Origin of the sequence: Burkholderia sp. 9775_39, assembly GCF_015712225.1 — a bacterium.
Classification (GTDB): domain Bacteria; phylum Pseudomonadota; class Gammaproteobacteria; order Burkholderiales; family Burkholderiaceae; genus Burkholderia; species Burkholderia cenocepacia.
In genome coordinates this window covers 1-112,359 of sequence record NZ_JACCQC010000007.1, presented here as the reverse complement: position 1 = coordinate 112,359, position 112,359 = coordinate 1, and the positions used below count along the sequence as shown (strand labels likewise).

General features: G+C 66.6%; 107 protein-coding genes, 1 tRNA gene and 1 riboswitch (1 of these 109 only partly in view). Of the genes, 61 read left to right on the top strand and 47 right to left on the bottom strand.

From position 1 onward, the window contains the following. From H0X90_RS11860 to H0X90_RS11840, 5 genes are all read right to left on the bottom strand, one after another. On the bottom strand, window positions 1-166 hold the 5' portion of the coding sequence (locus tag H0X90_RS11860; protein WP_034201122.1) for a DegT/DnrJ/EryC1/StrS aminotransferase family protein. The gene continues 980 nt to the left of window position 1, outside the view; only the first 166 of its 1,146 coding nucleotides appear in the window; it begins with the start codon at window positions 164-166; the stop codon falls past the left edge of the window. A gap of 28 nt (window positions 167-194) precedes the next feature. Then, window positions 195-2,540, bottom strand: a complete 2,346-nt coding sequence (locus tag H0X90_RS11855; RefSeq protein ID WP_062911073.1) for a glycosyltransferase family 41 protein — start codon at window positions 2,538-2,540, stop codon at window positions 195-197. A 257-nt stretch (window positions 2,541-2,797) separates the two neighbouring features. After that, on the bottom strand, window positions 2,798-3,097 hold the full coding sequence (locus tag H0X90_RS11850; RefSeq protein ID WP_059721094.1) for a flagellar protein FliT: 300 nt from the start codon (window positions 3,095-3,097) through the stop codon (window positions 2,798-2,800). 25 nt (window positions 3,098-3,122) lie between these two features. After that, entirely contained in the window at window positions 3,123-4,631 is a 1,509-nt protein-coding gene (gene fliD / locus H0X90_RS11845; RefSeq protein WP_006484094.1) for a flagellar filament capping protein FliD, read from the bottom strand. A 132-nt stretch (window positions 4,632-4,763) separates the two neighbouring features. Next, window positions 4,764-5,918, bottom strand: coding sequence for a flagellin (locus H0X90_RS11840; protein ID WP_034201118.1), 1,155 nt, complete (start codon window positions 5,916-5,918; stop codon window positions 4,764-4,766). Between the two features lie 530 nt (window positions 5,919-6,448). On the opposite strand from H0X90_RS11840, the gene rpsU reads away from it, so the two are divergent. Continuing rightward, window positions 6,449-6,661: a 30S ribosomal protein S21 gene (gene rpsU / locus H0X90_RS11835; RefSeq protein ID WP_006401410.1), complete on the top strand. Its 213-nt coding sequence runs from the start codon at window positions 6,449-6,451 to the stop codon at window positions 6,659-6,661. Window positions 6,662-6,827: 166 nt separating this feature from the next. Here rpsU and H0X90_RS11830 read toward each other — a convergent pair whose 3' ends face one another. Then, window positions 6,828-8,951 carry a TonB-dependent siderophore receptor gene (locus H0X90_RS11830; protein ID WP_060213053.1) on the bottom strand — a complete coding sequence of 708 codons (2,124 nt, stop codon included), beginning with the start codon at window positions 8,949-8,951 and terminating at the stop codon, window positions 6,828-6,830. A gap of 229 nt (window positions 8,952-9,180) precedes the next feature. On the opposite strand from H0X90_RS11830, the gene H0X90_RS11825 reads away from it, so the two are divergent. Further along, window positions 9,181-10,416 (top strand): PepSY domain-containing protein, encoded by a 1,236-nt coding sequence (locus tag H0X90_RS11825; protein ID WP_077190273.1) that lies wholly within the window; start codon window positions 9,181-9,183, stop codon window positions 10,414-10,416. Between the two features lie 84 nt (window positions 10,417-10,500). Here H0X90_RS11825 and H0X90_RS11820 read toward each other — a convergent pair whose 3' ends face one another. After that, window positions 10,501-11,103, bottom strand: coding sequence for a DNA-3-methyladenine glycosylase I (locus tag H0X90_RS11820; protein ID WP_034201116.1), 603 nt, complete (start codon window positions 11,101-11,103; stop codon window positions 10,501-10,503). A gap of 141 nt (window positions 11,104-11,244) precedes the next feature. On the opposite strand from H0X90_RS11820, the gene H0X90_RS11815 reads away from it, so the two are divergent. Together H0X90_RS11815 and H0X90_RS11810 are read left to right on the top strand one after the other, a co-directional pair. Then, a complete protein-coding gene (locus H0X90_RS11815; protein WP_077190272.1) occupies window positions 11,245-12,126 on the top strand; it encodes a BadF/BadG/BcrA/BcrD ATPase family protein in 882 nt (293 codons plus the stop codon). A gap of 161 nt (window positions 12,127-12,287) precedes the next feature. Beyond that, window positions 12,288-13,112, top strand: a complete 825-nt coding sequence (locus H0X90_RS11810) for a Cof-type HAD-IIB family hydrolase (protein ID WP_077190270.1) — start codon at window positions 12,288-12,290, stop codon at window positions 13,110-13,112. A gap of 130 nt (window positions 13,113-13,242) precedes the next feature. On the opposite strand, the gene aqpZ is transcribed toward H0X90_RS11810, so the two are convergent. Then, the gene (aqpZ, locus tag H0X90_RS11805; protein WP_006489324.1) at window positions 13,243-13,986 is read right to left on the bottom strand and encodes an aquaporin Z; all 744 of its coding nucleotides are present in this window, start codon (window positions 13,984-13,986) and stop codon (window positions 13,243-13,245) included. A gap of 299 nt (window positions 13,987-14,285) precedes the next feature. On the opposite strand from aqpZ, the gene H0X90_RS11800 reads away from it, so the two are divergent. Next, the gene (locus H0X90_RS11800; protein ID WP_006489320.1) at window positions 14,286-14,582 is read left to right on the top strand and encodes an H-NS histone family protein; all 297 of its coding nucleotides are present in this window, start codon (window positions 14,286-14,288) and stop codon (window positions 14,580-14,582) included. Between the two features lie 103 nt (window positions 14,583-14,685). Here the strand turns inward: H0X90_RS11800 and H0X90_RS11795 are convergent, their stop codons facing one another. Continuing rightward, a complete protein-coding gene (locus H0X90_RS11795; protein ID WP_006489318.1) occupies window positions 14,686-15,750 on the bottom strand; it encodes a glycosyltransferase family 4 protein in 1,065 nt (354 codons plus the stop codon). A gap of 664 nt (window positions 15,751-16,414) precedes the next feature. On the opposite strand from H0X90_RS11795, the gene flhD reads away from it, so the two are divergent. From flhD to metF, 24 genes are all read left to right on the top strand, one after another. Continuing rightward, window positions 16,415-16,735, top strand: coding sequence for a flagellar transcriptional regulator FlhD (flhD, locus tag H0X90_RS11790; protein WP_011350590.1), 321 nt, complete (start codon window positions 16,415-16,417; stop codon window positions 16,733-16,735). A gap of 92 nt (window positions 16,736-16,827) precedes the next feature. After that, window positions 16,828-17,382 carry a flagellar transcriptional regulator FlhC gene (flhC, locus tag H0X90_RS11785; RefSeq protein ID WP_006493184.1) on the top strand — a complete coding sequence of 185 codons (555 nt, stop codon included), beginning with the start codon at window positions 16,828-16,830 and terminating at the stop codon, window positions 17,380-17,382. A gap of 180 nt (window positions 17,383-17,562) precedes the next feature. Then, window positions 17,563-18,423: a flagellar motor stator protein MotA gene (motA, locus tag H0X90_RS11780; protein ID WP_006482649.1), complete on the top strand. Its 861-nt coding sequence runs from the start codon at window positions 17,563-17,565 to the stop codon at window positions 18,421-18,423. A gap of 13 nt (window positions 18,424-18,436) precedes the next feature. Further along, a complete protein-coding gene (gene motB / locus H0X90_RS11775) occupies window positions 18,437-19,456 on the top strand; it encodes a flagellar motor protein MotB (protein ID WP_006482647.1) in 1,020 nt (339 codons plus the stop codon). A gap of 24 nt (window positions 19,457-19,480) precedes the next feature. Then, a complete protein-coding gene (locus H0X90_RS11770) occupies window positions 19,481-19,858 on the top strand; it encodes a response regulator (RefSeq protein ID WP_006482646.1) in 378 nt (125 codons plus the stop codon). 33 nt (window positions 19,859-19,891) lie between these two features. Beyond that, on the top strand, window positions 19,892-22,144 hold the full coding sequence (gene cheA, locus H0X90_RS11765; RefSeq protein ID WP_077190268.1) for a chemotaxis protein CheA: 2,253 nt from the start codon (window positions 19,892-19,894) through the stop codon (window positions 22,142-22,144). A gap of 47 nt (window positions 22,145-22,191) precedes the next feature. Then, complete coding sequence (cheW, locus tag H0X90_RS11760) at window positions 22,192-22,707, top strand: chemotaxis protein CheW (RefSeq protein ID WP_006486165.1); 516 nt, start codon at window positions 22,192-22,194, stop codon at window positions 22,705-22,707. A 37-nt stretch (window positions 22,708-22,744) separates the two neighbouring features. Then, entirely contained in the window at window positions 22,745-24,703 is a 1,959-nt protein-coding gene (locus H0X90_RS11755; RefSeq protein WP_077019861.1) for a methyl-accepting chemotaxis protein, read from the top strand. A gap of 3 nt (window positions 24,704-24,706) precedes the next feature. Next, a complete protein-coding gene (locus H0X90_RS11750) occupies window positions 24,707-25,699 on the top strand; it encodes a CheR family methyltransferase (protein ID WP_006497455.1) in 993 nt (330 codons plus the stop codon). Then, window positions 25,696-26,454, top strand: coding sequence for a chemoreceptor glutamine deamidase CheD (gene cheD / locus H0X90_RS11745; protein ID WP_006497454.1), 759 nt, complete (start codon window positions 25,696-25,698; stop codon window positions 26,452-26,454). Before H0X90_RS11750 ends, cheD begins: the two co-directional genes overlap by 4 nt. Beyond that, the gene (locus H0X90_RS11740; protein WP_012492268.1) at window positions 26,451-27,542 is read left to right on the top strand and encodes a chemotaxis response regulator protein-glutamate methylesterase; all 1,092 of its coding nucleotides are present in this window, start codon (window positions 26,451-26,453) and stop codon (window positions 27,540-27,542) included. The genes cheD and H0X90_RS11740 overlap by 4 nt, the downstream gene beginning before the upstream one ends. A gap of 67 nt (window positions 27,543-27,609) precedes the next feature. Further along, a complete protein-coding gene (gene cheY, locus H0X90_RS11735) occupies window positions 27,610-28,005 on the top strand; it encodes a chemotaxis response regulator CheY (protein ID WP_006485893.1) in 396 nt (131 codons plus the stop codon). 2 nt (window positions 28,006-28,007) lie between these two features. Beyond that, complete coding sequence (gene cheZ, locus H0X90_RS11730) at window positions 28,008-28,739, top strand: protein phosphatase CheZ (protein ID WP_006497453.1); 732 nt, start codon at window positions 28,008-28,010, stop codon at window positions 28,737-28,739. Window positions 28,740-28,998: 259 nt separating this feature from the next. After that, window positions 28,999-29,502, top strand: a complete 504-nt coding sequence (locus H0X90_RS11725; RefSeq protein ID WP_012492269.1) for a DUF2844 domain-containing protein — start codon at window positions 28,999-29,001, stop codon at window positions 29,500-29,502. A gap of 16 nt (window positions 29,503-29,518) precedes the next feature. Continuing rightward, the gene (locus H0X90_RS11720) at window positions 29,519-30,757 is read left to right on the top strand and encodes a DUF3443 family protein (RefSeq protein WP_006497451.1); all 1,239 of its coding nucleotides are present in this window, start codon (window positions 29,519-29,521) and stop codon (window positions 30,755-30,757) included. Window positions 30,758-30,921: 164 nt separating this feature from the next. Beyond that, entirely contained in the window at window positions 30,922-31,419 is a 498-nt protein-coding gene (locus tag H0X90_RS11715; protein ID WP_006485888.1) for a VOC family protein, read from the top strand. Window positions 31,420-31,848: 429 nt separating this feature from the next. Beyond that, the gene (flhB, locus tag H0X90_RS11710) at window positions 31,849-33,048 is read left to right on the top strand and encodes a flagellar biosynthesis protein FlhB (protein WP_006485884.1); all 1,200 of its coding nucleotides are present in this window, start codon (window positions 31,849-31,851) and stop codon (window positions 33,046-33,048) included. After that, entirely contained in the window at window positions 33,045-35,147 is a 2,103-nt protein-coding gene (gene flhA / locus H0X90_RS11705) for a flagellar biosynthesis protein FlhA (protein WP_006485892.1), read from the top strand. Before flhB ends, flhA begins: the two co-directional genes overlap by 4 nt. Beyond that, window positions 35,144-36,943 (top strand): flagellar biosynthesis protein FlhF, encoded by a 1,800-nt coding sequence (gene flhF, locus H0X90_RS11700; protein ID WP_077190266.1) that lies wholly within the window; start codon window positions 35,144-35,146, stop codon window positions 36,941-36,943. Before flhA ends, flhF begins: the two co-directional genes overlap by 4 nt. Continuing rightward, window positions 36,936-37,754, top strand: a complete 819-nt coding sequence (locus tag H0X90_RS11695; RefSeq protein WP_006491878.1) for a flagellar biosynthesis protein FlhG — start codon at window positions 36,936-36,938, stop codon at window positions 37,752-37,754. Before flhF ends, H0X90_RS11695 begins: the two co-directional genes overlap by 8 nt. 22 nt (window positions 37,755-37,776) lie before the next feature. Next, the gene (locus H0X90_RS11690; RefSeq protein ID WP_006484033.1) at window positions 37,777-38,511 is read left to right on the top strand and encodes an RNA polymerase sigma factor FliA; all 735 of its coding nucleotides are present in this window, start codon (window positions 37,777-37,779) and stop codon (window positions 38,509-38,511) included. A 101-nt stretch (window positions 38,512-38,612) separates the two neighbouring features. Next, window positions 38,613-38,730: riboswitch (S-adenosyl-L-homocysteine riboswitch) on the top strand. 32 nt (window positions 38,731-38,762) lie between these two features. Then, window positions 38,763-40,181, top strand: coding sequence for an adenosylhomocysteinase (gene ahcY / locus H0X90_RS11685; RefSeq protein WP_006484031.1), 1,419 nt, complete (start codon window positions 38,763-38,765; stop codon window positions 40,179-40,181). Between the two features lie 102 nt (window positions 40,182-40,283). Continuing rightward, window positions 40,284-40,637, top strand: a complete 354-nt coding sequence (locus tag H0X90_RS11680) for a phage holin family protein (protein WP_006477367.1) — start codon at window positions 40,284-40,286, stop codon at window positions 40,635-40,637. Between the two features lie 30 nt (window positions 40,638-40,667). After that, window positions 40,668-41,498, top strand: coding sequence for a methylenetetrahydrofolate reductase [NAD(P)H] (metF, locus tag H0X90_RS11675; RefSeq protein WP_006484036.1), 831 nt, complete (start codon window positions 40,668-40,670; stop codon window positions 41,496-41,498). 102 nt (window positions 41,499-41,600) lie between these two features. Here the strand turns inward: metF and H0X90_RS11670 are convergent, their stop codons facing one another. Both H0X90_RS11670 and H0X90_RS11665 read right to left on the bottom strand, forming a co-directional pair. Continuing rightward, complete coding sequence (locus H0X90_RS11670) at window positions 41,601-43,079, bottom strand: amidase (RefSeq protein ID WP_034201875.1); 1,479 nt, start codon at window positions 43,077-43,079, stop codon at window positions 41,601-41,603. A gap of 80 nt (window positions 43,080-43,159) precedes the next feature. Then, a complete protein-coding gene (locus H0X90_RS11665) occupies window positions 43,160-43,852 on the bottom strand; it encodes a dienelactone hydrolase family protein (RefSeq protein ID WP_006484034.1) in 693 nt (230 codons plus the stop codon). A 225-nt stretch (window positions 43,853-44,077) separates the two neighbouring features. Between H0X90_RS11665 and H0X90_RS11660 the strand changes: the two genes are divergently transcribed. Together H0X90_RS11660 and H0X90_RS11655 are read left to right on the top strand one after the other, a co-directional pair. Then, window positions 44,078-45,160, top strand: a complete 1,083-nt coding sequence (locus H0X90_RS11660; protein ID WP_006484030.1) for a nitronate monooxygenase family protein — start codon at window positions 44,078-44,080, stop codon at window positions 45,158-45,160. A 438-nt stretch (window positions 45,161-45,598) separates the two neighbouring features. Continuing rightward, window positions 45,599-46,741, top strand: coding sequence for a branched-chain amino acid ABC transporter substrate-binding protein (locus H0X90_RS11655; protein WP_006491874.1), 1,143 nt, complete (start codon window positions 45,599-45,601; stop codon window positions 46,739-46,741). 89 nt (window positions 46,742-46,830) lie between these two features. On the opposite strand, the gene H0X90_RS11650 is transcribed toward H0X90_RS11655, so the two are convergent. After that, window positions 46,831-48,048 (bottom strand): MFS transporter, encoded by a 1,218-nt coding sequence (locus H0X90_RS11650; protein ID WP_012492273.1) that lies wholly within the window; start codon window positions 48,046-48,048, stop codon window positions 46,831-46,833. A gap of 238 nt (window positions 48,049-48,286) precedes the next feature. Here H0X90_RS11650 and H0X90_RS11645 point away from each other — a divergent pair, with 238 nt between their 5' ends. The 3 genes from H0X90_RS11645 to H0X90_RS11635 all read left to right on the top strand — a co-directional run bounded on the left by H0X90_RS11645 (window position 48,287) and on the right by H0X90_RS11635 (window position 51,010). Beyond that, complete coding sequence (locus H0X90_RS11645) at window positions 48,287-48,946, top strand: HugZ family protein (RefSeq protein ID WP_006485629.1); 660 nt, start codon at window positions 48,287-48,289, stop codon at window positions 48,944-48,946. A gap of 356 nt (window positions 48,947-49,302) precedes the next feature. Continuing rightward, entirely contained in the window at window positions 49,303-49,596 is a 294-nt protein-coding gene (locus H0X90_RS11640; RefSeq protein ID WP_006491875.1) for an H-NS family nucleoid-associated regulatory protein, read from the top strand. A 256-nt stretch (window positions 49,597-49,852) separates the two neighbouring features. Then, a complete protein-coding gene (locus H0X90_RS11635; protein ID WP_034201108.1) occupies window positions 49,853-51,010 on the top strand; it encodes a cation diffusion facilitator family transporter in 1,158 nt (385 codons plus the stop codon). Between the two features lie 51 nt (window positions 51,011-51,061). Here H0X90_RS11635 and H0X90_RS11630 read toward each other — a convergent pair whose 3' ends face one another. From H0X90_RS11630 to H0X90_RS11620, 3 genes are all read right to left on the bottom strand, one after another. Next, window positions 51,062-51,532: an Lrp/AsnC family transcriptional regulator gene (locus H0X90_RS11630; RefSeq protein ID WP_006477376.1), complete on the bottom strand. Its 471-nt coding sequence runs from the start codon at window positions 51,530-51,532 to the stop codon at window positions 51,062-51,064. Window positions 51,533-51,611: 79 nt separating this feature from the next. Beyond that, window positions 51,612-52,271 (bottom strand): exonuclease, encoded by a 660-nt coding sequence (locus H0X90_RS11625; RefSeq protein WP_006483674.1) that lies wholly within the window; start codon window positions 52,269-52,271, stop codon window positions 51,612-51,614. Continuing rightward, entirely contained in the window at window positions 52,268-52,912 is a 645-nt protein-coding gene (locus H0X90_RS11620) for an MBL fold metallo-hydrolase (protein WP_006483678.1), read from the bottom strand. The genes H0X90_RS11625 and H0X90_RS11620 overlap by 4 nt, the downstream gene beginning before the upstream one ends. 655 nt (window positions 52,913-53,567) lie before the next feature. Between H0X90_RS11620 and H0X90_RS11615 the strand changes: the two genes are divergently transcribed. Then, complete coding sequence (locus tag H0X90_RS11615; protein ID WP_006483675.1) at window positions 53,568-54,179, top strand: septal ring lytic transglycosylase RlpA family protein; 612 nt, start codon at window positions 53,568-53,570, stop codon at window positions 54,177-54,179. Between the two features lie 78 nt (window positions 54,180-54,257). On the opposite strand, the gene rsmI is transcribed toward H0X90_RS11615, so the two are convergent. Beyond that, window positions 54,258-55,145, bottom strand: a complete 888-nt coding sequence (gene rsmI / locus H0X90_RS11610) for a 16S rRNA (cytidine(1402)-2'-O)-methyltransferase (protein WP_006483673.1) — start codon at window positions 55,143-55,145, stop codon at window positions 54,258-54,260. Window positions 55,146-55,191: 46 nt separating this feature from the next. On the opposite strand from rsmI, the gene H0X90_RS11605 reads away from it, so the two are divergent. From H0X90_RS11605 to H0X90_RS11575, 7 genes are all read left to right on the top strand, one after another. Next, window positions 55,192-55,620 (top strand): YraN family protein, encoded by a 429-nt coding sequence (locus H0X90_RS11605; protein WP_012492275.1) that lies wholly within the window; start codon window positions 55,192-55,194, stop codon window positions 55,618-55,620. Between the two features lie 125 nt (window positions 55,621-55,745). Continuing rightward, entirely contained in the window at window positions 55,746-56,330 is a 585-nt protein-coding gene (locus H0X90_RS11600) for an SIS domain-containing protein (RefSeq protein WP_006497445.1), read from the top strand. A gap of 17 nt (window positions 56,331-56,347) precedes the next feature. Then, complete coding sequence (locus H0X90_RS11595; RefSeq protein WP_006483342.1) at window positions 56,348-57,148, top strand: BON domain-containing protein; 801 nt, start codon at window positions 56,348-56,350, stop codon at window positions 57,146-57,148. Further along, window positions 57,145-57,507, top strand: coding sequence for a c-type cytochrome (locus tag H0X90_RS11590; RefSeq protein WP_006497443.1), 363 nt, complete (start codon window positions 57,145-57,147; stop codon window positions 57,505-57,507). Before H0X90_RS11595 ends, H0X90_RS11590 begins: the two co-directional genes overlap by 4 nt. 66 nt (window positions 57,508-57,573) lie before the next feature. Then, window positions 57,574-57,649 (top strand) — tRNA-Ala (locus H0X90_RS11585). 556 nt (window positions 57,650-58,205) lie between these two features. Beyond that, complete coding sequence (locus H0X90_RS11580) at window positions 58,206-58,535, top strand: hypothetical protein (RefSeq protein WP_085519803.1); 330 nt, start codon at window positions 58,206-58,208, stop codon at window positions 58,533-58,535. Window positions 58,536-58,538: 3 nt separating this feature from the next. Then, on the top strand, window positions 58,539-59,516 hold the full coding sequence (locus H0X90_RS11575; RefSeq protein WP_196438148.1) for a replication initiator protein A: 978 nt from the start codon (window positions 58,539-58,541) through the stop codon (window positions 59,514-59,516). Between the two features lie 291 nt (window positions 59,517-59,807). Here H0X90_RS11575 and H0X90_RS11570 read toward each other — a convergent pair whose 3' ends face one another. Next, window positions 59,808-60,161 (bottom strand): FxLYD domain-containing protein, encoded by a 354-nt coding sequence (locus H0X90_RS11570; protein WP_085519801.1) that lies wholly within the window; start codon window positions 60,159-60,161, stop codon window positions 59,808-59,810. A 215-nt stretch (window positions 60,162-60,376) separates the two neighbouring features. Then, window positions 60,377-61,069, bottom strand: coding sequence for a hypothetical protein (locus H0X90_RS11565; RefSeq protein ID WP_196438147.1), 693 nt, complete (start codon window positions 61,067-61,069; stop codon window positions 60,377-60,379). A gap of 231 nt (window positions 61,070-61,300) precedes the next feature. Between H0X90_RS11565 and H0X90_RS35740 the strand changes: the two genes are divergently transcribed. The 8 genes from H0X90_RS35740 (at window position 61,301) to H0X90_RS11525 (ending at window position 66,943) form a co-directional block, all read left to right on the top strand. After that, window positions 61,301-61,462, top strand: coding sequence for a hypothetical protein (locus tag H0X90_RS35740; RefSeq protein WP_230877722.1), 162 nt, complete (start codon window positions 61,301-61,303; stop codon window positions 61,460-61,462). Continuing rightward, window positions 61,440-61,832, top strand: a complete 393-nt coding sequence (locus H0X90_RS11555) for a TraK family protein (protein ID WP_196438146.1) — start codon at window positions 61,440-61,442, stop codon at window positions 61,830-61,832. The genes H0X90_RS35740 and H0X90_RS11555 overlap by 23 nt, the downstream gene beginning before the upstream one ends. A gap of 342 nt (window positions 61,833-62,174) precedes the next feature. Next, window positions 62,175-62,537 carry a conjugal transfer transcriptional regulator TraJ gene (traJ, locus tag H0X90_RS11550; RefSeq protein WP_196438145.1) on the top strand — a complete coding sequence of 121 codons (363 nt, stop codon included), beginning with the start codon at window positions 62,175-62,177 and terminating at the stop codon, window positions 62,535-62,537. A 119-nt stretch (window positions 62,538-62,656) separates the two neighbouring features. Further along, window positions 62,657-63,424, top strand: coding sequence for a P-type conjugative transfer protein TrbJ (gene trbJ, locus H0X90_RS11545; RefSeq protein WP_330165461.1), 768 nt, complete (start codon window positions 62,657-62,659; stop codon window positions 63,422-63,424). Window positions 63,425-63,627: 203 nt separating this feature from the next. After that, window positions 63,628-65,097, top strand: a complete 1,470-nt coding sequence (gene trbL, locus H0X90_RS11540) for a P-type conjugative transfer protein TrbL (RefSeq protein ID WP_196438144.1) — start codon at window positions 63,628-63,630, stop codon at window positions 65,095-65,097. A 65-nt stretch (window positions 65,098-65,162) separates the two neighbouring features. Continuing rightward, window positions 65,163-65,453 (top strand): type I toxin-antitoxin system ptaRNA1 family toxin, encoded by a 291-nt coding sequence (locus H0X90_RS11535; RefSeq protein WP_095412726.1) that lies wholly within the window; start codon window positions 65,163-65,165, stop codon window positions 65,451-65,453. After that, a complete protein-coding gene (locus H0X90_RS11530; RefSeq protein WP_095412727.1) occupies window positions 65,444-65,782 on the top strand; it encodes a HigA family addiction module antitoxin in 339 nt (112 codons plus the stop codon). Before H0X90_RS11535 ends, H0X90_RS11530 begins: the two co-directional genes overlap by 10 nt. 399 nt (window positions 65,783-66,181) lie before the next feature. Beyond that, complete coding sequence (locus H0X90_RS11525; RefSeq protein ID WP_196438143.1) at window positions 66,182-66,943, top strand: TIGR02391 family protein; 762 nt, start codon at window positions 66,182-66,184, stop codon at window positions 66,941-66,943. A 144-nt stretch (window positions 66,944-67,087) separates the two neighbouring features. Here H0X90_RS11525 and H0X90_RS11520 read toward each other — a convergent pair whose 3' ends face one another. The 6 genes from H0X90_RS11520 to H0X90_RS11495 all read right to left on the bottom strand — a co-directional run bounded on the left by H0X90_RS11520 (window position 67,088) and on the right by H0X90_RS11495 (window position 74,602). Continuing rightward, window positions 67,088-68,020: a retron St85 family RNA-directed DNA polymerase gene (locus H0X90_RS11520; protein ID WP_196438142.1), complete on the bottom strand. Its 933-nt coding sequence runs from the start codon at window positions 68,018-68,020 to the stop codon at window positions 67,088-67,090. Further along, on the bottom strand, window positions 68,007-68,951 hold the full coding sequence (locus H0X90_RS11515) for a retron St85 family effector protein (protein WP_230877723.1): 945 nt from the start codon (window positions 68,949-68,951) through the stop codon (window positions 68,007-68,009). The genes H0X90_RS11520 and H0X90_RS11515 overlap by 14 nt, the downstream gene beginning before the upstream one ends. Before the next feature lie 302 nt (window positions 68,952-69,253). Continuing rightward, entirely contained in the window at window positions 69,254-70,384 is a 1,131-nt protein-coding gene (locus H0X90_RS11510; protein ID WP_196438141.1) for a site-specific integrase, read from the bottom strand. 228 nt (window positions 70,385-70,612) lie between these two features. Continuing rightward, on the bottom strand, window positions 70,613-72,010 hold the full coding sequence (locus H0X90_RS11505; RefSeq protein WP_034201874.1) for an enolase C-terminal domain-like protein: 1,398 nt from the start codon (window positions 72,008-72,010) through the stop codon (window positions 70,613-70,615). A gap of 62 nt (window positions 72,011-72,072) precedes the next feature. Beyond that, complete coding sequence (locus tag H0X90_RS11500) at window positions 72,073-73,413, bottom strand: MFS transporter (protein ID WP_006497441.1); 1,341 nt, start codon at window positions 73,411-73,413, stop codon at window positions 72,073-72,075. 214 nt (window positions 73,414-73,627) lie between these two features. Further along, window positions 73,628-74,602: a LysR family transcriptional regulator gene (locus H0X90_RS11495; RefSeq protein ID WP_034201106.1), complete on the bottom strand. Its 975-nt coding sequence runs from the start codon at window positions 74,600-74,602 to the stop codon at window positions 73,628-73,630. A gap of 40 nt (window positions 74,603-74,642) precedes the next feature. Here H0X90_RS11495 and H0X90_RS11490 point away from each other — a divergent pair, with 40 nt between their 5' ends. From H0X90_RS11490 to H0X90_RS11480, 3 genes are all read left to right on the top strand, one after another. Beyond that, window positions 74,643-75,374 carry a glutathione S-transferase family protein gene (locus H0X90_RS11490; RefSeq protein WP_077190264.1) on the top strand — a complete coding sequence of 244 codons (732 nt, stop codon included), beginning with the start codon at window positions 74,643-74,645 and terminating at the stop codon, window positions 75,372-75,374. A 135-nt stretch (window positions 75,375-75,509) separates the two neighbouring features. Then, the gene (locus H0X90_RS11485; RefSeq protein ID WP_077190262.1) at window positions 75,510-76,142 is read left to right on the top strand and encodes a DUF2239 family protein; all 633 of its coding nucleotides are present in this window, start codon (window positions 75,510-75,512) and stop codon (window positions 76,140-76,142) included. 15 nt (window positions 76,143-76,157) lie between these two features. Beyond that, on the top strand, window positions 76,158-77,495 hold the full coding sequence (locus tag H0X90_RS11480) for a carotenoid oxygenase family protein (RefSeq protein WP_077190260.1): 1,338 nt from the start codon (window positions 76,158-76,160) through the stop codon (window positions 77,493-77,495). A gap of 13 nt (window positions 77,496-77,508) precedes the next feature. Here H0X90_RS11480 and H0X90_RS11475 read toward each other — a convergent pair whose 3' ends face one another. The 4 genes from H0X90_RS11475 to H0X90_RS11460 are packed head-to-tail and all read right to left on the bottom strand — an operon-like array spanning window position 77,509 to window position 81,769. After that, entirely contained in the window at window positions 77,509-78,675 is a 1,167-nt protein-coding gene (locus H0X90_RS11475) for an ABC transporter permease (RefSeq protein WP_006484505.1), read from the bottom strand. A gap of 8 nt (window positions 78,676-78,683) precedes the next feature. Then, window positions 78,684-79,838 (bottom strand): ABC transporter permease, encoded by a 1,155-nt coding sequence (locus tag H0X90_RS11470; RefSeq protein ID WP_058902217.1) that lies wholly within the window; start codon window positions 79,836-79,838, stop codon window positions 78,684-78,686. A 21-nt stretch (window positions 79,839-79,859) separates the two neighbouring features. Then, the gene (locus tag H0X90_RS11465) at window positions 79,860-80,558 is read right to left on the bottom strand and encodes an ABC transporter ATP-binding protein (protein ID WP_006484506.1); all 699 of its coding nucleotides are present in this window, start codon (window positions 80,556-80,558) and stop codon (window positions 79,860-79,862) included. A 5-nt stretch (window positions 80,559-80,563) separates the two neighbouring features. Continuing rightward, entirely contained in the window at window positions 80,564-81,769 is a 1,206-nt protein-coding gene (locus H0X90_RS11460; protein WP_006497434.1) for an efflux RND transporter periplasmic adaptor subunit, read from the bottom strand. Between the two features lie 358 nt (window positions 81,770-82,127). On the opposite strand from H0X90_RS11460, the gene H0X90_RS11455 reads away from it, so the two are divergent. Beyond that, window positions 82,128-82,361 (top strand): hypothetical protein, encoded by a 234-nt coding sequence (locus tag H0X90_RS11455; RefSeq protein WP_006494172.1) that lies wholly within the window; start codon window positions 82,128-82,130, stop codon window positions 82,359-82,361. A gap of 80 nt (window positions 82,362-82,441) precedes the next feature. Here the strand turns inward: H0X90_RS11455 and H0X90_RS11450 are convergent, their stop codons facing one another. After that, window positions 82,442-83,212 carry a Mut7-C RNAse domain-containing protein gene (locus tag H0X90_RS11450; protein ID WP_062884169.1) on the bottom strand — a complete coding sequence of 257 codons (771 nt, stop codon included), beginning with the start codon at window positions 83,210-83,212 and terminating at the stop codon, window positions 82,442-82,444. Between H0X90_RS11450 and H0X90_RS11445 the strand changes: the two genes are divergently transcribed. After that, window positions 83,102-84,178, top strand: coding sequence for an NAD(P)-dependent oxidoreductase (locus tag H0X90_RS11445; RefSeq protein ID WP_256858281.1), 1,077 nt, complete (start codon window positions 83,102-83,104; stop codon window positions 84,176-84,178). The genes H0X90_RS11450 and H0X90_RS11445 overlap by 111 nt on opposite strands. A gap of 73 nt (window positions 84,179-84,251) precedes the next feature. After that, entirely contained in the window at window positions 84,252-84,887 is a 636-nt protein-coding gene (locus H0X90_RS11440) for a LysE family translocator (RefSeq protein WP_077190259.1), read from the top strand. Between the two features lie 91 nt (window positions 84,888-84,978). Here the strand turns inward: H0X90_RS11440 and H0X90_RS11435 are convergent, their stop codons facing one another. Next, window positions 84,979-86,262, bottom strand: coding sequence for an MFS transporter (locus H0X90_RS11435; protein WP_077190258.1), 1,284 nt, complete (start codon window positions 86,260-86,262; stop codon window positions 84,979-84,981). A 97-nt stretch (window positions 86,263-86,359) separates the two neighbouring features. Here H0X90_RS11435 and H0X90_RS11430 point away from each other — a divergent pair, with 97 nt between their 5' ends. Further along, window positions 86,360-87,289, top strand: a complete 930-nt coding sequence (locus H0X90_RS11430; protein WP_048986459.1) for a LysR family transcriptional regulator — start codon at window positions 86,360-86,362, stop codon at window positions 87,287-87,289. Window positions 87,290-87,475: 186 nt separating this feature from the next. Here H0X90_RS11430 and H0X90_RS11425 read toward each other — a convergent pair whose 3' ends face one another. The 7 genes from H0X90_RS11425 to H0X90_RS11395 form a co-directional block, all read right to left on the bottom strand. Next, window positions 87,476-88,309, bottom strand: a complete 834-nt coding sequence (locus tag H0X90_RS11425; protein WP_006491960.1) for an OmpW family protein — start codon at window positions 88,307-88,309, stop codon at window positions 87,476-87,478. 18 nt (window positions 88,310-88,327) lie between these two features. Continuing rightward, a complete protein-coding gene (locus H0X90_RS11420; protein WP_006481600.1) occupies window positions 88,328-89,569 on the bottom strand; it encodes a DUF2957 domain-containing protein in 1,242 nt (413 codons plus the stop codon). A 148-nt stretch (window positions 89,570-89,717) separates the two neighbouring features. Beyond that, complete coding sequence (locus H0X90_RS11415) at window positions 89,718-91,148, bottom strand: DUF2957 domain-containing protein (protein WP_077190257.1); 1,431 nt, start codon at window positions 91,146-91,148, stop codon at window positions 89,718-89,720. A 434-nt stretch (window positions 91,149-91,582) separates the two neighbouring features. After that, window positions 91,583-92,533, bottom strand: coding sequence for an N-acetyl-gamma-glutamyl-phosphate reductase (gene argC, locus H0X90_RS11410; protein ID WP_006481596.1), 951 nt, complete (start codon window positions 92,531-92,533; stop codon window positions 91,583-91,585). Between the two features lie 191 nt (window positions 92,534-92,724). Further along, a complete protein-coding gene (locus H0X90_RS11405; RefSeq protein WP_006497426.1) occupies window positions 92,725-93,297 on the bottom strand; it encodes a flavodoxin family protein in 573 nt (190 codons plus the stop codon). Window positions 93,298-93,511: 214 nt separating this feature from the next. After that, window positions 93,512-94,108, bottom strand: a complete 597-nt coding sequence (locus H0X90_RS11400) for a YbhB/YbcL family Raf kinase inhibitor-like protein (protein WP_006482912.1) — start codon at window positions 94,106-94,108, stop codon at window positions 93,512-93,514. Window positions 94,109-94,348: 240 nt separating this feature from the next. Beyond that, entirely contained in the window at window positions 94,349-95,035 is a 687-nt protein-coding gene (locus H0X90_RS11395; RefSeq protein ID WP_006482887.1) for an orotate phosphoribosyltransferase, read from the bottom strand. A gap of 460 nt (window positions 95,036-95,495) precedes the next feature. Here H0X90_RS11395 and H0X90_RS11390 point away from each other — a divergent pair, with 460 nt between their 5' ends. Then, a complete protein-coding gene (locus tag H0X90_RS11390) occupies window positions 95,496-97,766 on the top strand; it encodes an NADP-dependent malic enzyme (protein ID WP_006482927.1) in 2,271 nt (756 codons plus the stop codon). Between the two features lie 148 nt (window positions 97,767-97,914). Here the strand turns inward: H0X90_RS11390 and H0X90_RS11385 are convergent, their stop codons facing one another. Further along, a complete protein-coding gene (locus tag H0X90_RS11385) occupies window positions 97,915-101,505 on the bottom strand; it encodes an indolepyruvate ferredoxin oxidoreductase family protein (protein ID WP_062884166.1) in 3,591 nt (1,196 codons plus the stop codon). 329 nt (window positions 101,506-101,834) lie between these two features. On the opposite strand from H0X90_RS11385, the gene H0X90_RS11380 reads away from it, so the two are divergent. Then, window positions 101,835-102,029 (top strand): hypothetical protein, encoded by a 195-nt coding sequence (locus H0X90_RS11380; RefSeq protein ID WP_077190256.1) that lies wholly within the window; start codon window positions 101,835-101,837, stop codon window positions 102,027-102,029. Between the two features lie 132 nt (window positions 102,030-102,161). Here the strand turns inward: H0X90_RS11380 and hppD are convergent, their stop codons facing one another. Then, window positions 102,162-103,259, bottom strand: a complete 1,098-nt coding sequence (gene hppD, locus H0X90_RS11375) for a 4-hydroxyphenylpyruvate dioxygenase (protein WP_034201099.1) — start codon at window positions 103,257-103,259, stop codon at window positions 102,162-102,164. 214 nt (window positions 103,260-103,473) lie between these two features. Between hppD and H0X90_RS11370 the strand changes: the two genes are divergently transcribed. Next, the gene (locus H0X90_RS11370) at window positions 103,474-103,998 is read left to right on the top strand and encodes an Lrp/AsnC family transcriptional regulator (protein ID WP_006482889.1); all 525 of its coding nucleotides are present in this window, start codon (window positions 103,474-103,476) and stop codon (window positions 103,996-103,998) included. Between the two features lie 66 nt (window positions 103,999-104,064). Here the strand turns inward: H0X90_RS11370 and H0X90_RS11365 are convergent, their stop codons facing one another. The 8 genes from H0X90_RS11365 to paaA form a co-directional block, all read right to left on the bottom strand. Continuing rightward, window positions 104,065-104,712 carry a GNAT family N-acetyltransferase gene (locus tag H0X90_RS11365; RefSeq protein ID WP_006497421.1) on the bottom strand — a complete coding sequence of 216 codons (648 nt, stop codon included), beginning with the start codon at window positions 104,710-104,712 and terminating at the stop codon, window positions 104,065-104,067. A 234-nt stretch (window positions 104,713-104,946) separates the two neighbouring features. Continuing rightward, window positions 104,947-105,552 carry a TetR/AcrR family transcriptional regulator gene (locus tag H0X90_RS11360; RefSeq protein WP_006482923.1) on the bottom strand — a complete coding sequence of 202 codons (606 nt, stop codon included), beginning with the start codon at window positions 105,550-105,552 and terminating at the stop codon, window positions 104,947-104,949. Between the two features lie 13 nt (window positions 105,553-105,565). Continuing rightward, the gene (locus H0X90_RS11355; RefSeq protein ID WP_012492290.1) at window positions 105,566-106,387 is read right to left on the bottom strand and encodes a DUF1835 domain-containing protein; all 822 of its coding nucleotides are present in this window, start codon (window positions 106,385-106,387) and stop codon (window positions 105,566-105,568) included. A gap of 127 nt (window positions 106,388-106,514) precedes the next feature. Then, a complete protein-coding gene (paaE, locus tag H0X90_RS11350) occupies window positions 106,515-107,603 on the bottom strand; it encodes a 1,2-phenylacetyl-CoA epoxidase subunit PaaE (RefSeq protein ID WP_048992256.1) in 1,089 nt (362 codons plus the stop codon). A 2-nt stretch (window positions 107,604-107,605) separates the two neighbouring features. Continuing rightward, window positions 107,606-108,160, bottom strand: coding sequence for a 1,2-phenylacetyl-CoA epoxidase subunit PaaD (gene paaD / locus H0X90_RS11345; RefSeq protein WP_006482879.1), 555 nt, complete (start codon window positions 108,158-108,160; stop codon window positions 107,606-107,608). Window positions 108,161-108,185: 25 nt separating this feature from the next. Beyond that, complete coding sequence (gene paaC, locus H0X90_RS11340) at window positions 108,186-108,989, bottom strand: 1,2-phenylacetyl-CoA epoxidase subunit PaaC (protein ID WP_006497419.1); 804 nt, start codon at window positions 108,987-108,989, stop codon at window positions 108,186-108,188. A gap of 10 nt (window positions 108,990-108,999) precedes the next feature. Continuing rightward, window positions 109,000-109,284 carry a 1,2-phenylacetyl-CoA epoxidase subunit PaaB gene (paaB, locus tag H0X90_RS11335; RefSeq protein ID WP_006482881.1) on the bottom strand — a complete coding sequence of 95 codons (285 nt, stop codon included), beginning with the start codon at window positions 109,282-109,284 and terminating at the stop codon, window positions 109,000-109,002. Window positions 109,285-109,319: 35 nt separating this feature from the next. Continuing rightward, window positions 109,320-110,318, bottom strand: a complete 999-nt coding sequence (gene paaA / locus H0X90_RS11330) for a 1,2-phenylacetyl-CoA epoxidase subunit PaaA (protein ID WP_077190255.1) — start codon at window positions 110,316-110,318, stop codon at window positions 109,320-109,322. 200 nt (window positions 110,319-110,518) lie between these two features. Here paaA and H0X90_RS11325 point away from each other — a divergent pair, with 200 nt between their 5' ends. Further along, window positions 110,519-111,784, top strand: coding sequence for an SGNH/GDSL hydrolase family protein (locus tag H0X90_RS11325; protein ID WP_060263595.1), 1,266 nt, complete (start codon window positions 110,519-110,521; stop codon window positions 111,782-111,784). The last annotated feature ends 575 nt before the right edge of the window (window positions 111,785-112,359 follow it).

Sequence of the window (112,359 nt, the reverse complement as noted above, 5' to 3'; positions counted from 1 at the left end):
GCTCGAACTGCTGGTGAAACGGGCCACCGTTGGTGAGCACGCGGCTGTCCCAGATCTGCTGGAGATACGGCAGGAATTCGTCGAGCGGGGGCAGGTGCGGCTGCGTGACATAGATGTTCTCGCGCGGCAGTTGCGCGACGGACGACATGGGCAGGCTGGCGGTCATGGTGATTTTTCTCGCTATCGCGTGGAAATCAGGCCTCTACCGCGGCCTGTGCGGTCGCCGCGTCGTCGAACAACGGCGTGTCGAATGCGGTGGCAGGCTCGCCCGCGCACCAGCGTGTCCACATCGTGCGTAGTGCCGACGACAGTCCGGCTGCGACGATCTCCGGGCGGAATGCGGCCGATTCGGCGCAGCGCGCGCGCAGGCCGCTGCGCAGGGTTTGCAGCGCGGTGACGTCGCGGCCGAGCGTCAGTGCCTTCGCGACAAAATCGTTCTCGTCCGTCGCGATGTACGCGTCGAGTCCGACGTGCTGCTGCCAGGCCGCGCCGCCACATCCTGCCGGCGTCGCGCCGGCGATCGTCACGGTCGGTACGCCCATCCACAGCGCGTTCAGCGTGGTGGTCGAGCCCGCGTACGGGAACGTGTCTAGACAGAGGTCGACGCCGTGATGCTGCTGCATGTAGAGCGGAATGCTCGAGCGCCGGTGAAACGTCAGGCGGCCGGTGTCGACACCCGCGGCGGTAAACCATTCGATCAGCGTACGCTGATCGTCGTCGTTGCCGATCGCACCCAGCGCCATGCGCGCGGTCGGATCCGCGTGCAGCACGCGGGCCCAGGCTGCGATGACCTCTGGGCTCAGCTTGTTCAGGCGGTTGAAGCTGCCGTAGGTCGTGTAGCCGTTGTACAGCGCAGGCAGCCCGTTGACGGGCGGGCAATGCGGCGGCGGCATGAACGTCGCGATCGCGGGTAGCCGCACGATCTGCTCGACGAACTGGTCGTCGAATTTGCCATGCGGCGTGACGAATCGGTCCGACAGGTAGTAGTCGATTGCGGCAACGCCCGTCGTGGCCGGGTAGCCGATCCACGAAGCCTGTACGGGAGCCGCGCGCTGCGCGAGCGCTACCAGCCGGTTGCGGCCCGTGTGGCCGGACAGATCGATCACGATGTCGATCTGGTCGTTGCGCACGCGCTCGAGAAATGCGCGATCGTTCAGGCCGGTGATGTTGCACCAGCTGCGCGCGTATGCCTTGACGCGTTCGGAAACCTGATCTTCCGCGAGGTGATTGTGATAGAAGTACATCGCGATGCCGGGATCCGTCGCGAGATGTTCGATCACCGGTACCGCGTAGGACGCGACCGCGTGGTTGAACAGGTCACCTGACACGAAGCCGACACGAAGCTGGCGCGCCGGGTCGCGCGTGTTCGTGAACGCGGCCGCCCGTTTGCGGTTACCGTAGCGCAGGCCGAACGCGCGATGCTGGTCGACGAGCGATTGCGGGTCGGAGTCGGCGCTGTGCGCGAGGCAGAACAGCATGTTGCTGTGGGCCACGCTGTCGGTCGGATCGAGTACGAATGCGCGTCGCAGCCAGCCGAGCGCTTCCTGGGTGGCGCCCTGTTCGAGCAGGATGAATCCGAGCGTGCTGTTCACGGCGGCACTGCCTGGCGCAAGCTCGACCGCGCGCCGGCAGGCGGCGTTCGCTTCGGCAGTTCGACGTAGCGCAAGCAGCACCTGGCCGTGGATTCGCAATCCTTCCGGGTGATCGGGTTGAAGCTGGAGCAGGCGGCGGCATTGTTCGTCCGCTTCTTGGAAACGCAGTGCCGCGCGTAGCGTATCGGCGAGCAGGATACGCACGAGCACTTCGTCTGGCAGCAGCTCGACCGTACGCAGCCCCGCATCGATCATCTCCGTATAGCGGCCTTGCTTGTGCAACGACGCAGACAATGCGCGCCAGCACGCGCCGTCTTCCGGATAATCAGCTGTAAGTCGCTTCGCGAGTGCGGTGCATTCGGCGTACTTGTTTTTCTGGAACAGCGCCGCATGCCTTTGCAACAGATGCGGGTGAGCCCGGCGGGCTGGCTTGCCGGGATGATCCCGCTCGGTCGAGCCGGTGGCGGTTTCGGCGACAATCTGTGCATCGATGCCGCTCGATACGACGGCGGTAGCCGGGGCCGTTGCGAGCACGACGTCGGGCATCGACATTTGCGTAATCAGCCCGTCCAGTGCGGGGCCATGTACGCCGCGTTGCTGCGCAATTTCGACGGCGATCCAAGCGGCGGGCGTTTGTCCGCTGTGGTGCAGTGCGTGGATGTAGCTGACCCAGTAGTAGCCGTTGGCCGGGTTCACGCCGAGAGCGGCCTCGAAATGCGGCAGCGCATCGGTCGGCCGGCCTGTATCGACCATCAGCACCGCGAGGTTGTAGTGCGCATCCGCATGCGTGGGCATCGCGTCGACGATCGCCTCGTACAGCGCCCGCGCGTCGTCGAATGCGCCGCTGTGCTGGCGTTCGAGCGCACTTTCCATGACGAGCGCAATGTCCTGCGCGAACTGCTGTTCAGGCGTAAGCACGGCGGGATCGGGCGATTCGGACGGGAGCATGATGAAATCTGCGGAAAGTCGGTCGATACCATTATGGGTAGCGGGCCGTCGCGCCGATGCCGCGAGGTGACGGGAAAAGCCCGGTCAGTTTGGTCGATTGACCGGTCGGCCGACGGAGGGGCGGTGCGGCTGGCGACACCCCAAAAAAAACGCCCGCACGAGGCGGGCGGGGAGGCGAACGAGCACGCCCTCACATCAGCGTGTAGTTCTTGTTGTCGGGTTGGCGGCGCGCATTGCCGCGCGCGGCCGGATGCGGATCAGCGGTTCGCGATGCTCTGGTACTGACCGACGGCCTGCACGCGGCTCATTGCCGCCTGGTATTCGTCGGTCAGCTCCTGCTGCGCGCGTTGCGCGTCGGCGAAGATACGGTCGTTGCTGGCCTGCATGCGGCGGATCGCCGCGATGCCGACGGGCGGCTGGTCGGTCGAGAGCAGTGCGACGAGCGACCAGCGCGCATCGACGAGGCGTACGGCCTCGGCCCAGTCGGCCATCGCGGCCGCATGTTCGATCCCGTCGGTGAGCGCATCGATCTGCGCAATCAGTTCGGTCTGTTCCATCGGTGCTCTCCGGTCCGGCCAGCGATCAGCCCTTGTTGTTCGACATCGCGCCGGCGCTGTTCGCGCCGCCGAACAACTGGGTCAGGTATTGCGAGTTGCTGTTCATCGTCGCCATCAGCGTGTTGAGCGCGGTGAACTGCGCCTGGTACTGGCTCGTCAGCTGGGCTGCATAGTTGGACAGCGTCGTCTGCTGCTGCGCGACGTTCTTCAGATCGTTGCTGAGCGCGGTCGTGCGCGCGGCGATCAGTCCGTTCGTCTTCGTGTAGTTCGTGATGTTCGTCGTCAACTGCTCGCCGATCCCGTTCTTCGAGTTGAACAGGGACGCGACGCCCGTCGGGTTGTTCTGCAGTGCGCCGTTGAGCGCCGTGCTGTCGACCTTCAGCGTGCCGTCGGCCTGCAGCGTGACGCCGATCGACGCGAGGTTGACCGTCGAGCCGTTGCTGTTCACGCCGCTCGCGACGATCGATGCGAGTGCGTTCTTGATCGTGTTCAGCGTCGAGTCGCCGAGCAGCGGGCCTTGCGACGACGCTCCCGACGTGAAGCTCGACAGCGAGCCCATCGTCGTGACCAGCGTGTTGTAGAGCGTCGCGAAGTTGTTGATCGCGGCGGCCTGGGATTTCGTGTCGGTCGCGACCGTCAACGTTTGCGGCTGCGTGGCGCCGACGGCGGCGCTGGTCAGGTTCAGCGTGACGCCGGTGATCGCGCTCGTCACGGTGTTGCTCGCGCTGGTGCCGGCGATTCCGTTGATCGTGAACGCGGCGTCCTGCGCGGCGGTGCTCTGCTTCCACGCGGCGCTGCCGTTCGCGGACGTGATCGTCGACTGGCCGCCCGTCGTACTGGGCGTCGACGTGACGCCGAGGCTGGACAGGCCGTTGTCGCCGGCGACGTTGCTGAGCGCGACGCCGATCGTGTTCGCCGCGCCGGTCGGCGTCGAGCTGAGCACGAGGTGCGCGCCGTCGCTGCCGTTGACGACCGATGCGACGATGCCCGGGTTGCCGGTCGCGGTATTGATCGCGGCGGCGATGCCGGACAGCGTGTTGTTGGTGCCGTTCACGTCGACGGTGAACGACTGGCTGCCGAGCGACAGCGTCATCGTGCCGGTGCCGAGCGCGGTCGACGCGCCGAACGCGGCCGACGACAGCGACTGCGACGTCGCGATCTGCGTGACGCCGACCGAATAGCTGCCGGCTACCGCGCCGGCACCCGCGGTCGCGGTGAGGCCGGTGCCGCTCGCGGTCGCGGTGAAGGTGTTCTGCAGCGAGCCGTTCGACAGCGTGGTGAGGCTGGCCTGCAGTGCGCTCAGCGCGGCCGACAGCGCGCCGTACGCGGAAATCTGGGTGTTGTCGCTGCTTTGCTGCGCGTTGAGCGCGGCGGCCTGGCCGGCGGTTTTCGCATTGACGAGTGCCGTCACGAGCGAGTTGACGTCCATCGACGAGTTGCCGGTCGAACCGCTGATGATCGATTGGGCGGCTTGCTGCAGCGCGCTGTTGGCCGAGTTGTTGGCGGCGGTGACGGCGGGATTGATCGTCGACATCGTGTTGCTCCGTGCGGCGGGTGATCCGGGAAGTTCTGGATGAAGACCTGGCGGCGGAGCAACGCCCCGCGCGCCAAGTGACTGCGGCCGGGCCGCGCGTTACGCGGGGCCCGGCCGTCGGTTGCTACGCGATTACTGCAGGAGCTTCAGGACCTGCTGCGGCAGCGAGTTCGCCTGTGCGAGCACCGAGATGCCTGCTTGCTGCAGCACCTGGTTCTTCGACATGTTCGCGGTTTCCTGCGCGAAGTTCGCGTCGGTGATCTGCGACTGTGCCGACGACAGGTCGGTCGATTCTGCCTGCTGCGCCGTGGCGATTGCCGTGAAGCGGTTTTGTGCCGCGCCGAGTGCCGCCTGCACGTTGTTCACCGTCTGCAGCGCGTTGTCGATCGACACCATCGCGACGTTCGCCCCGCTGACCGTGCTGATGTCGAGGTTCGACACGGTAGCCGGCTTGTTGACGGCGTTGATCTGAGCGATTGCGTTGGTGATTGCGGTCTGTTGCGCGGCGGTGGTGCCCGCGCCCGTCACGCCCGAGCCGAGCACCAGAGCTGCGACCGGCGTACCCGTGCCGGACGTTGCGCCCGCGCCGAACACGGCCGTTGCAGCACTCCCCGAAATGCCCTGACCGTTCTGATCCGTGAACGTGTAACCGCCCTTGCCGTCCGAAATGACGTTGATCGCGGTGATCGTTGCGCCCGAACCGGTGTACGCGCCGTTGTTGTCGAGCGACAGACCCGTCACCGTACCGACCGTCTGGCCCTTCTGCACCAGGCCGCCGCCAATCTTCGCAGCCGACATGCTTTGGCTCAGGTCCAGCGAAATCGTCTGGCCGACGTTCGCGCCGACCTGGAACGACACGATGCCTGCCGAGCCGTCGAGAATGTTCGTGCCGTTGTACGTCGTTTGCGACGCGATACGGTTCACTTCCTGGATCTGCTGCGAAACTTCCTGCTGCAGTGCGGCCTGGTCGGTCGTGGACATCGTGCCCGTCGACGCCTGGACGGCCAGCTGGCGGATACGCTGCAGGCTGTTCGTCAGCGACGACAGTGCGCTCGAAGCCGTCTGGATCATCGACACGCCGTCGTTCGAGTTCGACACGCCCTGGTTCAGACCGTTGATCTGGGTCTGCATCCGGGTCGAGATCGCGAGGCCTGCTGCGTCGTCCGCTGCGCTGTTGATGCGCTTGCCCGACGACAGGCGCGTGATGGCCTGGGACAGGGCGTTTTGCGAGCCGTTGAGGTTCTGCTGTGCAACCAGCGAGTTGATGTTGCTGTTAATTCCGAGCATGGAAAAATCTCCTGTATAAGCCGAAAGCCCTGGAAAGCCGTTTTGGCGTCGGCGGAAGCACTCGTTCATTGCTGGCCGCCTCAGAGCAGGATTTCGGCGCACCAAAACAAAACTTGAGGGGCACGTGGAGATTCGGCCCGATTTTTTATCCTTCTTTGTCATTTCGGACCGGCCCGGCACGGCGCCGGATTAAACGGGGGCAGAAACCGGCCCGATGAGGCTCCGGCACTCAGTCGTGACGCTGTGCACACACGACCGACAAAAGGGTGGTTTTGTCTGTGATTCCCTGCTATGATGGCGGGCTGAATTGAGATTTTCTGTCACGCCTTTGCCGGTTTCGGCATGTCTGCTGGCAGTCAAACGCGGCGCTGCACGCGGTTGTGAAGCGTACTCGCGGTGCTTTCCGCCTCTCTTTTCCGGCCTCCGAGGCCGTATTTCCGCTCGTTTCGCCTGTTGTGGGGACGCTCGGATGGCCGGTGCGTGGCGCTTGGCCGCTACGTTTTTGACCGTTTAAGCAATTTAGGAACGACATGACGACGATTCTTCTGAAAGAAAACGAGCCGTTCGAAGTGGCGATTCGCCGCTTTCGTCGCGCTATCGAAAAAAATGGCCTGATCGCTGAACTGCGTGAGCGCCAGTCTTACGAAAAGCCGACCGCAGTCCGCAAGCGCAAGAAGGCAGCAGCCGTCAAGCGCCTGCACAAGCGCCTGCGCAGCCAGATGCTGCCGAAGAAGCTTCACTAAGCGCGTCTGACGGTTCGCCGCGAAACGGCGGAGTGTGCCTCGAAAGAGGCCGCTCCGCCGTTTTGCTTTGGCGGGCCGGGAAAATCCAGAGGCCATTGCGGCGCGGGTGTTCCCGCCAGCTGGCGAGACCCGGCGGCGAGCGGGCCGCGGCCGCCGGCCGCGGCGTTCAGAAATCGATCTTCGCGCTCAGGCTCACCGTGCGCGGGTCGCCCGGCTTCACGTAGTCCGCGTACTGGTATTCCCAGTAACGGCGGTTCAACACGTTGTCGATCGATGCGCGCAGCGTCACGTCGTGCCGTCCGACTCGCGTCAGGTAACGCGCGCCCGCGTTGACGACGAGAAAGCCCGGTGCGTCGAGGCCGCCGGCCGCGCGCAGCGGCGTCGCGCCGGTGAATTTCGCGTCGACGCCGAGCGTCAGCCCCGGCACGCCCGGCACCGCATAGCCGAGGTCGCCGGCGAGCACGAAGCGCGGCGCGCCGGCCACGCGGTTGCCGTGGTTGCCGATCCCGTTCGCGTACCACGCGTCGAGCAGCATCGCGTCGACGCCCGCGTTCCAGTGCGCGCCGAATTTCGCGCGCGCGCCGACCTCGATCCCCTGAATGATCGATTCGCCATCCTGCACGTAGACGTTCGCGGCGTTCGCGTATTCGGCGCTGCGCTCGATGCGGAACAGCGCGGCCGTCGCGCTCCAGCGCGCGCGCTCGCTCTTGATCCCCAGCTCGTACTGCTTGCTGCGCAGCGGCTTGAGCACCTGGCCCGCGTTCGCGTAGACATCGTTCACGCGGCTGCCGGGCTCGAGCGACTCGGCGTAGCTCGCGTACGCGGTGGTCGTCGGCGCGAGCTTGAACATCACCGCGAAGGTCGGCGTCACCACGCCGTTCTGGCGATAGCCGGGGTCCTCGGCGCCGCTCGCCTGGAACGCGCGCTGCGCGTAGTTCATGTAGCGCACGCCGGCCAGCACCGACCAGCGCTCGGTCAACTGCACGGTGTCGCTCGCGAACAGCGATTTCTGCACGATCTCGCTCGTGCGGTACTGGATGAAGCCGTGCGGACTCTCGTAGCGGTACGGATTCGGCGCATAGAGGTTGCCGGCGCCGAGCGGCACGAACACGCTGTTCGCCGAATAGTCGTTCGCCTGCTTCTGCCACGACGCGCCGAGCACGATCTGGTGGCTGAACGGGCCCGTGCGCACCTTCCCCTCGACCATCGCGCGCCACTGGCTGAAGCGGTGATCCTCCATGCCGACGTAGCGGCTGTCGGTGTAGTTGCCGGCCGCGTCCTGCAGGTAGAGCGTGCTTTCGTTACGCCGGCGCGTCGCCTTGCTGTAGCTGTACGCGACGTCGAGCTGCCAGTCGGGCGCGAGCTGGTATTGCAGCCCGGCCGTATAGAGCTGCAGGTTCGTGTTCAGGTACTGGTCCTTGCCGCCCAGGTTCGTCGATCCGCCGCTGATCGTCGCGGGTAGCGCGCCGCCCGGATAGCTGCCGGTGAAGATCGACGGCGTCTGGCCGGTCGTGCGGCGGTCCTGGTACAGCGCGCCGAACGACACGGACAGGTCGCGCGTCAGGTTCGCCTGCAGCGCGAGCGACACGCTGTCGCGGCGGATGTTGCCGTCGTTGTACGTCTTGCCTTCCTCGTGCGTCGCATTCAGCCGCGCGCCGAACATGTGGTCGGGACCGAAGCGCTGGCCGAGATCGACATGCTCGGTCCACACGTTGGTGCTCCGGTAGCCGATGTCGACGCTGCGCACCGGTTCGGCGCCCGGCTGCTTCGTCACGTAGTTGACGACGCCGCCCGGCGTCACGAAGCCGTACAGGAAGCCGCCGAGCCCCTTCAGCAGTTCGACGCGATCGAGCTGCTCGTACGGCATCGTGATGCCGTACGTGACGAACGGCAGTCCGTCGATCTTGTAGCCGTTCTGCCAGTCGAGCTGCATGCCGCGCACCGTCATGTAGCTGGCCCAGGCGCTGTAGGCGCCGCTGTTGTCCGACACCGACGCGTCGTTCGCGAAGACGTCGCCGAGCTTGTACGGCTGGCGGGCCTCGAGCTCTTCCGACGTGACGATGGTCGTCGAGAACGGCGTGTCGAGCTGGCGGCGGGTGCCGAGCGCACCCGTCGAGATCGTGTCGGTCAAGTGTTGCGGCGAATCATGCGCGGCCGTGATGTTGAGGGCGGGCAGTACCGCGGCGTCGCCGGGCGAATCGTCCGCATGCGCGAGCGACGCGGCAAGGCAGGCGAGGGCGGCGGCCACGCGGCGTGGACGGACAGGCGGGCGGGCGAGGCAGACGGTCATGGCGAGCGGGTAAAAATGCGAGTAAGAATCATTCGCATTGAGTTAAAATGTCGCGCATCGTATCAAAACCCGCCAACCGCGCAACAATTCCATGCCGCGTACAAGGGCATCCGGCCTCGCCGGGCCCGACCGGATGACCGTTGCGCGGCGCTCGACATCAAATGAACTGCATCCCGTCGAATCGGGGCCGCCGCTCGTGCCGGCCCGCCTTCCTTTCGCTGCGCACGCGATGAATGCGTTCCTGCGACCGTTTCTCGTGCGCCTGCACCGCTGGTTCGGGCTCGCCATCGCGCTGTTCCTGTTCGTCGCGGGGCTCACCGGCGCATTGATTGCGTGGGACCATGAGCTCGACGCGGCGCTGAACCCGGATTTCTACACCGCGCGCAGCGGCGCGGCGCCGCTGGCGCCGCTCGAACTCGCGGCGCGCATCGAGGCCGCCGATCCGCGCGTGCAGGTGACCTATCTGCCGCTCGCGATCGAACCGGGACACACGCTGCAGGCGGGCGTGATGCCGCGTACCGATCCGGCGACCGGCCAGCCGTACGCACTCGGTTTCAGCCAGATCGCCGTCGATCCCGCGACCGGCGCGGTGCAGGGCCGCCGCGAATGGGGCGCGCCGTCGCTCGCGCGGCTCGACCTGATGCCGTTCATCTACCGGCTGCATTACTCGCTGTTCCTGCCCGTGTACGGCGGGGTCAACTTCGGGTTCTGGGTGATGGGCGTCGTCGGCATCGTGTGGGCGATCGACAGCCTGATCGCGCTGGTGCTGGCGTTTCCGAACCTGAAAAGCTGGCGCAAGTCGTTCGCGTTCCGCGTGCGGCGCGGCGGCTACCCGCTCGTGTTCGACCTGCACCGCTCGGGCGGCGTGTGGGTGTGGGGGCTGTTGCTCGTCGTTGCGATCACATCGATCTCGATGAACCTCGCCGTTCCGGTCATGCGCCCGCTGGTCTCGCTGGTGTCGCCGCTTGCCGAAACGCCGTATACGAATCCGGAGCATTTCCCGCCGGCCCCGCCGGGCAGCCAGATCCTGCCGCGCGAGCGGATCGTCGAGATCGCGCGCTCGGCCGGCCGCGACGCAGGGATCGCCGCGCCGCCGGGCGCGCTGCTGTTCGCGCCGGGGATGAACGCGTATGCGGTCGGGTTCTTCACGCCGGGCAACGACCATGGCGACGTCGGACTCGGCAATGCGTGGCTGTACTGGAATGCGGTGACCGGCAAGCCCGTCGCGGCTCAGGTGCCGGGCCGCGGTTCGGCCGGCGACCTGTTCATGCAGGCGCAGTTTCCGCTGCACTCGGGGCGAATCGCCGGTGTCGCCGGACGTGTCGCCGTGAGCGTGCTCGGCATCGTGATCGCGATGCTGAGCGTGACGGGCGTGTGCATCTGGGTGAAGAAGCGCGGCGCACGCGGGCGGGCCGCGCGGAGCGCGCGACCGGCCGTGCCGGCATCGTCGCGCGCCGCGCGATAAGGACCGCGGGGCAAGCAGCAGGCGGACGGCGCAACCGCCGCCGGGCAGCGGCGCGGCACCCGCGCCGGGTGTGCGCCCGCGCCGTCAGCCCGCCTTGCGCCGGCGGGCCGGCTGCTTGCCGCCGAGCGCCGCGCATCGCGCGTGGCACGGGCAGCCGGCTTCGTGATCGTTGACCATGCCGGTTGCCTGCATCAGCGCATAGCAGATCGTCGAGCCGACGAACTTGCAGCCGTACGCCTTCAGCGCCTTGCTGAGCGCGTCGGACTGCTCGGTCGAGGCGGGCGCGTCGCGGTACGACTGCCACGCGTTCTGGACCGGCGTGTCGCCGACGAACGACCACAGGAACGCGGCGAGCGACCCGTGCTCTTCGCGGATGCGCTGCACGGCGCGCGCGTTGGTCACCGCCGATTCGACCTTCGCACGGTTGCGCACGATGCCCGGGTTCTCCAGCAATTTCTCGATGCGCGTGGGCGTGAAGCGCGCGACGGCATCGACGTCGAAATCGGCGAACGCTTCGCGATAGCCCGCGCGCTTGTTCAGGATCGTCGACCACGACAGCCCGGCCTGCGCGCCTTCCAGAATCAGCATTTCGAACAGGTGGCGATCGTCGTGCGAGGGCACGCCCCACTCGGTATCGTGATAGTGAGCGTCCGCTTCCGTCTTCACCCAGTTGCACCGCTGCGACATCGTCTGCCTCGTTTTCAGTGTCGATTCGATCGCGCCAGCATAGCGGAAGCCCTTTTGGCGGGATAGCCGGCCGAACGGCAGATGGGCGCGCGGCGCCGATCCGGTTAAGCTTGGCGCCTGTTCGAATCAGCGGGATGAAGCATGGCGGCATTACTTTTTGCGATCGGCATCGACGGCGGCGGCACGGGCACGCGCGCGGTACTGGCCGACCGGGACGGGCGCGAGCTGGCGCAGGGGCGCGGCGGCCCGTCGGGGCTCGGTCTCGGCATCGAGCGGGCATGGGCGTCGATCGGCGCGGCGTGCGCGGATGCGTTCACGCAGGCCGGTCTCGCATTCGACTGGTCGCAGTGCGCGCTCGGCTGCGGGCTGGCCGGCGTCAACAACGCGGCGTGGCTTGCCGCATTCCGCGCGCAGGCGCCGCTCGGCGCGCTCGCGATCGAAAGCGACGCGTATACGACCGTCGTCGGCGCGCACGGCGGCGCGCCGGGGCTCATCGTCGCGCTCGGCACCGGCAGCATCGCGGCGGCGCTCGACGCGGCCGGCGCGTGCCGGATCGCGGGCGGCTTCGGCTTTCCGTCCGGCGACGAGGCGAGCGGCGCGTGGCTCGGCGTGCGCGCGCTCGCGTATGCGCAACAGGCGCTCGACGGCCGCGTGCCGCGCGACGCGTTCGCAACGGCGCTGCTCGCGGAAACCGGCGCGCGCGATCGCGATGCGCTCGTCCAGTGGTCGTGCGACGCGAACCAGACGATCTACGCGCGTCTCGCGCCGATCGTGTTCGCGCACCGCACGCATCCGGTCGCGCGCGCGCTGATCGCGCAGGCTGGCGACGAGATCGGCAAGATGATCGACGCGCTCGATCCGCAGCACGCGCTGCCGGTCGCGCTGTGCGGCGGGCTGGCGGACGCGCTCGCGCCGGCCGTGCCGGCGCGGCATGCCGCGCGGCTGTGCGCGCCGCTCGACGATTCGGCGCATGGTGCGCTGCGGCTCGCGCTCCAGGCGTTGCGGGCGGCGGAGGGAGCCTAAGCCGAGCGGAGCGCGCGCGGCGAATGCCGCATCGCAGCAGCGCCGCAGGCGGCGCCCGGCCGGTAACCGCGAGGCAACCACTCGGCAACCGCCCGGCGCGCTGCCGGGCCCGACGTTAAAATGACGCTTCCTCCGTGCCCCGAGCGCCACTCTCCCGTCCCATGTACAAAGTCATCGCCACCGATCTCGACGGTACGCTGCTGAACAGCGACCACCAGCTCGACCCGTACACGATCGACACCGTCCGCCGGCTCGACCGCGACGGCGTGCAGTTCGTGATCGCCACGGGGCGCCACTATGCGGACGTCGCCGGCATTCGCGACGTGCTCGGCATCCGGCCGTACCTGATCACGTCGAACGGCGCACGCGTGCATGCGCCGGACGACACGAAGATCCACGGGCAGGACATCGACGCAGCGATCGTGCGCAGCCTCGTGCAGCCGGAAGTCGTCGGCGCGCACGGCCGCGTGATCGTCAACCTGTTTACCAACGACGGCTGGCTGATCGACCGCGAAGCGCCGCACCTGCTCGAATTCCACCAGGATTCGGGCTTCCGGTACGAGGTGATCGACATGGCCGCGCACGACGGCGCCGATATCGCGAAGGTGCTGTATATCGGCGAGCCGGCCGATCTGGCGGTCGTCGCCGAGCAGATGCGCGTGCAGTTCGGCGATACGCTGTACGTCACGTACTCGCTGCCCGACTGCCTCGAAGTGATGACCGCGAACGTGTCGAAGGGCCGCGCGCTGCGCACGGTGCTCGCGCGGCTCGGCGTCGACACCGGTCACTGCATCGCGTTCGGCGACAACATGAACGACATCGACCTGCTCGAAACCGCCGGCCATGCATTCATGATGAACAACGCGAACCCCGACCTGATCGCGCGGCTGCCGCACATCCCCCGGATCGGCAACAACTTCGACGCGGGCGTCGCCCGCCACCTGCGCACGCTGTTCTCGCTCGAAGACGACGTCGTCGCGTCCTGAGCGCCCGCTCGGGCGCGTGTTCCGCGCGGAAATGAAAAACGGGCGCCAGGGGCGCCCGTCGAAATTGCCTGCCTCGATGTTCTTCGACAGCGTGAGGCTCGCTGCTCTGCTCGCTTGACCCCGTAGTGTTTTATTCGCTTGTGCGAGCGGATGCCGGCAGCAGGTCGACGGCGTCGTCACGCCCGGCGACCAGCGGATAGATGATCCCCGCGAGTACCGCGCCGATCAGCGGCGCGACCCAGAACAGCCAGAGCTGGCCGATCGCGTCGCCGCCCACGAACAGCGCCGGGCCGGTCGAGCGCGCCGGGTTCACCGACGTGTTGGTGACCGGAATCGAGATCAGGTGGATCAGCGTCAGGCACAGCCCGATCGCGATCGGCGCGAAGCCGGCGGGCACCCCGCGCTTGTCGGTCGCACCGAGGATCACGAACAGGAAGAAGCCCGTCATCACGACTTCGCAGATGAACGACGCGGCGAGCGAGTAGTGGCCGGGCGAGCGATCGCCGAAGCCGTTCGTCGCAAAGCCGCTGCCGACGACGTCGAAACCCGGCTTGCCGGTTGCGATCAGGTACAGCACGAATGCGCCGAGCGTGGCGCCGACGACCTGCGCGACGATGTACGGCGCGAGGTCGCGTGCCGGGAAGCGGCCGGCAACCGTCAGGCCGACGCTCACCGCCGGATTCAGGTGGCAACCCGAGATGTGGCCGATTGCGAATGCCATCGTCAGCACGGTCAGGCCGAAGGCGAGTGCGACGCCGGCAAAGCCGATGCCGAGGCCCGGAAAGGCGGCGGCCAGCACGGCGCTTCCGCACCCGCCGAGCACCAGCCAGAACGTGCCGAATACCTCTGCAGCGAGACGCTGAGAAAGATTCATGTAAGGACCTCGTCCAAGTGGGTTGAAGACCCCGGCCGACGCAACGGATTTATTTCGTCGTCCGGAATTGGTCTGGATTATAGGAAATGAATCGGGTCCGGGAGGGTAAACGATTGTTAAATTTGAATGGCTGACGAATGCCTTTTATTAGAATAAGTCCGCATTCTCGATATAGACGATTCGGTTAAAGATGGCAGCATTAATTTCGAAGGGCAGGGCGGCAGTGCAGACGACGTAACGGATGTTGGTGTCCCGGCCGGATTCGCCGGGGCCGCATCATCGAAAAGGGGAGTCGAAAAATGTCTCAATACGCGAAACTCAAGGCGCAGATCGCCGATCTGCAGGCCCAGGCGGACGACGTGCGCCGCCAGGAAGTGGCAGCGGTGATCGCCGATGTCCAACGAATGATTGCCGAATATGGCCTGACGGCCCAGGACCTGGGCTTCGCGGAACGGGCACGGCGCGGGCGTCCGCCGAAGAAGGCGCCGTTGCCGCCGAAATACCGCGATCCGAAGTCGGGTGCAACCTGGAGCGGGCGTGGCAAGCCGCCGAATTGGATCGTCGGCAAAAACCGCGATCGTTTCCTGATCGAATGACCGAAAGCCGAATAGCAAGAGCCGCATCGTCGATGCGGCTCTTTCGTTTTACGCGCCGATTTCGACGCGGATTTTACGGTCTATTTCGGCGCGGATTTCCGTGTCAGGCGCCCGCGACCCGGCGCAATGCCGGTTGCTTGGTTGCCGCGCAAAGCGATTCGTAAGTTTCGACGTAACGCCGCGCCATTGCCTTCGAGCTGAAACGCGTGTCGAAACGTTCGCGGATCGCGGGGCGCGACAGGCTGTCGATCCGGTGCAGCGCGCCGACCGCGCCCTGCACGTCTTCGACGATGAAGCCGGTCACGCCGTCCTCGATCACTTCCGGCACCGAGCCGCGGTTGAACGCGACGACCGGCGTGCCGCAGGCCATCGCCTCGATCATCACCAGGCCGAACGGCTCCGGCCAGTCGATCGGGAACAGCAGCGCCTTCGCGCCGGACAGGAACGCGGGTTTTTGCGCTTCGTTGATCTCGCCGATGAATTCGACATGCGCCTGGTCGAGCAGCGGCTCGATCACTTCCTTGAAGTAGTCGGCGTCGGCCTTGTCGACCTTCGCGGCGATCTTCAGCGGCAGCCCGCTTTGCGCGGCGATCCGGATCGCGGTGTCGACACGCTTTTCGGGACAGATCCGGCCGAGGAACGCAAGGTATTCGGGCTTCACGTCCGGCTGCGGCGTGAGCAGCGTGTCGGGCAGGCCGTGGTACACGGTGCCGGCCCACGCGGCCTGCGGCAGCGGCTTGCGCTGGTTGTTCGAGATCGACACGACCGGCGAATCGGGGAACGCGTCGAACACGGGCTGCAGTTCCGGCAGGTCGAGGCGGCCGTGCAGCGTCGTCACGTACGGCGTGTCGAGGCGCGACATCAGCGGGAACGGCAGGTAGTCGAGGTGGAAGTGCAGCACGTCGAATTCGTGCGCGACCCGCGCGACCTGTTCGAGGAGCCGCATATGGGGCGCCATCGAATCGCGGACCGACGGGTCAAGCCGCAGTGCGCGCGGCCAGGCCGCCTCGAGACGGGCCGACGTGACGGAGTCGCCGCTGGCGAACAGCGTCACGTCATGGCCGAGTTCGACGAGCGCCTCGGTGAGGTAGGACACGACACGCTCGGTGCCGCCGTAGAGTTTCGGCGGGACGGCTTCGTAAAGCGGCGCGATCTGGGCAATTCGCATGGGTGTTCTCCTGTGTCGATCCATGGGCGCGACGGCGCCGATGCGGATCCCGTACAAGGTTGCGGAACTTGCCGACACACGCGGTTGGCGGTACGTGGCCGGGCCCTGGGCGGATGCGCGGAGCGCCGGACGGCAAGCTGCGGGGCGGGCCGGCACGGCTCGCGCCGCCGCCCATTGGAGTCCATTATCGATATCGCCCTGAGGGGTTCGAGTGTTTTTTCAAACACTTAAGGCTTGTTACACGATGAAATACGCAAAAACCCCGAGAAAAAGGGCGCGGAATCGTGAATCGAGATGGCCACAACTATTGTTGCGCTATCGTGAAAAAGCACTATAATTTTTACCGATCCGATTGCCGGCAGCCTTGCCGGCAAGCCTTCCACGCCTGGTGCGACGGCCGTCGGGCGTCTCGCAACCGAATCCGCGTTGCAACCCGTTTTTTTCGAATCCCCTTTCAATCCGCCTTGTCGGAAAAATTCCTACACGGTTTACAGACAAATCCTGCACGGCATACGCCACTTCGCTGATACCGGCATAAATGCCGTTTGGCCAAAATTCGCCCTGTAAGACTATAAACGAGCCGGCTGAGCGTCCAGTGCGCACTGACCGAGCAAACGTTTTCATAACATGAATGGCCAAAGCAAAGCTCTTTAACGGGGGAATCATGAGCGCTACCAGCGAAATGCTCAGTGAGATCAAAGAGGTCAACCTGTCGTACCTCCTCCTCGCGCAACGACTGCTGCGGGAAGACAAGGCGATGGGTATGTTCCGCATGGGCATTTCCCAGGAACTCGCCGACGTGCTCGCCAACCTCACGCTCGCGCAGACCGTGAAGCTGGCCGCGTCCAACCAGATGCTGTGCCGCTTCCGCTTCGATGATCACGCGCTGCTGTCGTCGCTCGCCGACAAGGGCCGCAGCGACGTCGTCGCGCACGCCCACTCGGCCATCCTGATGGCCGGGCAGCAGGTCGAAGGCGTCCGCTGATCCATCCCGCCTTGCGTCTGTCCCGGCGTGTCGCGCCGGCCGGCGGCGTATTGGCCATTCATTCGAATAACGTCAAGCGGACGGTTATCACCATGGCAAGCAAAAGCGTCGTGATCGAGGTGAAGGAAATCACCCTCGCCATCGAACTGATCGAACTGGGCGCCCGGCTGCAGCTGCTGGAGGCGGAGACGAGCCTGTCGCGGGACCGTCTGATCAAGCTGTACAAGGAACTGAAGGGCGTGTCGCCGCCGAAGGGGATGCTGCCGTTCTCGACCGACTGGTTCATGACGTGGCAGCCGAACATCCACTCGTCGCTGTTCTACAACATCTACCGGTTCATGCAGGACCACGGCCGCTGCGAGCCGATCCAGTCGATCGTGAAGGCGTACCGGCTCTATCTGGAGCACGTGAACCTGTCCGGCGACGAGGCTGCGCTGAGCCTCACGCGGGCATGGACGCTGGTGCGCTTCTTCGATTCGGGGATGCTGCAGATGACCCCGTGCACGCGCTGCGGCGGCCATTTCGTCGCGCATGCGCATGATCCGCATCAAGGTTTCGTGTGCGGCCTGTGCCAGCCGCCGTCGCGCGCCGGCAAGACCCGCAAGGCCGCCGCCGCGCGCGCCGAACTGGCTGCCGCCGTGGCCTGAGCGCCCGCCGGGCAGGGCCGGACGGGGCGCGAGCGGCGCCCCCGGGGCCGCACGAATCGTCTGCGCATTGCTGGTAAACACCGTCGGGCCGCCGCCGGGCGGCCGCGAAAGTTTTCCTGCCGACTGCCGTAAACCTGTTTAACGGCGGTCTCCCCGCCGGTCTTTCGTGAGGGACAGGCAGTGCTGATTATCGTGGGAACACTCGTGACGCTGTTGTCCGTCTTCGGCGGTTATGCGCTGGCAGGCGGGCATCTGGGCGCCTTGATCCAGCCCGTCGAGATCCTGATGATCGCGGGCGCCGGCGTCGGCGCGTTCATCCTCGGCAACGGCGGCAAGACCATCAAGGCCACGCTGCGCGTGCTGCCGACGCTCTTCAAGGGCTCGAAATACACGAAGGATGTCTATATGGAGCTGATGGCGCTTCTTTACGTGCTGCTCGCGAAGGCACGCAAGGAAGGCACGCTGACGCTCGAGGCCGACATCGACGATCCGCAAAAGAGCCCGATCTTCACGCAATACCCGAAGATCCTCGCCGATCACCACATCGTCGAATTCCTGACCGACTACCTGCGCCTGATGGTGGGCGGCAACATGAACGCGTTCGAGATCGAAAGCCTGATGGACGAGGAGATCGAGACGCACCACGCGGAAGGCGAAGGCCCGGCGCACGCGCTGATGCGCGTCGGCGACGCGATGCCGGCGTTCGGGATCGTCGCGGCCGTGATGGGCGTCGTGCACACGATGGCCTCGGCCGACAAGCCGCCGGCGGTGCTCGGCGCGATGATCGCGCAGGCGCTGGTCGGCACGTTCCTCGGCATCCTGCTGTCGTACGGGCTGATCGGGCCGCTCGCGAGCCTCGCGGAGCAACGCGTCGCCGAGTCGACCAAGATGTTCCAGTGCATCAAGGTGACGATCCTCGCGACGCTGAACGGCTATGCGCCGGCGATCGCGGTCGAGTTCGGCCGCAAGGTGCTGTTCTCGACCGAGCGCCCGTCGTTCTCCGAGCTCGAAGAGCACGTGCGCCGCGTGAAGGCGAAGTGACGCGGAGCGACCGATGAGCAAGAGCAAGGATCGCGCGATCGTCGTCAAGCGGGTGGCCCCGGCGAAGAAGGGCCACCACGGCGGCGCATGGAAGCTCGCGTACGCGGACTTCATGACCGCGATGATGGCGTTCTTCCTGCTGATGTGGCTGCTGAGTTCGGTCACACCGGTGCAACTGAAGGGGATCGCCGAATACTTCAACATGCCGCTGAAGGCCGCGATTCTCGGCAGCGGCGATCGCAGTTCGCAGGACTCAAGCATCATCAACGGCGGCGGCCGCGACCTGTCGAGCGTCGACGCCGGCACGCTGCGCCGCACCGACGGCACGACCTCGCTCGCCGAGCGCCTCGCGAAGGCGGGCGACGAAAATTCCCGGTCGCAGGCCCAGGGCGCGCAGGACCGGCTCGAGCAGACGCGCCTGCACGACCTGCAGATCAAGCTGATGGCCGCGATCGAGGCCAATCCGACGCTGCGCCAGTTCAAGCAGCAGATCCGCATCGATTCGACGCTGATGGGGCTGCGCATCGAGATCGTCGATACGCAGAAGCGGCCGATGTTCGCGATGTCGAGCGATCGCGTCGAGCCGTACATGCGCGACATCCTGCGCGAGATCGGCAAGACGCTGAACGACGTGCCGAACCGGATCATCGTCCAGGGCCACACCGACGCCGTGCCGTACGCGGGCGGCGAGGGTGGCTACAGCAACTGGGAGCTGTCGGCCGACCGCGCGAACGCGTCGCGCCGCGAGCTGATCTCCGGCGGCATGGACGAGGCGAAAGTGCTGCGCGTGCTGGGCCTCGCGTCGACGCAGAACCTGAACAAGGCCGATCCGCTCGATCCGGAAAACCGCCGGATCAGCGTGATCGTGCTGAATCGCAAATCCGAAGAAGCGCTGATGCGCGACGATGCGACGACGACGACGTTGTCCGCCGACGCGGCCGGTTCGAAGCTGCTCGCGCAGCAGCTCGGCGGCCCGACGCCGGCGGTGCGTCCGGTCGTGGCGAGCGCCGTCGCCGTGGCGCCGAAACCCTGACGTTTCCAAGATTCCGAGACAGACATGATCCGAACCATTCTCGCCATCGACGACTCCGCGACCATGCGTGCGCTGCTGCAGGCCACGCTTGCGCAGGCCGGCTACGACGTGACGGTGGCGCCGGACGGCGAAGCCGGCTTCGACATGGCCGCGACGGCGCCGTACGACCTGGTGCTGACCGACCAGAACATGCCGCGCAAGAACGGGCTCGAGGTGATCGCGGCGCTGCGCAAGCTGACCGCGTACGCGGACACGCCGATCCTCGTGCTGACGACCGAGGGCAGCGATGCCTTCAAGGACGCCGCACGCGACGCCGGCGCGACCGGCTGGATCGAAAAGCCGATCGATCCGGGCGTGCTGGTCGAGCTGGTCGCGACGCTGTCCGAACCGGCTGCCTCCTGACATGAACGCGACGAATTCAACCGGTGACCGGGCATGACTCTCGACATCACTCAGTTCTACCAGACCTTTTTCGACGAAGCCGACGAGCTGCTCGCGCAGATGGAGCAGCTGCTGCTGAACCTCGACGTCGATGCGCCCGATCCCGAGGATCTGGCGGCGATCTTCCGCGCCGCGCACTCGATCAAGGGCGGCGCGGCGACGTTCGGCTTTTCCGCGCTGACCGATACGACGCACATCCTCGAATCGCTGCTCGACCGCGCGCGCAACCATGAGCTGACGCTGACCAAGGACATGGTCGACGCGTTCCTGGAAACCAAGGACGTGCTGTCCGACCAGCTCGTCGACTACCGCGCGAGCGCCGAACCGGACGCGGCCGCCGCCGCGGCGATCTGCGCGAAGCTCGAACGGCTGAAGGCCGAAAGCGGCGCGGGTGCGCCTGCCGCCGCCGAGGCCGCGCCGGTTGCGCCGGTCGCCGCCGCGGCCGTCGCGCCGGCTGCCGAACCCGCCGCTGCCGGCGACCGTGCGCCCGATCACGTGGTCGAACAGGCCGTCGCGGCCGCGCATCCGGCGGCCGACGCCGGCGGCCCGCACCTGAAGATCACGCTGGTCGGCGTCGATGCGAAGGACCAGGCGCTGCTCACCGAAGAACTCGGCAACCTCGGCCGGATCGTCGGTCGCGAGGAAGCGGGCGCGGACCTGTCGCTGTGGGTCGAATCGGACGTCCCGTCGGACGACATCGTCGCCGTGTGCTGCTTCGTGATCGACGAAAGCCAGATCCGCGTCGCGCACGGCACGGCGCCGGCCGCGCAGGCGGCACCGGCCGCCGCGCAGGACGCGGCCGCCGCGGTGGCCGCCGAACCGGCCGCCGCCCCGCCGCCCGCACGCGTCGAGGTGTTCGCGCCGCAGGCCGCCGCACAGCCGGCTGCTTCGGCGCCGGCCGAGCCGGCGGCCGCAGCTGCCGCGCAGCCGCAGCCGCCGTCGCAACAGCACGCGCAACCGCAGCCCGCCGAGCACGCGGCGCCGGCCGCCGCGCATCACGACGACAAGCGCGCGCGCCCGGCCGCCGCGGCCGCGGCGGGCGCCGAAGGCAGCTCGATCCGCGTCGGCGTCGAGAAGGTCGACCAGCTGATCAACCTCGTCGGCGAACTGGTGATCACGCAGGCGATGCTGGCCGAGACGGCGAGCGCGTTCGATCCGGCGCTGCACGACCGCCTGTTCAACGGGATGGCGCAGCTCGAGCGCAACGCGCGCGACCTGCAGGAAGCGGTGATGTCGATCCGCATGATGCCGATGGACTACGTGTTCAGCCGCTTCCCGCGGCTCGTGCGCGATCTCGCCGGCAAGCTCGGCAAGCAGGTCGAACTGGTCACGTTCGGCCAGGCGACCGAGCTCGACAAGAGCCTGATCGAACGGATCATCGATCCGCTCACGCACCTGGTGCGCAACAGCCTCGACCACGGCATCGAAACCGTCGACAAGCGCGTCGCCGCCGGCAAGGACGCGGTCGGCCAGCTCGTGCTGTCGGCCGCGCATCACGGCGGCAACATCGTGATCGAGGTGAGCGACGACGGCGCGGGCCTGAACCGCGAGCGGATCCTCGCGAAGGCCGCGAAGCAGGGCATGCAGATCGCCGAGAACATCAGCGACGACGAAGTCTGGCAACTGATCTTCGCGCCGGGCTTCTCGACCGCCGAGACGGTGACCGACGTGTCGGGCCGCGGCGTCGGCATGGACGTCGTGAAGCGCAACATCCAGTCGATGGGCGGCCACGTCGAGATCACGTCGCTGGCCGGCCGCGGCACGACCACGCGGATCGTGCTGCCGCTCACGCTGGCGATCCTCGACGGGATGTCGGTGAAGGTGGGCAGCGAGATCTTCATCCTGCCGCTGAACTTCGTGATGGAGTCGCTGCAGCCGTCGAACGACGACATCTACACGGTCGGCAACGGCGAGCGCGTGGTGCGCGTGCGCGGTGAATACCTGCCGCTGGTCGCGCTGCACGAGGTGTTCTCGGTCGAGGACGCGCGCACCGACCCGACGCAGGGGATCGTCACGATCATGGAAACCGAGGGGCGCCGCTTCGCGATGCTGATCGACGAACTGGTCGGCCAGCAGCAGGTGGTCGTGAAGAACCTCGAAACCAACTACCGCAAGGTCCATGGCATCTCGGCGGCGACCATCCTGGGCGACGGCAGCGTCGCGCTGATCGTCGACGTCGCGGCGCTGAACCGCGAAACCCGTGCGACGCACGGCGCCCGTGCCGGCGCCGAGCTCGCCGTCTTCTGACTCTCGCCATCAACCGATTGGGGGCAAACGTGTCTGCTGAAGTCCAAATGATCAATCCGGCCGCGGCGAACGCGGCAACCAGCCGCCGCGACGCGGAACAGGGCGACGCGACGGGCCAGGAATTCCTCGTGTTCACGCTCGGCGACGAGGAATACGGGATCGACATCCTGAAAGTGCAGGAAATCCGCGGCTACGACAGCGTCACGCGCATCGCGAACGCGCCGGAGTTCATCAAGGGCGTGATCAACCTGCGCGGGATCATCGTGCCGATCGTCGACATGCGGATCAAGTTCCACCTCGGCCGGGTCGAGTACGACCACCAGACCGTCGTGATCATCCTGAACGTGTCGAACCGCGTGGTCGGGATGGTGGTCGACGGCGTGTCGGACGTGCTGACGCTGCAGACCGACCAGATCATGCCGGCGCCGGAATTCGGCGCGACGCTGACGACCGAGTACCTGACGGGCCTCGGCACGGTCGACGGCCGGATGCTGATCCTGATGGACATCGAGAAGCTGATGTCGAGCCGTGAAATGGCGCTGATCGAGACGCTCGGCGGGTAAGCGCGCCGCGCGCGCAGCAATTTCGGGAGAATCTGCAATGTTGCATAACTGGTCGATCCGCACGACGCTCACGGCGGTCGGACTCATCCTCGTGTGCCTGGCCGCCGCGGTCGGCGGGCTCGGCCTCTACGCGCTGAATCACGCGAGCCGTTCGCTCGACGAGATCGCGCACGTCGACCTGCCGGCGATCCACACGCTGGACGACACGGCCGCGTACCTGCTGCGCTCGCGCGTCGCGCTCGATCGCTTTCGTACGCTGACCGAAGCCGGCAATGCGGCCGACGCGGCGAAGGTGCTCGATCGCGCGCAGGAGCTGTATGCGAAGTCGAACCAGAACTGGCAGACGTTCCAGTCGACGCCGAAGCTCGGCGTCGAGCAGGCGCTCGTCGACGAGCTCACCGCGCGTTACACGACGATCATGAAGGAAGGCGTCGAACCGGAATTCGCCGCGGCACGCGCGGGCGACATGGCCGCGTACCACGCGATCGCCGACGCGAAGATCAGCCCGATGTTCGTCGCGTTCGACCAGACGGCGGCAGCCGTGATCGCCGCGCTGCAAAAGCGCGCGGAAGAACGCCAGGCCGCGACGCAGTCGCAGATCTCGATGATGATCGCGCTGATTGCGGCCGGCATCGCGATCGCGTTCGTCGTCGTGATCGCGATCCGCTTCGCGCTGCGCGGGCTGATCGTCAAGCCGCTGGAAGATGCGATCGCGCACTTCGAGCGCATCGCCGGCGGCGACCTCACGCAGCCGGTGAACGTGTTCAGCACCAACGAGATCGGCCGCCTGTTCGGCGGCATCAAGCGGATGCAGGACGCCGTCACGACGATGGTGCAGGCCGTGCATCGCGGCACCGAATCGATCGACGTCGGCGCGCGCGAGATCGCGACCGGCAACATCGACCTGTCGCAGCGCACCGAGGAGCAGGCCGCGTCGCTGCAGGAAACCGCGTCGAGCATGGAGCAGCTGACCGGCACCGTGCGGCAGAACGCGGAAAACGCGCGGCAGGCGAGCCAGCTCGCGGTGAACGCGTCGGACATCGCGACGCAGGGCGGCGACGTGGTCGGCCAGGTCGTATCGACGATGCAGGACATCGCGGCCAGCTCGGGCAAGGTCGTCGACATCATCGGCACGATCGAGGGCATCGCGTTCCAGACCAACATCCTCGCGCTGAACGCGGCCGTCGAAGCGGCGCGGGCCGGCGAGCAGGGCCGCGGCTTCGCGGTGGTCGCGGGCGAGGTGCGCTCGCTCGCGCAGCGCAGCGCGAGCGCCGCGAAGGAAATCAAGCAGCTGATCGGCGATTCGGCCGAGAAGGTCGACAGCGGGTCGGCGCTCGTCGCGCGCGCCGGCGCGACGATGGAAGAAATCGTGCAGGCCGTGCGCCGCGTGACCGACATCATGGGCGAGATCAGCGCCGCGTCCGACGAGCAGTCGACCGGCATCGAGCAGGTCAACCGCGCGGTCGGCCAGATGGATGCGGTCACGCAGCAGAACGCGGCGCTCGTCGAGCAGGCGGCCGCTGCGGCCGCGTCGCTCGAGGAGCAGACGCGCCAGATGAAGGCGATCGTGTCGGGCTGGCGCGTCGCGGGCGGCATCGTGCTCGCGCCGGCGCGCAGCGTCGCGCGGCCGGTGGCCCATGAACCGGCGGCGCTGCCGTCGGACGCGCGCCACGACGCGCCGGTCGCCGCGCTGCCGGCGCCGCAGGCCGCGGCCCAGCCGGCGGCACGGCGTGCCGCGCCGGCGTCGCGCGCGGCCGCCGCGAGCGCCGACCACGAACCGAAGCGGGCGGCCGACGCCACTGCGCGTACGCAGAAGGACGCACCGGCTTCCCGCGGCGGCGCCGCCGCAGGCGGCTACGGCCCGCGTCTGGCGAAGACGGCCGCAGCGACGGACAAGCCGGCCGCGAAACCCGCGCTCGTGCGCCCGGCGCTGAACGGCGAGAAGCCGGCGCTGGCGGCCGCCGGCACGTCCGACGACGACTGGGAGACCTTCTAAGCCATGCAGCACGCGCGCGCGCCGTTTCGACCCGATGCACCGGATGCCTCGCCTCGCGCGGGCGAACCGGGGCGCGACTTCGCGTTCACCGGCGCGGATTTCGCACGCATCCGCGCGCTGATCCACCAACGCGCGGGCATCTCGCTGTCCGAGCACAAGCGCGACATGGCCTACAGCCGTCTCGCGCGACGGCTGCGGGCGCGCGGCCTCGACACGTTCCGCGACTACCTCGACCTGCTCGAGCAGGAAGACGATCCGCTCGAGTGGGAAGCGTTCACCAACGCGCTGACGACCAACCTGACCGCGTTTTTCCGCGAGTCGCACCATTTCCCGATCCTGTCGGAATTCGTGAAGGGGCGGCCGGCGCCGGTGTCGGTCTGGTGCTCGGCGGCGTCCACCGGCGAGGAGCCGTACTCGATCGCGATCACGCTGATCGAGGCGCTCGGCGAAACGGCGGCGCGCAGCGCGTCGATCCTCGCGACCGATCTCGACACGCAGGTGCTCGCGAAGGCCGAAGCCGGCATCTATACGTACGACCAGGTCAAGCACCTGTCGCCGGAGCGGCTCAAGCGCTTCTTCCTGAAGGGCACGGGCGCGCAGGCCGGCCGCGTGAAGGTGCGCCCCGAGCTGCGCGCGATGATCCGTTTCGAGCAACTGAACCTGACCGATGCCGACTACGGGATCGGCAAGCCGTTCGACGCGATCTTCTGCCGCAACGTGATGATCTATTTCGACAAGCCGACGCAGGGGCAGGTGCTGTCGCGCTTCGAGCCGCTCGTGAAGCCGGGCGGCCTGCTGTTCGCCGGCCATTCGGAGAATTTCACGTACGTGACGCAGGCGTTCCGGCTGCGCGGGCAGACGGTGTACGAACTGACGCGCGACGCCGCTCAGGGCGCACGGTCGCGCGGCGCGCAGGCGAGCGCGGCGGCCGCGACGTCGTCGCCTGTGCGTGCGCGGGCCGCGGGCGGCGCGCCCGGCTATGGAGAGCGCGGATGAGCGCACTGCCGATCGCGACCAATCGCTACTTCGACAACCACTTCGAGCGCCCCGGCGTGAAGCTGTTGCCGAACGAGTTCTACACGACGTCCGAGGACATGGTGCTGATGACCGTGCTCGGCTCATGCGTCGCCGCGTGCCTGCACGACCCGTATGCGGGCATCGGCGGGATGAACCACTTCATGCTGCCGGACGACGGCGCCGATCCGGGCGCCGCCGCGTCGGAATCGATGCGCTACGGCGCATATGCGATGGAAGTGCTGATCAACGAGCTGATCAAGGCCGGCGGGCGCCGCGAGCGCTTCGAGGCGAAGGTGTTCGGCGGCGCGGCCGTGCTGGCCGGGATGACGACGATCAACATCGGCGATCGCAACGCGGATTTCGTGCGCCGCTATCTCGCGCTCGAGCGCATCCGCATCACCGCGGAAGACCTGCAGGGCGTGCATCCGCGCAAGGTCGCGTTCATGCCGCACAGCGGGCGCGCGATGGTGAAGAAGCTGCGGCTGCAGGTGCCGGGCGTCACCGAGCGCGAAGCCGCGCTCGCGCGCGAGGCCGATCGCCTCCGCACCGCACGCACGCGTGCGCACGTCGAGCTGTTCGCCGCGAAGCGGCCTGCCGCGCCGCAACCGGCGCGCCCGCGCATCGAGCTGTTCGGCGCGCGTGGCGCCGCGCCGGCCGGCAGCGGCGGTGCGCGGACGGCTGGCCCGCAAGGGAGCCCGTACGCGGCGAACCTATCAAGAAAGCAGGAGGCATGACCGCAGTGCAGAAGATCAAAGTATTGTGCGTCGACGATTCGGCGCTGATCCGCAGCCTGATGACCGAGATCATCAACAGCCAGCCCGACATGACGGTGGTCGCGACCGCGCCCGATCCGCTCGTCGCGCGCGAGCTCATCAAGCAGCACAACCCCGACGTGCTCACGCTCGACGTCGAAATGCCGCGCATGGACGGGCTCGACTTCCTTGAGAAGCTGATGCGCCTGCGGCCGATGCCGGTCGTGATGGTGTCGTCGCTGACCGAGCGCGGCTCGGAAATCACGCTGCGCGCGCTCGAACTCGGCGCGGTGGATTTCGTCACGAAGCCGCGCGTCGGGATTCGCGACGGGATGCTCGACTACGCTGAAAAGCTCGCCGACAAGATCCGCGCGGCGTCGCGCGCGCGCGTGCGCCAGGCGCCGCAGCCGCAGGCCGCCGCGCGCACGGCGGACAGCGCCGCGGCCGCGCCGATGATCAACAACCCGCTCGTCAGTACCGAGAAGCTGATCATCATCGGCGCGTCGACGGGCGGCACCGAGGCGATCCGCGAAGTGCTGACGCCGCTGCCGCCGGATGCGCCGGCCGTGCTGATCGCGCAGCACATGCCGCCGGGCTTCACGAAATCGTTCGCGCAGCGACTGAACGGCCTGTGCCGGATCGCGGTGAAGGAAGCCGAGCATGGCGAACGCGTGCTGCCGGGCCATGCGTACATCGCGCCGGGCCACGCACACCTGTTGCTCGCGCGAAGCGGCGCGAACTATATTGCGCAACTGTCGGACGAGCCGCCGGTGAACCGGCACCGCCCGTCGGTCGACGTGCTGTTCCGCTCGGCGGCGACGCATGCGGGCAAGAACGCGATCGGCGTGATCCTCACCGGGATGGGCCGCGACGGCGCGGCCGGCCTGCTGGAAATGAAACGCGCGGGCGCCCACACGTTCGCGCAGGACGAAGCGAGCTGCATCGTGTTCGGGATGCCGCGCGAGGCGATCGCGCTCGGCGGCGCGGACGAGATCGCGCCGCTCGCCGACATGAGCCGCCGCGTGATGGCGCGCCTGGCGACGATGGGCGACCGCGTGCAGCGCGTGTGAATGGAATGTCACGGGGCGCGTGCCACGATACGCGTCCCGACGGAAACGAATCTGGAAAGGAACGACGATGGACAAGAGCATGAAAATCCTGGTGGTGGACGATTTCCCGACGATGCGCCGGATCGTCCGCAACCTGCTCAAGGAACTGGGCTATTCGAACGTCGACGAGGCCGAGGACGGCCTGGCCGGACTCGCGCGGCTGCGCGGCGGCGGCTATGACTTCGTGATCTCGGACTGGAACATGCCGAACCTCGACGGCCTCGCGATGCTGAAGGAAATCCGCGCCGACGCGACGCTCACGCACCTGCCGGTGCTGATGGTCACGGCCGAGTCGAAGAAGGAGAACATCATCGCGGCCGCGCAGGCCGGCGCGAGCGGCTACGTCGTGAAACCGTTCACGGCCGCGACGCTCGACGAGAAGCTGAACAAGATCATCGACAAGATGGCCAAGGCCGGGAGCTGAACGTGAACGAGCCGATCCATGCGGCGCTCGCCGGCGCGGCGATCAACGCCGACGGCCATGCCGAAGGCGCCGATTACGCGAGCGACCGGATCCTCGCGCGCATCGGCCACGTCACGCGCACGCTGCGCGATTCGATGCGCGAGCTCGGGCTCGACAAGCACGTCGAGCGCGCGGCGGAAGCCGTGCCGGATGCGCGCGACCGGCTGCGCTACGTCGCGACGATGACCGAGCAGGCCGCGGTGCGCGTGCTGAATGCGATCGAGATCGCGAAGCCGATGCAGGAGCGCATCCAGAACGAGGCCGAGGCGCTCGACGCGCGCTGGGCGCAGTGGTACGCGGCGCCGATCGAGCACGCGGAAGTGCGCGAGCTGATGGACGATACGCGCACGTTCCTGCGCACGCTGCCCGAGTCGACGTCGGCGACTCGCGCGCAGCTGCTCGAGATCATGCTCGCGCAGGATTTCCAGGATCTGACCGGCCAGGTGATCAAGAAGATCATGGACATGGTCTACCTGATCGAGCAGCAGCTCCTCACGGTGCTCGTCGAGAACATCGCGCCGGAGCGGCGCGAGCAGTTCGCGGCCACCGCCGCCGCGTTCGCGGCCGAGCAGATGAGCGCGACCGGCAGCCCCGAATCGCTGCTGAACGGCCCGCAGATCGCGCCGGAAGGCAAATCCGACGTCGTCCAGGACCAGGGGCAGGTCGACGACCTGCTCGCCAGCCTCGGCTTCTGACCCGGTCGCCACGCATCGGCGCGCCCCCTTCCGCGGGGGCGGCCGATGCGCGCATTCCCCGTTCCCGCCGCGTTTTCCCGTGTCCGCCGCCGATGCGCCGCGCGGCGTGATCCTGCGTCGAATTGACACGTGGCCACACTCCGCAGGCATACTACGCGTCAGCAGCAACGTAGCGTCATTCGTAAGATTCATAAGTTGGCAGGCGGCGGGGGCCGACGGCGGCGCCGTCGGCAACGAAGCCAGTCCCTTGGGGGGGAACGTGAAGCTGAAACGCTTGGGCTGGACCGTCGCGCACGCGACGGCTGCAATGAGTGTGCTGTGGGCCGTCCACGCACATGCGGAACTGGGCGGCGCACCGATGTCGCCGCCGGCGGACGATCAGGCCGCCACCGTGCGGGCGCTGCAGCGCGCGATGCGCTCGGCGGACGGCGTGCAGACGAGCACGGCCGCCTATACCGTCCGCGAGATCACGCTCGGATCGGGCACCGTCATCCACGAATACACGTCGGCCGCCGGCAGCGTGTTCGGCCTCGCATGGCGCGGGCCGACGATGCCGGATCTCGCGTCGCTGCTCGGCAGCTATTTCCCGCAGTACACCGCCGGGGTCCAGGCGGCGCACCAGGCGCGCGGCTGGCGCGCGCCGGTGGCCGTCGAGACGAGCGGCCTCGTGATCCGGACGGGCGGCCACATGGGCGCCTTCTCCGGCCAGGCATGGCTGCCGTCGGCGCTGCCTGCCGGCGTGGCCGGCACCGATATCCAGTGACAGCGGGAGAGCGACCTTGAGCATTCCTCGTACATTCAAGCGCTGGCTCGGCGTGCTGGGCCTCCTGGCCGCGACGGCCGTACTCGTGACGGCATGCGGCGGCGGCGATGGCGGCGGCGGCAGTGCGGGCAACGGCGGCAATACGGGCGGCAACGGCTCGGGCGGGTCCGACGGCAACAGCGGCAATACGGCCGTCATCACGGTCGGCGCCGGCGCCGCGAACGTGATCAACATCCCGACCATCAGCTTGAAGGTCTGCGTGCCGGGCACGTCGAACTGCCAGATCGTCAACAACGTGCTCGTCGATACCGCGTCCTACGGGCTGCGGCTCGTCGGCAGCGCGGTGGCGGGCGTGCACGACAGCCTGCCGCAGGTGACGAGCGGCGGCGCGCCGGTCGCCGAATGCGGCAAGTTCGTGTCGAGCTACACGTGGGGCTCGGTGCGCACCGTCGACCTGTCGATCGGCACCGAGCAGGCAAGCTCGCTGCCCGTGCAGATCATCGGCGACCTCGGCACGACCAACGTGCCGAGCTCGTGCACGAACGGCGGCGCGTCGGCCAACTCGACCGGCGCGCTCGGCGCGAACGGGATCCTCGGCATCGGGCCGGCGCCGTACGACTGCGGCACGACCTGCGCGACGTCGACGTCGACGAGCAACAACTACTACGCGTGCCCGAACGGCGACAACGCAAGCTGCACGGTCGCGCTCGTGCCGCTCGCGCAGCAGGTGGCCAACCCCGTGCATCGGTTCGCGAACAGCGACGGCGTGAGCGTGCAGATGCCCGACATCTCGTCCAGCGGGCAGGGGAGCGCAACCGGCACGCTGACGTTCGGCCTGCCGAACCTGAGCGGCAAGACGGTGATGACGTCGACCACGACCGGCGACGTCAGCGCGACGTTCCAGGGGCGCAACGTGACCGCGTTCTTCGATACGGGCTCGAACGCGTATTTCTTCAACGATTCGGCGCAGACGGTCTGTTCGAGGAACACGGAGTTCTACTGCCCCGCGACCACGACCTCGTACTCGGCCACGCTGAGGGGCCAGAACGGCGCGTCGGGTACCGTGTCGATGCCGGTCGCGAACGCGGATTCGCTGTTCTCGAACCCGTCGACGTTCGCGTTCAACGACATCGCGGGCCCGTTCGGCTCGTCCAGCTGGCTCGACATCGGCATGCCGCACTTCTACGGCAAGACGATCTACTTCGGGATGGACAAGACCGCGAGCGGCGGCGCGCAGCCGTTCGTCGCGTTCTGACGCGGCACGGCCGGACGCAGGAACGAAGGGGGCGAGCGATCGCCCCCTTTTTTTATCCGGCGTGCGGTGCGCGCGCTACGAGCCGGCGCGCCGCCAGGCGCCGGCGCAGCGGCTACGATGTAAGACCGGCACCGGTGCCGGCACGACATCGAGGAGACAGCGCCATGACCCAGCGTATCCAGCGCATCACGCCGTTCCTGTGGTTCGACCGCGACGCCGAGGCGGCGGCCGCTTTTTACGTATCGGTGTTCGACAACGCGCGCATCGTGCACGTCGCGCGCTACGGCAAGGCTGGCGCGCACGCGTCCGGCAACGCCGAGGGCGCGGTGATGACCGTGGCGTTCGAGCTCGACGGGCAGGCGTTCGTCGCGCTGAACGGCGGCCCCGTGTTCCAGATGACGCCGGCCGTGTCGTTCGTCGTCAACTGCCGCGACCAGGACGAGATCGACCGTTACTGGGCGCGCCTGTCCGAAGGCGGCGACGAGCGCGCGCAGCAATGCGGCTGGCTGCGCGACCGCTTCGGCGTGTCGTGGCAGGTCGTGCCGGTGCAGATGGCCGAGCTGATGACGGGCGACCCGGCCCGCGCCGAGCGCGTGATGGCGCAGGTGATGACGATGAAGAAGCTCGATCTCGACGCGCTGCAGCGGGCGGCGGCTGGCTAGGGCCCGTTCACGCCAATAACGGGCTTGCGCTGGCCCCGGAAAGGGCCGGGCGCAAGGATTGCGACGAAGCGAAGACTCGACGTATTCGCGACGAGCATGACGTGGCGATCGGCCCGTCCGGGGGCCGTTGCGTCGGGGCCCGCTTTCCCCGCCTCTTCCCGTTTTCCCGCCCGTCGTTTCACCGTCCCCCCGCACTCAGCCCGTGCCGTCCCGCCTGCGAGCGCCGCCGCCCCCATGCGCCGGCCGGCCGGTTTTTCCGCCGCGCCGCGCATCGTTCCGCCCCCGCTCCGGCCGCGTTCGCGGCGGCTCGTCCGATTCCCCGAAATACCCCCCTTTCCCGGCTTTGCTCGACCGATCGGCGTTTGACGCCTCCATGAATAATCGGTGTCACTGGAAAACGGCATTCCGCCGTAGCCGACTGGAGGCCCCGTGGCAGACGAGAGCGATCTCGACAAGACCGAAGCCGCCACTCCCAGGCGCCGCGAGAAGGCGCGCGAGGAGGGGCAGGTCGCGCGTTCGCGCGAACTGGCTTCGTTCGCACTGCTCGCGGCGGGGTTCTACGGCGCATGGCTGCTCGCGGGCCCGTCGGGCGCGCATCTGCAGGCGATGCTGCGCGGCGCGTTCACGTTCGATCGCGCGACCGCGTTCGACACCCACCGGATGCTGTCGGCGGCCGGCAGCGCGAGCCTCGAGGGCTTCGCCGCGCTGCTGCCGCTTCTCGCGCTCACCGGCGTCGCCGCGCTGCTCGCGCCGATGGCGCTCGGCGGCTGGCTGATTTCGCAAAAGACGTTCGAGCTGAAGTTCGACCGGCTGAACCCGATTTCGGGCCTCGGCCGGATCTTCTCGATCCAGGGGCCGATCCAGCTCGGGATGTCGATCGCGAAGACGCTGGTGGTCGGCGGGATCGGCGGCATCGCGATCTGGCGCAGCAAGGACGAACTGCTCGGCCTCGCGACCCAGCCGCTCGGCGCGGCGCTGCCCGATGCGCTGCATCTGGTCGCCGTGTGCTGCGGCACGACGGTCGCCGGGATGTTGGTCGTCGCCGGGCTCGACGTGCCTTACCAACTCTGGCAGTACAACAAGAAGTTGCGCATGACGAAGGAAGAAGTGAAGCGCGAGCATCGCGAGAACGAAGGCGATCCGCACGTGAAGGGGCGCATTCGCCAGCAGCAGCGCGCGATCGCCCGCCGCCGGATGATGGCGGCCGTGCCGAAGGCCGACGTGGTCGTCACGAACCCGACCCACTTCGCGGTCGCGCTGCAATACACGGATGGCGAGATGCGCGCGCCGAAGGTCGTCGCGAAGGGCGTGAACCTCGTCGCGGCGCGCATCCGCGAACTCGCGGCCGAACACAACGTGCCGCTGCTCGAAGCGCCGCCGCTCGCGCGGGCGCTGTATCACAACGTCGAACTCGAGCGCGAGATCCCCGGTTCGCTGTACTCGGCGGTCGCCGAAGTGCTCGCATGGGTGTACCAGCTCAAGCGTTTCCGCTCGGAAGGCGGCGCGTTCCCGGCGGTGCCGGTCGATCTCGACGTGCCGGCCGAACTCGACAAGGGCACGTCGGTCGCCGCCGACGACGAACGTGAAGAAGCCGAGGACACGCTCGGCAAACGAGGGACCGCGGCATGAGCACCCCGACCACCGGCCTGTTCGCGAAGCGCCCGAACCTGCTGGCAGGCACGAACCTGCGCGCGCTCGCGGGCCCGATCCTCATCTGCATGATCCTGGGGATGATGATCCTGCCGCTGCCGCCGATGCTGCTGGATCTGCTGTTCACGTTCAACATCGCGCTGTCGGTGATGGTGCTGCTCGTCAGCATGTACACGATGAAGCCGCTCGACTTCGCGGCGTTCCCGAGCGTGCTGCTGTTCTCGACGCTGCTGCGCCTGTCGCTGAACGTCGCGTCGACGCGCGTCGTGCTGCTCGAAGGCCATACCGGCCCGGACGCGGCCGGCCAGGTGATCGAGGCGTTCGGCCACTTCCTGGTCGGCGGCAACTTCGCGGTCGGCATCGTCGTGTTCGTGATCCTGATGATCATCAACTTCATGGTGATCACGAAGGGCGCGGGGCGGATCGCCGAAGTGTCCGCGCGCTTCACGCTCGACGCGATGCCCGGCAAGCAGATGGCGATCGACGCCGACCTGAACGCGGGCCTCATCAACGAGGAACAGGCGCGCAAGCGGCGCCTGGCCGTGTCGCAGGAAGCGGAGTTCTACGGGTCGATGGACGGCGCGTCGAAGTTCGTGCGCGGCGACGCGATCGCCGGCCTGATCATCATGGCGATCAACGTGATCGGCGGGCTGATCGTCGGGATGGTCCAGCACGACATGAGCTTCGCCGCGGCCGGCACCAACTACACGCTGCTGACGATCGGCGACGGCCTCGTCGCGCAGATCCCGTCGCTCGTGATCTCGACCGCGGCCGGCGTGATCGTGTCGCGCGTCGCGACCGACGAGGACATCGGCACGCAGATCACCGGCCAGCTGTTCACGAACCCGCGCGTGCTGACGATCACCGGCGCGATCATCGTGCTGATGGGGCTGATCCCGGGGATGCCGCACTTCGCGTTCCTCGCGCTCGGCGGCGGCGCGATCTGGCTGGCGCGCACGCAGACCCGGCGCGCGGCGGCCCGCAAGGCGGCCGGCGACGTGACCGACATCGCACCGCCCGCCGTGCTGCCGGCCGACAGCCACGAAGCGACCTGGGACGACGTGCAGCTGATCGACCCGCTCGGGCTCGAAGTCGGCTACCGGCTGATTCCGCTCGTCGACAAGAACAGCGACGGCGAGCTGCTCAAGCGCATCAAGAGCATCCGCAAGAAATTCGCGCAGGAAATCGGCTTCCTGCCGCCGGTGATCCATATCCGCGACAACCTCGAGCTGCGGCCGAACGCGTACCGGATCGCGCTGAAGGGCGTCGAGATCGGCGCGGGCGAAGTGTTCCCGGGCCAGTGGCTCGCGATCAACCCGGGCCAGGTGACGGCCGCGCTGCCGGGCGCCGTCACGCAGGACCCCGCGTTCGGGCTGCCGGCCGTGTGGATCGACGTCGCGCTGCGCGAGCAGGCGCAGGTGTACGGCTACACGGTGGTCGACGCGAGCACGGTCGTCGCGACGCACCTGAACCATCTCGTCGTCCAGCACGCGGCCGAGCTGCTCGGCCGCCAGGAAGTGCAGGCGCTCGTCGAACGCACCGGCAAGGATGCACCGTCGCTCGTCGAGGACCTCGTGCCGAAGACGATCTCGCTCACCACGCTGCAGAAGGTGCTGCAGAACCTGCTCGAGGAAGGCGTGCCGATCCGCGACATGCGCACGATCCTCGAGGCCGTGTCCGAGCATGCGGGCCGCGGCGACGCGTTCGAGATCACCGCCGCGGTGCGCCTGTCGCTCGGCCGCGCGATCACGCAGCAGTGGTATCCGGGCAACGGCGAAATGCAGGTGATGGGCCTCGACGCGAACCTGGAGCGCGTGCTGTCGCAGGCGCTCGCCACCGGCGCGAACCCGGGCCTCGAACCCGGCCTCGCGCACAACCTTCTGACCGGCACGCAGCAAGCGATGCTGCGTCAACAGAATCTCGGGCTGCCGCCGGTGCTGCTGGTGCAGCACGCGCTGCGCGCGATGCTCGCGCGCTTCCTGCGCCGCAGCCTGCCGCAATTGAAAGTGCTGTCGTATGCCGAAGTGCCGGACACACGCACGATCAAAGTCGTTAACGTCATCGGGGGTTCCGCTTGAACATTCGCAAATTCACCGGCGCAACGAGCCGCGACGCACTTCGTCTCGTGCGCGAGGCGCTCGGCGCCGACGCGGTCGTGCTGTCGAACCGCACGCTCGATGACGGCAGCGTCGAAATCGTTGCACTCGCCGATTCGGATCTCGCCGCGGTGGCGCCGCCGGCCGCACGTCCGCGCGTCGCCACGTCGCGCGTGCCGGAGTCGGTGCCGGCCGCCGCCGTGCCGGGCATCGTGTCGCGCCCGGGCATCGCACCGCGCCCGGCCGTCAATCCGTACGCGGCCGGCGAAGGCGGGCTGCCGGACGTGTTCTCGTCGGTGTTCGGCGCGAGCGCCGACGCGCACGACGCGGATGCGTATCCTCCGTCGAGCGATGCGGACGCGCCCGCCGCGACAGCGCCGTCGATCGCCGCGCCGGCCGCCGGTACGCCCGCGCCCGGATCGCCGGCCGCCCCTTCCGAACCCGCACCGTGGCTGGTCGAGCACGCGAAGCGCCTCACGCAGCAGCGCGACGCGCTGATCGCCCGGGCGCAGGCGCCGGCCGAGCCGCAGCCGAGCGCGCCCGCGCCGCGCGCCGCGGCCAGCGCGACGCCGCCGGACTGGGCGCGCGACATCGTCCGCGACGCCGAACGCCGGATGCCGGCCGCGGGATCGCCCGCCGCCGGGTCGCCGGCCGCCGGCGCGACGGCCGCCGCGAAGCGCGCATCCGACACGGGCACCGCGTACGCCGGCAGGGCGACGGAACGCACGCGCCTGTCCGCCGACACCGCCGCCGCGGTGGCCGATGCGGTGAAGTCGCGCCTCGAGCGGATCGTCAACGACACGGTGATGCAGGAGCTGGGCGAGCTGCGCGGGATGATGCAAGAGCAGTTCGACAGCCTGATGTGGCACGACCGCCAGCGCCGCAGCGCCGTCCACGGCGCGCTGACGAAGCACCTGTTCGCGGCCGGCTTCTCCGCGCAGCTGGTGCGGATGCTGGTCGACAACCTGCCGTCCGGCGACGGCGCGCAGACCTTCGGGCAGGCCGCGGAATGGGCGCAGTCGGTGCTTGCGTCGAACCTGCCGGTGCTCGACAGCGAGGACGCGCTGATGGGGCGCGGCGGCGTGTTCGCGCTGATGGGGCCGACGGGCGTCGGCAAGACGACCACCACCGCGAAGCTGGCCGCGCGCTGCGTGATGCGCTTCGGCGCGAGCAAGGTCGCGCTGCTGACCACCGACAGCTACCGGATCGGCGGCCACGAGCAACTGCGCATCTTCGGCAAGATCCTCGGCGTGCCGGTGCACGCGGTGAAGGATGCGGGCGACCTCGCGCTCGCGCTGTCCGAGCTGCGCAACAAGCACATCGTGCTGATCGACACGATCGGCATGAGCCAGCGCGACCGCGCGGTGTCCGACCAGATCGCGATGCTGCACGGCGCGAACGCACCGGTGCAGCGCCTGCTGCTGCTCAACGCGACGAGCCACGGCGACACGCTGAACGAAGTCGTGCAGGCGTACCGCAGTGCTGGCGAGCATCCCGACCTGGCCGGCTGCATCCTCACCAAGCTCGACGAGGCGACCCACCTCGGCGGCGTGCTCGACACGGTGATCCGCTACAAGCTGCCGGTCCACTACGTGTCGACCGGCCAGAAGGTGCCGGAGAACCTGTACGTCGCGTCGACCAAATTCCTGCTGAAGAGCGCGTTCTGTGTGCCGCGCGACGGCTCGCCCTTCGTGCCGCAAGACGAGGACATGCCGACGCTGCTTTCCGCACTGACCGCACGTTCCACCGCCGAGCTGCACGAGGTGCGATTTGGATAAACGGATCATCGATCAGGCCGAAGGGCTGCGGCGCCTGCTGGCCGGGCGCGCGTCGCGCATCGTCGCGGTGACGGGCGGGCCGGCGGGCGTCGGCTGCACGTCCACCGTGGTGAACCTCGCGGCGGCGCTCGCGTCGCTCGGCAAGGACGTGCTCGTCGTCGACGAGCGCGCCGACGTGCACTCGGCCAGCGCGACGCTCGCGGGCGCGTGGCTGCGCGACGGCGAACGCACGCGGGTGGCGGCCGGCTTCGGCCTGTGCGGCGCCGCGCGGCTCGCGCGCGCCGGCTACAGCGACGCGCAACTGAGCGACTTCATCGACGGCCCGGCCGACATCGTGCTCGTCGACGCGCAGCTCGGCGCCGACGGCTCGTTCTCGGCGCTCGCGCGCGAAGCGCACGACGTGCTGGTCGTCACGCGGGTCGCCGCGCAGGCGATCACCGAGGCATACGCGTGCATGAAGCGGCTGCATTTCGCGCACGCGTTCGCGCAGTTCCGCGTGCTGACCAATCAGGTCGGCAGCCACGCGGACGCGAAGACGGCCTTCGACAACCTCGCGGGCGTCGCGAGCCGCTACCTGACCGTGTCGATCGCCGATGCGGGCTGCGTGAGCGCCGATCCGCTCGTCGAGCACGCCCGCGACCTGATGCATGCGGTGGTCGACGCGTTCCCGTCGTCGCCCGCCGCGCGCGACTACCGGCAGATTGCCGCCGACCTGTTGTACTGGCCGATGCGCCCGCGTTCGGGTGCGGGCCGGGCGGTCCACGCCGGCGGCAAGCCGTCGTACGAGGCGGGCGCGGCACACGCCGCGTGAGCGCCACTCGAAGGAGAGAGCCATGATGTACAACGCTCAAGGAAAGATGTCCCAGGCCGACGTGCTCGCGCAATATGCGCCGCTCGTGCGCCGCCTCGGGCTGCAACTCGTCGCGAAGATGCCGGCGAGCGTCGATCTCGACGACCTGATCCAGGCCGGCATGATCGGCCTGATGGACGCGGCCGGCCGCTACAAGGAAGACCAGGGCGCGCAGTTCGAGACCTATGCGACGCAGCGCATCCGCGGCGCGATGCTCGACGAGCTGCGCAGCAACGACTGGCTGCCGCGCAGCCTGCGCAAGACGTCGCGCGAGGTCGAGCACGCGGTGCACCAGGTCGAGCAGCACCTCGGCCGCTCGGCGAGCGAGACCGAGATCGCGCAGCACCTGAACATGCCGCTCGACGAATACCAGGGGATGCTGCAGGACCTGCACGGCAGCCAGCTCATCTACTACGAGGATTTCGACCGCGCGGCCGACGACGAGCCGTTCCTCGACCGTTATCGCGTCGATCACGCCGATCCGTTGTCGGCGCTGCTCGACGAGCACCTGCGCGAGGCGCTGGTCGAGGCGATCGAGCGGCTGCCGGAGCGCGAGAAGCTGCTGATGTCGCTGTACTACGAACGGGGTCTGAATCTGCGCGAGATCGGCGCGGTGCTCGAAGTGAGCGAATCGCGCGTGTGCCAGCTGCACAGCCAGGCCGTCGCGCGCCTGCGCGCGCGGCTGCGCGAACAGGCGTGGGTCGGCGCCGAGTCCTGACCCCTTGTCGACGGCCGCGCGCGCCGGCGCCGCGCGCCCGTGCCGCGCTCGTGTGCGGGTCCTTGCGCATTCCGCGCGCCGATTTGCTACAATCCCCTCCGTTTTCCGAGGAGCGTTGCGACGGACCACCAGCGTCCGCCAGGCTCGGAGAGCTTCACCAAGCAGCCGTGCGGCGATTTTTTCGCGCCGGCCCCGCTTCCTGAACGGCGCTCACGTCACCAATCTAGAAACTTTTTAGAAAGGAGGGCGTGATGAACGCCATTATCGATTCCAAGGCATCCACCGATTACGTCGTCGCCGACATGGCGCTGGCCGGCTGGGGCCGCAAGGAACTCAACATCGCCGAGACCGAAATGCCGGGCCTCGTGCAGATCCGCGACGAATACAAGGCGCAGCAGCCGCTGAAGGGCGCGCGCATTGCCGGTTCGCTGCACATGACGATCCAGACGGGCGTGCTGATCGAGACGCTGAAGGCGCTCGGCGCGGACGTGCGCTGGGCATCGTGCAACATCTTCTCGACCCAGGATCACGCGGCGGCCGCGATCGTCGAAGCCGGCACGCCGGTGTTCGCGTTCAAGGGCGAATCGCTCGACGAATACTGGGAGTTCTCGCACCGCATCTTCGAATGGCCGAACGGCGAATTCGCGAACATGATCCTCGACGACGGCGGCGATGCAACGCTGCTGCTGATCCTCGGCTCGAAGGCCGAGAAGGACCGTTCGGTGATCGCGAAGCCGACCAACGAGGAAGAAGTCGCACTGTACAAGTCGATCGCGAAGCACCTCGACGTCGACGCGACCTGGTACTCGAAGCGCCTCGCGCACATCAAGGGCGTGACCGAAGAAACCACGACCGGCGTGCACCGCCTGTACCAGATGGAAAAGGACGGCCGCCTGCCGTTCCCGGCGTTCAACGTGAACGATTCGGTCACGAAGTCGAAGTTCGACAACCTGTACGGCTGCCGCGAGTCGCTCGTCGACGGCATCAAGCGCGCGACCGACGTGATGATCGCGGGCAAGGTCGCGGTCGTCGCGGGCTACGGCGACGTGGGCAAGGGCTGCGCGCAGTCGCTGCGCGGCCTCGGCGCGACCGTGTGGGTCACCGAAATCGATCCGATCTGCGCGCTGCAGGCGGCGATGGAAGGCTACCGCGTCGTGACGATGGAATACGCGGCGGACAAGGCCGACATCTTCGTGACGGCGACCGGCAACTATCACGTGATCAACCACGATCACATGAAGGCGATGCGCCACAACGCGATCGTCTGCAACATCGGTCACTTCGACTCGGAAATCGATGTCGCGTCGACGCGCCAGTACCAGTGGGAAAACATCAAGCCGCAGGTCGACCACATCATCTTCCCGGACGGCAAGCGCGTGATCCTGCTGGCCGAAGGCCGCCTCGTGAACCTCGGCTGCGCGACCGGCCACCCGTCGTTCGTGATGTCGAACTCGTTCGCGAACCAGACGCTCGCGCAGATCGAGCTGTTCACGCGCGGCGAGCAGTACGAGAACAAGGTGTACGTGCTGCCGAAGCATCTCGATGAAAAGGTCGCGCGCCTGCACCTCGCGCGCATCGGCGCGAACCTGTCGGTGCTGTCGGACGAGCAGGCTGCGTACATCGGCGTGCAGAAGGACGGCCCGTTCAAGCCGAACCACTACCGCTACTGATACTGATGCGCGGCCGCCGCCGTGCCGTGCGCGCCCGTCGCGGGCGCACGGCGCGGCGGCGCTCACCGATCGTACCGATCGACAACCGAACCGGAGCACTCCATGAGCGTCATCCTCACCTGGGTCATCAACGCGCTGGCGCTGCTGATCATCACGTACCTCGTGCCGTCGATCCACATCAAGAGCTTCGGCACCGCGCTGATCATCGCGGTGGTGCTCGGGCTGATCAACACGGTGATCCGGCCGGTGCTGATCCTGCTGACGCTGCCCGTCACGATCGTCACGCTCGGGGTGTTCATCCTCGTCGTGAACGCGCTGTGCTTCTGGTTCGCGTCGTCGCTGCTGAAGGGCTTCGAGGTGTCGGGGTTCTGGTCCGCGTTCTTCGGTTCGATCCTGTACAGCATCGTGTCGTGGCTGCTGTCCGCCCTGATCTTCGGCCAGCGCGACATCGGCTGAGGGCGGGCGCAGGCCCAACCCCATCGAATCATGAAACCGATCGAACTCTCGTTTGAATTCTTCCCGCCGAAGACGGCGGACGGCGTCGAGAAGCTGCGCGCCACGCGCGCGCAGCTGCTGCCGCTGAAGCCGAAATTCGTCTCCGTGACGTTCGGCGCCGGCGGATCGACGCAGCAGGGCACGCTCGATACCGTGCTCGACATGCAGAAGGACGGCCTCGAAGCCGCGCCGCACCTGTCGTGCATCGGCTCGTCGCGCGACAGCCTGCGCGCGATCCTCGACCAGTACCGCTCGCACGGCATCCGGCACATCGTCGCGCTGCGCGGCGACCTGCCGTCGGGGATGGGCGAGGTCGGCGAGCTGCGCTATGCGTCCGAGCTCGTCAGCTTCATCCGCGCCGAGCATGGCGACTGGTTCCACATCGAGGTCGCCGGCTACCCGGAGTACCACCCGCAATCGCGCTCGCCGAAGGCCGATCTCGAGAATTTCGCGCGCAAGGTGAAAGCGGGCGCGAATTCCGCGATCACGCAGTACTTCTTCAATGCGGATGCGTATTTCCGCTTCGTCGACGATGCGCGCAAGCTCGGGGTGGACGTGCCGATCGTGCCGGGCATCATGCCGATCACGAACTTCTCGCAGCTGATGCGCTTCTCCGAGATGTGCGGCGCCGAAGTGCCGCGCTGGGTCGCGCGCCGGCTCGAGAGCTTCGGCGACGATCGCGAGTCGATCCGCGCGTTCGGCGCGGACGTCGTCACGAGCCTGTGCCAGCGCCTGATCGACGCGGGCGTGCCGGGGCTGCATTTCTACACGCTGAACGCGGCGACCGCCACGCGGACGATCTGCGAACGGCTCGCGGTGTAAGCGCCGTCACGCGGTTGCCTGTGTGAAAGCCCCGCCGGTTTGCGCCGGCGGGGCTTTTTTATCGTGAAGCGCCGCGCATGCCGCGTGGCGGAAGCCGCTGAATCAGCGCTGCGCCTGCATCAGCGGCGGGCGGCGGTCGAACCACGGCCGCGCCTGTTCGAGCTGCCGCGCGAGCTTCAGCAGCAACGCTTCGTCCGCGTGGCGCGCGGCGAACTGCACGCCGATCGGCAGCCCGCGCGCATTCCAGTACAGCGGCACCGACATCGCCGGCTGGCCGGTCAGGTTGAACAGCTCGGTGCAGCCGGCCCACGCGAACGCCTTCTCCGACGACCTCGCGAGCATTTCCTTCAGCAGCGGCTTCACCGGCAACGCGGCGACCAGCTTCATCTGCGCGGATTCGAACGGCGTCGGCTGCAGTTCGCCGATCTTCACGGGGGGCCCCGCGAGCGAGGCGCACAGGATCGCGTCGTAGCGCGACACGAGACCGGCGACCTGCACGGTGAGCTGGCGCTGCCATTCGAGTACGTCCGGCAGGCGCGTGCGCGCGAGGCGGCGGCCGACCACGGCCATCGCCCACGTCGCGGCCTCGAATTCGCCGCGCCGCGGCGTGCGCCCGGTCAGCTCGCGCGCGCCGAGCACCATTTCTTCGGCGATCGTCGCCCACAGCGTCAGGAAGGTTTCGGCCGCGCGCGCATAGTCGATCTGCAGCGTCGTCGGCTCGACGTGATGGCCGAGCGATTCGAGCAGCGCGGCCGCGTCGTCGAGCGCCGCGCGCGTGTCGTCGGCGAGCGCCGGCGCGAGCATCGGATCGACGACGAGGCCGATCCGCAACGGGCCGGGCGGCGTATCGAGCGCGCCGAGGAAGGTGCCGGGCGCGCCGGGCGGCAGCGTCTGGCCGGTCGTCACGTCGAGCAGCAGCGCACTGTCGCGCACGCTGCGCGACACCGCATGCTGGACCACGAGTTCGCCGTTCGACGGCAGGTCGACCAGCACCGGGTTGCGGCTCGGCTTCAGGCCGAACAGCCCGCAGCACGACGCCGGAATGCGGATCGAGCCGCCGCCGTCGGACGCATGCGCGAGCGGCACGATGCCGGCCGCGACGGCCGCCGCCGCGCCGCCGCTCGAGCCGCCGGGCGTGTGGTCGAGATTCCACGGGTTGCGGCACGCGCCGAACAGTTCGGGTTCCGTGTACGGCATCTGGCCGATCTCGGACGTGTTGGTCTTGCCGAACACGTTCAGACCCGCCGCGCGGCTGCGCGCGATCACCGGCGAATCGTCGGCCGGCACGAAGTAGCGGTAGTGCCGGCTGCCCATCGACAGCGGCAAGCCGGCGACCGCCGCGCCGAGATCCTTGACGAGATACGGCACGCCCGCGAACGGCGTGGCGGCGCCCGGTTCGGGCGCGCTCGCCGCACGCTGGCGCGCGGCTTCGTAGTCCTGCAGCACGATCGCGTTGATCGCGCCGTTGACCGCTTCGGCCTGGCCGATCGCGGCGTCGAGCAGTTCGCGCGGGCTGGCCTGGCGGTCGCGCACGAGCGCGGCGAGTCCGATGGCGTCATGCGCGAGATAGTCCGAGTGCATCGCGGTCACCCCCGTTGTGACTCATGGCGATGGTGCGAGCATAACACGGGCCCGGCGTGGCGGGCCCGCGGCCGGCGTTTTTAGAGGTGCTCGGCGAGGAACGTCAGCGTGCGGCCGTGCGCGAGCGCCGCGGCACGCTGGTTGTACGACGCGCGGTCCGTGCAGTTGAAGCCGTGCTCGGCGCCCGGGTACACGTGGAACGACGCATGGCCGTGGCCGGCGAACGCGGCCTTCACCTGGTCGACCGCGGTGAGCGGAATGCCGTGGTCGTTTTCCGCGTAGTGGAACAGGATCGGCTGCGTGACCTGGCCGGCGAGGTCGAGCGCGTTCTGGATGCCGCCGCCGTAATAGGACACCGCCGCATCGAGCTTGCCGGTTGCGGCCGCGCGGTATGCGAGCTGGCCGCCGAAGCAGTAGCCGATCGCGGCGAGCTTGCCGTCCACTTCGGGGCGGGCGCGCAACGCGTCGGCCGCCGCGCCGATGTCCGCGACCGCGAGACCCACGTCGGTCTTTTTCATCAGCTCGATGCCCTTGTCGCGATCCGCGCCTTCGTAGGTCAGCTCGACGCGCGGCTGCGTGCGCCAGAACACGTCGGGCGCGAGCGCGACGAAGCCGTCGGCCGCGTACTGGTCGGCGACTGCACGGATGTGCGCGTTCACGCCGAAAATCTCCTGGATGATGATGACGGCAGGGCCCTTGCCGCGCTTGGGCAGCGCGAGATAGCCGCCGAAGCTGTCGTTACCGGTCGGGATGTCGATCCATTGGGCAGTCACGTTCTGAACTCCTGGCGTGCGGGGTGCGCAATGCGCGCCCCCAGGGTGAAAAGAGGGCGGCCTAGTGTGCCACCAATCGTTCGATGCTGCAGTGCACGCGCCCGTTTCTCGCGCAGCGATCGTTTCGATCTCGATTATTCATTTTTCGGCGCCGCGCCGCTTCGATAGAGTCGATGTGTCGGCCTTTACAAAGCGCTTTCGCGCATCGTCATCGAAGGATTCGCCATGTCTGCCCGCTCGTTGTCCACCCCCTTTTCCGAACGCTTCGGCCTGCGTCTGCCGCTCGTGCAGGCGCCGATGGTCGGCGCGACCACGACCGCGATGGTCGCCGCCGCGTCGAATGCCGGTGCGCTCGGCAGCCTCGGCGCCGGCGCGCTCGCGCCCGAGCGCATCGAGGCCGAAGTCGCCGCGATCCGCGCGGCGACCGATCGCCCGTTCGCGATCAACCTGTTCGTGTTGCCCGATGAAGCCGCGCCCGATGCGGCGACCGTCGCGCGTGCGCTGGCCGCGATCGACCCGCTGAACGCGACGCTCGGCTTGCCGCCGGGCACGGCGCCCGCGCGCTATGCGCCCGATTTCCGCGCGCAGCTCGATGCGCTCGTTGCGCTGCGCGTGCCGGTCGCGAGCTTCACGTTCGGCGTGCTCGACGCGGCCGACGTCGCCCGCCTGAAAGCCGCCGGCACTTATGTGATCGGCACCGCGACGCACGTGGCCGAAGGGCTCGCGTGGCAGGCGGCCGGTGCCGACGCGCTGTCCGCGCAGGGCGCCGAGGCCGGCGGCCATCGCGGCACCTTCATCGGCTCCGCCGACGACGCGCTGATCGGCACGCTCGCGCTCGTCCCGCAACTCGTCGACGCGACGGGGCTGCCCGTGCTGGCCGCGGGCGGCATCATGGACGGCCGCGGGATCGCGGCCGCGCTCGCGCTCGGCGCGCAGGCCGCGCAACTCGGCACCGCGTTCCTCACGTGCGCGGAAAGCGCGATCGCCGCGGACTGGAAGGCGCGTCTGCTCGCGAGCGCCGATACGTCGACGCAGGTCACGCGCGCGATCACCGGCCGTCACGCACGCGGGCTGCGCAACACGCTGATGGCGCGGCTCGGCGAGCACGTGGCCGACGCGGCACCGTATCCGGTGCAGAACGCGCTGACCCAGCCGCTGCGCCAGGCCGCCGCGCGCGCGAACGACGGCGACTATCTGTCGCTGTGGGCCGGGCAGGGCGCACCCCTCGCGCGGCGGCGCGGCGACACGCTGACGACGTCGCAACTGGTTGCCGCGCTCGACGCCGAATGGCGCGCCTCGGCCGCCTGAACCCCGCATCGGCCGCCAGAAATCGTTCATGTCGGACGACGAAACGCGTGTGCCGTCACACGCGTTTCATTCAACGATCCCGGGCACAAAATACCGAATCGAAATACCCCGGGAATGCGTTGAAACGACCTTTCAAAAGATCGCCGGGAATTAGCGGAAACCCTTATCCGGCGGGGCTTGCGGCGATATTCGAGTCCTCCTTCCAAAGCGCGCGTATCGGTAGTGTTACCACTACCCCAAAAAAGTCCCACAAATTAATTTGATCACCTACACTTGCGCGCAAGTACGGGCGGGTGGCCGCTAAAAGCGGCTGTTTTCACGTGCTTGAGGCCAAGTGCATGAACGATGCAACCGGCGAATCGTCCAGTGATTGCAAACACGGGGATGGCAGCGGGGCACCGGGCGATGGCGTTTATTGGGACCGAACTGGAGACTTACATGAATATCAAGATGCAAAAGCTGTTGCCGATCACCGCCGCGGCGATGCTGTGTGCTGCAGCTGCAAGCAACGCGTCCGCCGATCAAGTCGTCAAGATCGGCCACGTCGCGCCCTTGACGGGCGGCATTGCACACCTGGGCAAGGACAACGAAAACGGCGCACGTCTCGCAGTCGAGGAGATCAACGCGAAGGGTCTCACGATCGGCGGCCAGAAGATCACGCTGCAACTGGACCCGCAGGATGACGCCGCCGACCCGCGGCAGGCGACGCAGGTTGCGCAGAAGCTCGTCGACGACAAGGTCGTCGCGGTGGTCGGCCACCTGAACTCGGGCACGTCGATCCCGGCCTCGAAGATCTACAGCGATGCGGGCGTCGTGCAGATCTCGCCGTCGGCGACCAACCCGGCTTACACGCAGCAGGGCTTCAAGACCACGTATCGCGTGGTCGCGACCGATGCGCAGCAGGGCCCGGCACTGGCCGACTACGCGCACTCGAAGGGCATCAAGAGCGTGGCGGTGGTCGACGATTCGACCGCGTACGGCCAGGGTCTCGCGAACGAATTCGAGAAGAAGGCGAAGGCGCTCGGCCTGAAGGTGATGTCGCATGACGCGACGAACGACAAGGCAGTCGACTTCCGCGCGATTCTGACCAAGATCAAGGGCGAGAACCCGGACGCGATCATGTACGGCGGCATGGATGCCACCGGCGGCCCGTTCGCGAAACAGGCGAAGCAGCTCGGCCTGCGCGCGAAGATTTTCGCGGGCGACGGCGTGTGCACGGAAAAGCTGGCCGACCTGGCCGGCGACGCGACCGACAACATCGTGTGCTCGGAAGCCGGTGCTTCGCTCGAGAAGATGCCGGGCGGCGCGGCGTTCAAGGCGAAGTACGAGAAGCGTTTCGGCCAGCCGATCCAGATCTACGCACCGTTCACGTATGACGCCGTGTACATCATCGCCGACGCGATGAAGCGCGCGAACTCGACGGACCCGGCGAAGATCCTCGCGGCGATGCCGGCGACGAAGTACACGGGCGTGATCGGCACGACGACCTTCGACTCGAAGGGCGACCTGCAGCACGGCGTGATCTCGCTGTACAACTACAAGAGCGGCAAGAAGTCGCTGCTCGACGAAGTGAAGATGTAACGCGACAAGCGGTCAACAGAAGGGGTGAAAGCGCGCATGCGGCAACGCATGCGCGTTTTCTTTTTGGGCCGGCGTGCGCAGCCGTGCCGTCAGATCTTCAGGTGCGACAGCACCTTCGGCGCGACGAGCGCAACGAGCGCCGCGCACAGCGCGACGACCGACAGGCCGATCGTCAGGTTCGCGGCCTGCGCGACCGCGCCGATCACGACCGGACCGAACAGCAGTCCGAAATACGCGAGCCCGGCCACGTGCGCGAGCCCTTCGGCCGCGTGGATGCCTTTCACGCGCGCGGCGGCCGCGAACAGCACGGGCATCATGTTGGCCAGCCCGAGACCCATCAGCGTGAAGCCGGTCAGCACCGCGGCCGGATACGGCAGCAGCAGCGCGCCGATCATCCCCGCGCACGCGAGCGACGCGCTCGCGAACACGAGCTGCGGCGCGCCGAAGCGGGCGCGCACGGCGTCGCCCGCGAAGCGCGCGAGGGCCATCCCGCCCGAGAACGCCGCGTACGCGGCGCTCGCGAGCGCCGGGCTCGCCGCGACGACGTCGCGCATGTAGACCGTCGCCCAGTCGTACATCGCGCCTTCGGCGATCAGCGCGATCAGTGCGATGCCGCCGAGCATCCACAATGCGGGCGAGCGCCAGCGGTTGCCGCCGCCGTGCGCCTGTTCGTGGTGCGGCACGTGCGGCAGCACGGCCGGGCTCGCGGCCACGAGCACCGCGGCGCTTACCGCCGCCGCGAGCGCGAGATGCGCGACCGGCGCCATGCCGGCCGACAGCAGCGCGCCGCCGGCCGCTGCGCCGGCCATCCCGCCGATGCTGAACATCCCGTGCAGCGACGACATGATCGGCTTGCCGAGCGCGATTTCGACCGCGCTGGCCTCGGCATTCATCGCGACGTCGAGTGTCGCCATCGAGAAGCCGAACAGCGCGAGCACCGCGAGCAGCATCCAGTAGTCGGGCACGACGAGGATCAGCGCCGCGCACGCGGACATCACGAGCCCGCCGGCGAGGCACGCGGTGCGCGAGCCGACGCGCGCGATCCAGCGCGCGATGGTCAGCATCGCGGCGATCGACCCGCCGGCGACCGCGAACAGCGCGATCGACAGCAGCCCGGGGCTCAGCGCGAACTTGTCGCGCACGGTCGGCACGTGCACGCCCCACGACGCGTACATCATGCCGGCGACGAAGAACAGCGCCATCGACGCCGTGCGCGCACGCTGGCGGGCCGGCAGCGACAGCACGCGATGCGCGTCGGGCGGCGCGGCGAACGGGGACGACGATTCGGGGGAGGAGGATTCGGACACGGGAAGGCTCGTCAGGAAAATGCGCGGGCGCACGCGGCGCCCGTCGGACCTGTCCGATTCTATCGAACCGCTTACGATCCTGCCGGGCGATGGCCGTTCGGCCGATGCGCTGGAGAGCGGGTCGTCTCGCGGTGGCGCCCCGGTGACGGACTGGCCGTTCGGCCGATGCGCGGCACGCGGCGTGCGCGGGTAACATCGAAACCATGCCCGATGCGCCCTTTCGACCGCAGGAGTCCCCTTGAACATCGATCCCGCCTTCGCCCTGCATCTGCTGCACCGCTGCGCGCTCGGCACGCTTGCAACCCATGCGCGCGAACCGCAGGGCTTTCCGTATCCGACCGTCGTGCCGTTTGCACCCGATGCGAGCCATCGTCCCGTGATCCTGGTGAGCGGCCTGGCCGAGCACACGCGCAATCTCGTCGCCGATCCGCGTGCGGGTTTCCTCGTCGTCGATGCCGGCGACGGCGACGTCCTGAACGCCGAGCGCGCGACGCTGTTGGGCCGGTTCGTGCCGCTCGGCGACGATCCGCACGTCACCGCGCGCTACCTGCGCTACGAACCGGACGCCGCACGCTATCTCGCGCTCGGCGATTTCGCGTTCTGGGCGCTCGAGATCGAGCGGCTGCGCTACATCGGCGGGTTCGGGCGAATGGGCTGGGTCGACGGCACGCAGCTCGATGCGCTGCCGCCGCTCGCGTTCGACGACGAGCAGGCGCTGTGGCACGCGTACGAGGCGGGCGACGCACGCCGCGACGGGCTCGACCTGCTCGGCGTCGATCGCCATGGCGCGGACTGGCGATGCGACGGCCGCCGGGTGCGCACGCCGTTCGACGCGCCGTCGGCCGACATCGGCGCGCTGCGCGACCGGCTGATCGCCTGCGCACAGGATGTGACGTGACGTCGCGGGTCAGTGATGAGTCCGTTTAGCAAACCGCGTCATGTGGTTTTCGCAAAACTGTCGTCCGATGAAAGCTTTGATTTTTTCGAATGCAGGGTAATTGCGTATGTTGATAGACCTAATAGTCAATCGCTAATGTCCTAATCTCTGTGTAGGAGCGTAAAAATTTGAGAAAAGGCCGCGGCCGGTCAAAATGACATGTGTGAATTACAATGGGTCTCGGTATTTTCATGAATCTCGCTTCTATCAAATCTTTTTTGTGCTAATCTCTGCCTTCGAAAATCCGAGGCACATATATTTCATGAATGGTGAGCTGGCTGCAGACCGGCGCCATTGGTCAGATAGAAAGGGAAACTATGTCTTCTTACAAGGACCTGCTGGCCCAGCGGGAGAAGCTGGAGAAGCAAATCGAAGAAGCGAAGTCGCGTGAATACGCTGAAGTGCTGAATGACGTGAAGCAGAAAATTGCCGACTACGGCTTTTCGCTCGCCGAACTCGGTCTCAGCCGCGCGAAGGCCGGCAAGGTCGGTCGTCCGCGCGCAGGCGTGGCGGCAAAATACCGCGATCCGGAAACGGGCGCGACGTGGTCGGGCCGTGGCAAGCCGCCGCGCTGGATCGCCGGCAAGAACCGCGAACAGTTTGCGATTTAAACGTTCGTTTAGGTTGCCCGCTCTTCAAAAGAGCCGCGTGTCCGTCGAGGAGCGCGGCTTTTTTGTTTTCCGGGCGCCGGCGGCCCGCTCGGCGCCGTCATAAAAATGTAAGAAACGTCGTGTGAATGAAAATGCGACACGTTCGTATAAGCGGTTGATTTAAATGAGAAATTTGTGGGTATTGGAAGGGCTTGCGGGGCGCTTTTGATAGAATTGCGTATCGCACACCGATGCGCACACCGATATCTCATATTTCATGTCTACGTTTTCCGGCGACGCGCAGAGCGCAGATAAGCACGCAGTTGCGCGCAAGAGCACGCTCGTCAGTATTGTCCTGAATGTCGTGCTTGCGACATTTCAGATCGTCGTCGGCGTGATTGCGCATTCGCAGGCATTGATTGCTGACGGTGTGCATTCGATTTCCGATTTGATCTCGGATTTTGTCGTGCTGGTTGCGAATCGGCATAGCGGCGCCTCGCCGGATGCCGACCACAATTACGGCCATAGCCGCTACGAGACGGTCGCGTCGCTGTTTCTCGGCGCGATCCTGATTGCAGTCGGTATCGGCATGCTCTGGCGTGCCGGCGATCGCCTCGTTAATCTCGAAAACATTCCGGCCGTGCATTTTTCCGCGCTGATCGTTGCGCTGACGGTGCTCGTGTCGAAGGAAGCGCTGTTTCGCTACATGCTGCGCGAAGCGCGGCGCGTACGCTCGGCGATGCTCGTCGCCAACGCATGGCATGCACGTTCGGATGCCGCGTCGTCGCTCGTCGTCGCGATCGGCATCGTCGGCAGCCTGGCCGGCGTGCGGTTGCTCGACCCGATCGCGGCTGCGATCGTCGGCTTCATGGTCGCGCGCATGGGCTGGACGTTCGGCTATGACGCGTTGCAGGACCTCTCCGACCGCGCGCTCGATACGGCCGACACGGCCGAGATCCGCGCGCTGCTCGCCGCGACGCCCGGCGTGCGCGACGTGCACGACCTGCGCACGCGCAAGATGGGTGATGCCGCGCTCGTCGATGCGCACATCCTCGTCGATCCGAAGATCTCCGTCTCCGAAGGGCACTACATCGCCGAGACCGCGCGGGCGCGCGTGCTGTCCGACCCGCGCGTGCTCGATGCGCTGATCCACGTCGACCCGGAGAACGATGCGGCGCGCCGTCCGGCGCTCGCGCTGCCGCCGCGCGGCGAGCTCGCGGCGCGGCTCGAGGCCGCGCTCGCGCAGCGCGGCCTGCGCGCGGCGGCGATCAACCTGCATTACCTGAGTACGGGGCTCGAGGTCGACGTGACGCTCGACAGCGATCCGCGCGACACCGATGCGGCGCTGGCCGGCCGGCTCGACATCGAGACGCTGAAGCGCGAATTCGGCGCGCGCCGGATCGGCTTCACGCGCACGTTGCCCGCGCGGACGTGACCGGCAACCGGCAACCGTGAACGCGGCCCGCCGCGGGGGCGGGCCGGCGCGTTACAGCGGCAGTTGCGTGTCGAACTTGATTTCGCGCAGCACGACGCTCGTGCGCACCTGCGACACGGCCGGGATCTTGAAGATGCGTTCGTGCAGGAACACGTCGTAGGCCTTGATGTCCGGCGCGACGATCTTGAGGATGTAATCGGCTTCGCCGGTCGTGCTGTAGCACTCGGTGACTTCCGGGCAGGTCGCGATCTCGCGCTCGAACTGTTCGACGCCGCCTTCGTTGTGGCGCGTCAGGTGCACGTGCGCGAGCGCGCAGACGTGCAGGCCGAGCTTCTCGCGATCGAGCAGCGCCGTGTAGCGCTGGATCACGCCCGACTGTTCCATGTCCTTGATGCGGCGCCAGCACGGCGTGCTCGACAGGCCGACCTGGTCGGAGATTTCCTGAACGGAACGGCGCGCGTCGAGCTGCAACAGGCGAAGGATTTTTTGCGAAAAGGAATCGAGCGTCACCTGCGCCTCCATGCGGCAGCTACAACACGCTGAATGTTAGAGGGCCGGGAAAGGAAAGGCAATCTGGCGACGCGCTGTTGAGCGAGATTCGCTAATTTGCCCGCGGATCCGTGGGATTTTGTCCTGCCCCCGCGCTTTCCGACCGATCGGTATCCGATACGGCCAGGCCCGCCAGCGCGGCCTGCTGTCGGCGCAGGTCGGCGAGCATGTTGCAGAACAGCGCGCCTTGCTCGATCGCATCGTCGAGCGCGACGTGCGTGTGCGGATGATCGTCGAACCAGTGCTTCGGAAAGCGCGGCTTGATCGCCTTGCGGTACGGCAGGCCGGTCATCGCGAACGCGAGCGTCTTGATGTCGAGCGCCGACCACGAGAACGGGCAGCGCCCGGCGAAGCGCATCATGTACCAGAACATGAACGTGAAATCGAAGCCGGCCGGCATCGCGACGAACACCGGCTTGCCAGGCAGCGCCTCGACCCATTCGACGTAGGCGACCAGCGCCGCCTCGGGCGTCTGCAGATCGCGCCGGCACGCGGCCCAGGCTTCCGGCTCGGTCTTCCACCACGCTTCCTGCACCGGGTGCGCGTGCGCGCCGGGCAGCGTCTCGAGGTTCGCCGAGAACGTCGCGATCAGCTGCTTGTCCTCGGTATAGGCGGCCGACGCGAAGCTCAGCATCGAATGCGGACCGGGAATCGGGCCGTCGGCCTCGACGTCGGTGCTGACGTAAATTTCGGGGATGGCGGTCTGGTTCATCCGAATACCTTGTCGGACACGAACGGATTCGTGCGGCGCTCGTCGCCGAACGTCGACACCGGGCCGTGGCCGGGGACGAACGTGACGTCGTCGCCGAGCGGCCACAGCTTTTCCTTGATCGAACGGACGAGGTCCTCGTGATTGCCGCGCGGGAAATCGGTCCGGCCGATCGAGCCCGCGAACAGCACGTCGCCGACGATCGCGATGCGATGCGCGCGGCTGAAGAACACGACGTGGCCCGGCGTGTGGCCCGGGCAGTGATAGACCTCGAGCGTCTCGTCGCCGAACCGCACGGTGTCGCCGTCGTTCAGCCACTGGTCGGGCTCGAAGCTGTCGGCGGCCGGGAAGCCGAAGCGCTCGCTCTGCATCGGCAGCTTCTCGATCCAGAAGCGCTCTTCTTCCTGCGGCCCTTCGATCGGCACGCCGTAGTGCGTCGCGAGCGTCTTCGCGCCCGCGCAGTGATCGATGTGCCCGTGCGTGAGCAGCACCTTCTCGACCTGCACGTTCTGCCGCGCGACTTCCTGTTCGATCCGGTCGAGATCGCCGCCCGGATCGACGACGGCCGCGCGGCCCGTCTTCTCGCAGACGAGCAGCGAGCAGTTCTGCTGGAACGGCGTGACCGGAATGAGCGTGACTTTCATGGGAGCACCGGCGGCTAAAAGGAGCGATTGTACCGGTCGCGCGTGCGGGCTGCCGGGCGTGCGATGCATGCCGTGGCGCGCGGATGCGGGCATTCCCGGAGCATGTCGATTGTTACAGCCATAGCGAGAATCAATGGTGCGCCGGGGGTGCTTTTCGAGACAAGGTTTTGATTTATGTATAATGCGCCCCATTGCGCGTGAATTTCACGCAATTCGCTGGTGTTTCGGCCCCGTTAAATGAGGCGTCCGATTCACCGTCAAGCATCGGCCGCCGGGGAGTCCGGCGGTGTATCCAGCACCGAGCATTCGGTGCTCACGTCTTGTCCGGCCGGGTGCTGCGCGCCCGCCTGCGGCCCTGCTGCCGCGCCGCCGGATGAGGCCTGTGCCGCCGTTCCTGTGCGTTGGTCGTATCGACGCGCGCGAACGTGAAGCCATGTTCGATGGCGGCATGTGGGGTCTGGTCAGGCTGTTGGGGACAGGTTGCGCCAGACGTGAAAACTAATCAGGACGGTTGCGGCCTAGACGAACGCCGCGCCCATGCTAGCCGCCTGCTCGCCTTCGAGCGGGGCGTGCACGCATTTGCCGTCCGGGTCGCATCTCTGCGTTGTGTAGCAGCGTTGTATCGATGCGGCCCGAACCAGAAGGCGACACGTCGATGAATTTACGTTTTCCGAGCCGATTCGGAACCATTGCATTGTTTTTTGCGCTGACGGGCTGTGCGGTGCCACCCAGCCAGACCACCGGCAGCGTGAACCAGAAGAAGGCGGTCGACAAGACGGCCGCTGCCGCGAAGGCGGACGACGACAAGCAGCCCCTCAGTTTCGATTCCGCGCTGGCATCGATGCCGGCGGCCGACAGCAAGGACGCGAAGAAGTCGTCGCTGGCGGACGCCGAGCCGATCGACGGCAAGGATGTATCCGATTTCCGCCAGACCGGTCGCGCATCGTGGTACGGGCGGGACTTCCACGGCCGCCGCACCGCGAACGGCGAACGCTTCAACATGAACGCGTTTACCGCCGCGCACCGCACGCTGCCGCTGTCGTCGTACATCAAGGTGACGAACGCATCGACCGGCAAGTGGGTCGTCGTGAAGGTCAACGATCGCGGGCCGTTCAAGCGCGGTCGCGTGCTCGACCTGTCGTACGCGGCGGCCAAGGTGATCGGCCTCGTGCACGCCGGCACGGGCCGCGTGAAGATCGAAGGGTTGTCGCCGCAGGAAGCACGCGAGGCCCGCGACGAAATGTTCGCGTCGATCTCGGCGAAGTAACGCGGCCAATCGTCCGCTCATGCACAAAGGGCTGCCTTCCGGCAGCCCTTTGTCGTTTCCGCGCGGCGGCGGTGCGCGTCAGCCTTCCGTGCCTTCCTTCAGCACGAGCGCACGCGCATACAGCGCGTTGCGCGATGCGCCCGTCAACGCGGCCGCGAGCTTTGCCGCGCTTTTCACCGGCACCTCTTCGAGCAGCAGCCTGAGCAGCGCGTCGTGCGCGGCGTCGTCGGCTTCGCCGCTTGCCGCCGGCGCACCTTCGACGACCAGCACGAACTCGCCGCGCTGCCGGTTCGCGTCGCCGGCGAGCCAGCCCTGTCCTTCGGCCAGGGTGCCCTGGAACAACTGCTCGTGTAGCTTGGTGAGTTCGCGCGCGATCAGCAGCCGGCGCGCGGGGCCGAACGCGTCGGCGAGCGCGGCGACGGTTTCGGCGATCCGGTGCGGCGCTTCGTAGAACACCAGCGCGTACGGGTGCGACACCAGCGCCTGCAGCGCGCTCGCGCGCTGTTTCGCCTTCGGCGGCAGGAAGCCCGCGAACGTGAACGCGCCGGCCCAGTCGCCGGCCACGCTGAGCGCGGTCACGGCCGCGCTCGCGCCAGGCAGCGGAACCACCGCGAAGCCGGCCGCGCGCACGGCGTCGACGAGCCGCGCGCCGGGGTCCGAGATGCCCGGCGTGCCGGCGTCCGACACATAGGCCACGCGTTCGCCGCCGCGCAGCAGCTCGATCACGCGCTGCGCGGCTTCGCGTTCGTTGTGCTCGTGCACGGCGACGAGCGGTTTCGAGATCCCGTAGCGGGCGAGCAGCTGGCCCGTGTTGCGGGTGTCTTCGGCCGCGATGCGGTCGGCGAGGCCGAGCACGTGCAGCGCGCGCAGCGTGATGTCGGCCGTATTGCCGATCGGCGTGGCGACCACGTAGAGCGTGGCGTCCGGGTAGTGCTGCGTATGCGCGAGTTCGAGGAGGGCAGTCATGGCAGGCAATGCACGCAATCGCGGCACGAGCGGAACAAGGACGGCATTGTGCCACGCGGCGCCGGCGCGGCCGGAGGGCGCGCGCGGTCGGCCACGTTCGGGCGACAACTTTTCCGGCGCGGCGCGATCCAAACCGGTCGGCGCCGCGTTCGAGCAGCGCGCGCGGCAGTTTCTCGAGCGTCACGGTCTGGGGTTCGTCGCCGCGAACGTGACGATGCGCGGCGGCGAGCTCGATCTCGTGATGCGCGAGCCCGACGGCATGCTCGTGTTCGTCGAGGTGCGCGCGCGGCGCAGCACCCGGCATGGCGGCGCGGCCGCGAGCGTCGGCTGGCGCAAGCGGCGGCGTCTGGTCGCGGCCGCGCTGCAGTTCTGGTCGCGGCACGGCGCCGGTGCCGCGTGCCGTTTCGACGTCGTCGCGTTCGAGGCCGGCCGGCTTGCGTGGCTGCGCGACGCATTTCGTACCGACGACGCGTAGGGCGAGCTGTGACGAGATGTAAAGAGTTCTTGCCGGACCCCCGGAGAGGGCGCCGGAGTACGGTAAACTCGCCGCACCCACGATGTCGCGCGAGTGGTGCCACGCGCCCAGTTCACCAGGAATCGATGTCAGTCGAACGTATTCAGCAACAATTCCGCGACAGCGCCGCGCTTCATGCCGAAGCGGCCGACGCGCTGTCGCTGCCGATCGCAGCCGCGGTCGATGCGATGTTCGCCGCGCTGGCGAACGGCAACAAGATCGTCGCGTGCGGTGACGGCCCGTCGGCCGCCGCCGCGCAGTACCTCGCCGCGTCGCTCGTCGGCGGTTTCGAGCGCGAGCGTCCGGGCCTGCCCGCGATCGCGCTGGCCACCGACGCGTCGCAGGCCGGCCTCGCCGGCGCGGCCGCCGCCGAGCAGTTGTTTGCGCAGCAGGTGCGCGTGCTGGGCCAGACGGGCGACATCCTGCTGGTGCTCGATGCGGGCGGCGCATCGCCGCGCGTGCTCGCGGCGATCGACGAGGCGCACGAGCGCGAGATGACCGTCGTCGCATTGACGGGCGGCAACGACCACACGGTCGCGGCCGCGCTGTCCGACACCGATATTCCGATCAGCGTGCCCGCCGTTCGCGCGGCGCGCATCCACGAAGTCCATCTGCTGACCATCCACAGCCTGTGCGACGGCATCGACGCGATGCTGCTGGGTGAGGATTGAACGAAGGAGAGCCGTCGATGAATCAAAGCCGCGTCAAACAGACGCTCGTCAGAACCACGCTGCTCGCCGCGCTGACGGCGGGCCTCGCCGTATCGCTGCAGGGCTGCGTGCTCGGGGTCGTGGGGGCCGCGGCCGGCGGCGGCGCGCTGATCGCGACCGATCGCCGCACGCTCGGCGCCCAGACGGAGGATCGCGAGATCCAGGTCAAGTCGCTCACGCAGATCAACAACGGGCTGCCGGACCAGTCGCACGTGAACGTGACGGTGTTCAACCGCCGCGTGCTGCTGACGGGCGAAGTGCCGAACGATGCGTCGAAGCAGCGCGCCGAGGAAATCGTGCGCGGCATCAACAACGTGAACGGCATCGTCAACGAGCTGTCGGTCGAGCCGGCGTCGTCGCTGTCGTCGCGCGCGAACGACTCGTACCTCGAAGGCCGCGTGAAGTCGGAGCTGATTGCGACGAAGGGCATCTCGGCGAACTACTACAAGGTCGTCAGCGAACGCGGCAATCTTTACCTGATGGGCCTCGTGACGGTGGACGAAGGCAATCGCGGCGCGGAAGCCGCGAGCCAGGTGCCGGGCGTCGAGAAGGTCGTGAAGGTGTTCCAGTACGTGAAGCCGCAGGACGCGCAGGCGCTGCAGGACGCGTCGCCCGCGAGCGGCGCCTCCGGCGCGCAGGCGGCTGCCGCACCGGCGGACAACGCGACGGTCGGCGCGGTGCCCGACGCGTCGGTGCAGTCCACGCCGCTGCAGCCGCCCGCGCCGATCTCGAATTCGTCGAGCGTGCATCCGGGCAATCCGAAGGCGAAGGCGCAATGACGGGCATGCAGATCAAATCGATGAAACGCCGGATGGTGCAGGGCGCCGCGGCCGCGGCGCTCGTGGCCGGCACGCTGGGCGCCGCGCATGCGGACGTCGGCGACGGCCTGAAAGTTGCGCGCAGCAACGCGTGCATGGGCTGCCATGCGGTGGACCGCAAGCTCGTCGGCCCGTCGTTCAAGGATATCGCCGCGCGTTACAAGTCCGATCCGCAGGCCGTCGCGAAGCTGTCGAAGAAGGTGAAGGACGGCGGCTCCGGTGTGTGGGGCGCGATTCCGATGCCCGCGCATCCGCGCATGAGCGACGCCGACGTCCGGTCGGTGGTCGAATGGGTGCTGGCTGGCGCGCCGTCAAAGTAACGCGTCGGGGGTGACGTAACCCCTATTGCCAAGCGCGGAAATGCGTGTGTATGATGATTGACTGTTGGGGCGGTAGCTCAGCTGGGAGAGCGTCGCGTTCGCAATGCGAAGGTCGGGAGTTCGATCCTCCTCCGCTCCACCATAAATTCCAGTAAAAACAACGCACTACGTCTAGCGATGTAGTGCGTTGTTTTGCATTTGGAAGCAGGTTTTGGCACACCACGTGTGCCAAATTTGTGCCAAGGTGTGCAGCGCATCCCCCGCACCGCATGCATGACATTGCAGCAAATTGCGGGTACGATTCTTGGCAATCGCGCTGAAGACGTACAGAACGGCTACGAGACAAAAGCAAAGGGCAAGGGGTCTAGCAAACCGCACCTTGCCCACAAAGCGTGGAGCCACGGACTGTTCAGCAGCCCCTGCCATAAGCGGATTGGCGGGTGAGCCAGAAAGGATGCCGAAAGCAATCGCCAGGTTTATGACTTCCACCGGTCAGGATGAGGCCGGAAACTAACTGGACAGCATAGCTTGGAGAGCGAGGGAATCATGGGGGACGACCCCGCCGTACAAGTGCTCGCTGCTAATTTGGGCAAGTAGCGATAAGCGTAAAGTCTTCGTCCATCTGGGCAAGGTACGGAACCGCGGACTCATCCGAACTTGGCTGGTCATCGACCAGCCGGGATCGGAGCGATTCGCCCATGAAATCTCTGCTCACCGTAGAACAACTTTCCAACTACCTTCATAAGTCTGTCGCAAGCATCCGCAGCGACGCTACTCGCAATCCGCAGTCCCTTCCGCCGATTTGCCGTCTGCCGAACACCAAGCGGTTGCTTTGGCGGCTCGAGGACGTAGAACACTGGTTGGCGGCTCATGTCGAGGGTCTGTCGCGCCCGGCGGTCTCAGTTTGCTCTGATGATCCGCGACCACGCCGAGGCCGACCTACCAAAGCCGAGCAGGTTGCCCGGCAGCGGAGCCAGCATCGCAAGCAAGCCAGCGTCCATCTCACCGAAGCTGCGGCCGAGGTGTAAGCGATGCAAGCCTTTATCGCCGAAGCGACGCCGCTGGCGTCGCCGGGCGAGGCTTGCGATGCGTCTGCATCGACGTATTCGCGCCTTGCACCACTCAGGCACCGACAATGCGATTTCTTCGTCGCCGACATTCTCGATGCTTCGCCGAAGGACGACCTGGCAAGCATGGAGCACCCGCTGTTCGCCCTGCGCGCCGGCGACCGACGCATACGTGTGTACGAACGAAAAGAGACTAGGGTAACTGTCAAACCGGGAGTTGATGGCTGCGCGACGATTCACGACAAAGATCTATGGATCTACTGCATCAGTCAGTTGGTCGCGGCGAAGAACCGTGGCCGCGAGATCACGCGCACGGTGCGCTTCACGGCCTACGATTTTCTGCACTCGACCAATCGCGACACCAGTGGCCGCGCCTATATTCGCATGGGAGAGATGCTGGCGCGACTCACTGGCACACGCATCGAAACCAACATCGAGACGGCCGGCAAACGCGAACGCGGGTTCTTCGGATTGATCGATTCCGCCAAGGTCATCGAGCGAGACGGAGGCGATCGCATGGTAGCCGTGGAAGTGACATTGCCAGATTGGCTGTTTCGCAGCGTGGACGCCATGCAGGTGAAAACCCTTTCGCCCAACTACTTCCGCTTGCGCAAGCCATTGGACCGACGCATCTACGAGCTAGCCTGCAAGCACTGCGGCAATCAGCCAACGTGGAAATCTAGTATCGCCACGTTGCACGAAAAGAGCGGCAGCGCCGACAAGCTCTTCAAGTTCCGGGCAGCCATCAAAGCGTTGGCGGCGTCCGGCGAGTTACCCGACTACCGCATGGCCTACGATCCCAAAGCCGACAACGTGACGTTCTACGCCAACGGCCCAAAGGGGTATCGGGCCGAGATCGCAGCCATGATGAAGGGCATGCCTCACACGTCGGCCAAGGCTCGCGAGAAGGCCCATGCTCGTAAGCGCTGTGGACCAAAATGATGCTGACCTCGCGTGCCTATCGTTGTGGATAACCGGCGCTCGGATGTGAATCACCACGTGCCTTCAGGGATGCGGGGCAGTGAGTTACCACGTGCTTTTACGGATGAGCTACTTCGTGCTTTTAGGGATGGGAACGTCCCAAGAAGCCTTGCGTAGCAAGGGTTTCAAGAACCGTAACGCGCGCGCGCGATTTAACTCTATGTAAACCTTAACGTCTAAGTTGTGTGCCACGGTAGCTAGCGCGCGGTTCGCTCGCCGGGGTGGCCGGCGCTGATCGTCGGAGTCCGTGACTCAGGGAACCGTGCGCAGCGTGGTCAGCTTGGCCGACTTGATCGCCTCGAAAAAACCACCGCTCTTAAAGCGTGCGGTCTCGCCAGGGCCAAGGTGATCGAAGATCACGGTGGCCCCGCCCTGGCTCACGTGGTCGTCTGCCGCATAACCCTTGAAGGCTGCCGCGACGTAAACTGTGCGATCCGCATTGTTGGTGATTTGCCCGACAACGGAGTTGTTCTCGCCAACCTGATATGTGATGTCGATGTTCCGAGCGTATTGCCCGTCGTAGTCTGCTTCGGCGTGCGCCGTCAGGCTGTATGTCGCGGCGATCGCAAGCAATCCGAACACGAGTTTGGGGCGGTTGAGTTTCATAGTTTCCTCTCAGGTTGATAGCGTTGTTGTGACAACTCGCGCTCGTGCCGGGGGGAGGCGCATGTCCTTCATCTGTCGAGAAGCCTCGACTTGGCGGACAAAATTAGACGGTCATGTGGCCCGGTGCTGTATCGAAGCGTTGCCGTCCAATGTATGTCGCTGACACTTGAGGGACGCGAGTAGCCGAATTTTAGCCGCTAAAATTTTCTGGCACGTCAACTGACCCAATCTAGCCGTTTGGCGAGGACGTCCCATCGCGCTCGGGACGATGCCCACGCGACCTCCATGTCAGGTCGAGACACGATCCAGCTCGTCAACTCGGAATCAACGGCTTGTTGAACGCCAAGGCGGGAGAGTTCCTGCTGTATTTGATCGCTATCCAGGCAGAGCCTCAGACACCTGCATATTCCCTTGCCGTCGAGGCCGAGAGGAACGATGGCCTCGACTTCGAGATGCAGCCGATACAAGGCGACAGCTTTTGCCAAACTCGCGAGAGAGAGGGGCGCGCGCTCTAGTTCGGCCAACAGCAGGTCGGCCTCAAATTCAGCAAGCACCATATCGAGTGTTTGCCATTTCTCCAGCTCAACGGAGACTATCGACCGCAACTCGTTCAACTGCCCCCACATCGCCTTCCATAGTGCGGCCGGTCCGTCCTCATGAAGAACGTCAGCGTCAGTATCAAGGCGTGTCAGTAGCTTCCTTTGCTGAGCAGACAGTGGTTTTGCGCCACCGAAGTTGGCCCGCCATTTTCCGGACTGCTGAGTAAACATGCCGAGATTGTCGTCAAAGCGAACCGCGAACTGATGCGGATTCTTCGCTCCTATGCGAGCGGCCAGTACGTGCAGCAACGCAGCCGCACGCATTCCGCCTTGCCTTTTTTCAGATTCACTTCGTGCCGGTCGTGCCATAGGTCTTTAAGTCCTAGTAAGAAAACCCATCAGTTATTGGCGCTTTGATTCTATACCGGCTTGTTCAAAAATTCGCGTAACGATCTCAATCAACCTCAGTCAACCTCAATCAACCGGAATCAAGCCAAGTGTGTGAGTTCAATGTTCGACATCCTGAAAGATCGGTACGGTGCAGTCATGACGCTTGAGCAACTAGCGGCTACGTTGAGACGGAGGCCGGAGGGCTTGAGGATGGCGCTGCTCAAGCCGAAGAGCGAGTGGGCGCATCGACTCAATAGTCACAAGTTCTATGTTGGGCGGAGGATGTACTTCCCAACCGAAGCGGTCGCCCACCTGCTCGATTCGGGCTGTGAATTGCAAAGAGGCGGAAATGGCGAAAAATTTTTCGGATGAGTTGGCTGCGTGGGTAGAGCAGCGGCGTCATTCGGCGAAGCACAAGCGCAATGAGTATCTAGTTGCCTTCCTGGCCGTACGTAATGACGTGATCGAGGCCACGTCTGCCGGATACGCACTCAAGACCATTTGGGAACACATGCGGGCGACAGGGCGTGTGTCATTTCGCTACGAGACGTTCCTCAAGTACGTGCGACGGCATATCGCGGATTCGTCAGTCCCTGGAGTCACACCCGCTCGGCGTGGGATCGATAGGGCGCGCAGCGACAAGTTAAAAACCAACGGAATTGGTTCGCCAAAGAAGGGGGAAATTCCAGCGATTGGTGGCTTCAGCTTTAAGGCGACCCCAAACGGGGATGAACTGCTTTGATGGTCGCGCTTCATCGCTGCGGATGTGTGATCGATGCACGACTGAATCGCAATCGAAACGCTGTAATCGCACTAGCTTCACTGTTTTCCGTGCGCTGATTCGCTACTGCCGCGCTATCGCGTTTCGATAGCGCCTCAGCAGCGAGACAGATGGTGTTCGGGGCATGTGAATGTTGTGCGCGAATCTCGGGGCAGGATAGGTGAAGTTAGCTAACCGGCGAAGCCGGATATCTATCTTCACTTCCCTTATTCGCGCCTACGGCGCTCAACGGGAATCCTGCTCTGCGAGGAAGCGGCTACCGCCGCGAACTGCCGGAACAGCCGGCTCGAACTCGGATAAACGATGGGAAACGGTAAGAACTCGACGACGCACAAACGTGGCCTTCACCTTCGCGTGCCCGTGCTGCCTGACGAGGAAGCGGCCATTCGTAGCAATGCGGCAAAAGCCGGCCTGAGTGTGGCGGCCTATCTGCGCAACGTTGCGCTTGGCTACGAGATACGCAGCATCCTCGATTACACGTACATCGCCGATCTCGCGAAAGTGAATGCTGACCTCGGCCGCCTTGGCGGACTGCTGAAACTCTGGCTGACGAACGACAAGCGGGTTGCCGGGTTCAGCCAGTCCACGATTCTCGCCTTGCTCGCAAAGATTGAGGGCACCCAAAACGAGATGCGCCAGATCATGGCGCTGGTTGTGGCGCGATGATTTTGACGTGGCTGAACGCCAAGAAGGTGTGTCGTTCAGCCAGTGGTAGATGAGGGGGCAACGTCTGCGGCCTACCTGGCGTTCCAACTGATTCGTATGAAACAGATAGGAGATCACTTGTGAAGATGAAAATTTTAGCGGCTAAAACCGTCGTACTCGCGTTGGCAATCGGCGGTGCGGTATCGCATTCCGCACTGGCTGGCGGCATTCCAGTGATCGACGTTACGAACGTCATGCAGACAACGATCAGCGCAATCAACAACGTGCAAGCCGTTCAGAAGCAAATCGAGCAATACACAACGCAGTTGCAGCAGTACCAGAACATGCTCCAGAACACGCTGGCGCCAGCCGCTTATGTGTGGGATCAGGCGAGTCAGACAGTCAACAAACTCCTGCAAGCGCAGGACATGCTGAACCACTACAAGAGCCAGGCGGGCAACATCGACAGCTATTTGTCACGCTTTCAGGACGTCGCCTACTACCGTTCGTCGCCGTGCTTCACCGCGAATGGCTGCTCGGATGCGCAACGACAGGCGCTGCTTACTGCGGAGGCGAACGGCTCGGAAGCACAGAAGCGTGCGAATGATGCCGTGCTGAAGGGCGTCGATCAGCAGCAACAAACGCTTTTGACAGACGCCGCTAACCTGCGCGTCCTACAGGCTCAAGCCTCAAGCGCGCAGGGCCAAATGCAGGCGATCCAGGCGGCCAATCAACTTGCCAGTGCGCAGACGAATCAGCTACTGCAGATTCGCGGATTGCTGACTGCCCAATCAGCAGCGGCAGCTACTCGCGCTCAAGTGGTCGCCGATCGCGAGGCTCAACAAGTTGTGGCTGACCAACAGGCTCTGGCTGGCAAGAACACGCGTAGCTCGTCGGAGAAGTGGTGAGGTGATCGCTATGAAAGTCGCTGTCGTACTGACCGGCTTGCTTGTTGTATTGAGTTCATTGTCCGGCTGCAATCAGAAGCCCGTCCAATTGACGTGCAAGGACGACCCCACAGGCAGGCCCAAGGCTGAACAACGAGCTATCGCGGACGCGTGTGCCTTGGGGGGCAAGAATAGCCCCAGCTCTCAAGAGAAATGGTGATGAAATGAAAAAGGTACCTGTGCTGCCAAGCGTTTTCATGGCGCTGCTGTTCTTTGCTGCCCACGCGCACGCCGCTCCGTTGGACAGCGGTGATCTGTTGAACAACATCCTGCACAAATACGCGGACGTTGCGAGCACTTGGCAAAACAAAATGGTCAGTTACGCGAACTGGCTGTTTTGGGGGTTGGTATTGATTAGCATGGTGTGGACGTTCGGCCTGATGGCGTTGAAAAACGCTGGGCTTACCGAGGCACTAGCGGAGCTGGTGCGTTTTTTTGCAGTGACAGGCTTCTTCTGGTGGATTCTCTCGAACGGGCCGGCAATGTCGATGTCGATCATCGATTCGATGCGCATGATGGCCTCGAACGCCTCCGGCGTCGGTAACAGCCTATCGCCATCCGGCATCGTCGATATTGCTTTCAGCATCTTGGAGAAGACAAGAGCCGCTGCCGACTTCTGGTCCCCGGTTGTATCGGCCATCATGTTGCTAACTGCGGTGGTCGTTCTCGTCGTTATGGCGTTGATCGCAGTCAACATGGTTCTGTTGCTGGTAGCCGGCTGGTTCCTCGCGTATGGCGGTGTGTTCCTCCTTGGCTTCGGCGGAGGGCGTTGGACCACAGATATCGCTATCAACTACTACAAAACGGTCCTGGGGCTTGGTGTGCAGATCTTTGCAATGATCTTGCTTGTCGGGATCGGCCAGTCGTTTGTCGACCAGTACTACGCGGCATTTCAGAACGGGAAGCCGGACTTGAACAGCCTTTGTGTGCTTCTTGTCTCGGCTGTCGTGCTGCTTGTGCTTGTCACCAAGATTCCCCCGATGCTGGCGAGCGTTGTCGGGGGAGGTTCGAGTGCAGGTATCGGTAGCTTCGGCGCGGGTGCTGCGGTCGGAGCGGCAGGTTTTGCCGCGAGCGCAGCAACTTCGGTTGGCTCTGCCGCTATGGCTGGCGCCACGAGCGCAGCGGGCGGTGCAAATGCGCTCAAGGCTGCCTTCCAGAGCGCGCAACAACACATGGCCGAAGGGTCGGGCATGTTCAGTGGCAGCGGTGGTGGTGGCTCCGGCGGCCTCGGTGGTGGTAGTGGCGGTGGCGGTAGTGGTAGTGGCAGCCTCGGCGGCGGCGCCAGCAGCTCGTCGGGCGGCAGCGGCGGTTTCAGCTCGTTCATGAGCAACGCAGGCCGTTTCGCGGCCGACATGGGGAGCAACCTCGCGAAAGGCGCCGGCCAGGTCGCAAAAGACAAGGCCGCGTCGATGATTGACTCGGCGAAGGAACGCATCGGCCAAACCACGGGCGGAAGGATCGCGGCGGCAATCCGCGGAGGCTCGGATTACCGGGACTCAGCTGGCGCGGATACGGCGAGCTTCGCCGGCGACAGTCTCGGCGCCGGCAACGATCGGCGCCAGCAGCAGAACCCGATGAATGACGAAGTAGCCGCGTTCGTGAACCAGGATCGTTCCTCGCGAGAGGAAACCTAGAAAGCGCACCGGCCGGCGGCAACCGGCCGGCACTTCCACAACAGCACCTACTTGAGAGGTGAAGTATGGCAACCATGCATGATACCGAAGCTCGCGAAGTTATCCATCACACGGCGATGCGACTCGCGGCCCTAGAATTCATAGATCGGCACGCCGCTAAGGATCTGTCTCAAATGGCGGAGGCCGTTGCAAACCTATTCGTGGTCGTCTTCTACCAGGCCGAAACGGGCCGGGCGACGCGCTCGGATTTCAGAGAGGCAATGACGGCCGTACGCCAAGCGTTGCAGCAGTATGCAGAAGCTTCGAAGTGCCACGGCGTCATTTCGGGGAAGGGGGCCGACAAGGCATGGTCATAAAAAATCATCCGCACCCCGGCGAGCAGCTGCGCGAGGATATTTGCTGTCGGCTCGGCCTCGATGTAGCCGGTGCAGCCAAACGGCTCAGGGTGTCACGCTCGATGCTTTCGCGCGTGCTCGATGGCCGCGCCAGCATCAGCCCCGATCTGGCGATGCGCCTCGAGCGCTCCGGATTCAGTTCTGCGAGCTTCTGGATGGCCCTGCAAAGCAACTATGACCAGTGGCGCAGGGAGCTAGATCTGGCCCATATGTTGGATGGCATTACCCCTGATAACTTGCATGGTGAGGTTGATTTCGGGTCGGCGGCTGGCTGCAAAACTGCCGACTAGGACAAATTGGGACGGCTATGATCGCAGATAGAAACGAGAAGCAATCGGACGTCAATCTCGGCCCCAAGCCGAGCGGCGGTGAAGCCAACGCAAGCCACGTGTTGAGTGCCCGGGAGGAGACAGCAAATCGCAACGTCCTCGCCGATCGGTCTGACGCTCCAGGACCAAGGTTCATAGACGAGATTGGCCCTCTCGACGTCATTCCACTGTTCATCACGAGGGCCAACGCTCGCGAACTGCTCGGCCGCCGTCCCGGCGAAACGGTAGCGCAGGCGCTAGCGCGGATGGCCAAGGACGGTTAGTGCGTACTCGCGAAGCACGACCGCTTCGTCGAGCCGAAATGCCCCGAGTTCTATATGTCTGATAATGTTCTTTATCGAATATATGGAGGTGGCGTGGATGCTCGAGCTGACAAAGAAGTTTCCTGACGCTGAGGTGCTCCTTGGGCTTGAGCCGGAGGAGCTTGCAATGGAGGTGCTCTTTATCCTGAAAGAGAAACCAGCGATGCCGGGCCTCTACACGCCCGATGCCTTCTTCCCCCGTCTCCTCAGTTCCGACTATAGCCTTACGCAGGCTTATCCTCCGCACCTCCTTAAAGACGTACAACTCGCCGTCATGGAGGCCATCAGCTGGCTAGTCACGCACGGACTAATTGTCCGCTGCCCGGAGGTAAAACAGCCCTCGAGCGGAGCTTGGCGCCTGAGCCGACGCGCGCGAGGCTTCCAAGATCGACAGGCCTTTGTTGACCATCAGACCGCGCAGCTACTGCCGAAGCAGCTACTGCATCCGAAACTCACAACGAATGTATGGCTGTCGTTCATGCGTGGTGACTATCCGACAGCGGTGTTTCAGGCCATGCGTGCTGTCGAAATTGCGGTTCGGGAAGCGGCCGGGTATTCGCAGTCGGAGATCGGTGTGAATCTGGCCCGAAAGGCGTTCAACAAGGAAAACGGGCCGCTCACTGACCGGACGACAGAAGAGGGCGAGCGCGATGCGCTGAGCGCGCTATTTGCTGGCGCGATTGGTTCCTACAAGAATCCGCACTCGCACCGCAACGTACCGATCGACACGCCGCGTGAGGCGATCGAAATGATCATCCTGGCCAGTCACCTGCTGGGCATCGTCGATGCGCGGGCAGTTGCACGGAGAGCAGTGCAGTGAGCGAACTCGTCACGCTCAACGGCATGACGACGCCGGCATTGGTCACTGTCGCTGACGAGCGGGCCAGTGGCATAAATGAAACCACCGGACTCGGCGTCGAATTGATCGGCTTTTAGAGTCCATTTTTCTGCCAAACAGAGCCGATCACGTTCCGCTTGCGTGCATAAGTTTGGCGTAGGCTTCCTTCCCAATCATTCGGACTATCGACTGAATAAATTGGGGTTCAATTGACATTGCGAACGCCAATAAACCGCGCAGTCTACTTACTTCCTCGTTCGACAATGCTCCGCGAGAAAAGCGATGCGCCATCGCACGCAAATCGCGCTTTTTCTCGCGGCCAAGGGAGACGGTGCCATCGTTGGTAAGGATGAGTCCCGTCAACTGTCGCTGAAATTTCTTTGAGGTAAAGACTGTCTTTTTTTCGTTCAATGCCAAGCTGGGATATTCCAAATCCCGGCAAGTTTTTCGAATGAAATCTTGTAAAGCATCGAGAACATGCGGTATATCCGTGGAGAAGGCAAGATCATCCGCATAGCGCGTATATGCTATGTCATTTTCTCGGCAGTAGTCCGCAATGGCGATATCGAACGGGTACATAATAGTGTTCGATATCGCAGGTGAACTTGGTGCCCCAATTGATAGCACCATTTCACCGTTTTCGCTGTCCAATCTGAACAGCAGTCGCATCAGAGCTGACTTGTCGGCCGTCGACAGGTCAGTATGATGCGTCAAATGTGCGCGCAAATCTCTTGCTTGAATCGAAGGGAAAAAATCCTTAAAATCAAGCTTGAGTAAATATTTTCTCGTCGCGTGTTTCTTTGCGTGATCTTTGATTCCCAGTCCGGGCCTATATGCTATCGCGGCCGAGTGCACCGGGAGTTCGCTGATGTAGGTGGATACAATCCATCGTTGCACTAGCTTCAATTCGGCCGTCGGTTGCGCAATCTCGCGCAACCCTCGACCATTCCGTTTCTCTATGGTGTGAACCTTGTAGCGACGTGGGGCGGTTTTAATTAATAACTCAACCTCCGCGCGCGAAAGCGGGAAAGCCGCTTGCAAGCGATCAATTAGATCCATGCGACACCCCTCCCTGGACCTGCTCGTAAGCCTTCCTTCGAGCCGTTTCCTTTTTTAAGAGCTCGAAAGCTGACATTTTAAATCTGGTGCGATCGAACTTTTCATCGGCGACAGCGGAGTCGTAGTCGAGATAGGATTGCCTATTTTCTCTCGGAGCGATGATGTATTTTTGACCATATTGTCGTCGATCGTCAACCAAATGAAATAGCTTTAATTGACCAACCAGCCTACGAAATATCGATCGATCAATGGCCGCTCCCATGAATTCTAGGAGACCGAGTAGTTCTTTTTCCGTAAGAGCCCCGAAAAGCTCAACTAGGTCAGCTATTAGTAGAAGTTGATCGCGTACTTGAGAGGGAGACAGTAATTCTTTTCGAGGGTGATCATCCACCTTGGCTTGTAGGGCTTCGGCCACTAAAGCTGCCTCGTCGTAAAAGCCCTCTGGCGTCTCAGACTCTATGACGCACACGGAGTCATCGGAATGAGCGCCGATCAATTTTCGGATAGGGCCATGAACAACGAATGAATCTTTCTCGAAATATGAGCGACTGATTACTACCAGTAGGCGCTCAGAGAGAACGTCATCCATGCAAAATGCCCCCAACTCGGCGAGTGCACCCCCGCTTTCTGAGAAGAGCAATATCGCTCCAGATAAAGCGCCAGCATCCCGCTCAAATTCGACAAGGTTCTGGTAACCCTCGAAGCGATTCCACTCCGGGAAATATTCAGGAAGTTGGAATTGGTCGGCCAAGGGATGTCTATTCTCACCAGTCCAGTTGAGAAAGACGTTTCGAAACGAAGAGTTGCGGTGCTCCGGTTCGATTCCAATCGGACCACTACCGAAGATCAGAATAATCTTCGGTCGCCGAAGAAGTCTCGTTTTACTTGGTGCAACGCTATTCTTGAATTGTTGTAATGCGCTAGCAAGCAAAGGTCAATTACCTGAAGATAGGCACGAAAGCGGCATGCGCCGAATCGGGACCCACTGGACACGGATTCGGCGCATGCCGCTTTCGTGCCGTTGTTGTAGTCCACTACAGCTCAGTCTGGCGAAACGCCCGACAATTGATAGCAAAAAAATGTCTGCTACCGCGCGTAATTGAGCCCTCATTCTGGCACACGAATGGAACATTGGCAACGGCGGGGACGCCCGGACGGCCGTGGAGCCGAGAAGCGGTGAACGGGAATCCAGTTGGCATCGTTTTCGGAAAACCAGATGGACATAACATCGCGTCACGCTAATCGTTTCGCCAGGTCCTCCGCTCGAGGATGGTAGTACCGCATGAGCATGCGCGGGTCTTTGTGCCCCGTGATCTTCGTCAGTTCGTGCATCGGGAAGATCGAAGCTAGGCGAGAGGTGGCTTCGTGTCGCAAGTCATGAAAGCGGAGGTCGGTGAGGAACTTGCCGTCAGGCCTTTGTGCGGCGGCCTTGCACTGCTCGACATACAGTCTGCGGGCGCGCGTTACGGCACGCTCAAAGGCTCTGGTGACAGCATCGCTGCGAATCTCGAACACTCGTCCGGTGTCCAACTTTTCGCTGTCGTCAGAATTTTCCCGTGCGCAATCAGCAGCGTCTTTCACAGATTGAAACACTGCTACGGCACGTGAGGACAGGGGTACGTCGCGCGCGCTGCCGTTCTTCGTGGCCGGAAGGTGTGCTACTCGGCGCTTAAGATCCACATGCTCCCATCGTATCGTCACGATCTCGCCTCTACGCATCGCAGTTTCGACCGCCAACCAAATGATAGCCGGGAGCAGCGCGGAGCCGCTGGCGGCCACCACACGCTCAAGTTCGCCGTCCAGGGCACCTCGGTCCGAAGCTGCATCATCCGCACCCGACTCGCCGGAGGCAGGATCGTTTACTGTGATGCGCCGCGTTCGAGCGTTTTCGACTTGGGGCTTGCGCACGAGCTCTACCGGGTTCGAGAGGCTTTCCATGCCCCACTCCCTGCGAGCTATGTTGAAAACATGGGAGAGAACCGCCAGGCGGCGCAATACGGTCGCCGGCTTGTAGTCCTTCAGCCACTGATCCCGTAGCCGCGCTACATCGGTGCTGCGGATCGACGCTAGCGGTCGCTTGGCTAATTCTTCTGCCTGACAAGCGCGTAACACTGACTCTTCCTGCGCGGCTCCTTTTTTGGTCGGCACTATTTCGGCCGCGTACCGAGTCAACGCATCGTAGAGAGTTGTCGCCTCGGCTTCGCTGCGACTGATCCAAACGCCGCGCGACATCTCCGATTCGATCATATTGGCCCAGGCTTCTGCTTCTACCTTGGTGTTAAATGTCTTGCTCTGCGCCGGATAACCATGTCGCCGTACTTGCGCGCGCCATTGGTAGGGGCCTCGTTTGGTGATGGTAGCCATCAGAAGTGATTAATCTGAAGCGAGTGTGCCAAAATTGTGCCATAAAGCCGAAAATATGTCGCAAAGTCACGTAATATGGCGTATGTTTTTACCTTCGCAATGCGAAGGTCGGGAGTTCGATCCTCCTCCGCTCCACCAACGGAATTCGAAAGGCCCGATCGCGAGATCGGGCCTTTTGTTTTACCGTGGCGACCGCGGCCTGTTGCTCGACCGTCTCGCCACCCCGCCCTAGACCCGCCCCAAACTCGGCCGCTTCGGGTCATACGTCCACCCCGGCACCAGATACCGCATCGCGACCGCATCATCGCGCGCCGTACCACCCACCGCGTTGTACAGCGCATGCGCGGCCTCGACCTGCGCGATGTCCAGCTCGATGCCGAGCCCCGGCCGTTCGGGCACGGCCACCTTGCCGCCGACGATCGCGAGCGGTTCGCGCGTGAGCCGCGCATCGCCTTCCTGCCAGATCCAGTGCGTATCGATCGCGGTGATCGTGCCGGGCGCGGCCGCCGCCGCATGCGTGAACATCGCGAGCGACACGTCGAAGTGGTTGTTCGAGTGCGAACCCCACGTGAGTGCCCAGTCGCGGCACAGCTGCGCGAGCCGCACCGAGCCCTGCATCGTCCAGAAATGCGGATCGGCGAGCGGGATGTCGACCGCCTGCAGCCGCACCGCGTGATCCATCTGTCGCCAGTCGGTCGCGATCATGTTGGTCGCGGTCGGGATCCCCGTCGCGCGGCGGAATTCGGCCATCACCTCGCGGCCCGAATAGCCGCCTTCCGGCCCGCACGGATCTTCCGCGTACGCGAGCAGGTGGCCTTGCCCGCGGCACAGCGCGACGGCCTCGTCGAGCGACCACGCGCCGTTCGGGTCGAGCGTCGTGCGCGCGTCGGGAAAGCGCGTCTTGATCGCCGCGATCGCTTCCATCTCGTCGGCGCCGGCCATCACGCCGCCCTTCAGCTTGAAATCGGCGAAACCGTAGCGCTCGACCGCGGCTTCGGCCTGCCGCGCGATCGCGGCCGGCGTGAGCGCCGCCTCGTTGCGCAGCCGGAACCACGGGTCCGGCGCCTGCGCCTCGTCGCGATACGGCAGATCGGTGCGGCGCCGGTCGCCGATGTAGAACAAATACGCGAGCATCGGCACCGCGTCGCGCTGCTGACCTTCGCCGAGCAGTGCCGCGACCGGCACGTCGAGGTGCTGGCCGAGCAGGTCGAGCAATGCGGCTTCGATCGCGGTGATCACGTTGTCGAGCCGCAGGTTGATCTCGTGCGGCTGGCGCAGCACTGCCGCCTCGCCTGCCGACGTCACTTCGTGGCGGATCGTGCGGCCGGCACCGGCGCCTGCGCCGGACAGCGCCGCGCGCACCGCGTTGAGCGTCGCCTGGTAGCGCCCGATCGACTGGCCGACGACGAGATCCGTCATGCGTTCGAGCGCGTGGCGGATGCCTTCGCCGCCCGGTACTTCACCGACGCCCGTGTGCCCGCTGCTGTCGTCGAGGATCACGAGGTTGCGCGTGAAGTACGGCGCATGCGCGCCGCACAGGTTGAGCAGCATGCTGTCGCGGCCGGCGACGGGAATCACCTGCATGCGCGTGACGCGCGGGGTGCCGGCACGGCTCGGTTCGGACATCGGTTCGCTCCTGGTTTCGGTGGCGTGCGGGCCGCCGGACCCGCCGGCGCGGCCCGCGCCGTTCATTGAAGCTCGACGCGGCGGATCTCGCCGACGACGAACAGGTAGCAGATCACGGCGACGAGCGCGTGCGCGACGACATAGACGAGCGCGCCGTTGAACGAGCCGCTGCGGTCGACGATATAGCCGATCGCGATCGGCGTCGTGATGCTGGAAAGGTTGCCGCAGGTGTTGAGCAGCGCGCCGCTCAGGCCGGCGATCTGGCGCGGCGCGGTGTCGGCGTTGACGGCCCAGCCGAGCGCGCCGAGCCCCTTGCCGAAGAACGACAGCGCCATGAACACCACGACGAGCACGTGCGAATCGGTGTAGTTGCAGACGATCATCGACATCGACAGCAGCATGCCGATCACGATCGGCACCTTGCGCGCGACCGACAGCGACCGGCCCTGCCTGAGCAGCGCATCGGACACGACGCCGCCCAGAATCCCGCCGAGGAACCCGCACACGGCCGGGATCGACGCGACGAGCCCCGCGTTGAGGATCGACATCCCGCGCGCCTGCACCAGATAGACGGGAAACCACGTGATGAAGAAGTAGGTGAGGGCGTTGATGCAGTACTGCGCGACGTACACGCCGACCAGCATCCGGTTTCTCAGCAGCGCCTTCACGTGATGCAGCGACGGGCCGCCGTCGCGTCCGCCGATCGCCTGGTCGATGTTCACGAGCGCGCCGCCTTCGGTGAGATAGTCGAGTTCCGCGCGATTGATGCCCGGATGATCCTTCGGGTCGTACATCGTGCGGTTCCACACCAGCACGAGCGCGAAGCCGAGCACGCCCATCACCGCGAACACCGACTGCCAGCCGAACGCGTGCACGAGCCAGCCCATCAGCGGCGCGAACACGACGGTCGCCGCGTACTGCGCGGCGTTGAAGATCGCCGACGCGGTGCCGCGCTCGGGCGCGGGGAACCAGGTCGACACGATCCGGCTGTTGGCCGGGAACGACGGCGCCTCGGCCGCGCCGACCAGGAAGCGCAGCCCGAACAGCAGCGCGAACGCGGCTGCACCGCCGAAGAAGCCGATCCCGCCCTGCAGCAGCGTGAACAGCGACCAGAAGAAGATGCTGAATGCGTAGACGATGCGCGATCCGAAGCGGTCGAGCAGCCAGCCGCCCGGCAGTTGCGCGACCACGTACGACCAGCCGAACGCGGAGAAGATGAAACCCATCTGCACATGCGTCAGGTGCATCGAGCGGGCCAGCGCCGGGCCCGCGATCGCGATGGCCGCACGATCCGCGTAGTTGATCGTCGTGACCGCGAACAGGACGGCCAGCACGAGCCAGCGCACGCGGGTGCGCCGGGCCGTTGCCGACGCGGACGCCGGCAGCGCGTGAAGCGGATTCATGACTCGTCTCCTCCGAAGGGCGGAAGGTGCCGTCGTGCGGCACGCGCGTCGGTGCGCGCGTTGTGTGTATCGATGCCGCCGGCGGGAGACCGGGCACCGGACGCCGAGGCAGGCGGGGCGTCCGGGCCATTCTGTCATGTCGAAATTTGCGCTTTCATGCCAATTGCTGACTTGATCGATTCAGCATTTGAATCGATCGAATGGACGCATGCGGTCACGCGCGCGCGTCGTCCGGGCCGCTGCCGTGGTGGCGCGCCACGTGCTGCGCGAGAAACTCGACGGCGGCGCGCACGCCGGGCAGCTGGCCGCGCCGGTGCGGCATCAGCAGCGTCGTCGTGACGGTGCCGGCGCACCAGCCGGGCAGCACGCGCACGAGCGTACCGGACGCGAGCGCGGCGCCGGCGATCCAGTCGGGCAGGCACGCGAGGCCGAGGCCGGCCGTCGCCGCCTGCAGCAGCAGCGTCGATTCATCGGCCTGCAGCCGCAGGCGCGGCGTCACGTCGACGGCGTCGCCGCCGCGCTGCAGCCGCCACGGCTGCGGGCCCGGGTGGAGCCCGTCGTGCTGCGCGAGATCGGCCGGCGTGTCGGGCGTGCCGGCCCGCGCGAGATAGGCCGGCGCGGCCACGACGACGATCGGCGACGCCGCGAGCGGCCGTTGCACGAGCGCGGAATCGGGCAGCGGCGCGAAATGGCTGCGCACCGCGATGTCGAAGCCTTCCTGCGCGATGTCGACGAGTCGGTCGCTCGCATGAATCTGCAGCAGCAGCTTCGGGTGCGCGATCGCCAGCGCCGGCAGGCACGGCGCGAGGATGTGCTGCGCGACCGGCACCGAGCTCGTGATCCGCACGACGCCGGCCGGCTCGGCGGCCTGCCGCAGCACCGCGTCGCGCGCGCTGTCGGCCTCGATCACGGCCGCGCGCGCATGCTCGAAGAATTCGGCGCCGACCGGCGTGAGCCGGAAGCTGCGCGACGTGCGATGCACGAGCCGCGCACCGAGCGTGCGCTCGAGCTCGGCCACGCGCTTGCTGACCGTCGATTTCGGCAGGTCGAGCCGGCGCGCGGCCGCCGACATGCTGCCGGCATCCACCGCCTGCACGAACAGGTAGAGATCGTTCAGATTCACTTCCAGAGTCCACATGAAGAAACGAAGGGTTTCGATTTTAGCGGCTACTGCATCATCGTTCGCCATGGGAGCATGACGGCTCGTTCAACTTTCACGGAATGTCCCGATGTCTCCGATCCTTCTCTACGGTATTCCCGCCGGCTGCTCGTTCGGCTCGATCGTCGCGCTCGAATGGACCGGCCGCCCGTACCGGCTGTCGCGCATCACGATGCCGGGCGCCGTGACGAGCGACGCGTTCCTCGCGCTGAACCCGGTCGCCGAAACGCCGGCGTTCGTCACCGCGAACGGCGACGTGCTGACCGAAAGCATCGCGATCCTCGGCCATATCGGCGCGCAGGCGCTCGACAGCGGCCTCGCGTTTCGCCAGGGCAGCGCGGCGTTCGACCGGCTGAACCGGATGCTGGCGTGGCTGAACACGACGTTCTTCAACGCGTTCGGCGCGCTCTGGTACGTGTACGAACACGACACCGAAGACGCCGAGAAAGCGGCGCTGCAGGCGTACGGTCGCGGCAAGGTGCTGAAGGCGCACCGTCAGCTCGAAGCGCTGCTCGAGCGCGGCGAAGGCCCGTGGCTGCTGGGCGCGCGGCGCACGCTGGCCGATGCGTACTTCACCGGGATCGCGCGCTGGGCCGACTATCACGCGGTGTTCGAGCCTGATGCGTTCCCGCGCGTCGCCGCGCTGCGCGCGCGGCTCGCCGACGATGCCGGCGTGCAGTTCGCGCACGCGATCGAGGAAAACCTGCCGCCGCCGGCGTCGTCGGCGTTCGAAGGGCATGTGTCGCTCGACGACGCGCTGGCCAGCGCGCGCGGCATCGTGGTGCCGGCGCGGGCAGCCTGACACGCGGCACCGGCCACGCGCGCGGCCCGGCAGGGTGGAATTCCGAGGCAATATTTTTACCCGGATAATATTGACATCCAATTAATACCCGGATAAAAATAGCGTCATTCCGATTCCAGCCTGCGGGCGACCACGATGACCTCTTCCACACTCCTTCCTTCGTACACGGCTTTCGACGGCCACCGGCGGCTCGCGTCGGGTCCGCTCGCGACGGTCGCGCTTGCCGTCCGGCAGGCGGCCGGCGACGCGATGCCCGGCACGATCCTGATCTTCGACGACGCGACGGGCCGCTCGATCGACCTCGACCTGCGCGGCACGGCGGACGACATCCGCGCGCGCTATGCGGCGCCGGCGGCCGACGCGTCCAGCGGCGCTGGCGAACCGGCAGGCGCTGGCGCTCCCGAACAGCGCGGCCGCGGCCGGCCGAAGCTCGGCGTCGTGTCGCGCGAGGTCACGCTGCTGCCGCGTCATTGGGAATGGCTCGGCGCACAGCCGGGCGGCGCGTCGGTCGCGCTGCGCAAGCTCGTCGAGGACGCGCGGCGCACGCACGCGGCGGCCGACCGGCAGCGCGACGCGCAGGCGCGCGCGTATCACTTCATGTCGGCGATGGCGGGCGACCTGCCCGGTTTCGAGGAAGCCGCGCGGGCGCTGTATGCGAACGATGCGACGCGGCTGGCCGAGCTGATCGCCGGTTGGCCGGACGACGTGCGCGACCATGCGCTCGCGCTGGCGCGCGGCGATCTGCCGCCCGCCGCCGAAGACTGCTGACGGAGCGCCGACGCGATGACCGTATTCGACCTGAACCGCGGCGCGCTCGCGCCGGTCGCCGACGAAGTGGACGTCGTCGAGCTGCGCGTGACGGGCGCCATTCCGCGCGAACTCGACGGCACGTTGCTGCGCAACGGTCCGAACCCGCCGGGCGGCCGCTTCGACGGCAACGACATGCTGTCGTGGTGGCCGGAGGCCGCGATGCTGCACGCGATCGCGTTCGACGACGGCCGCGCGGCCGGCTACCGGAACCGCTGGGCGCGCACCCGGCGCTGGGCCGCCGTCCACGCGCCCGGGCAGGCGCCGCAGCTGCCCGACACCAATCCGAACGTGACCGTGCTGCAGCATGCGGGCGAATTGCTCGCGCTGGCCGAGGGCGGCGTGCCGCTCGCGATCACCGCCGCGCTCGATTCGTTCGGCGTGCCGCGCCGGCACGCGGGCTTCGACGGCGCGATGACCGCGCATCCGAAGGTCGACCCGGTAACCGGCGAGCTGATTATGTTCCGCGCGGACTGGCGCGCACCGTGGCTGCGCTACGGCGTGATCGACGCGATGGGTGTGAAGCGCGTCGACGTCGAGATCGAACTGGGCGCGCCGTCGATGATGCACGACCTCGCGATCACCGAAACCCGCAGCCTGCTGCTCGACCTGAACGTCGGCTACGACTTCTCGCTGCTGCAGCAGGGCCACCGGATGCCGCTGCGCTGGCACGACGACCGGCCCGCGCGCATCGGCGTGCTGCCGCGCCACGGCGGCGACGTGCGCTGGTTCGGCGTCGAGCCGTGCTTCATCCAGCACGTCGTGAACGCGTACGACTGCGACGCATCGTGCATCGTGCTCGACGCGGTGCGCTATCCGTCGTTCCTGCGGCTCGATGCGCGCACGGGCCGCTTCGCCGACAACCCGGTCGGCGAGCTGTGGCGCTACGTGATCGATACCGCGAACGGGCTGATCGACGAAGGGCCGCTCGCCGACGGCGGCATCGAGCTGCCGCGCATCAACGAAAGCCGCACGGGGCGCCGCTACCGCTATCTGTACGCGGTCGAGCAGCCGAACAACGCGGAAATGCGTGGCGTGATGCGCTTCGACCACGCGCGCGGCACGACGACGCACTACGCGGTGCCGGCCGGCGACCAGAACGGCGAGCCGGTGTTCGTGCCGCGCCCGGGCGGCACCGACGAGGACGACGGCTGGCTGCTGGTGATGGTCTACCGCGCGGCGACGGATACGAGCGATGTCGTGATCCTCGATGCGCGCGCGATCGACGCGGGGCCGGTCGCGACCGTGCACCTGCCGCGTCGCGTGCCGGCCGGGTTCCACGGCGCGTGGGTGCCGCGCGAACGTCGAGCGTGAGCGGCGGCGCGCGTCACTGCGCGCGCAGCGCGTCGACGATCTTCAAGCGCGCGGCGCGCATCGCCGGCAGGAACCCGCCGACGAGCCCCATCACGAGCGAGAACACGAGCGTCTTCACGACGATCGCGGGCGTCAGCACGAAGCGGAACGACAGATCCGAGAAGGTCTGGAAGTTGGTCGTCGAGAACGACGCGAACTGCATCAGCGACGCGCACGCGAGCCCCGCGACGCCGCCGACGAAGCCGAGCAGCAGCGCCTCCAGCAGGAACGCGGCGAGCACGCTGGTGCGCTTGAAGCCGAGCGCGCGCAGCGTGCCGATCTCGGCCACGCGGTTCGCGACCGACGCATACATCGTGATCATCGCGCCGATCATCGCGGCGATCGAGAAGATCGTCGACAGCGTGATGCCGAGGATGTTGATGAAGGTCGACAGCGCCTTCGACTGGTCGCCGTAGAAGGTCTGCTCGCGCTTCGCCTCGTCGGTCAGCCGCGGGTCGACGTCGATGTCGGCCTTGAAGCGCGCGAAGCCGTCCGCGCTCGGGATGCGCAGCACCATCGACGAATAGCTGGTGCGCCGGAACGACTGCATCAGCTGGTCGACGTCGCCCCAGATCTCCGAATCGAAGCCGCTGCCGCCCGCATCGAAGATGCCGACGATGGTCCAGTCGCGCTGCGCGAAATGCAGGCGGTCGCCGAGCTGCGTGCCGCTGAAGCCTTTCGCGATCGCGCTGCCGACGACGATTTCCGACGAGCCGGGCGCGAACGGGCGGCCGGCCACGAGCTTCACGTGCGGACGCAGCGCGAGGCCGGCCGGCGATACGCCGCGGATCACGACGTTCGACGGCTTGCCGGTCGACGTCTTCACGAGCGAGATCAGCACAACGGCTTCCTTCGACACGAGCGGCCGGCCGTCGGGGCCGAGCGCGACGGCCGGGTGCATCTCGAGCGCGTTGGCCTGCTGATGGTCGATCGAACTCTGGATCTCGGTCTCGGCGCCCTTGCGGATCACCACCGCGTTGTCCGGTTCGCCGGTCGACACGAGCGTTTTCGTGAGCCCCGCATCGAGCATCTGCACCGTCGCGAACACGAAGATCACGAGCGCCATCCCGCCCGCGGTGAGCGCGGTGGTGAGGCGCCGGGTCCACAGGTTGCGCGCGATGTAGGTGAGCGGGATCGCCATGCGCGCCTCTAGCCGATCGCCCGCAGGCCTTCGACGACGCGCACGCGCGCGGCCTGCCACGCCGGCACGAGCGCGGCCGCGAGGCCGACCGCGACCGAGCACGCGGCCTGCAGCGCGATCGTCTCGGTCGACACCTTGAACACCGGGAAGATGCCGCCGGCCGCCTGCTTGAACAGGCTCGCGGCGGGCGGCGTCGCGAGGATGCCGAGCCCGCCGCCGGCCACCGCGATCACGACCGATTCGCCGAACACGATCAACGCGAGGAACCCGGGGCCGAAGCCGAGCGCCTTCAGCGTCGCGTATTCGGCCGTGCGCTCGCGGGCGCTCATCGCCATCGCGTTGGCCATCACGGCCATGATGATCAGAATCACCACGTACGACACCAGGCGGATCGCCGCGATGATCTGGTTCGACATCGCGACGAAGCCGAGCTGGAACGCCTGCTCGGTCTCGGTCAACGTTTCGGCGAGCGAGTTCTTGAACACCGCGTCGACGTTGCGCGCGATCGACGCGCCGTCGTCGGGGTTCGCGACGCCGAGCACGAACACGCCGACCTGGTCGGCCTGCCTCGGCGTGCGCTTGCGCACCGTCTCGTTCAGGTAATCCCAGTGGAACACCAGCTGGCGCGTGATCGTCGAATCGTCGCGGCCGTCGAGAATGCCGCGCACGACGAAATCCCACGTGCCCGGATAGATCGTGCCCTTCAGCGGAATCACGTCGCCGACCTTGAAGCCGAACTGCGTCGCGAGCTGGCGGCCGACGAGGCAGCCGCGGCGGTCGCGGTTGTAGTCGGCGCGCTGTTGCGCCGGCAGGATGAATTCCGGGTACAGGTCGAGATAGTTCTCCGACACCGCGAAGCTCGCGAAGAAGTTCTTCGGGTCGCGATAGATGCCGCCGAACCAGTTCGAGCGGACCACGGCCGTCACGCCGTCGACGCCGCGGATGCGGTTCTCGTAGCTGACCGGCAGCGGAAACACCAGCGAGATCGCGTTGCGCGTGACGAGCCGCCCGCTGGACGCGGCCGCCGCGCCCGCGTACCACGCGTCGACGACGGTGTGCAGCAGCCCGAACGCGAGCACTGCGATCGTGAGCCCGAGCACGGTCAAGAGCGTGCGCAGCCGGTGCCGCAACGCGTTGCGCGCGATCAGCTTCAGCACATACATCGCGCGCGCTCCCGCCGCCGGTCAGCCGGCGTGCCCATCGATCAGCTCCCCTTTTTCCAGATGGACGAGCGAGCGCGCGGCGCCGGCCGCATGCGCGTCGTGCGTCACCATGATGATCGTCTTGCCGAGTTCGGCGTTCATCCGCTGCAGCATCGCGAGCACGTCGGTGGCCGACGCGCGGTCGAGGTCGCCGGTCGGCTCGTCGGCGACGATCAGCACCGGATCCGTGATCAGCGCGCGCGCGATCGCGACGCGCTGCTGCTGGCCGCCCGACAGCTCGGACGGGTAATGGCTCGTGCGATCGCCGAGATTCACCATGTCGAGCACCAGCTCGACGCGTTCGCGCCGCTCGCGGCGCGACAGGTGTGTGAGCATCAGCGGCAGCTCGACGTTCTCGAACGCGGTGAGCACGGGCATCAGGTTGTAGAACTGAAAGATGAAGCCGACGTTCGCCGCGCGCCATTCGGCCAGTTGCGCCTCGGCGAGTTGCGAGATGTCGAGGCCGCCGACGCGCAGCTCGCCGCTGTCCGGCCGGTCGATGCCGGCCACGAGGTTCAGCAGCGTGCTCTTTCCGGAGCCCGACGGCCCCATCAGCGCGACGAAATCGCCTTCGCCGATGTCGAGCGTGATGTCGGTCAGCACCGGCACGATCTGGTTGCCGCGCCGGTACGACTTCGCGACGTGGCTGAGCTCGACGAGGGGCGGCGGGGCGTCGTTCACGCGCGCTACTTCTTCGCGACGGTCACTTTCGCGCCGTCCTTCAGCTTCGCGTCCGGCGCGAGCACGACCGTGTCGCCCGGTTTCACGCCGCGCACCGCGACCAGCTCGCCGATCCGCATGCCGCGCGTCACGGCCACTGCGTGCACGCTGTCGTCCTTCACGACGAACACGACCGGCCGGCCGTCGCGCTCGACCACCGCGCTCGCCTGCACGGCCGTCACCGGCTGCCGGTCCTGCGGCGTCGCGGGTTTCGACAGGAATGCGATCTTCGCGCTCATGTCGGGCAGCACGCGCTCGTCGCGGTCGACGAAGCGCACCTTCACGAGCACGGTGGCCTTCGAGCGGTCGACGGTCGGCACGATGCGCGACACGCGGCCCGCGAAGCGCATGTCCGGCAGCGCGTCGAGCTGGATCTCGCACGGCTGCTCGGCGCGGATTTTCGCGATGTTCGATTCGGCGACGTCGGCCTCGACCTCGAGCGTGTCCATGTCGGCGATCGTCACGACCGCGCCCTTGCTGTCCGACGCGGACGAGAACGGCGTGATGTTGTCGCCGACGTTCGCATGCTTCGCGAGCACGATGCCGTCGAACGGCGCGCGGATCACCGTCTGGTCGACCGCGACCTGCGCGGCCTGCGCGTTCGCTTCGGCCGACACGATCGCGGCCTGGTCGCTGGCGAGCGTCGCGCGCGCCTTGTTCACGCGGGCCGTGTCGGTGTCGAGCTGCGCGGCCGGCACCGCGCCCTTCGGCGCGAGCGCGGACGTGCGGCGCAATGCGATCTCGGCGTCCTTCAGTTCGGCCTGCGCGACGCCGAAGTTCGCACGGGACACCTGCACCTGCGCGCGCGCCTGCGCAAGCGACGCTTGCACGTCGTTGCTTTCGAGCCGCGCGATGATCTCGTCCTTCTTCACGCGCGTGCCTTCGAGCACGCCGAGCCATTCGACGCGCCCCTGGCCCTTCGACGCGACCGCGGCCTTGCGCTGCGGCACGACGTAGCCGGTCGCATTGAGCTGCGTGTCGTTCTGGTACGGGTAGGCGGACGTGACGGACGTGGTGTCGACGGTCGGCCGGCCGGTGAGGGCGAGGCCGGCGACGATCGCGACGACGATCAGCGCGGCGGCGACCGCATAGCGCGCCCAGCGGCGCCGGCGTGGCACCGGGGCGATCGGACGCCGGTCGATTTTCAGTTTGTCCAGATTGTGGTCGGGCAATTTGAGCGCCTCGAGACGGCGGGGGGCGTGTGACCGGCCGCGATCCGGTTTCCGGGAAAGGGACGGATGGACGCCAGTATAAGCGTCGCTCCGGCGCCGCGCGAGCCGGTTTGCGGCGCCGTGCGGCGGCGGCCCGTCGGGCCGGCCGGCGCCGGCCGACAAGCCCGCCCCCGGGGAAACCCGAGGACGCAAGCAACGTGTCAACTTGCCGCGAAGGCGGTGCGTTATGGAACCAGTGCGTCAGGTTTTGTCGCGACGGCACGGCGCAAGCCGGCCATGCGGCCTGGGGCTCCGATGCGAATGCCTCGCATCTTTAATTACCGGTACGTTTGATTTTTTCTCCGCTAAAGGAAGAACAATGAAGAAGACGCTCGCTTCGATCATCGCCGCAGCATTCGCTCTCGCATCGGTTTCGGCATTCGCACAGGCGTCCGCGCCGGCAGCCGACACGTCGGCCGCCGCTCCGGCACCGGCCAAGAAGGATCACAGCAAGCCGAAGCACCAGCTGAAGCACCACGGTTCGAAGAAGGGCCAGGCGAAGGCTGCAGCCGCATCGGCCGCCGGCACGAACGACGCAGGCACGCAGAACTAAGCGGTTCTGCCGCCACGGCCGGCGTTGCCGGCCATCGGTCGGCCAGCCCCGCATGCTTCGGCATGCGGGGTTTTGTTTTTTCAGGCACCGGATTCACCCGGTTCGTCGGCCCGGACGGGCGGCAGCGCGCGCATCGCGTCGACCACCGCGCGCATGCGCCGCCAGTGCGAGCCTTCCCAGAACACGCGCCGGCACACGTCGCACGCGGCGAAGCGCCGGTGCCGCAGCCGGACGCCGGCCGGCACGCGCGGTGCGGCGGCGGCTGCATCGAGCGGATGCAGCGGCGCGTTGCAGCGCAGGCACAGCCGGAACGGTCGCATGTGCGGCGCGAGATCGAGCCGCTCGAACAGCTCGTGCAACTGGTCGGCCGGCCGCTGCGCATGCAGGTAGCAGCCGCGCACGACCGCACGCCGCTTGAGCAGCTCGCGGTCGCGCGTCAGCACGATCCGGTTCTCCCGCTCGGCGAGCGCCGCGAGTTCGTCGTCGCGGTAGTGGTTGTCGTAGCAGGTGTCGAACCCGGCGAGGCGCAGCAGTTGCGCGAGGCCGCCGAGATGCGCGTCGGCGACGAAGCGCCATGCCGCCGGTGGCGGCCCCGTTGCACCGTGGGCCGCCGGCCCGGCGCGTTCGGGCAGGACTTCGACACGGTCGCCGTCGTCGAGCGGCCGGTCGAGTGCGGCCGGCGCGTCGTTCACGTACAGCCGGCCGATTTCGGTGTGCGGGACGCCGAGCGCCTCGATCGCATGCTTGACCGTCGCGTCGCGGGCGCATGCGTGCGCGAACGCCCGGTCGCGCTGCGGGCGCGCGAGAAAGGCGTTCAGTTCGCCGTGAAAGCGGAAGGTCGCGGTCGCCATCCGTGCAGTATCGCACCGCGCCCGGCCGGCGGCAGGCGCTGCAGACCGCCGGCATCTGTGTTTAACTCGCGGCTTCACGGAGCGAAGGAGCAGGACATGGATCTCGGGTTTATCGGGCTGGGCGAAATGGGGCAGGCGATCGCGACGAACCTGCTGAAGGCGGGTCACACGGTGCGGGTCTGGAACCGGTCGCGCGAGCGGGCCGAGCCGCTCGGGGCATTCGGCGCGCAGATCGTCGACACGCCGGCCGACGCGTTTCGCGGCGACGCCGTGTTCTCGATGCTCGGCGACGATGCGGCCGCGCGCGCGGTGTTCGACGATGCGCTGCTGGCCCAGGCGCCCCGTGGGCTGATCCACGTGAACATGGCGACCGTGTCGGTCGCGCTCGCCGAATCGCTCGCGCACGCGCATGCGTCGCGCGGCATCGACTATGTCGCCGCGCCGGTGATGGGCCGGCCCGACGTCGCGGCCGCCGCGCGCCTGACCATCATGGCCGGCGGCCCGGCCGAGGCGATCGACCGCGTGCAGCCGCTGTTCGACGCGATCGGCCAGAAGACCTGGCGCTTCGGCTCGCTGCCGCAGCACGCGAACGTCGCGAAGATCGCCGCGAACTTCACGCTCGCGTCGGCGATCGAGACGCTCGGCGAGGCGTCCGCGCTGCTCGGCGCGCACGGCGTCGCGATGCGCGATTTCCTCGACGTGATCACCAGCAGCGTGTTTCCGGGGCCTGTCTACGAAGGCTACGGCGCGATGATCGCCGAGCGGCGCTACGAGCCCGCGCGCTTCAAGGCGCGGCTCGGGCTGAAGGACGTCCGGCTCGCGCTGGAGGCGGGCGACGCGACGTCGGTGCCGCTGCCGGTGGCGAGCGTCGTGCGCGACAGCTTGCTCGACGCGCTCGCGCATGGCGGCGGCGACCAGGATTTCGCGGTGCTCGGCGAGGCCGCGCTGCGCCGCGCCGGCCGCTGACCCGCGACAGAAGCGCGACCCGCACGGCATAATCGGCGGTTCGTTTCCCCCTACATTTGAGGCAGAGGCAGTCATGAACTTGCATACGTGGTGGCTTTTCGTGGCGACGGTGTTCGTCGTGTCGGCGATTCCGGGCCCGAACATGCTGCTCGTGATGACGCACGGCGCCCGGCACGGGCTGCGGCGCTCGTCCGCGACGATGGCCGGCTGCCTGAGCGCGCTGGTGCTGATGCTCGCGGTATCCGCGGCGGGCCTCGGCGCGGTGCTCGAGGCATGGCCGGCGATGTTCAATGGGTTGCGCTTCGCGGGCGCGGCCTACCTGATCTATCTCGGCGTGAAGGCATGGCGCGCCCGCGTGGACGACACGCCGGCGGCCGACGTCGATGCCGTGTCGCACGGGGTGTCGGCGTCGCGCGCGGTGCTGTTCCGCAATGGCTTCCTGGTCGCGGGCAGCAACCCGAAGGCGATCCTGTTCGCGGCCGCGCTGCTGCCGCAGTTCATCAACGCGGCCGAGCCGACGCTGCCGCAGTTCGGCATCCTCGTCGTCACGTTCGCGGTGATCGAGGTGAGCTGGTATCTCGTCTACGCGTCGTTCGGCACGCGCATCGGCGCCACGTTGAAGAGCCAGAGCGTCGCGAAGGTGTTCAACCGGTTGACGGGCGGGCTGTTCGTCGGCTTCGGCGCGATGATGGCGCTGGTCCGTCACTGATTCCCGGCCGGCTCCGGCGTACCGAACGCCCCGTCCCTTGCAAGAGGGCGGGGCGTTCGGCTTTTGGAAGCCGCTCCACAGCGTTGCCTGCTCACGCACGCGGCCGATCCAGCGCCGCCTTGCCGGCCCCGCGTCCAGCCACCAGCCCGAACACGGCCGTCGCGCCCGCGAACGCGAACCCGACACCGCATACCGCGCTCCAGCCGCCCCATGCCCATGCACTGCCCGCGAGCGCCGCACCCAGCGCGCCGCCGCAGAAGAACAGCCCGACGAATAGCCCGTTCAGGCGTCCGCGCGCGGCCGGGTTCAGCAGGTTGATCTCGCGGCGGCCGATCGTCTGGTCGACGATGACGCCCGCATCGAGCAGCGCCGCGCCGCCGGCCAGCAGCGCGAGCGCGACGCCGCGATGCGCATGCGCATCGAAGCCGAACCAGCCGGCGCCGGCGACGCCGAGCACGACGAGCGCCGCGAGCATCGTGCCGTGCGCGAGCCGCTGTGCGGCCGGGCCGTGGCCGCGGTCGCCCGCGCGGCCGGCGAGCGGCGTGACGATCGCGCCGCTCGCGCCGGCGAACGCGAACAGCGCAATGCCGTGCAGGTCGAGCGCGAACGGCGGCTGCGCGAGCCGCAGCCCGACGGCGGTCCAGAACGCGCTGAACGCGGCCATCGCGAGCGCGGCCGACAGCGCATGCCGGCGCAGCACCGGCTCGTCGGCGAGCAGGCGCCCCATCGACGCGAGCAACGCGCGGTAGCCGGCCGTGATTGACGGCGTGCGCGCCGGCAGGCGCAGCGCGAGCACGACGGCGATCGCCGCGTTCGCGAGCGCGGCCAGCAGATAAAACGCGCGCCAGCCGGCCGACCCGGCGATCAGGCTCGCTAGCGGCCGCGACAGCAGGATCCCGAGCATCAGCCCGCTCATCACGTTGCCGACCGCGCGGCCGCGCTGCGCTTCGGGCGCCATCGACGCGGCCATCGGCACCAGCATCTGGATCACGCTCGACGCGGCGCCGGCCGCGAGCGTCGCGAGCAGGAACACGGTGCCCGACTGCGTGAACGCGGGCAGCGCGAGCGCCGCCGCGCAGACGGCGAGCGTCGCGACGATCAGCCGGCGGTTCTCGAGCAGGTCGACCAGCGGCACGAGCAACGCGAGTCCGGCCGCGTAGCCGAGTTGCGGCAGCATCGCGACGAGGCCGGCGAGACCGGGCGGCAGGTGCAGGTCCGCGCTGATCGGGCCGGTCAGCGGTTGCGCGGCGAACAGGTCCATCACGATCACGCCGACCGTCGCGGCGAAGAACAGCGTCATGCCGGTGCTCAGCACGGGCGGCGCGGCGACGGACGGGGAAACCGGGGCGGAGCAACGGTGGGCAGGGCAGTTCATCGGAAGCCTGGGAGGGAGATCGAAGGAACTCCCATCGTAGGGGCCCGATGTTTATGCGACAATTGAAATATGTCTAACATGATTATGCGAGTTTGTTTTGAATACGCGTGATCTCCAGGCGTTCGTCGCGGTCGTCGACAGCGGGTCGATGGTCGCCGCGGCCGCGAAGCTCCACCTGACGCAGCCGGGCCTGACGCGGCGCGTGCAGAACCTCGAAACGCTGCTCGGCGTGCCGCTGCTCGAACGGCAGAGCAAGCCGCTGAAGCCGACCGCGGCCGGGCGCGACGTCTACGCGCTCGCGCGCAACGTGCTCGGCGCGGTCGACGAGCTGATGGCGGCGGGCGCGCCGGACAGCGAGCCGTCGGGCGAGCTGCGCATCGGCGTGCCGCCGTTCCTGTCCGAGCTCGCGCTGGAGCGGCCGATCGACCGGCTGCGCGATGCATTCCCGCGCCTCACGCTGCGCGTGACGGCCGGCTGGTCGCCTGCGCTGGTGCAGGGCATCGAGCGCGGCGCGCTCGACGTCGCCACCGTGATGGTGCCGGCGAGTGCGACGCTGCCCGACGCGCTGACCGCGACGCTGCTCGCCACGCAGCCGACGGTGCTCGTCGCCGCGCGCGATTTCCCGCTGCCGGACGGCCCGCTGTCGCTCGACACGCTGTCGGGTTTTCCGTGGGTGCTGAGCCAGGACGGCTGCGGAATGCGCTCGGCGCTGAGCCGCGCGCTCGGCGCGGCCGGGCTGCCGTTCGACGTCGCGGTCGAGGCCTTCGGCTCGGAGCTGCAGTTGTCGCTCGTCGCGCGCGGCGCCGGCATCGGCATCGCGCCGCCGAACGCGCTGGCGCGCAGTGCGCATCGCGATGCGCTGCGGGTGGTGGAAACGGCGGGGCTGGAAACGCGAATCAACGTATGGATCGTGCACGGCGCGTTACCGGGCCGGCTGATGCGGCCGGTCGCGCTGCTGCGCGACGCGCTGGGCGAGGTGCTCGAGCGGGAGAACGGGACGGGGTCAGGTGCCGTTACGGCGGACTAGAGGCCGCATTCGAGGGAAAATCCTTATTTTCTCTACGGAAATGTTGCATTGCGGAAACCGATTCGATATCATTGGAACTGTCTCCTCCATGTCTCCTCTGATATGGATTCAGCCCGCCACTTAGGCGGGCTTTTTTTTTTGCGTGCGATTTTGTCGCGGCGCTTCCGTTGCCGGCTGTCGCCGCGCTCAGAACTTGTACGTCATCCCGACGTAGCTGATGATCGGGTCCGCCTTCAGGTCCGATTTCGACTCGGCGAGTACCGAGCCGTCGGCCGCCTTGATCGTCACCGTCGACGTCGTCTTCAGCGGGATGTAGGTGACCGACGCCACCAGCCCGAAGTGTTCCGTCATGTTGTACTGCAGGCCCGCGTTGAACACCGGCTGCCAGGACGACGACGCCTTCGCTTCCACCGAGGTCGTGCCCGGTTTGCCCGCGCCCGCCGCGAGAATCGCGCCGAGGTTGTCCTGCGTCTGCTTGATGAAGTTCGTGTTGAGCTGCAGGTCGCTGAACCAGTTGTACGACACGCCGAGGCCGAGGAACGGCCGGAACTTCGCGGTGGCCTGCCCGAAGTAGTACTGCAGGATCACCGCGGGGCTCCACTGCCGCACGCTCTTCACGATCGGGTTGACCGAGCCCAGCCCGATGTTCTGCGTGCCGAGCGCGCCGGCCGGGCCGGGCGGCTTGATCGTGCCCTGGCCCGACACCTTGAACACCGGCGGCACGCCGGCCACCGACGTGACCGCGATGTGGTCGGTCAGGAAGTGGCTGACCGTCAGGCCGACGGTGTCCGCGCCGCTCGTGTGCAGCCCGGTGCCCGGCGACGTGAACGACGGCGGCAGCCGCAGCGGCGTGTTGATCGGCGTCGGCGCGACGTTGGTCGTCATCGGCGTGCTGCTCTGCTGCGGCATGATGTGGAACCAGCCCAGCGTGACGACGTTGCTGCCGGCGCTCTGCGCGTGCGCCGCGAGCGGCGCCACGGCGGCGGCGCCGGCCGCCGCGCAGAGAAGGGTTTTCTTCATCACGGCTTTTCCCTCCGCTTACTGGACGAATGCGCCGATCGTGAAATACGGCGTCGATCCCGCGTTGTCGAGGAAACCGAACACGCCACCCGTGAAGATGAACTTGCCGGTCGGCGACGTGCTGCCCGAACCCGTGTGGATCGTCGTGACCGTGCCCGGCACCTTCTGCGTGTAGTCGAGATCGAGCGCGGTCGCGAGCGACGCCTGCGACGGCTGGAACGGATCGAGCAGCGTGGCCTGCTTGTCGATCAGCGCGGTGGTCCGGTAGTCGAACTGGCTGTCGACGCCGATGTACTCGCCGTTCTGCGAACCGGCCGCCACCGCCGTCTGCGGCGCGAGGATCGAGATGCTCGATTCGTCGTCGGCGGTCAGGCCCGGCACGCCGTTGCTGTCCGGCGTCGGGTTCGGGTTCGCGACACCCGTGCGCACGAGGATCGGCACGAGCTGGTTGCGCAGCTTGCCGACGATCATGAAGCCCTTGCCCTGCGGCGTGGCCGACAGCGTCGGCTTCAGCTGGCTCCGGTAGTTGTTCGACTGGAACGCGCCGCTGCCGTCGGCCGACTGCACGAAGTTCGTGCCTTGCTGCACGCACGCGCCGCCCGCGAACTGGCCCGTCGTGTCGCACTTGGTCCACGTGCCGTCCGCGTTGATCGTCACCTTCGCGTCGATCGACGCCGGCGCGAATTTCTGCGACGGCACTTCGCCGAAGCCGATGTGGCTGTACGTGCCCGCGACCTTCGTGATGTCGGTTTCGATCGACGAGAAGCCGATGAACGGGTAGTACGGGAATTTCGTGTCGGGCACCGCCGCCTGGCCGAGCACGCCGTCGAACTGGATCTCCTTGCCGGGAATCGTGCCGCCCGCGACGCCGAAGCCGACGAAGATGCGCGCCGGACGCGACGCGTCGAGGCTCGCGCCGTTCAGGCGGAACGCGCACTGGTTCAGCTTGTTGGTCGGCAGCAGCGTTTCCTGCGTGAGCGTGCCGCTGTCGACGGTGCCCGCGCGGGTCGGCACGACGGTGCCCGTCTTTTGCGGCACCGGCGATTCGACATAGGTGACCTGCCAGGTCATCTTGGTCGTGTCGAGCTGCACCTTCGCGAGTTCGCCGCTGCCCGCGCCGCCCGTGAACACGGTGTTGTAGTCGAGCGTGGCCGGGCAAAGCCGGTCTTCGACGAGCGGGGGCGGATTGTCGCTGCCGCCGCCGCAAGCCGAAAGAAGGGGGGCGGCAAGGGCCGCCGCCAGAATGAGGTTGCGCTTCATGTTGCTCCTCCAGATTTGTCTTTGTGCGGCGGCCAGCTCCCTGTCGGCCGCTTCTGTTGGTCGTGCTCGTCCTGCTTGCGCCGTGCCGAGCGCCTTCGTGCCTTCCCTGCAATGCGCGGCGGCGGGCCGGCCGCCGCGTCCTCGATCGCTACTTGCTGATCTGCGCGCCCACGCCGAAGTACGGGGTCGACGACGTCGTCGAATTCGCCGACGTCGGCGTGACGCCGCCGTTCACCGTGCCCTGGATCAGCGCCGCATACAGGCCGCCCGTCGCGATCACCACGCCCGATGCGGACGGGTAGCTCGCGCCGCTCGGCGGGGTAGTCTTCGCGTTCAGCAGGCCCGGCGTCGCCTGGCCGTAGTCGAGCGTGAAGCCGTCTTCCTCGGCCTGTGTGGACGGGTTGATGAACGACGCGTTGCTGCCGCGGATCAGCGCAGCCGTGTACTTGAAGTTCGAGTCCGCGCCAGCGTAGCCGCCGTCGATCGCGCCCGACGTGATCGCCGTCGCCGCGCCGAGCACCGCGATGCCCGATTCGTCGTCGACCTTTGCGTCGGTGTGCAACGGCGGCGTGCCGAGGTTCACGTAGCCGGTGCGCACGATCACCGGCACCGTCGCGCCGTTGAGCTGGCCGATCACCATGTGCGCGGTGGCCGACTTGCCGGTCGCGCCGATCAGGGGCAGCTTCGTTTGCGGCAGGATCTGCGGTGCCTGGGTGCTGTCGAAGTAGCCGCCGTTCGCGCTCGTCTTCCATGGATCGCCGGTGGTCTGGCAGCCGCCCGAACCGCTCGACGTGCACGCGCCGTTCGCATCGAACGTCTCGCTGGAGTTGATGCCCTTCGTTGCATAGTTGCCCGACGGCACGAGGTGATAGAGCAGCGCGTTGTACGTGCCCGGCAGCTTCGTGAGGTCGGTCGTCGTGTTCGCGAAGCCGAGGAACGGGTAGAAGTCGAAGTGGCGATTGGGCACCTGGCCGACGTTCTGGAATACGGGGAGGCCGATCACGCTGATCGTCAGCCCGTCGTACTGAACCGTCGCGCCGGGAATGCCACCGCCCGCCACGCCCATGCCGACCAGCAGCATCGGCGGGTTCGCCTGGTTGAAGTCGGCGGCCGTCGAATAGGTCGAACCGTCCGGCGCGGTGCCGGTGCCCGGCGTGAGGACGAACGCGCAGCGCGTCTGCTCGGCGGTCGGCAGCGTGCCGGTCGGCGGATGGACGACCTTGCCGGTGATCGTCGTGCCGGCGCGGCTCGGCGTGACGGTGCCCGTCTTCAGCGGAATCGGCGATTCGAGCCACTTGAGCGTGTACGTCATCGCGACCGCGTCGATGTTGACGCTGACGATCTCGCCGCTGCCCGCGCCGCCGAGATACGTGCTCTTCACGATATCCGCGTTGGCCGGGCACAGTGCGCCGTTGATCGGCTGCGAAGGCGGCGGCCCTTGCGTGCCGCAGTTCGAGCCGGAACATTGGGGCGCATCGATCGGCGCGAGCGCGCCGCCAGAGTCCCCCCCACCACATGCAACCAGGAAAGGGGCAATGGCAAAGGCCGTTGCCACCCCCTTCGATAAGGCGTACGACATGCCGCTGTCTCCAATCGTTTAATTGTGCGAGCTAATGTCGCTGCCTGGATTTTTGCTGTCAATTGATGAACCCGTCTAAAAAAGGCGATTGAAACGGGAACGGCAATTTGAATCCTTGCCCGATAAGGCGGTTGGTAAGAATTAAAACGCGCGGCGGGCCGTCGAAAGCTGCCGGAGTGGGGGCTGCGCGACGCCTGGCACGCTCTCGCCGCGCCTTCCTGCGTATAACGGCAGCGTTTAAATCGACGGTATCCGGTTTATCCCTATTCGGGATTGACTGGATAAAGAACGGGCTGGATTAATTCACTGGTAATCGCGCAATGGAAAGCTTGTAAATATTTGTAAATGCGCGATCCGGTGTTTTTATATATTGCCTGATACGGGTAAATAAAAAGCCGGCCAGTGGCCGGCTTTGCATGGCATGCGATGCTGAATCAGCGTTTGAGGCCGGCGTCCTCGGCCGCGCCGATGTTGAGGTTCATGCACTGGATCGCGGCGCCCGACGCGCCCTTGCCGAGGTTGTCGAGGCGCGCGACCGTGACGAAGCGCTCCGCGTTGCCGAACACGAACAGGTCGACGCGGTTCGTGTCGTTGTTCGCCTGCACGTCGAAGAAGCCGCTGTCGAGGTTCGCATCCGCGTCGAACGGTGCGACGCGCACGAACGCTTCGTCCGCGTAGTACTCGGCGAACACGCGCTGCACGTCCTGCGGCGTCGCGCGCTTCGCGAGCTGCCCGGGCGTGAAGTAGGTCGTCACCGCGAGGCCTTTCAGGAACGGGCCGACGATCGGCGTGAAGATCGGTGCGTTCGCGAGGCCGGTGTGCGCGGCCATTTCGGGCAGGTGCTTGTGCGCGAGGCCGAGCGCATACGGGCGCGGGCTCGCGAGCTTGCCGCCCGGCGCGGCGCTTTCGTACTCGGCGATCATCGACTTGCCGCCGCCGCTGTAGCCGGTGATCGAGTAGCTGTGCGCGGCGAACGTCGGCGCGACGATGCCCGCATCGACGAGCGGCCGCATCGCGAGCACGAACGCCGATGCGTGGCAGCCGGGCACCGCGATGCGCTTCGACGTACGAATCTTCTCGCGCTGCGCGCGGGTCAGCTCGGGCAGGCCGTAGGCCCAGTCGGCATGGGTGCGGAACGCGGTGCTCGCGTCGATCAGCGTGGTGTTCGGGTTCTCGACGAGCGACGCGGATTCGCGCGACGCGACGTCCGGCAGGCACAGGAACGTGACGTCGGACGCGTTGATCAGGCGACGGCGCTCGTCGACGTCCTTGCGCTTCGCTTCATCGATGCGCAGGATCTCGATGTCGCTGCGTGCCGACAGGTATTCGAAGATCTTGAGGCCGGTCGTGCCTTCCTGGCCGTCGACAAAAACTTTGGTGCTCATTTCGCTCTCACTGAATGAAACGGGAGCCGCGGCGCCCTGAAACCGCCATTTTAAGACGTCATCCGGCGGGCCTGTACCGCACGGGGCGAAAAAAAGACGGCCCGCGGGCCGTCTTGTGTCCCTTTGGCGCACCCCCACGCTGCGCGGCCATGCCAGCGGCCGGTGCGAGCGGGCGGGTGTCCCGGGCGCGCTCAGCGGCCGCCGGCCACCCAGCGCGCCGTCGCTTCGGCGACGCGCCGGCCGAACGCCTTCGCGGTATCGAGGTCGCCGGGCAGCGGGCCCTCGTCGGGCGTCGCGTCCGCCGGCGACTGCGCGAGCAGGCCCGTGAAGCCGCCGACGTAGTTGATGTCGTTGCGCGTGGCCGCCTTCGAGTTGGCCGGCATCATGCCCGTGCCGACCCACACCATCCCATGTTGCATCGCCAGCGTGACGAAATACTGAATCGTCGAGAACTTGTCGCCGTTCATCGTCGCGGAATTCGTGAAGCCCGCGGCGATCTTGTCCTTCCATTTCTGCGTAAACCACGGTTTCGAGGTCGCGTCGGCGAATTGCTTGAACTGCGCGGACGGGCCGCCCATGTAGGTCGGCGCGCCGAAGACGATCGCGTCCGCCGCGTCGAGCGCGGCCCAGCCCGCGTCGTCGAGCTCGCCGACGGCGAGGAGGCGTGCGGCGGCGCCGGCATCCTGCGCACCGGCGTGCACGGCCTCGGCCAGTTTCTGCGTGTGACCGTAGCCGCTGTGATAGACGATGACGATGTTCGACATGAAGCGTTCTCCGGAAAGGGACGGGAACGGCGGCCCGCAGGCTCGCCGCGACACGCGCCGCAGTTGGGCGGCGCGACGGATGCGCGGCGGGATGCCGCGACCGGTGCAGCCGAGTCTAGCAAGCCGAAATGACCGGAAGAAAGCGCGCAGGCCGCGCACAGAAATTCGCGGGCGCGGGCAATCGCGACCGCCACGGGCGGCGGCGCGCGCTTACCTACTGCCCGTAAGTGACCGTGAGTCGCGCGGTGCCGATCGCGAGCGTGCCGATCTCGTGCTCGAACATCGGCGCGGGGCGGCCTTGCGAGATACGCAGGTCGGTGCCTTTCAGCGCGTAGACGGTGATCACGTAGCGATGCGGTTTGCCGGGCGGTGGGCACGGGCCGCCGTAGCCGTCGATTCCGAAGTCGTTGCGCGCCTCGCTCGCGCCGATGCGGCGCAGGAAGCCGGACGCGCTCGCATCGGCCGGCAGGCTCGTGACGGTCGCCGGGATGCCCGCGACGGCCCAGTGCCACCAGCCGTGCCCCGGCGCGTCGGGATCGAAGATCGTGACCGCGTAGCCGCGCGTGCCCGGCGGCGGGTTGTGCCATGCGAGTTGCGGCGAGCGGTTCGCGCCCTTGCAGTCGCCGCGGTCGAACACGTTCGCGGGCCGCACGCGGGCGCCCGCCGTCAGGTCGTCGCTCGTCACGGTGAACGGGCCTTCCGCATGCGCGGGCAGCGCCGCGAAGACGGCGGCGCACAGGAGGGCGGAGAAACGGAGCGGAGAAGGGCGACCCGATGGCGCAGGCGGAGTGATCCGGCGATCCACACGCATATGGCGCTTCTCCCGTCACGTGGGCCGGGCCGAGGCTCCCGGCATTGTTGGCGTTGTATGTTGCCCGCGCAGCTGAGGGCGGCGATGGATCAAGTCTAGCATTAGGGTTCGATGAGCGACGCACACCGGCGCCCGCGATTGCGCGCGGTCGGCGCGCAACGCGACGGACGAAAAAAAACCGCCTGCGATGAAGCAGGCGGCTCGTTCAGCCAGTGCGCCGGCATGCGTGCCGGCGGGGCGTCATTCCTTCGGGGCCGTCGCGCCGCCGTGCGCGGCCGACCATTCGGCCGGTGCGTGCAGGAATTTCTCGACTTCGTCGAGCGTCTTCGTCTCGAAGTAGCCCGACGCCTTCGCGACGCGCAGCACGTCCCACCACGTCGCGAGCGCGTGCAGGTCGACGTCGATGTCCTTCAGGACCGACACGCTTTCCTTGAAGATGTTGTAGTGGAACAGCACGAAGCAGTGGTTCACCGTCGCGCCCGCGGTGCGCAGCGCGTTGACGAAGTTGATCTTGCTGCGGCTGTCGGTGGTCAGGTCTTCCACCAGCAGCACGCGCGAGCCTTCCTCGAGATGGCCTTCGATCTGCGCATTGCGGCCGAAACCCTTCGGCTTTTTGCGCACGTACTGCATCGGCACCATCATCCGGTCCGCGATCCATGCCGCGAACGGGATGCCGGCCGTCTCGCCGCCCGCCACCGCGTCGATCTGCTCGAAGCCGATGTCGCGCGTGATCGTCGTTTCCGCCATTTCCATCAGCGCACGGCGCACGCGCGGATACGAGATCAGCTTGCGGCAGTCGATATAGACGGGGCTTGCCCAGCCGGACGTGAAGATGAACGGTTTTTCGGCATTGAAGTGCACCGCCTGCACTTCGAGCAGGATTTTGGCGGTCGTATCCGAGATCGACTGACGATCGTAGCCTGTCATGGGCATTCCTTGGGTGATGAGCGAGGAGCGGGCGCGGGCCCGGTGGCGCAGCAAGGGGAACCTGCCCGAAGGGCCGGGGTGCGATCGGCGGGCCGATCGCATCGCTGCGCGCGTAGCCGGCTATTTTACCCGATTCAGGCAGGTTTTCGGCGGAATTCGCGCGGGTTCGCTGCCCGGCTCACCACCGGCGAAACAAACGGGGGCAGACCATCCCGGCGCTGATGCCGGAGATGCGGCGTCGCAGCAACGGACGTCATTTAGGGGGTGTACACTAGGCGACCCTTAGAAATCGTTCAGTACTTTGTACTTTCCTCTTGCCATCCGCCAAGGTTCGATGGCGTGCCGATCCGGTGCGTCGCGGGCCGTCTCGCAGTCGACCATCCCCTCGATTCAAGCAGACGCGGCCGAAGGTGCTGTGTACTGAGTCGTCAATATTCCGCATGTCTCTCGCAGGTCAATCATGGACGAACAACTGAAGCAGGCCGCTCTCGCTTATCACCTGAACCCGAAACCCGGCAAGATTTCGGTCACCCCGACCAAGCCGCTGTCGAACCAGCTCGATCTGTCGCTCGCGTATTCGCCGGGCGTCGCCGCCGCGTGCGAGGCGATCCACGCCGATCCGCTCGACGCGCAGAAGTACACGTCGCGCGGCAACCTCGTCGGCGTCATCACGAACGGCACCGCCGTGCTGGGTCTCGGCAACATCGGCCCGCTGGCCGCGAAGCCGGTGATGGAAGGCAAGGGCTGCCTCTTCAAGAAATTCGCGGGCATCGACGTGTTCGACATCGAACTGTCGGAGTCCGACCCCGACAAGCTCGTCGAGGCGATCGCGATGCTCGAGCCGACGCTCGGCGGCATCAACCTCGAGGACATCAAGGCGCCGGAATGCTTCTACATCGAGCAGAAGCTGCGCGAGCGCATGAAGATTCCGGTCTTCCACGATGACCAGCACGGCACCGCGATCATCGCGTCGGCCGCGATCCTGAACGGCCTGAAGGTCGTCGGCAAGAAGCTGTCGGAAGTGAAGCTCGTGTGTTCGGGCGCGGGCGCGGCGGCAATCGCGTGTCTGGACCTGCTGGTGAACCTCGGCCTGACGAAGTCGAACATCCTCGTCGCCGATTCGAAGGGCGTGATCTACGAAGGGCGCGGCAACCTCGATCCGTCGAAGCAGCGCTATGCGGCCAACACCGACGCGCGCACGCTCGCCGACGCGATCGTCGGCGCGGACGTGTTCCTCGGCTGCTCGAGCGCGGGCGTGCTGAAGCAGGACATGGTCAAGACGATGGGCGACAAGCCGCTGATCCTGGCGCTCGCGAACCCGGAACCGGAAATCCGCCCGGAAGACGCGAAGGCCGTGCGCCCGGACGCGATCGTCGCGACCGGCCGTTCGGACTACCCGAACCAGGTCAACAACGTGCTGTGCTTCCCGTTCATCTTCCGCGGCGCGCTCGACGTCGGCGCGACCACGATCACGGAAGAAATGAAGCTCGCGTGCGTGCGCGCGATCGCCGAGCTGGCCGAGGAAACCGACCAGAGCGAGGAAGTCGCGAAGGCGTATGAAGGCCATTCGCTCGAATTCGGGCCGGACTACCTGATCCCGAAGCCGTTCGACCCGCGCCTGATCATCAAGATCGCGCCGGCCGTCGCGCAAGCCGCGATGGATTCGGGCGTCGCGACGCGCCCGATCCAGGACATGGACGCGTACCGCGAGCAGCTCGGCGCGACCGTCTACCGCACCGGCATGGTGATGCGCCCGGTGTTCGCGGCCGCGAAGCAGAAAGAGGCCCGCATCGTGTTCGCCGAGGGCGAGGACGAGCGCGTGCTGCGCGCCGCGCAGTTCGTGCTGCTGGAAAAGATCGCGAAGCCGATCATCGTCGGCCGTCCGTCGGTCGTCGACATGCGCTTGCAGAAGATCGGCTCGAAGCTGAAGGCCGGCGTCGATTTCGAAATCGTCGATCCGGAAGACGATGCGCGCTACCACCGCTACTGGCAGGCGTATCAGGAGATCGGCGCGCGCGACGGCGTGACGCCGGAAGTCGCGAAGGCCGCGATGCGCAAGTTCAACACGCTGATCGGCGCGATGCTCGTGCATCTGGGCGATGCGGACGGGATGATCTGCGGGATGATCGACACGTTCCACAGCCACCTGAAGTTCATCGAGCAGGTACTGGGCCGCGCGAAGGGCGCCGAGCACTTCGCCGCGATGAACCTGCTGATGCTGCCGGGCCGCAACCTGTTCGTGTGCGACACGTACGTGAACGAGCTGCCGAGCGCCGACCAGCTCGCCGACATGACGATCCAGGCCGCGGCCGAGATCGAGCGCTTCGGCATCGCGCCGAAGGCCGCGCTGCTGTCGAACTCGAACTTCGGCAGCGCGCCGTCGGCGTCGTCGCGCCGGATGGCCGAGGCCCGCAAGCTGATCGTCGAGCGTGCGCCGAACCTCGAAGTCGACGGCGAAATGCACGGCGACGCGGCGCTGTCGGAACTGATCCGCAAGCAGGCGTTCCCGGGCACGACGCTGTCGGGTGAAGCGAACCTGCTGATCATGCCGAACGTCGAAGCGGCGAACATCGCGTACAACCTGCTGAAGATGGTCGGCGGCGAAGGCGTGACGGTCGGCCCGTTCCTGCTCGGCGCCGCCAAGCCGGTCCACATCCTGACGCCGGCCGCGACCGTGCGCCGGATCATCAACATGACGGCCGTTGCCGCCGCGAACGTGAACACGAAGTAAGTCCACGCCCGCGTGTGCCGCACGTCAGGCGCGGCGCAATGAAAAACGCCACGGAACCTGGATTCCGTGGCGTTTTTTTTGCATGAACCGCGACGGGCGGCGGCGCGGGCGGGCGTTCCTGCTTCGAACGCCGCGCCGCGACCGCGCGTTACGCGACCTGCTGGTGCGACTGGCCGCCTGCCGGCGAACGCCACTTCGCGAGCAGCGTGTCCCACTTCTGGCGTACCGCGCGCAGGTTGTTCTCCTTCACGTGTCCGTAGCCGCGAATGCCGTCCGGCAGCGCCGCGAGTTCGAGCGCGAGCGGCCGGTTGGCCGCGTTCAGCTTCGCGAGTACCTCGCCGATCAGCGCTTCGTACTCGCCGATCAGCGCGCGCTCGGTGCGGCGCTCCGCGGTGCGGCCGAACGGATCGAGCGCCGTGCCGCGCAGGAACTTCGCCTTCGCGAGCAGCCGGAACGCCGACATCATCCACGGGCCGTACGCCTTCTTCACGAGATGGCCGTGGGCGTCCGTCTTCGCGAACAGCGGCGGCGCGAGGTGGAATTTCAGCTTCCAGTCGCCTTCGAACTGCGCGCGCAGGCGCGCGAGGAACGCGGGGTCGGACTGCAGCCGCGCGACCTCGTACTCGTCCTTGTACGCCATCAGCTTGAACAGGTTGCGCGCGACCGCTTCGGTCAGCGGTTCCTGCACCGTGTCGCCGTCCGCCAGTGCGCGCTCGGTGGCGCGCACCTTGTCGACGAACGCCGCATAACGCGACGCGTACGCGGCGTTCTGGTACGCGCTCAGGAATTCGACGCGCTTCGCGATCAGCGCGTCGACCGCCTTCTTCGTGTGCAGCGAGATCACCGTGGCGCCTTGCGCGGGCCGGGCGTCGCCGGCCGCCGCCTGCTTCACGCTGGCCAGGTCGTACGCGGCGCGGCGGCCCCAGTCGAACGCCGCGCGGTTCTTGTCGACCGACACGGCGTTCAGCTCGATCGCGCGTTCGAGCGACGCGAGCGTCAACGGCAGCCAGCCCTTCTGCCATGCGTAGCCGAGCACGAACGGGTTCGTGTAGATCGCGTCGCCGAGCAGCGCGACCGCGAAGCGGTTCGCGTCGATGAAGTCGACCGCAACACCGGCCGCCGCGCGGATGTCGTTCTCGGCGGACAGGCCCGGGAACGCCCAGTTCGGGTTCTTGATGAACTCGGCGGTCGGCGTCTGCGCGCTGTTGACGACCACCCGCGTCGTGTCGTGCCGCATCCGCGACGTGCACTCGTCGCCGGCCGTGACGATCGCATCGCAACCGATCACGAGATCGGCTTCGCCCATCGCGATCCGCGTCGCGTGGATGTCGGTCGGCGCGTGCGAGATCTGCACGTGGCTCATCACGGCGCCGCCTTTCTGCGCGAGGCCGGTGACGTCGAGCACGGTCACGCCCTTGTTTTCCAGATGCGCGGCCATCCCGAGCAGCGCGCCGATCGTCACGACGCCCGTGCCGCCCACGCCGGTGACGAGCACGCCGTACGCGCGATCGATCGCCGGCAGCGTCGGTTCCGGAATCGGCGGCAATGCGCTGCCGTCGACCGACACCGCCTTCGGCTTCTTCAACTGGCCGCCCTCGACCGTGACGAAGCTCGGGCAGAACCCCTTCACGCACGAAAAGTCCTTGTTGCAGCTCGACTGGTTGATCTGGCGCTTCGTGCCGAATTCGGTTTCCAGCGGCTCGACCGACAGGCAGTTCGACTGCACCGAGCAGTCGCCGCAGCCTTCGCACACCGCGTCGTTGATCACGATGCGCTTGGCCGGGTCCGGATACGTGCCGCGTTTGCGGCGGCGGCGCTTCTCGGTCGCGCAGGTCTGGTCGTAGATCAGGATCGTCGTGCCTTCGATCTCGCGCAGCTCGCGCTGCACGTCGTCGAGCTGGTCGCGGTGATGGATCGTCACGCCGGGCGCGAGCAGCGCCTTCTGGCTGTCGTACTTCTCCGGCTCGTCGGTGACGATCACGATCTTCTTCGCGCCTTCGGACGCGAGCTGGTGCGTGATCTGCGGCACCGTCAGCACGCCGTCGACCGGTTGGCCGCCCGTCATCGCCACCGCGTCGTTGTAGAGGATCTTGTAGGTGATGTTCGCCTTCGACGAGATCGCCGCGCGCACCGCGAGCAGGCCCGAGTGGAAATAGGTGCCGTCGCCGAGGTTCGCGAACACGTGCTTCTCGTCGGTGAACGGCGCCTGGCCGATCCACGGCACGCCTTCGCCGCCCATCTGGCTGAAGGTGCTCGTGCTGCGGTCCATCCACACGGTCATGTAGTGGCAGCCGATGCCGGCGATCGCGCGCGAGCCTTCCGGCACGTTGGTCGACGTGTTGTGCGGGCAGCCCGAGCAGAACCACGGCTTGCGCTCGGTCTGCACGTGCGGCTTCGCGAGCGCCATTTCCTTCGCGTTGATCACCGCGAGCCGCGCGGCGATGCGCGCGCGCACGTCGGACGGCAATTCGAACTTCTCGAGCCGCGTCGCGATCGCTTTCGCGATGATCGCGGGCGACAGCTCGTAGTGCGCAGGCAGCAGCCAGTTGCCCATCGGCACCGACCATTCGCCGCCGGCGCCATCCTTCTCGTCGAACTTGCCGAACACGCGCGGGCGTTGCGCGTCGGGCCAGTTGTACAGCTCTTCCTTGATCGCGTATTCGAGGATCTGGCGCTTTTCCTCGACCACCAGGATTTCGTCGAGGCCGCGCGCGAACGCCTGCGCGCCCTGCGCTTCGAGCGGCCACACGCAGCCGACCTTGTAGAGCCGGATGCCGATCCGCGCGCAGGTTTCGTCGTCGAGGCCGAGGTCGGTCAGCGCCTGGCGCACGTCGAGATACGCCTTGCCGCCGGTCATGATCCCGAAGCGCGCGTTCGGCGAATCGATCTCGATCCGGTCGAGCTTGTTCGCCCGCACGTACGCGAGCGCCGCGTACCACTTGTAGTCGAGCAGCCGCGCTTCCTGCACGAGCGGCGGATCGGGCCAGCGGATGTTCAGCCCGCCTTCCGGCAGGATGAAATCGGTCGGCAGCACGATCTCGGTGCGATGCGGGTCGATGTCGACCGACGCCGACGATTCGACGACGTCCGTCACGCACTTGAGCGCCACCCACAGGCCCGAGTAGCGGCTCATCGCCCAGCCGTGCAGGCCGAAATCGAGATATTCCTGCACGTTCGACGGGAACAGCACCGGCAGCCCGCAAGCCTTGAAGATGTGTTCGGACTGGTGCGCGAGCGTCGACGATTTCGCCGCGTGGTCGTCGCCGGCGAGCACCAGCACGCCGCCGTGCTGGGACGAGCCGGCCGAGTTCGCGTGCTTGAAGACGTCGCCGGTGCGGTCGACGCCCGGGCCCTTGCCGTACCACATGCCGAACACGCCGTCGTATTTCGCGCCGGGGTACAGGTTCACCTGCTGGGAGCCCCACACGGCGGTGGCGGCGAGATCTTCGTTGAGGCCGGGCTGGAACACGATCTGATGGGCGGCCAGGTGCTGCTTGGCTTTCCAGAGCGACAGATCGAGGCCGCCGAGCGGCGAGCCGCGATAGCCGGAGATGAAGCCGGCCGTATTGAGACCGGCGGCGCGGTCGCGTTCCTGCTGGAGCATCGGCAGGCGCACGAGGGCCTGGATGCCGCTCATGTACGCGCGGCCGCGTTCCAGTGTGTATTTGTCGTCAAGCGTGACGGACTTCAGCGCGGCTTCTAGCGACGCGCGTTGGTCTGCGTCTAGCGGGGCATTCATTAACTGTCTCCTCCACCCGGTCTGGGATCACCAAAACTTCGGTTGCGTCGGCATCTTTTGGACGCGTCTGCAGTGGCCGGCATGTTCGCCGGTTTTAAGGGATGGTAGCACTGGGGCAAACCCGCCGCCCATCGGTTGCAACGCGGGGAATGCGCGGCGGCGCCCCGCGAAAACGGGGCGGATGATGCGTTACATCATGTAAAAGCATGTAAAGCCGCGTTGATCTTCGGGCAAATGCCGTTAATCTTGTCGGCCTGCCGGAGGTGCCCGGCCGCGTGGGTTCGTTCCGACGCAGTCGGGGAGGCGCCGGCAGTTTTACAGGAGGTGCAATGAACACACGTCATATCCAGAGTTTCCTGCTCGTGTCCGCCGCGTTTTTCTCGATGACCGGCCCGGTGCACGCGCGAGGCGCGAGCGCACTGGCGGCAGCCGGCGCGCAGATGCAGCAGATCGTGCCGGCCCAGGACGCCGCAGCCCAGCCGTCGGCCGAGCGTGCCGCCGAGTCGAAGGCGAACGTGCGTTGATGCGATCGCGCGGCTTGCGGGCCGCGCCGAAATACAAAAGGGCGGGAATCCGAGGATTCCCGCCCTTTTTCTTTGTGCGGCCGGATCGCGCGGGCGGCCCGGCTGCCGAGCCGCTGCCGCGCGGTGCAAGCGTCAGGCCTTGTCCTGCACGACGCCGCGGCGGATCTGGTCGAGCTCGATCGATTCGAACAGCGCCTTGAAGTTGCCTTCGCCGAAGCCCTGGTTGCCCTTGCGCTGGATGATCTCGAAGAAGATCGGCCCGATCTGGTTCTCGGTGAAGATCTGCAGCAGCAGGTCGTCGCGCGCGCCGTCGATCAGGATCTTGCGTTTCTTCAGCTCGGCCAGCGATTCGCCGTGGTTCGGCACGCGGCGGTCGACCAGCTCGTAATACGTGTCGATCGTGTCGAGCAGCTTCACTTCCTTGCTGCGCAGCCCGTCGACCGCCTGGTAGATGTCGCTCGCGCCGAGCGCGATGTGCTGGATGCCTTCGCCGTGATACGCGTCGAGGTATTCCTGGATCTGGCCGGCCGTGTCCGAGCCTTCCTCGTTGATCGGGATGCGGATCTTGCCGCACGGCGACGTCATCGCCTTCGACTTCACGCCGGTCACCTTGCCTTCGATGTCGAAGTAGCGCACTTCGCGGAAGTTGAACAGGCGCTCGTAGAACTCGGCCCATTCCTGCATGCGGCCGCGATGCACGTTGTGCGTCAGGTGGTCGATGTAGGTGAGGCCGTGCCCGACCGGGTTCGGGTTCGCGCCGGGAATCGGCTCGAAGTCGACGTCGTAGATGCTGATGTCGCCGATCGCGCCCGGCTGCGCGCCGTTCTTGCCGCGCCAGCGGTCGACGAAATAGATCAGCGAATCGCCGATCCCCTTGATCGCCGGGATGTTCAGCTCCATCGGGCCCGTCTTGTTGTCGAAGCCCCACGCGCCGAGTTCCAGCGCACGCTGGTACGCCTTCGCGGCGTCCTGCACGCGGAACGCGATCGCGCAGATCGACGGGCCGTGCAGGCGCGCGAAGCGTTGCGCGAACGAATCCGGTTCGGCGTTGATGATGAAATTGATGTCGCCCTGGCGGTACACCGTCACGTCCTTGTGGCGGTGGCGCGCGATCGCGGTGAAACCCATCCGTTCGAACAGGTGTCCGAGCGCTTTCGGGTCCGGTGCCGTGTATTCGATGAATTCGAAGCCGTCGGTGCCGACGGGGTTGTCCCAGTTGGGGATCTGCATGTCGTGTCTCCTGTGCGGGGCGATCGGCCGGGGCGGCGTGCGCGTGCTCGGCCTGGTTCGATGTCGACGGCCGCCTCCGCAATGAGCGTGTGCGGCGCGTCGAGACATGCGACAGAGTGTAGCGGGCGGCCGCGAGCGGAAACTTGCGAACTTGATCGCCCGCGCCTACGATGGCGCAATTTCCAGTCTCAAAATAATCAACGGAGGGCAGAAGATGGCGCAAGCCGAATTGGATGCCATCGATCGGCGAATTCTCGCGATTCTTCAGGAGAACGGGCGCCTGTCGAACCAGGAGATCGCCGAGCGCGTGAACCTGTCGCCGAGCCCGTGCCTGCGGCGGATCCGGCGGCTCGAGGACATCGGCGTGATCACCGGCTACGTCGCACTGCTGAATCCGCAGAAGCTCGGGCTCGACCTGCTCGCGTACGTGAGCGTGCGGCTCGAAAAGCGTGGCGGCCTCGCGCCGGTCCGGGTCGACGAGACGTCGGCGCGCGCGGGCGCGACGCACGCGGAGCTGTTTCGCGCGGCCGTGCAGGCCTGGCCGGAAGTGGTCGCGTGCCACGCGATGACGGGCGACATGGATTACCTGCTGCGCGTGCAGGTCGAGGACATGGCGCATTTCTCCCGCTTCGTGCAGGAGCATCTGCTGCATCACCCGTCGGTGATCGACGTGAAGACGAGCTTTTCGCTCGACTGCTTCAAGGAAACGACGGCGTTGCCGATTCGGTCGGTGCGCTAGCGGGCGGGGAAAGGAGGGGAGCCGGGTGCGCCACAGGCGCGGCCCGGCTGGCCGACGCCGTCGACGTCAGGCCGTCAGTGCGGCGGGTATCAGCGATTCGATGAACTTCGTCGTGCGGCGCGCCTGGCGCTTCATCGCGTAGTCGAACACCGCGGCCTGTTCCTGCAGCATCTCGGCGATGATCGTCGAGTGGTCGGCGGGCGGCAGCGACAGGTACGCATCGGCTTCGCCGTACGCGTACTCGATTCGCATCCCGGATTTCTTCGCGATGTGCATCATCGTCGCGTTACGCGACAGGCAGTGCATGTACAGCATCGTCACGTGCGTGTTGCGGCTGCGGATCGCCGCGCGCTCGAACAGCTTCGAGCCGACGCCGCGGCCGCGTGCGCTTTCGAGCACCGACACGCCGAATTCGGCGGTGCGCTTGTCGCCTTCGGCCGGCAGATAGGCCAGGTGGCCGACGCCGATCAGTTCGAGATCGTGGTCGAACACGCCGAATACGGTATCGCGACCGAAATCGATCGTGCGGACATAGTTCTCGATCACGTGGTCGGGCACCATCTGGCCGAAGCGCAGCAGGCGGTCCTCTTCGTCGAGCGAGAGAAAGTGGGTGAGCATCTGCTCACGGTCTTTGGAAGCCAGTTCCCTGACGAGAACCGGCGCAGTACCGGCGTGGCCGACAGCATCGGCACGGCGGTTGGATCGCGTGTTCATCGTGGGTTCCTCAGTGTGTGGCTGCACAAGCGGCTTGTGCAATGCAACAGCATTCTACCCGACCGAGGTAAGGGAAAACCCGCATTTGACGTTATTTGTGCCGAGGGTGAATTCTAAATCCGCTTAATTATTCGTCTATCTATTTGATTTTTAACGGATTTAAAATTCATCATATGAAACGCGCGACGGGCGGCCGCACTGTGCCCGCCGCGCAACGCATGCTGCTGCGCGGCATCAGGCCGCTGTCGACAGCCCGCGTTCGATCAGGTCGATTACCTGTTCGGCGAAGTCGCGGTAGCCGAGGCGCCCGCCCGGCTTCAGCCATGTGAAGGTCCAGTTGATCATCCCGAACACCATCATCGTCACGGAGGTCTGGTTTTCCTTCGAGATGCGGTCGGGATACGCGCGCGCGAGCTGCCGCGTGAACGCCGCGACGATGTCGCGCTGGCGGTCGAGCACGATTTCGCGCTGCGCATCCTCCAGATACTTCACGTCGTTGAGCAGCGCGACGTGGCGGCTGTGCGACGTCTCGTATTCGGCGAGGAACGCGCGCACGAGCTCGGCGAACGCGTCGCGCTCGCTGAGGCCGCGCCGCTGGCTCGCACCCTCGACCTCGGCGATGATCAGCATCAGCCGTTTGGTGTAGCGATCGAGCAGGTCGAACAGGATCGCTTCCTTGCTCTCGTAATAGTGATAGAGCCGCGCCTTCGACGTACCGCTCGCGGTCGCGAGATCGGACATCGACGTGCTCGGATAGCTCGTCTGCGCGAATTTCTCGGCGGCCAGGTCGAGGATCTGCTCGCGCTGGGATTCGTGGTCGGGCGCTCGGGTTCGGGCCATGGTCGAAGAAAGATTAGCGGTGCGCGGCGGCCGGGGCCGCGCGCACCTGCGTGGAAGAGAGGGCCGCGGGCGCGTCGTCCTGCAGCTCGAGTCGGCCGGTGGCCGCGAGTTCGCGGCAGCGCCACCACGCGATCGAGTCGCTGACGAACAGCCCGCCGCGGTCGGCGGCGGCCATGATGCTGCCGACGAGGCGCCGCGCGGGCTGCCAGTCGGTTTCCGCGCGCGCGACGATCAGCGCGTCGAGATCGGCGTAGTGGCCGCTCTTGATCGTGTTGCTGACCCAATAACGCAGCTCGGCGTTCAGGTGCTTCGCCTCCTGCCACTCGAGCGCAAGGCGGCCGATGCGCAGGACCGAGATCGGCGCGGCCACCGGCCGCTTGCGAGCCAGTTCCGCGGGCGAGAACATCCCGGTCGCGCAGGCCTGGTCGGTACGCGACAGCGATGCGCGTTGCGCGGCGTCGAGGTCGGCGGCCGACAGCCGTACCTCGTTCAGGCGCTGCGGCACGTTGCGCAGGTGATAGGCGACGCGGCGCAGCAGCAGCTTGTCGCCGACGCTCGGCGCATGCCACACGACGACCTGGCCGGTATCCATCGCGAGCTGGTCGAGGCGGGCGAATTCGCCTTCGATTTCCGCGTTCCAGTCGGGAATCTGGTCGCCGAGCACGTGCTGCCAGAAAGCGGCGCGCGTGTCGGGCGTCTCGTCGGCGCCCTTCAGTGGCCCGACGCCGAGATCGTCGAGCAAACCGACGACGCGCTCGTCGCGTCCGGCTTGCACGAGAGCCTCGCGCAGCGACGCGGCGGCGGTGCCGCCCTGAATCACATGAATGGTACTCATCGGCCTGTCGTCAACAAAAGAAAACCGCCGACGGGCGGACGTTGCGATGTCCAGCCGGCCGGCGGCCCCTAGTGTAAGCGAGATGTGTGACGGCGAGAAACCGTCGGGCGCCGCGACGCGATGCCGCTCAACGTTCGTCGAAGCTCACGACGACCTTGTCGCTGATCGGGTGGCACTGGCACGTCAGCACGAAACCATCCTTCACCTCGTGCTCCTCGAGCGTGTAGTTCTTCTCCATCCGCACTTCGCCTTCGACCACCTTCGCGCGGCATGTGCAGCACACGCCGCCCTTGCACGCATACGGCAGCGCGAGGCCCGCGCGCAGGCCCACGTCGAGCAGGCTCACGCCTTCGTACGGCAAGCGCAGCTTGCGCTTCTTGCCGTCGAGCACGATCTCGAGATCGGCGGCCGGCGTCTGGTCGGTGATCTCGACGACTGGTGCGCCGGCCTGCGGCAGCGGCGTGCCGAAGCGCTCGACGTGCACCTTCGCCTGCGGCACGCCGGCCGCCTTCAGCGCGGCTTCGGCGGCGTCCATCATCGGTGCCGGGCCGCAGATGAACGCCTCGTCGATCGCGTCGGCCGGCGTCAGCGTGGCGAGGAATTCCGCGCATTTCGCCTGGTCGAGCACGCCGTTGAACAGCTCGACGTCCTGCAGATCGTCCGACAGCACGTGGTAGAGGACGAAGCGGTTCATGTAGCGGTTCTTCAGGTCCTCGAGCTCCTCCGCGAACATGATCGCGTCGACGCTGCGGTTGCCGTAGATCAGCGTGAACGTGCTGCGCGGCTCGAGTTCGAGCGTCGTCTTCACGATCGCGAGCACCGGCGTGATCCCCGAGCCGCCCGAAAACGCGACGTACTGCTTGCCGTGGTCGGCGTTCAGGTGCGTGAAGAAGCGGCCATCCGGTGTCATCACGTCGATCATGTGGCCGGGCTTCAGCGTATCGAACGCGAAGTTCGAGAAGCGGCCGCCGCGCACGCGCTTGATGCCGATGCGCAGTTCGCCGTCACGGTCGTAGTCCGTCGTGCCGACGCAGATCGAATACGAGCGGCGCGTCTCCTCGCCGTCGATGTGGGTCTTCAGCGTGACGAACTGGCCCTGCGTGAAGCGGTACGCGTCGCGCAATTCGGGCGGCACGTCGAACGAGACGGTCACGGCGTCGGCGGTCTCGGGCCGCACGTCGCGGATACGCAGCGGGTGAAATTGCGGGGTCGCCATATTCAGTAGGGTTTGAAGTAGTCGAAGGGTTCGCGGCAGTCGACGCAGCGATACAGCGCCTTGCAGGCCGTGGACGCGAATTGCGCGAGACGTTCGGTGCGCGCGGAGCCGCAGCGCGGGCAGGTGGGCGCCGCGACCGGCCGCGGCACGAAGCGCACGACGTTCTCCCGCGGCGCGGCGCTGCCGCACTGGCCGACCGGCGGCGCGATACCGTACGCGCGCAGCTTGTCGCGCGCTTCCTGCGTAATCCAGTCGGTCGTCCACGCGGGAGCGAGCACCGTCTCGATCCGGTGCGGCGGCAAGTCGGCGGCCTGCAGCGCGGCGGCGATGTCCTCGGCGATCTGCGACATCGCCGGGCAGCCCGAGTAGGTCGGCGTGATCACGACTTCGAGCTGGCCGTCATCCGCGCGGCGGACGTCGCGCAGGATGCCGAGCTCGCGGATCGACACGACCGGGATCTCCGGATCGGGCACGGCTTCGAGCACGTCCCACGCGCGGGCGAGCAACGGATCGTCGCGGTGCGCGGCGGGGGCAGGGGCGGCGGTCTGGGCGGACATCGTCGGGCTCCGTGGCGTGGGCCGGTTACCAGCTCGCGCCGGGATGCTGGCGCGCGAGGCTCTGCATTTCGGCGAGCAGGTAGCCCATGTGCTCCGAGTGCTCGCCCTGCTTGCCGGTCGTCACATGCTTCACCGGCGTCGGCAACGTGAGCGTGGCTTCCGCGAGCGCGTCGTCCACGTCCGCGCGCCACGCGGCCTCGATCGCGGCCGGCGCCGGGCCGATGCCCGGTGCGACGATCGCGTCGTCGATCGCATCGGCGGCGAAGAATTCGCGCGTGTACGGCATCAGGTAGTCGAGCGCGGCCTGCGCGCGGCGGTGCGATTCGTCGGTGCCGTCGCCGAGGCGCACGAGCCACTCGCGCGCATGCTGGACGTGATAACGGGTTTCCTTCACCGATTTCGCGGCGATCGCCGCCAGTTGCGTGTCGGTCGACGTCTCCAGCGCGCTCCATACGTGCAGCATCAGCGCCGCGTACAGGAAGTTGCGCACGATCGTCACCGCGTAGTCCTTGTCGGCGTGCGCGGTGCCGGAGACCGGGCCGTAGTGCGGCAGTTCGGCGAGCGTGAAGTTCGCGAACTCACGCTCGGTGCGGAAGTACGCGTAGTCGTCCTCGGTCTTCGTCGCGCCGGTGAGCTGGCGCTCGAGCTCGGCCGCGTGCGTGTACAGCATGCGCGCCTGGCCGATGAGGTCCAGGCTCATGTTGGTGAGCGCGATGTCTTCCTCGAGGATCGGGCCGTGGCCGCACCATTCGGCATTGCGCTGACCGAGGATCAGCGCGTTGTCCGCGAGGCGCAGCACGTAGGAGAGGTGTTCGGGCGTGATCGTCATGGCGCGGGCGTTACATGTGGTTGACTTCGTCGGGCAGCGTGTAGAACGTCGGATGACGGTAGATCTTGTCGCCCGCCGGTTCGAACAGTTCGGCCTTCTCGCTCGGGTCCGACGCGGTGATCGCCGACGACGGCACCACCCAGATGCTCACGCCTTCCTGGCGACGCGTGTAGACGTCGCGCGCCATGCGCAGCGCCATCGTCGCGTCGGCCGCGTGCAGGCTGCCGCAATGCTTGTGGTCGAGGCCCTGCTTGCTGCGCACGAACACTTCCCAGATCGGCCATTCCTTGTTCATCGTTTTCTCCTGATTCCTGAATTCGAGGGGGCCGCTCAGGCGGCCTGCTGTTCGGCGCGGGCGCGGCGCTTCGCTTCGTGCGCGAGCGCGGCTTCGCGCACCCAGGCGCCATCCTCGTGGGCTTTCACGCGCGTCGCGAGGCGTTCCTTGTTGCACGGGCCGTCGCCGTTGACCACGCGCCAGAATTCGTCCCAGTCGATCGCGCCGTAGTCGTGGTGGCCACGCGCTTCGTTCCATTTCAGGTCGGGGTCGGGCAGCGTCACGCCGAGCACCTTCGCCTGGTCGACCGTCGCGTCGACGAATTTCTGGCGCAGATCGTCGTTCGAGATCCGCTTGATGCCCCATTTGGCGGACTGGCTGCTGTGGACCGAATCGGCGTCGCTCGGGCCGAACATCATCAGCACCGGCCACCACCAGCGATCGACGGCCTGCTGGACCACCGCGCGCTGCGCGTCGCTGCCCTTCATCATCGACAGCAACGCGTCGAAACCCTGGCGCTGATGGAACGACTCTTCCTTGCACACGCGAATCATCGCGCGCGCGTACGGACCGTACGTGCAGCGGCACAGCGGGATCTGGTTCATGATCGCGGCGCCGTCGACCAGCCAGCCGATCACGCCGACGTCGGCCCAGGTCGGCGTCGGGTAGTTGAAGATGCTCGAGTATTTCGCCTTGCCGGCGTGCAGCGCGTCGATCAGCGAATCGCGCGATACGCCGAGCGTTTCGGCCGCGCTATAAAGATAGAGGCCGTGGCCGGCTTCGTCCTGCACCTTCGCGAGCAGGATCGCCTTGCGCTTCAGGCTCGGCGCGCGCGAGATCCAGTTGCCTTCCGGCAGCATGCCGACGACTTCGGAGTGCGCGTGCTGCGAGATCTGGCGCACCAGCGTCTTGCGATACGCGTCGGGCATCCAGTCCTGCGGTTCGATCTTGCCGTCCGCGGCCATCACCGCATCGAACCGCGCCTGTTCGGGCGACTCGGCTGCGGCGTCGAGCGGCGCGACGTTGCCGGGGATGTCGAGGGATTGCGTGTACATGGCGAAGGCTCTCGTCCGGTTGAGTGTGTGCGAAGTATAAACCAACCGACCGGTCGGTTAATAAATTTCTTGTGGATTTGCGGCGGGACTCGGGTAAACGAGGGACATCGGGGCGCGATCAAGCGGAGCAAATGCGGCCCCGCACGTGGGGCCGGCATCTTCTGCGGCACAATGCCCGCTTTCCGATGAGGATTTTGCCGATGTCATTTCGAAGCAATTTCGCCGCGGCTGTGCTGGGTGCGGCCGTTCTCGTGTCGCCGCTTGCAGCGTCGGCCGCGCCGGCCGGGTGGGTCGCTGCGTGGGCGACCGCGCTGCAGCCGATTCCCGACCTCGCCGCACCGCCGCCGCTCTACCGCGCGCCAGACGTGGCCGGGCGAACCGTGCGTCAGATCGTCTACCCGACCGTGTCGGGGCGGGCGGCGCGGATTCGCGTGAGCAACGCATACGGTCGCGCGCCGCTGGTCGTCGAGGCCGCGAGTCTCGCGCGCGCCGGCGAAGGGGCCGCGCTCGCCGGTGGTGCGGCGGTGCCGGTCCGGTTCGGCGGCAAGGCGTCGGTGACGCTCGCGCCGGGCCAGGAACTCGAAAGCGACCCGGTGGCGATCGGCGTGACGGCCGCGCAGCCGTATGCGATCAGCCTCCAGATGGGGCCGAACCAGCGGATGACGGTCTGGCATCGCGTGTCGAACCAGTTCAACTATGTGTCCGGGCCGGGTGATCACGTGAACGATCCGGGCGCCGCGACGTTTCGCACCCGCTTTACCCAATATGCGTGGGTGACCGAACTGGCCGTCAAAGCTGGTCCCGCACACGCCAGCGTCGCGGCGATCGGCGATTCGATCACCGACGGGCTGCGCTCCAGCGTGAACCGGAACCGCCGCTGGCCCGACGCGCTCGCACGCCGGCTGGCGGCAGCGGGTGCCGATTCGGTCGGCGTCGTGAATCTCGGCATCAGCGGGAACCGGCTGCTCAGCGATTCCGCGTGTTACGGCACGTCGCTTGCGTCGCGGTTCGAGCGTGACGCGCTGTCGCGATCGGGCGTGAAGGCGGCGATCGTGCTGATCGGGATCAACGACATCAATTTCGCGGCGATGCCGCCGCGCGCGGGGCTCGATTGCGATCACCCGCATACGCCGGTGACGGCTGCATCGCTGATCGATGGCTATCGCCGGCTGATCGAGACGGCGCACCGACAGGGCGTGAAGGTCTTCGGCGCGACACTCACGCCGGCGGCGCTGCCGGCCGGGCGCGAGGCGATCCGGCTCGAGGTGAACCGGTGGATCCGCAGCGGCGGCGGGTTCGACGGCGTCGTGGACTTCGACGCGGCGCTGCGCGATCCGGCGCGCCCGAGCGTGCTGCAACGCCGATACGATAGCGGCGACGGTATCCATCCGAGCGACGCCGGCTACACGGCGATGGCCGACGCGGTGCCGGTCGAGCGACTGCAGGCTGCTGCGGGCGGCAGCTGACACGCTCTATATATAGAAGGGAACGTTGCCGACGGCTGGTGGATCGTCCGCGCTTCCCGGCCCGTCGAGCCCAAAGCCTCCGTGCGCGTGAGCGCACGGAGGCTTTTTCAAACTTTCTTCACAAAGCGCTTGCATGGATGGGGACAGGTGCTTAGAATCACGCCTCTTTCGCGCTAACGGAAACGCGGCGCGGAAGGAAGGGAAGCGGTGCTGTTGGGGTTCGGAAGTAGCGAGCCTCGGCGGTACGGAAGTTGAGCCCCGCAGTCGCAACGAAGTCGTTCAGAAAGTTGTTGACGAATTGCGAAACACGGTTCATAATCTCGCTTCTCTGCTGCTGAAAACGCAGCGCTGCTGAGGGGTTCAGATCACTCGCAGACATGCTCTTTAAAAATTAACAGCCGATAAGTGTGGGCGCTTGATGGCAGCGAGCTGATCCTCGGATCAGATGGCAAAAGTATCAAGAGTCTCACACTAAAGTAAGTCAGGTTTATGAAGTGATTCATATTCCTGTCAGCTTTGAGTGAGCGACCGGTTCTTAACTGAACCGAAAACAGTAACAGGTTTGAACTGAAGAG

Excerpts from the sequence above, each read along its gene's own strand:
- H0X90_RS11855 (WP_062911073.1), bottom strand. The coding sequence starts at position 2,540 with ATGCTCCCGTCCGAATCGCCCGATCCCGCCGTGCTTACGCCTGAACAG.
- H0X90_RS11850 (WP_059721094.1), bottom strand. The coding sequence starts at position 3,097 with ATGGAACAGACCGAACTGATTGCGCAGATCGATGCGCTCACCGACGGG.
- fliD (WP_006484094.1), bottom strand. The coding sequence starts at position 4,631 with ATGTCGACGATCAATCCCGCCGTCACCGCCGCCAACAACTCGGCCAAC.
- H0X90_RS11840 (WP_034201118.1), bottom strand. The coding sequence starts at position 5,918 with ATGCTCGGAATTAACAGCAACATCAACTCGCTGGTTGCACAGCAGAAC.
- rpsU (WP_006401410.1), top strand. The coding sequence starts at position 6,449 with ATGACGACGATTCTTCTGAAAGAAAACGAGCCGTTCGAAGTGGCGATT.
- H0X90_RS11830 (WP_060213053.1), bottom strand. The coding sequence starts at position 8,951 with ATGACCGTCTGCCTCGCCCGCCCGCCTGTCCGTCCACGCCGCGTGGCC.
- H0X90_RS11825 (WP_077190273.1), top strand. The coding sequence starts at position 9,181 with ATGAATGCGTTCCTGCGACCGTTTCTCGTGCGCCTGCACCGCTGGTTC.
- H0X90_RS11820 (WP_034201116.1), bottom strand. The coding sequence starts at position 11,103 with ATGTCGCAGCGGTGCAACTGGGTGAAGACGGAAGCGGACGCTCACTAT.
- H0X90_RS11815 (WP_077190272.1), top strand. The coding sequence starts at position 11,245 with ATGGCGGCATTACTTTTTGCGATCGGCATCGACGGCGGCGGCACGGGC.
- H0X90_RS11810 (WP_077190270.1), top strand. The coding sequence starts at position 12,288 with ATGTACAAAGTCATCGCCACCGATCTCGACGGTACGCTGCTGAACAGC.
- aqpZ (WP_006489324.1), bottom strand. The coding sequence starts at position 13,986 with ATGAATCTTTCTCAGCGTCTCGCTGCAGAGGTATTCGGCACGTTCTGG.
- H0X90_RS11800 (WP_006489320.1), top strand. The coding sequence starts at position 14,286 with ATGTCTCAATACGCGAAACTCAAGGCGCAGATCGCCGATCTGCAGGCC.
- H0X90_RS11795 (WP_006489318.1), bottom strand. The coding sequence starts at position 15,750 with ATGCGAATTGCCCAGATCGCGCCGCTTTACGAAGCCGTCCCGCCGAAA.
- flhD (WP_011350590.1), top strand. The coding sequence starts at position 16,415 with ATGAGCGCTACCAGCGAAATGCTCAGTGAGATCAAAGAGGTCAACCTG.
- flhC (WP_006493184.1), top strand. The coding sequence starts at position 16,828 with ATGGCAAGCAAAAGCGTCGTGATCGAGGTGAAGGAAATCACCCTCGCC.
- motB (WP_006482647.1), top strand. The coding sequence starts at position 18,437 with ATGAGCAAGAGCAAGGATCGCGCGATCGTCGTCAAGCGGGTGGCCCCG.
- H0X90_RS11770 (WP_006482646.1), top strand. The coding sequence starts at position 19,481 with ATGATCCGAACCATTCTCGCCATCGACGACTCCGCGACCATGCGTGCG.
- cheA (WP_077190268.1), top strand. The coding sequence starts at position 19,892 with ATGACTCTCGACATCACTCAGTTCTACCAGACCTTTTTCGACGAAGCC.
- cheW (WP_006486165.1), top strand. The coding sequence starts at position 22,192 with ATGATCAATCCGGCCGCGGCGAACGCGGCAACCAGCCGCCGCGACGCG.
- H0X90_RS11755 (WP_077019861.1), top strand. The coding sequence starts at position 22,745 with ATGTTGCATAACTGGTCGATCCGCACGACGCTCACGGCGGTCGGACTC.
- H0X90_RS11750 (WP_006497455.1), top strand. The coding sequence starts at position 24,707 with ATGCAGCACGCGCGCGCGCCGTTTCGACCCGATGCACCGGATGCCTCG.
- cheD (WP_006497454.1), top strand. The coding sequence starts at position 25,696 with ATGAGCGCACTGCCGATCGCGACCAATCGCTACTTCGACAACCACTTC.
- H0X90_RS11740 (WP_012492268.1), top strand. The coding sequence starts at position 26,451 with ATGACCGCAGTGCAGAAGATCAAAGTATTGTGCGTCGACGATTCGGCG.
- cheY (WP_006485893.1), top strand. The coding sequence starts at position 27,610 with ATGGACAAGAGCATGAAAATCCTGGTGGTGGACGATTTCCCGACGATG.
- H0X90_RS11715 (WP_006485888.1), top strand. The coding sequence starts at position 30,922 with ATGACCCAGCGTATCCAGCGCATCACGCCGTTCCTGTGGTTCGACCGC.
- flhA (WP_006485892.1), top strand. The coding sequence starts at position 33,045 with ATGAGCACCCCGACCACCGGCCTGTTCGCGAAGCGCCCGAACCTGCTG.
- H0X90_RS11690 (WP_006484033.1), top strand. The coding sequence starts at position 37,777 with ATGATGTACAACGCTCAAGGAAAGATGTCCCAGGCCGACGTGCTCGCG.
- ahcY (WP_006484031.1), top strand. The coding sequence starts at position 38,763 with ATGAACGCCATTATCGATTCCAAGGCATCCACCGATTACGTCGTCGCC.
- H0X90_RS11680 (WP_006477367.1), top strand. The coding sequence starts at position 40,284 with ATGAGCGTCATCCTCACCTGGGTCATCAACGCGCTGGCGCTGCTGATC.
- metF (WP_006484036.1), top strand. The coding sequence starts at position 40,668 with ATGAAACCGATCGAACTCTCGTTTGAATTCTTCCCGCCGAAGACGGCG.
- H0X90_RS11670 (WP_034201875.1), bottom strand. The coding sequence starts at position 43,079 with ATGCACTCGGACTATCTCGCGCATGACGCCATCGGACTCGCCGCGCTC.
- H0X90_RS11660 (WP_006484030.1), top strand. The coding sequence starts at position 44,078 with ATGTCTGCCCGCTCGTTGTCCACCCCCTTTTCCGAACGCTTCGGCCTG.
- H0X90_RS11655 (WP_006491874.1), top strand. The coding sequence starts at position 45,599 with ATGAATATCAAGATGCAAAAGCTGTTGCCGATCACCGCCGCGGCGATG.
- H0X90_RS11640 (WP_006491875.1), top strand. The coding sequence starts at position 49,303 with ATGTCTTCTTACAAGGACCTGCTGGCCCAGCGGGAGAAGCTGGAGAAG.
- H0X90_RS11635 (WP_034201108.1), top strand. The coding sequence starts at position 49,853 with ATGTCTACGTTTTCCGGCGACGCGCAGAGCGCAGATAAGCACGCAGTT.
- H0X90_RS11630 (WP_006477376.1), bottom strand. The coding sequence starts at position 51,532 with ATGGAGGCGCAGGTGACGCTCGATTCCTTTTCGCAAAAAATCCTTCGC.
- H0X90_RS11625 (WP_006483674.1), bottom strand. The coding sequence starts at position 52,271 with ATGAACCAGACCGCCATCCCCGAAATTTACGTCAGCACCGACGTCGAG.
- H0X90_RS11620 (WP_006483678.1), bottom strand. The coding sequence starts at position 52,912 with ATGAAAGTCACGCTCATTCCGGTCACGCCGTTCCAGCAGAACTGCTCG.
- H0X90_RS11615 (WP_006483675.1), top strand. The coding sequence starts at position 53,568 with ATGAATTTACGTTTTCCGAGCCGATTCGGAACCATTGCATTGTTTTTT.
- rsmI (WP_006483673.1), bottom strand. The coding sequence starts at position 55,145 with ATGACTGCCCTCCTCGAACTCGCGCATACGCAGCACTACCCGGACGCC.
- H0X90_RS11600 (WP_006497445.1), top strand. The coding sequence starts at position 55,746 with ATGTCAGTCGAACGTATTCAGCAACAATTCCGCGACAGCGCCGCGCTT.
- H0X90_RS11595 (WP_006483342.1), top strand. The coding sequence starts at position 56,348 with ATGAATCAAAGCCGCGTCAAACAGACGCTCGTCAGAACCACGCTGCTC.
- H0X90_RS11590 (WP_006497443.1), top strand. The coding sequence starts at position 57,145 with ATGACGGGCATGCAGATCAAATCGATGAAACGCCGGATGGTGCAGGGC.
- H0X90_RS11580 (WP_085519803.1), top strand. The coding sequence starts at position 58,206 with ATGAAATCTCTGCTCACCGTAGAACAACTTTCCAACTACCTTCATAAG.
- H0X90_RS11575 (WP_196438148.1), top strand. The coding sequence starts at position 58,539 with ATGCAAGCCTTTATCGCCGAAGCGACGCCGCTGGCGTCGCCGGGCGAG.
- H0X90_RS11570 (WP_085519801.1), bottom strand. The coding sequence starts at position 60,161 with ATGAAACTCAACCGCCCCAAACTCGTGTTCGGATTGCTTGCGATCGCC.
- H0X90_RS11565 (WP_196438147.1), bottom strand. The coding sequence starts at position 61,069 with ATGGCACGACCGGCACGAAGTGAATCTGAAAAAAGGCAAGGCGGAATG.
- H0X90_RS35740 (WP_230877722.1), top strand. The coding sequence starts at position 61,301 with ATGGCGCTGCTCAAGCCGAAGAGCGAGTGGGCGCATCGACTCAATAGT.
- H0X90_RS11555 (WP_196438146.1), top strand. The coding sequence starts at position 61,440 with ATGGCGAAAAATTTTTCGGATGAGTTGGCTGCGTGGGTAGAGCAGCGG.
- traJ (WP_196438145.1), top strand. The coding sequence starts at position 62,175 with ATGGGAAACGGTAAGAACTCGACGACGCACAAACGTGGCCTTCACCTT.
- trbL (WP_196438144.1), top strand. The coding sequence starts at position 63,628 with ATGAAAAAGGTACCTGTGCTGCCAAGCGTTTTCATGGCGCTGCTGTTC.
- H0X90_RS11535 (WP_095412726.1), top strand. The coding sequence starts at position 65,163 with ATGGCAACCATGCATGATACCGAAGCTCGCGAAGTTATCCATCACACG.
- H0X90_RS11530 (WP_095412727.1), top strand. The coding sequence starts at position 65,444 with ATGGTCATAAAAAATCATCCGCACCCCGGCGAGCAGCTGCGCGAGGAT.
- H0X90_RS11525 (WP_196438143.1), top strand. The coding sequence starts at position 66,182 with ATGCTCGAGCTGACAAAGAAGTTTCCTGACGCTGAGGTGCTCCTTGGG.
- H0X90_RS11520 (WP_196438142.1), bottom strand. The coding sequence starts at position 68,020 with ATGGATCTAATTGATCGCTTGCAAGCGGCTTTCCCGCTTTCGCGCGCG.
- H0X90_RS11510 (WP_196438141.1), bottom strand. The coding sequence starts at position 70,384 with ATGGCTACCATCACCAAACGAGGCCCCTACCAATGGCGCGCGCAAGTA.
- H0X90_RS11505 (WP_034201874.1), bottom strand. The coding sequence starts at position 72,010 with ATGTCCGAACCGAGCCGTGCCGGCACCCCGCGCGTCACGCGCATGCAG.
- H0X90_RS11500 (WP_006497441.1), bottom strand. The coding sequence starts at position 73,413 with ATGAATCCGCTTCACGCGCTGCCGGCGTCCGCGTCGGCAACGGCCCGG.
- H0X90_RS11495 (WP_034201106.1), bottom strand. The coding sequence starts at position 74,602 with ATGGCGAACGATGATGCAGTAGCCGCTAAAATCGAAACCCTTCGTTTC.
- H0X90_RS11490 (WP_077190264.1), top strand. The coding sequence starts at position 74,643 with ATGTCTCCGATCCTTCTCTACGGTATTCCCGCCGGCTGCTCGTTCGGC.
- H0X90_RS11485 (WP_077190262.1), top strand. The coding sequence starts at position 75,510 with ATGACCTCTTCCACACTCCTTCCTTCGTACACGGCTTTCGACGGCCAC.
- H0X90_RS11480 (WP_077190260.1), top strand. The coding sequence starts at position 76,158 with ATGACCGTATTCGACCTGAACCGCGGCGCGCTCGCGCCGGTCGCCGAC.
- H0X90_RS11475 (WP_006484505.1), bottom strand. The coding sequence starts at position 78,675 with ATGGCGATCCCGCTCACCTACATCGCGCGCAACCTGTGGACCCGGCGC.
- H0X90_RS11470 (WP_058902217.1), bottom strand. The coding sequence starts at position 79,838 with ATGTATGTGCTGAAGCTGATCGCGCGCAACGCGTTGCGGCACCGGCTG.
- H0X90_RS11455 (WP_006494172.1), top strand. The coding sequence starts at position 82,128 with ATGAAGAAGACGCTCGCTTCGATCATCGCCGCAGCATTCGCTCTCGCA.
- H0X90_RS11445 (WP_256858281.1), top strand. The coding sequence starts at position 83,102 with ATGCTTGACCGTCGCGTCGCGGGCGCATGCGTGCGCGAACGCCCGGTC.
- H0X90_RS11450 (WP_062884169.1), bottom strand. The coding sequence starts at position 83,212 with ATGGCGACCGCGACCTTCCGCTTTCACGGCGAACTGAACGCCTTTCTC.
- H0X90_RS11440 (WP_077190259.1), top strand. The coding sequence starts at position 84,252 with ATGAACTTGCATACGTGGTGGCTTTTCGTGGCGACGGTGTTCGTCGTG.
- H0X90_RS11435 (WP_077190258.1), bottom strand. The coding sequence starts at position 86,262 with ATGAACTGCCCTGCCCACCGTTGCTCCGCCCCGGTTTCCCCGTCCGTC.
- H0X90_RS11425 (WP_006491960.1), bottom strand. The coding sequence starts at position 88,309 with ATGAAGAAAACCCTTCTCTGCGCGGCGGCCGGCGCCGCCGCCGTGGCG.
- H0X90_RS11420 (WP_006481600.1), bottom strand. The coding sequence starts at position 89,569 with ATGAAGCGCAACCTCATTCTGGCGGCGGCCCTTGCCGCCCCCCTTCTT.
- H0X90_RS11415 (WP_077190257.1), bottom strand. The coding sequence starts at position 91,148 with ATGTCGTACGCCTTATCGAAGGGGGTGGCAACGGCCTTTGCCATTGCC.
- argC (WP_006481596.1), bottom strand. The coding sequence starts at position 92,533 with ATGAGCACCAAAGTTTTTGTCGACGGCCAGGAAGGCACGACCGGCCTC.
- H0X90_RS11405 (WP_006497426.1), bottom strand. The coding sequence starts at position 93,297 with ATGTCGAACATCGTCATCGTCTATCACAGCGGCTACGGTCACACGCAG.
- H0X90_RS11400 (WP_006482912.1), bottom strand. The coding sequence starts at position 94,108 with ATGCGTGTGGATCGCCGGATCACTCCGCCTGCGCCATCGGGTCGCCCT.
- H0X90_RS11395 (WP_006482887.1), bottom strand. The coding sequence starts at position 95,035 with ATGACAGGCTACGATCGTCAGTCGATCTCGGATACGACCGCCAAAATC.
- H0X90_RS11390 (WP_006482927.1), top strand. The coding sequence starts at position 95,496 with ATGGACGAACAACTGAAGCAGGCCGCTCTCGCTTATCACCTGAACCCG.
- H0X90_RS11385 (WP_062884166.1), bottom strand. The coding sequence starts at position 101,505 with ATGAATGCCCCGCTAGACGCAGACCAACGCGCGTCGCTAGAAGCCGCG.
- H0X90_RS11380 (WP_077190256.1), top strand. The coding sequence starts at position 101,835 with ATGAACACACGTCATATCCAGAGTTTCCTGCTCGTGTCCGCCGCGTTT.
- hppD (WP_034201099.1), bottom strand. The coding sequence starts at position 103,259 with ATGCAGATCCCCAACTGGGACAACCCCGTCGGCACCGACGGCTTCGAA.
- H0X90_RS11370 (WP_006482889.1), top strand. The coding sequence starts at position 103,474 with ATGGCGCAAGCCGAATTGGATGCCATCGATCGGCGAATTCTCGCGATT.
- H0X90_RS11365 (WP_006497421.1), bottom strand. The coding sequence starts at position 104,712 with ATGAACACGCGATCCAACCGCCGTGCCGATGCTGTCGGCCACGCCGGT.
- H0X90_RS11360 (WP_006482923.1), bottom strand. The coding sequence starts at position 105,552 with ATGGCCCGAACCCGAGCGCCCGACCACGAATCCCAGCGCGAGCAGATC.
- H0X90_RS11355 (WP_012492290.1), bottom strand. The coding sequence starts at position 106,387 with ATGAGTACCATTCATGTGATTCAGGGCGGCACCGCCGCCGCGTCGCTG.
- paaE (WP_048992256.1), bottom strand. The coding sequence starts at position 107,603 with ATGGCGACCCCGCAATTTCACCCGCTGCGTATCCGCGACGTGCGGCCC.
- paaD (WP_006482879.1), bottom strand. The coding sequence starts at position 108,160 with ATGTCCGCCCAGACCGCCGCCCCTGCCCCCGCCGCGCACCGCGACGAT.
- paaC (WP_006497419.1), bottom strand. The coding sequence starts at position 108,989 with ATGACGATCACGCCCGAACACCTCTCCTACGTGCTGCGCCTCGCGGAC.
- paaB (WP_006482881.1), bottom strand. The coding sequence starts at position 109,284 with ATGAACAAGGAATGGCCGATCTGGGAAGTGTTCGTGCGCAGCAAGCAG.
- paaA (WP_077190255.1), bottom strand. The coding sequence starts at position 110,318 with ATGTACACGCAATCCCTCGACATCCCCGGCAACGTCGCGCCGCTCGAC.
- H0X90_RS11325 (WP_060263595.1), top strand. The coding sequence starts at position 110,519 with ATGTCATTTCGAAGCAATTTCGCCGCGGCTGTGCTGGGTGCGGCCGTT.